Consider the following 113,371-nt stretch of genomic DNA (forward strand, 5'->3'; position numbering starts at 1 on the left):
GACCACCCCCCCAGTCGCGAGGAAAAGATCCTCGCCGAGCTGCCCTTGCAGGACGCCTATAGCCACAACATCGAGCGCATGGCCGGGCTGCTGGCCATGACCCACCGGCAAGTGACCGAGGACAAGATTCGCGAGGTGCTGCGCAAGCACCTGACCGTCGAGGACCAACGCCAGGACTTGTTCAAGCTGTACAGCGAGCAGCACTTCAGCGATGCCGAATTCGCCAGCATCGTCGCCGCCACCCGCGACCCGGCCAAGGCCAAGGCGCTGGGCGACACCGACGAAGGCAAGCGCCTCAGCGAGAAACTCACCGGATACATGCGTGAAAGCGCCAGCGACCCCAAGGTGCAAGCCCTGGCTGAAAAACGGATGCAGCAGGTGGAGGATGACCTGCGGGCCCTGGAGCAGGCTGCGCCCTGAGTTCAGCGGCACTGCGCAGGGCTTGGCTAGCGCAACAGCGCCTGAATCTGCTCGTGCAAGGTATCCAGGTCGAACGGCTTGGCCAGGATCGGTGCCTGGCGCGCGATCGGGCTGCCAGATTCGAGGATCTCCGCCGGATAGCCGCTGATGAAAATCACCTTCAGATCCGGTCGCAGCTTCACCGCCGGCTCGGCAATCTCCACTCCCGAGATGCCACCGGGCAGGCGGAAATCGGTGACCATCAGGTCCAGGTGCGGCTTGCTGGCGAGGATGGCAAACGCCTGCTCGCCATCCTCGGCCACCAGCACATGGTAGCCCTCGCCCGCCAGGTAATCCCGCAGGATCATGCGGATCGCTGGCTCGTCCTCGACCACCAGCACCACATCTTGTGCATCTTCACTCATGTCAACGCCTTCACATTCGATAAGTTGGCAATCAGACCCCAGGCTTAGGCAGAGGTTGCCTGGGTCTGGTCGCTGTGTTGCAGCACCCCGGACAACGGCAGGTAGACGCTGAACGTCGCCCCGGCGCCGACCTGGCTATCGACCTGGATCCGCCCGCCATGGGCCAGGACGATCTGCTCGGAAATATACAGCCCCAGCCCCAATCCGCCGCTGGCCTGCTGGGCAGCCACCCGCTCGAACTGCTGGAAGATCCGCTGCTGGTTTTGCCCATCGATGCCGATACCCTGGTCCTGCACTTGCACGCAAGCCATGCCGTCGTTGCCGAACACCCGTACCGTCACCGGCTTGCGTTCGCCGTAACGCAAGGCGTTGGACAACAGGTTGGCCAGCACCTGCTCGATGCGAAACTCGTCCCACTCGCCCTGCAGGGCCTCGCAGACTTGCAGTTCGATATGGGTGTCCAGGGCATGGGCCTGGGCCGCGAAGTTTTCCACCAGCCCGCTTACCAGTTGGCCGAGGTCGAAGGCCTTGGGCCGAATCGACAGCTTGCCGGTGCGAATCCGCGACACATCGAGCATGTCCTCGACCAGGCGGATCAGGCTGTTGATCTGGCGCTCGTCGCGCTCGACCATGGACTTGAGTTTTTCCTCGCTGAATGCCGCCAGGTTGCCCCGAGACAGGTGCATGCGCCGCAGCTGGGCCTCGAGGATCAGGCCGTTGAGCGGGGTGCGCACTTCGTGGGAGACGATAGACATGAAGTCGTCACGCATGCGCACGGCATGCTCCAGTTCGCCGCGGGCCACCTGCAACTGCGCCAGCAATTGTTCCTGTTCGGCGCGGCTGCGCTCCAGGGCCTGCAACTGGCGGTCGAGGGCCTTGCGCTGGCGGAACAGGTCGACGAACACCGACACCTTGCTCTTTACCGCCAAGGTGTCCAGCGGCTTGTGCAGGAAATCCACCGCCCCGCTTTCATAGCCCTTGAAGGCGTAGTTCATCTCGCGCCCGGCGGCGCTGACGAAAACGATGGGAATGTTGCGGGTTTTTTCCATGCCGCGCATCAGCTCGGCCAGTTCGAAGCCGTTCATGCCCGGCATCTGCACATCGAGGATGGCCAGGGCGAACTCGTGCTCGAGCAGCAGCGACAAGGCCTGCTCGGCGGACTGGGCCTGGTGCACCTCACGGTCCTCGCCCTGAATCAGGGCAGCGAGGGCCAGCAGGTTTTCCGGCAAGTCGTCGACGATCAGCAGTTTGGCGGTGATATGGCTTAGCATGCGCTGGGTTCCAGGGTAGCGAGCAACTGCCCGATACCGCTCAGGGGAAGAATGTGGTCGGGGCAGTGCAGGGCCAAGGCGGCCTCTGGCATCAGCGCGACCTGTGCGTCGCGAGGGTCCTGGACGACGGTCCGGCCTCCGCTTTGTCTGATCCGCAGCAGCCCGCGGGCACCGTCCTCGTTGGCACCGGTGAGCAGCACGCCGAGCAGCGCCGGGCCATAGGCATCGGCCGCCGACTCGAACAACAGATCGATTGCCGGTCGCGAGAAATGCACCGGCTCCTCCTGGCTCAGGGAAAAGCTCAGGTCACGCTCCACCGACAGGTGATAGCCCGGCCCGGCCACGTAGATCAGGCCAGGCTCGATGGCGGCCTTGTCCTGCGCCTCGCGCACGGGGCGGCGCAGGCGCCGCTGCAGCACCTCGGCCAGTTGGCTGTGGCGGTCGTCCGGCAGGTGCAGCACGCACAGCACCGGAACTGAGAAGCCGGCCGGCAGCGCGCCGAGCACGCTGAACAGCGCGGCCACGCCCCCCGCCGAGGCACCGATGACGATCGCGCCCACGCCGCTCATACCTTGCGGTAGATCCGCTCAGGCCGCACCAGCGGCTCGAAGCGTTCGCCATAGGCCGAGAAGTCCACCGACTCCTTGCTGCCCAGCACCAGGAAACCACGGTGGCACAGCGACTCGTGGAACAAGCCCAGGGCCCGGTCCTGCAAGCCCTTGTTGAAATAGATCAGCACATTGCGGCACGACACCAGTTGGGTTTCGGAGAACACGCTGTCGGTGGCCAGGCTATGGTCGGCGAAGGTGACGTTCTCGCGCAGGCTGGAATCGATGATGGCGTTGCCATAGGCGGCGGTGTAGTACTCGCTGAAATCCCGGCACCCACCGGCCTTGCGATAATTTTCCTGGTAATCGCGCATGCTCTGCATCGAGTAGATGCCTTGCTTGGCGCGCTCCAGCGAATGAGGGTTGATGTCGGTGGCATAAATGATGGTGCGTTCCAGCAGCCCCTCCTCGCGGAGCAGGATGGCCATGGAGTACACCTCCTCGCCAGTGCTGCAACCGGCGATCCAGATCTTCAGCGACGGCCAGGTGCGCAGCAGCGGCACCACCTCGTTGCGCAGCGCCAGAAAGTGCCCCGGGTCGCGAAACATCTCGCTGACCGGAATCGTCAGGAACTGCAGCAGCTCGAGGAACATGCCCGGGTCGTGCAGCACCCGTTCCTGCAAGGCCGACACCGTGCGGCAATCGAACTGACGCAAGGCATGGAGGATCCGGCGCTTGATCGAGGCGCCGGAGTAATCGCGAAAATCGTAGCTGTACTTGAGGTAGATCGCCTCGATCAGCAGCCGGATCTCGATATCGGTGTTGCGTTCGCTGGTCAAGATTTCAGATTCGCTCCAGTTGCGGCAGCCAGACCCGGATCAACGAGAACAAGCGATCCAGGTCGATAGGTTTGGCCAGGTAGTCGTTGGCGCCGGCCTGCAGGCAACGCTGCTGGTCGTCCTTCATCGCCTTGGCGGTCACGGCGATGATCGGCAACTTGCGCCAGCGCGGCTGCTGGCGGATCAGCCGGGTCGCCTCGTAGCCGTCCATTTCCGGCATCATCACGTCCATCAGCACCAGGTCGATGTCATCGTTGGCCTCCAGGCACTCCAGCGCCTCGCGGCCGTTGCGCCCGATCTCGACGATGGCGCCCTTGTGCTCCAGGGCGCTGGTCAGGGCGAAGATGTTGCGCACATCGTCGTCCACCAGCAGGATCCGCCGCCCTTCGAACACCTTGTCGCGACTGCGCGCGGTCTTGAGCATGCGCTGGCGTTCGTTGGACAGCTGCGACTCGACCTTGTGCAGGAACAGCGTGACCTCGTCGAGCAGGCGCTCGGGCGAACGCGCGCCCTTGATGATGATCGAGCGCGAGTACTTGAGCAGGTCGGCTTCCTCCTCGCGGGTGAGGTTGCGCCCGGTGTAGACGATCACCGGCGGGAAACTGCGGATGTCTTCGGCGGTCATGCGCTTGAGCAGCTCGTTGCCGAGCATGTCGGGTAGCTTGAGGTCGATGATCATGCAGTCGTAGATGTTCTCGCGCAGCAGCGCCAGGGCGTCCTGGGCCAGGGCCACGGCAGTGATCTCGATATCGTCGTCGCCGATCAGGCGGGCGATGCTGTCGCGCTGCAGGTCATCGTCCTCGACCAGCAGGATGTGCTTGAGCTTCTGCGTGAGCTTGGCCTCCAGGCGGCCGAACACCACCTTGAGCTCCTCGCGACTGGTGGGCTTGACCGCATAGCCCACCGCGCCCATGTGCATCGCTGCCTCGACACGGTCTTCCACCGAAATGATGTGCACCGGGATATGCCGGGTGCTGGCCTGCTCTTTGAGCCGTTGCAGCACCGTCAGCCCGGAATGGTCGGGCAGGCGCATGTCCAGCAGGATGGCGTCGGGCAGGTATTGCGCGGCCAGCTCGAAGCCCTCGTCGGCGGCGTGAGCGACCAGGCAGCTGTAGCCCAGTTCATGGGCCAGGTCGTAGAGGATGCGGGCGAAGTTCGGCTCGTCCTCGATCACCAGGATGCAGCGGTTGCCGAACGGCGCTCGCTCACGGTCGTCGGCGAAGGTCGGGGTCGGGCGCTCGGTCCTGACCGGGGCGCTGGCCGGCGGTGCCGGCGGCAGTTCGTCGACCGCCGGGCGCAGGCTATGAACCTCGGCCTGTTGCGTGCCGGCCTCGAAGTGCTCGGGCAGGATCAGGCTGAACACGCTGCCCTGCCCCGGGCTGCTGTCGACGCTGATCTGCCCGCCAAGCAGGTGCGCCAGGTCGCGGGAGATCGACAGCCCCAGGCCGGTACCGCCATAACGGCGGTTGCTGGTGCCGTCGACCTGGTGGAACGCGCCGAAAATCGCCTGCTGCTGGTCGGCGGCAATGCCGATGCCGGTATCGCGCACGGCGAACACGATGCCCATGCCGTTCTGGTGGCTGATGCGCAGGCTCACCTGACCGCGCTCGGTGAACTTGATGGCGTTGGACAGCAGGTTCTTGAGGATCTGCTCCAGGCGCTGGCGGTCGGTGAACAAGGTCGCCGGCAAGGGCTGTTCGAGGTGCACCTCGAAGGCCAGGCCCTTGTCCTGGGCCAAGGGCCGGAACATGCCCTGCAAACCTTCGACCAGGCGCTCGAGGGGCGTGGTCTCGGCGCGCACTTCGAGCTTGCCGGCTTCGACCTTGGCAATGTCGAGGATGTCGTTGATCAGGTTGAGCAAATCGTTACCGGCCGAATAGATCGACTCGGCGAACTTGACCTGGTCCGCGCTCAAGTTGCCTTCGGCGTTCTCGGCCAGCAACTTGGCCAGGATCAGCGAGCTGTTGAGCGGTGTACGCAGCTCGTGGGACATGTTGGCGAGGAATTCGGACTTGTACTTGCTCGAACGTTGCAGGTCGTCGGCACGGGCCTGCAACTCCACCTGGGCCTGGTTCAGTTCGCCGTTCTTGCGGTCCAGGGCCTCGGTGCGCTCGGCCAGTTGTTCGTTGGTCTGTTCAAGTTCCGCCTGCTGGGTTTCCAGGTGGGCCTGGGACTCCTTGAGCACCCGCGACTGCTCTTCGAGCTCTTCGTTGGCGGTCTTGAGCTCTTCTTGTTGCACCTGCAGCTCTTCGTTGAGCTGCTGGGTCTCGGCCAGCACCTCTTGCAGGCGCTGACGATAGCGGGCGCTCTCTATGGAGATGCCCAGGTTGTCGGCGACGCGCTCGAGCAACTCGCCATCACGCGCTTGCAGGGGACGCAGGAAACCGAGCTCGAGCACGCCATTGACCAGGCCATCGTTCCTCGCCGGGATCAGCAGGCCACTGCGCGGCAAGCCGCTGCCCAAGCCCGAGCTGAGCCGGTAGTAATCCTGTGGCAGGTCGTCCAGGCGCAGCAAGCGGTTCTCCAGCAACGCCTGGCCCAGCAACCCGGCATGGTCCCCCGTGCGCGGCTGCAGCGCCTGCTGTTCGGCGTCCAGGCCATAGCTGGCGATCCGGACCAACTGACCGTGCTCGTCGCGTACGTACAACGCACCCACCACACTGCCGAGGTAACCGGCGAAGAAGCGCAGGATATTGTCCCCCAGCAGCGGCAGGGTCAGTTGCCCCAGCACCTGCTCGGCCAACTGGGTCTGCCCGGTGCGCAGCCAGGCCTGATGCTCCAGGCGCTCGGCGCTGCGCTGCTGGGCCTGCAGGTTGTCGACGTAACTGGCTGACAGCGCCAGCAGGTCGCGGCGGCCCAGGTAGGCGAGCAAGGCGCTGAGGGTAACGATGAACAGCACGAATGCGCTGATGGCAATCACCGTGACGCTGCTGACTGTCTCGGTACGGGCCATGCGCAACTGCTGCTCGGTGCCGATCAGGCCATCGAACTCCTTGCGGATCTCGTCGGTGATGCGCTTGCCACGCCCATTGCCAATGGAGAGCTGGACGTCGCCCTTGTTGCGCCGCAGGCCGATCATCTCGCTGGCGAAATCGTTCCAGGCATGCTGCAAGGCCACCAGGCGATCGATCCGGTCAACCTGCTGGGGGTTGTCCGCGACCATGCCCTTCAAGCCCTCGAGGCTGCTGAAGATACGTGGTTTGGCCACTTCATAGGGATCGAGAAAGCGCTCGTCGCCGGTGATCAGGAAACCGCGCATGCCGGTTTCCATGTCGATCGACAGCTTGACCGTTTCGTTGGCGTTGCCGATGACCCGGTCGGTGTGCTCCACCCATTGCATGGCCGAGAGCAGGTAGTTGATCACCGCGACGAACGCCACGGCGCCCAACAGCCCCACCGCCAGGGGCAGGCCAACGTTGCGGCTGAGCAGCTTGCGAAAGCTGCGCTGGTCCATCGAGGCTGCTTGAATCATCAGAAAATGCCCGCGTGAAAAAGTCCATTGAACAGTGTGGCGATACGTCTTGTAGGTCTTGCCCTGCGCCAGACCGACCGGGAAATACAGCGAGTCTAACCAGCTTTCGCCATTCTGGCAGGGCATTTAGCCAGTATTTGAAGGCGCAGGCCGCCAATCGTTCCATCTATTTGCCCATGCCGGTAAGCTTGGGAACTTCTGCCCTTGCCGCGGGCACAGAGTAGAGACCATTCATCGAAACAGGATCCACCCATGCACCTTCTGGTAGTCGAAGACGACGACATCGTTCGCATGCTGATAGTCGAAGTGCTCGACGAACTGGGCTACACCGCCATCGAGGCCGACAGCGCTGCCGCGGCCCTAAAGATCATCGAGAATCCCGCGCAACCGCTGGCGCTGTTGATGACTGACGTGGGGTTGCCCGACCTGCGCGGCCAGGAATTGGCGGCCAAGGCCCGGGAAACCCGGCCGAACCTGCCGGTGCTGTTCGCCAGTGGCTACGCCGAGAGCGTCGAGGTGCCGCCGGGCATGCACCTGATCGGCAAGCCGTTCAGCATCGAGCAATTGCGCGACAAGGTGATGGCCATTCTGGGCAGGCCCTGAGTTCTCGCAAGTCGGGCTTCGGCGCAGAGACGCCTACAGCTCGCGGCGCAGCAGGTAGGTGTCCATGATCCAGCCCTTGCGCCGCCGGGCCTCTTCACGCAGCGACAGGATGCGTGCCTTGACCGCCAGAAGCGGCCCATGCACCAGCAGCTCATCCGCCGTGCCCAGGTAAGCGCCCCAGTAGATCACCAATTGCGCATCCTCCAGTTCGGCAAAGGCACCCCGGCCGTCGAGCATCACCAGCACATTGTCGATCCGCGCCTGCTCGCCCAGGCGCCGGCCGGGCAGCACGGTCAACGGCTCGCCGATGCGGTTGAGGGGTATCTGATGGCGGGCAGCCAGGGCCTGGATACTGCTGATCCCAGGAATCACCTCAAGTGACAAGGCCACGCCGCGCTGCCGGACCAACTCCAGAATACGCAGCGTGCTGTCGTAGAGTCCTGGCTCGCCCCACAACAGGAAGGCGCCGACCTCATTGTCCGCCAGCTCCTGCTCGAGCAGCCTGGCGTACAACGCGGCGCGCTGGCCATGCCAGTCGCGCACGGCCTCGACATAGTCGCTGGCCATGCTGTCCCGGCAGGGATCGGCGACCTGCACCAGGCGGTAGCCGCCCTGGGGCAGGTAGCGTTCGAGCAGGGCCCGACGCATGCGCACCAGGTCATCCTTGTCCGCGCCCTTGTCGAGCACGAAGAACACCGCCGCACGGCGAAGCGCGTCCACGGCCTCATAGGTGACCTGGCGCGGATCGCCGGGGCCGATGCCAATCAGTAGCAGCTGTTTCATCGCCTGCCCTGCTTAAGAAACGGGTGGTCATTGTCGGCCGACCACCCGCCCTTGGCAAAGGCGATTTAGAGGATCGAGAAATTGTAGCTGACGATGACCCGGGTCTCGTCCATGTCACGCGCCCACTTCTCGTAGTTGCTGCGATAGGTGGAGTTACGCAGGCGCACGCTGACATCCTTGAAGGTGCCGCTCTGGACCTGGTACTTGAGCTCGGTGTCGCGTTCCCATTCCTTGCCTTCGGCGTTGCTGCCCGGGACCTTGATGTTGTCACCGTTGATATAACGGGTGAAGAAGGTCAGGCCAGGCACGCCCATGGCCTTGAAGTCATAGTCGTAGCGCAGTTGCCAGGAGCGCTCCTGGGCGGCGGCGAAGTCGTTGACCTGGGCATAGTTGACCAGGTATGGGTTGGTGCCATCGAGGTACGGCATGGCGCTATCGCCATACATACGCTGCCAGCCAGCGCTGATCTTGTGGCCACCCAGGCTGTAGCCGAGCATGCCGCTGAAGGCGCGGTGGTCGATCTGGCCGGCCCGGGCGTTACCGATGTCGTCGCTCTTGATCACCCGCAGGTCGGCGGACAGGGTGCCGACGTCCAGTGGCTGGCTGGCCACCAGGCCGAGGAAATGCTGGCGGTAGATATTTTCCAGCTTGGAGACCTGGTACTGGGCGCTGATGCGCTCGTTGAAGCGGTAGTCGACGCCAGCCAGGTCGAAGTGATCGGCCTCGATGTCGCAGGCGTAGCGCTTGTTCTTGCAGTGCACACGCAGGTCCTGGCGGTCGGTGGAATCCCGCGCGGTGTACTGGTTCAGGCGGGCCAGGGTGAACTTCAGGTCGCGCACTTCCTCGCTGGTCAGCCAGGCGCCATGGAACATGGTTGGCAACAGACGGCCGTCGTTGTACTTGAGCAGCGGTACATCGGGCATCATCGAGCCGTATTTGAACACGGTCTGGGAAACCTTGACCTTGCCGGCGATGCCCATCTTGGCGTATTGGTCGGCGGAGTGACGCGGATCGTGGCCGGACGACGGCAACAGACCGCTGTTACTGTCGGCAGGGCTCGAGTCCAGTTTGAACCCGACCATGCCCAGGGCATCGACGCCAAAACCTACCGGGCCCTGGGTATAACCGGACTGGACATTGAGGATGAACCCCTGCGCCCATTCTTCGCGTTTCGACGCGCCCTGGCTGGAACTGCTGTGGCCGTCGCGAAAGTCCCGGTTGAAATAGACATTGCGTGCTTCGACCTTGGCACTGCTGTCTTCAAGAAAACCAGCGGCCTGGGCGTTGGCACCGACACACAGGAAGAACAGGCCGGCAACTCGGCGCCCGGGGGCGAGGGGGAAAGGGGCAAACATGCGAACAAAACATCCAAAAGAAGGGCAAAAAACGATCCGGGCAATCGACTGCACCGGCACTACGTGATGAGCGAATACATTTCGACCATCATCCATAATTTTCACCCAGGGCCTCTAGCCTGCGCCATGGGACCATGGTCTAAGGCCTCGGCCAGATACCCTGGCAGGGAAGTTCGAATACCCCGCGAAAAATCGGCAAAGTTCCCGGTTTATTGATTGAAAGTTTGCTGTTTACCCAGGTGCGGGCGATGTCTACACTGACACTCAGCGAACAGCTATACCCATCCGCGTGGCCGGCGTTTAGTCCAGTTTATGTTCGTCACGTCATGCCACCGCAGACTTACAGGAGTGATGACAGTGTCCAGACTTGCAGAGTTTCGTGCTGCCGAAAAAGCGCTTCAGGAACAGATGGCACAACTGGAGGCGCTGAAAAAGGATGCCGGCCTTAAACGCGAAATCGAATTCGAGCAGAAACTAGTCGGCCTGATGAAAAGCTACGACAAGAGCCTGCGCGATATCATCGCCATCCTCGACCCAAAGGCCACCCAGCGCGCCCCGACCGTGGCCGCCAAGCAGCAGCGCCGCCCGCGGGTGGTGAAGGTCTACGAGAACCCGCACACCGGCGAGTTGATCGAGACCAAGGGTGGCAACCACCGCGGCCTGAAGGCCTGGAAGCAACAGTACGGTGCACAGACGGTGGAAACCTGGGTGCGCTGATGAAACCTCGACACCCGCTTCACACTTTTTTCACAAGCACTGGCTCAGTATCGAACCAGCTAAAGGACTAGCGACCCCATCACGCGCCCGCACATGCGGGCCTCTAATTCCAGCGCCCCGCCCTCGTGCGGGGCGCTTTCATTTGCGCTGCTGGCTGACTGCCGTATCATGACCCGCCTCTACCAAGGCCCTGATTCTGGAGTACCCCATGAGCCTGCACGATCTTCAAGCGCTGCCCGGCGTCACCGCCCAGCCAGACACCGCCACCTCCCAGTTCGTCTTCAACCACACCATGCTGCGGGTCAAGGACATCGAGAAGTCCCTGGACTTCTACACCCGCGTCCTGGGCTTTCGCCTGGTGGACAAACGCGACTTCCCGGAGGCGGCCTTCAGCTTGTACTTCCTGGCCCTGGTCGACCCGGCGCAGATTCCGGCCGATGATGCCGAACGCCACCAGTGGATGAAGTCGATCCCGGGCGTGCTCGAGCTGACCCACAACCACGGCACCGAGAACGATCCGCAATTCGCCTACCACAACGGCAATACCGACCCGCGCGGTTTTGGCCACATCTGCATTTCGGTGCCAGACGTGCGGGTTGCCTGCGCGCGTTTCGAGGCGCTGGACGTGCCTTTCCAGAAACGTCTGCAAGATGGCCGCATGAACCACCTGGCCTTCGTCAAGGACCCGGATGGCTACTGGGTCGAAGTGATCCAGCCGACCGACCTGCAAGGCTGACGCCACGCTTCACGCTCGTCGGGCCGGACACTTCCGGCCCCTCGCTGTGGTATACGGAAGGAACTGCTTTCCAGCCACAGCGAGGTCAGGACGATGCAAACCCTTCACTGTGAATACCGCGATCACCACATCACCGCCAGCGTGATGCCCCACCCCGACTCCCCCCTGCCCTATGCGGCCGGCTGCCTGATCACCGATCCCCATGGCCATACCAGCAAGCGCATTTCCATGCCGATGAAATTCTTCAGCGACCTGGAGAATGCCCAGCATGTCTCCCTGGCTCATGGCCGGGCGCTGGTCGATCAGCGGTTGGACCAGGGCCACAAGACGTTCTAGGCAGCGTCACGGTCGGAGCCGGCCTTGCCGGCGAACACTGGCGTCCAGACAGCGTTCGCCAGCAAGCACCTACAGTATGAGGTGGGGCTAAATATCCCGGGCGTACGCCACCGCCGCCGCGACTTGTTCAGCGTTTGGCCGCACACCGGTGTACAACACGAATTGCTCCAGCGCCTGCCGGGCAATCACCTCGAGCCCGGTGATCAGCGGCTTGCCCAGCGCTTGGGCCACCTGGATCAACGGCGTGCGCTCCGGCATCGCCACCACGTCGAACACCCGCTCGGCTGCGGCGATGGCCGTCTCGGCGAAGGCCAGCTGCTGCGCCTCGGGCCCGCCGGCCATGCCGATCGGGGTGACGTTGATCAGCATCGGCGGGCATAGGTCGCCCAGCTCGGGCAGCCAGCGATAACCGCAGACATCCGCCAACTGGCGCCCGGCCTGCTCATTGCGCGCGACGATGGTGCCTTCGGCGAACCCGGCGTCACGCAGCGCGCTGGCCACGGCCTTGGCCATGCCACCACTGCCGCGCAGGGCGAAGCCGGTCGCCGGGTCGACCTGATGCTGCGCCAGCAACTGGCGCACCGCCAGGTAGTCGGTGTTATAAGCCTTGAGATGGCCGTCGTTATTGACCAGGGTATTGACCGACTCGATGGCTGCCGCCGAGGGGTCGACTTCGTCCACCAGCGCCATGCAGGCTTCCTTGTACGGCATCGACACACCGCAACCACGCACCCCCAGGGCGCGAACGCCCGCCACTGCCGCCGGCAGGTCCTGGGTGGTCATGGCCTTGTAGTAGTAATCCAGGCCCAACTGCTGGTACAGGTGGTTGTGAAAGCGCACGCCGAAGGTGCCGGGGCGACCGGCCAAGGAAATGCACAGGACCGTGTCCCGGCTGGGTGGAATGATCATCGCGACTCCTGAAAACATGGCTGAAACGATTGCGCCAGCGTAGCAGACCCCGCCGCCGGTCGCCCCTTACACAACCTTTACCCTTTGCCTGCGCTCGCTTTACCGGGCGCGCGGTCATAGTAGTCAGGCCCCAAGCCTGGGGTTGTCTTGCGAGGTGTCAGCATGAAACGTCTACTCCCCGGTATCGCCCTGCTGGTAGGCGCGCTGGCCGTTAGCGGCCAGGCCGCCGCCCATGGTGGTGGCTGGTATGGCCCGGGGCCGGTGATCGGCGCGGCCGTGGTTGGCGCAGTGGTGGGCGCGGCCGTGACCGGCGGACATGACCGCACGGTGTATGTCGAACGCCAGCCGGCCTACTATGCGCCGCCACCGCCGGTCTATGTCCAAGCGCCCCCGCCGCCGGTGTACTACCAGCCCTATGTGGTCGAGCGCTATGTCCCCGCCCCGCCACCGCCGGTCTATCGGCGTTATTACGGACCACCACCGGTCTACTATGGCCCACCGCGCTGGTGAACAGTACAACTCGGGGCTCGCCTTGACCCGCTGCCAGCTTGACGTATACGTCAAGCTGGCATTAGGTTAGCGGCATTCCTTACCCCGAGCCCGAGCATGAGCAGCCAGACCTACAGCATCTCCGACCTGTCCCGCGAACTGGACATCACCACCCGCGCCATCCGCTTCTATGAGGAGCAGGGCCTGCTCAGCCCCGAACGCCGTGGCCTGGAACGCATCTACTCGGCGCGCGACAAGGTCACCCTCAAGCTGATCCTGCGCGGCAAGCGCATTGGTTTCTCGCTGGCAGAATGCCGCGAACTGATCGAGCTCTACGACCCCAGCGGGGGCAACCAGAAGCAACTGCACAGCATGCTGGCCAAGATCGCCGAGCGCCGCGCCCAGCTGGAGCAGCAAATGCTCGATATCCAGCAGATGCACCTGGAGCTGGACACCGCCCAGGAACGCTGCGAGCAGGCCCTGGCCGCCACCTTGAATACGCCGCACAACCACCGTTGATCCGCCACAGGAAGCCCGCCATGTCATTGCCCGAGAAAGTCCGCCTGGTCGAAGTCGGCCCGCGCGACGGCCTGCAGAACGAAGCCCAGCCCATCAGTGTCACCGACAAGGTACGCCTGGTGGACGACCTCAGCGACGCTGGGCTGGCTTATATAGAAGTGGGCAGCTTCGTGTCGCCCAAATGGGTGCCGCAGATGGCGGGTTCCAGCGAGGTGTTCGCCGGCATTCGCCAGCGCGAAGGTGTTACCTATGCAGCGCTGGCCCCCAACCTGCGGGGCTTCGAAGACGCCCTCGCCGCCGGGGTGAAGGAGGTGGCGGTATTCGCCGCCGCGTCCGAGTCCTTCTCGCAGCGCAACATCAACTGCTCGATCGGCGACAGCCTGAAGCGCTTCGAGCCGATCATGCAAGCGGCGCGCGAGCATGGCATACGGGTGCGCGGCTATGTGTCCTGCGTGCTCGGCTGCCCCTATGAGGGAACTGTCCAGGCCGAACAGGTCGCGCCAGTGGCCCGTGAGCTGCACCAGATGGGCTGCTACGAGGTATCGCTGGGCGACACCATTGGCACCGGCACCGCCGGTGCTACCCGCCGGCTGTTCGAGGTGGTCTCGGCGCAGGTGCCCCGGGCGCAGCTTGCCGGGCATTTCCACGACACCTATGGCCAGGCGCTGGCCAACGTCTATGCCAGCCTGCTCGAAGGCATCAGCGTGTTCGACAGCTCCGTGGCGGGCCTGGGCGGCTGCCCGTACGCCAAGGGCGCGACCGGCAATGTTGCCAGCGAGGATGTGGTGTACCTGATGCAAGGATTGGGCATCGACACCGGCATCGACCTGGACCGCCTGATCGCCGCCGGCCTGCGCATCAGCGAAGTACTCGGCCGCGCCAGCGGTTCGCGCGTGGCGCGCGCGCGGACCGCGCACTGATTCATACGGTTGTCACACAGGTGTGGGTGGAGTGTTACCGCCTACACGCCCGCCAGCGAAAAATCGGGTAACAGGGAAACAAATCGACAAAATTTCACGTGCCACGATTTACTCAAAAACGTTCAACCATTTGATTTTAAAAGATTTTTAAAAGTTGGCACGGCACCTGCTATATCTTCTGGCATAACAAGAACAAAAAACGCGATACCCAATAAAAACAATAGAGAACGGCTCTGACATAACAAGAACAACACGGCAGAGGCGTAGCAAGCAGATTTTTTTGGAGTCGACGTGCTTTCCTGGGGTACAGGCCCCGCAGCCGGACACAGAACAACAAAACTACCTTCGAGGTAGCGGCAGTCCAGGTTGGATCACGTGCGATGAACGCAGGTCAGCGCTCAAAAAAATACGTTTGCTCTTGGCCCCGGTTGGGGGCCCCGCAACACCGAGACAAAGGCTGACAAAAACAACAACAGGCCCGTCTCCAATAATAATAAAAGAGCAAGCAACAACGCTTATGAGGGGAGCTTCGGCTCCCCTCAGTGCTTCCTGCCCTCCTCCCGGCGTTTCTCCTCCTGCTCTCCCTCCACCTTGTCCACCAGCACCGGCATGCTCGCCAGCACCAACAGTGCCAGCACTGTGCTGATCAACGCCGTGGCTTCACGCCCCATGCCGGCGGCGGTACCTATGGCCGCGGTCATCCACAGCCCAGCGGCGGTTGTCAGCCCTTTGACGTGGCTGGGGTCCTGCCCGTTGCCCTTGAGGATGGTGCCCGCACCGAGAAAACCGATCCCGGCGACGATGCCCTGGATTACCCGACTCAGGGCCTGCTCATCGGCCCCGGCCATGCCCGGTGCCAGCACGAACAGCGCCGCGCCCATGGACACCAGCATGTGGGTGCGCACCCCGGCCGACTTACCTTTGCTTTCACGCTCGAAGCCCAGCACCGCGCCCAGCATGGCGGCCATCAGTAGGCGCACGAGGATGCGCGTCACTTCGCCTTCGTCGGTGATATCAGCGAATTCGGCCTGGATCGCCGCCCCTATCGATTGCAGTAGCATTTCCATCCCGACCTCCTGCAGAACCTGAAGGAGCCAGCCGTGCTGGCGAACCAGACGCCGCGGTGAATGATGGCACCGGCTGCACCGGTGCGCACCGGCACGGCAGGCTCCTACAGAGATGACCCTCCAGCCAGCCCCGAGTGCCCACCGCACCACCCAGCGTAACGATGCAACATCTGCCACCGCGGCACTGTCCACTCCTGTAACCGTCACACCGGAGGTACTTGCCATGCCCGTTGAAGTCGACCCCAGCACCCGTCGTTGCACCTTGATCGGCGACCATATAAGCCTGGAGGGCAGCGGCCCCGAAATCGAGATCGTCACCGATGAACAGTTGCGCATGTCGCTGGCCATCCTGGCCGGCGAGCGCATCCCCATTACCGAAAGCGAAGCCGACGCGCTGACTGTCGCAGGTGCGGTGGATAGCCGCAGGCATCTGAAGAGCAGCGCTCCAGGCTCGGTAATTTAAGGGCCGGATGCCAAACACGGAGAATCTGATACGGTTTTTATCGCTATAGCTGAGTCTGTGCTGCAAACAGATCGGGGGCCATAGTGCCCGGGCCTGATCGAGGCCTGATGAGCGATGAACCATGAGCGATAGAATCCCCTTCCGAGTCATCGAGATTGACCCCGCCGCCAGCCACAAGAGCAAAAGCCACAACGCTGGCGGCATCCACACCCGCAGTTTCAGCGGCTTCTACCGTAACCTGCGCATCGTCTTCGCCGGCGCGCTGTTCGTGCTGTTCTTCGGCACCGCCTGGTTGCAGTGGAACGGGCGCCAGGCGGTGCTCTGGGACCTGGCTGAAAGCAAGTTCCACATCTTCGGCGCCACCTTCTGGCCACAGGATTTCATCCTCCTGTCGGCATTGTTGATCATCTGCGCCTTCGGCCTGTTCGCCATCACCGTGTTCGCCGGCCGCGTCTGGTGCGGCTACAGCTGCCCACAAAGCACCTGGACCTGGCTGTTCATGTGGTGCGAGAAAGTCACCGAAGGCGACCGCAACCAGCGCATCAAGCTGGCCGCCGCGCCCTGGGGAATGGAGAAGATCGCCCGGCGCACCCTCAAGCACGGCCTGTGGCTGGCCATCGGCCTGCTCACCGGCCTGACGTTCGTTGGCTACTTCACCCCGATCCGGCCCCTGGCCGCGGAACTGTTCAGCCTCGAGCTGGGTGGCGTGGCACTGTTCTGGATCCTGTTCTTCACCGCCGCCACCTACCTCAACGCCGGCTGGCTGCGCGAAGCGGTGTGCATGCACATGTGCCCCTACGCCCGCTTCCAGAGCGTGATGTTCGACAAGGACACCCTGGCGGTGGCCTACGACCCCAGCCGCGGCGAAGCCCGTGGCCCGCGCAAGAAAGGCAGCGACCCACGCAACCAGGGCCTGGGCGATTGCATCGACTGCACCCTGTGCGTGCAAGTCTGCCCCACCGGCATCGATATCCGCGACGGCCTGCAGATGGCCTGCATCGGCTGCGCCGCCTGCATCGACGCCTGTGATGGGGTGATGGACAAGATGGGCTATGCCCGCGGCCTGATCGGCTACAAGTCCGAGCACAACCTGCAAGGCGGCAAGACCCACTGGTTGCGCCCGCGCCTGCTGGGCTACGCCACGGCCCTGACGGTGATGATCGGCGCGCTGGTGATCGCCCTGCAAATGCGCCCGATGGTGTCGATGGACGTGATCAAGGACCGCGGCCTGTTCCGCGAGAACGCCCTGGGCCAGATCGAGAACATTTACTTGCTCAAGATCATCAACAAGACCCAGGAGTCCCAGCACTATCGCCTGCGCCTGGTGGACGCCGACGGCTTCGAGCTGCATGGGCGTAGCGAAATCACCCTGGCCGCCGGCGAGATGAGCGAGTTGCCGGTATCGGTGGCGATGCTCGCCGAGCGCCCGGCCAGCAGCTCGCAGACGCTGACCTTCGAAATCCAGGACAGCGACCAGCCAGGCGTGCGCAGCACCGCCAACAGCCGTTTCGTCGCGCCGATGAACCGCTGATCCCTTACACTGAGCCGACCTTGCCTGCCGAAACCACAATGAAACGCTACGAACGATTCGCCGACGACATTGCCGAACTGATCCGCTCCGGGGTCCTGGGCCCCGGCCAGCGGGTACCTTCGGTGCGCTATGCCAGCCAGACCCACGGGGTCAGCCCGTCCACGGTATTCCAGGCGTACTACCTGCTGGAACGCCGCGGCCTGATCCGTGCCCGGCCGCGTTCGGGCTACTTCGTCAACGCCCATGCACCACGCCCGTTCAACGAACCCCAGGCCCAGGCGCCGGCCAGCGAGTCCACCGAGGTGGACGTCAGCGGCCTGGTGTTCTCGATCCTCGACTCGATCAAGGACCCGCATACCGTGCCGTTCGGCTCGGCATTCCCTAGCCCGGCACTGTTCCCGCTGCAGCGCCTGGCCCGCTCGTTGGCCAGCGCCAGCCGCGCCATGGACCCGCGCATGGTGGTCACCGACCTGTCGCCGGGCAACCCGCAGCTACGCCGGCAGATCGCCCTGCGCTACATGGTCGCCGGGCTGATGCTGCCGATGGAGGAACTGCTGATCACCAACGGCGCGCTGGAGGCCCTCAACCTGTGCCTGCAGGCGGTGACCCAGCCAGGCGACCTGGTGGCCATCGAAGCACCGGCCTTCTATGCCTGCCTGCAGGTGCTCGAACGCCTCAAGCTCAAGGCCGTGGAGATCCCGGTACATCCACGCGAAGGCATGGACCTGGGCGTGCTGGCCCAGACCCTGGAGAAGCACCCGGTCAAGGCCGTGTGGTGCATGACCAACTTCCAGAACCCAGTGGGCGCGAGCATGCCGGAGGCGAAAAAACAGCAACTGGTGGAACTGCTGCGTCGCCATCAGGTGCCGCTGATCGAGGACGATGTCTACGCCGAGCTGTACTACGCGCAACAGGCCCCCAAACCCGCCAAGGCCTTCGACACCGAGGGCCTGGTAATGCATTGCGGTTCGTTCGCCAAGAGCCTGGCACCGGGCTATCGCATTGGCTGGGTCGCCGCCGGGCGCTTCGCCCAGAAAATCGAACGGCTCAAGTTGATGACCTCGCTGTGCGCCTCGATGCCGGCCCAGGCCGCCATCGCCGACTATCTGCAGCATGGCGGCTATGACCGCCACCTGCGCAAACTGCGCTATGCGCTCGAAGGCCAGCAGGCCAACATGCTCGCCGCCATCGGCCGACATTTCCCAGTGCAGACCCGGGTCAGCCAGCCTTCCGGCGGCTACTTCCTGTGGCTGGAGCTGCCCGAGCAAATGGACGCGCTGAAACTCTTCCACATGGCCCTGGCCCAAGGCATCAGCATCGCCCCGGGGCCGATCTTCTCGCCGACCCGGCGCTTCGGCAACTGCATCCGCCTGAACTACGGCAGCCCTTGGGGCGACGGTCCAGAGCAGGCCATGGAAACCCTCGGACGCATCGTGCGCTCGTTCTAGCCGAGCAACGGGCAAGCAGGCTACAGTTGGGCACCGCTCAGCCCCGGACCCCTGCATGCCCGAACGTGAAATCCTCGCGTTGCGCCAGCGCAACGCCGAACTCGAGTCCCGCCTGGCCCAGCGGGAAAGCGACGACAACCTGTACCGTTTCCTGTTCGACACCATGGACGAGGGGTTCTGCGTCATCGAGTTCTTCGATGGCCCCCACGGTCCGTTGAGTGACTATGTGCATTTAGTGGCCAACGCCGCCTACGCCCGCCATGCCGGCATTGCCAATGTGGTCGGGCAGAAGCTGCGGGAGATGGTGCCCGACGAGGCCGACAATTGGGTGGCGCGCTACGGTGCGGTTCTGCGCACGGGCAAGCCGCTGCAGTTCGAGCAGGAGCTGGTGGCCACTGGCAGGGTATTGTCGGTCACCACTTTCCGTATCGAGCCAGCCGAACGTCGCCAAGTGGCGGTACTGTTCAAGGATGTCACCGAGCGGCGGCGTGCCGAAGACGCCCTGCAACAACTCAATGATCAGCTCGAACAGCGGGTTGCCGAGGCTTTGGCCGAGCGCGGCCTGTTCGCCGAGCTGGTGGAGAACAGCGTGGCCCGTGTCCAGGTGGTGGATACCGAACTGCGCTTGCTGGCCGTCAACCACCGTGCGGTGAAAGACTTCGAATTCCTCTTCGGACATCGCCTCAAAGCTGGCGATAGCCTGCCCGAGCGCCTCGCCAACTTCCCCGCAGAGCGTGCTCGATCTGAAGCCATGTGGCGCAGGGCACTGGCTGGCGAAAGCTACATCGAGACCATCGAGTACGGCCGTGGTGCCCGCCTGCGCCATTTCGAGCTGCGCTTCAACCCGCTGCGCGAGAGCAGCGGCAGGATCACCGGGGCCTGCCTGTTCATCTACGACGTCACCCGCCAGGTCGATGAACAGCAACGTCGACTCCAGGCCGAGGAAGCCCTGCGCCAAGCGCAGAAAATGGAAGCAGTAGGCCAACTCACCGGCGGCATTGCCCACGATTTCAACAACCTGTTGGGCGGCATGCTCGGCGCCCAGGAACTGCTGCGCCAACGCCTGGAGCAGGGGCGTCTGGCCGAGATCCCGGCCCTGCTCGACACTGCCGGTCACTCGGCCAGGCGCGCCGCCGCACTGGTCCACCGGCTGCTGGCCTTCTCCCGGCGCCAGACCTTGCTGCCCCAGGCCACCGCTGTCGGCCAACTGGTCAAGGACATGGTGGTGCTGATCCATCGCAGTGTCGGGCCAGCCATCAGCGTGCAGGTGCAGTGCGATGCCCAGCTGTGGCCATCCTTCATCGACCCGCCGCAACTGGAAAGCGCGCTGCTCAACCTGTGCATCAACGCCCGGGACGCCCTGCCGGCCGGCGGCATGATCGACATCAAGTGTGACAACCGCTGGCTGGACGACAGCACAGCCTTAGCCCTCGACCTGCCCTGCGGCCCGTACCTGTGCCTGAGCGTCCAGGACAATGGTCGCGGCATGACGCAAGAGGTGCAGGAAAAAGCCATCGATCCGTTCTTCACCACCAAGCCGCTGGGCCAGGGTACAGGGTTGGGGCTATCGATGGCCTATGGCTTCGTGCGCCAGTCCGGTGGTCAGTTGCAGATCACCTCCAGCCCAGGCGCTGGCACGCGGGTCGACCTGTACCTGCCGCGCCACGGCGAAACACCCATCGCACGGCGTCCGCCCAGCGAGGCGCCCGCCCAGGTGCAACGCGCCGCAGCCCGGATCCTGCTGGTCGAAGACCAGGCCGCGCTGCGCATGGTCATCGGCGATGTGCTCGAAGAGCTCGGTCATAGCGTCGAACGCGCGGAACATGGCCCCGCCGCGCTGGAGCTGCTGGAAAGCGGCTATGTGCCGCAACTGCTGATCAGCGACATTGGCCTGCCCGCGGGGCTCGACGGCCGGCAAGTCGCTGAGCGCTGCCGTGCCCGGTTTGCTGATTTGCCGGTACTGTTCATCACCGGCTATGACCAAAGCGCCGCACAGGGTGACGGTAGGCTGCCGCCGCGCACCCAGGTCCTGCTCAAGCCCTTCGAGCTGCCCGACCTGGTCGACAGGGTCATCACGCTGCTGGGCTAACGGCCACCGCTGAGGTCGATGAAACTACCCGTCGAATACGAGGCTTTGTCCGACAGCAACCAGAGGATGGCCTCGGCCACCTCCTGGGGTTGACCACCGCGCCCCATCGGCAGGCCCGGCTCGAGCTTGGTGACACGGTCGGGATCACCGCTCAAGGCATGGAAGCCGGTGTGGATGTAGCCAGGCCGCACACCGTTGACCCGTACCCCCTCGCCCGCCACTTCCTTGGCCAGGCCGACCGTGAAGGTATCCAGCGCGCCCTTGGATGCGGCGTAGTCCACGTACTCGTTGGGCGAGCCCAGGCGTGCGGCCACGGATGACACATTGACGATCGCCCCACCCTGCCCGCCATGGCGCCGGGCCATGCGCAGCAGCGCGTGCTTGGCGCACAGAATCGGGCCGACCACATTGCTCTTCATTACCTTGAGCAAGCGGAACTCGGACATGTCCTCGACCCGGCTCTGCTGGCCGATCGTGCCGGCGTTGTTCACCAGCGCGGTGACCCTGCCCAGTTCCTGGTCGACCCGTTGGAACAAGCGCACCACCTCATCCTCGACGCTGGCGTCGGCGCGCACGGCGATGGCCTCGGCGCCCAGCGCGCGAACCTGCGCCAGCACCGCCTCGGCGGCCTGGTCATCGGCGTGGTAGTTGATGCAGATGCGGTAACCCTGTTGCGCCGCCAGTAACGCGGTGGCGGCGCCAATGCCCCGGCTGGCACCGGTGATGACGATAACCTTGTCCATGAGTCTTCCAAGTTGCGCGGAATAGACCTACAAGACTAGGGGAAAAGATCTGTCAGGAGCAATGAGTAACTGCAGGCGCCAGCCTTGCTGGCGCCTGTGCTCAGTGGCCTGCCGAGGCGGGGCCGGCCTTGGCGGTGAACGGCGGCTTGGCCAGCCATACCAGCAGGATCAACCCGGCGAACACCCAGGTCAGCAGGGTGAAGTAATCCACCGTCGACATCATGTAGGCCTGGCTGTTGAGGATCTGCTCCAGCTTGGCGTACCCCTGCGGCCCAGCACCGCCCAACTGCTCGAGGGTTTGCCGGGTGGCCGGATCGAAACTGCTGATGTGCTCGCTCAAATAGGCATGGTGCTGGTCGGCCCGGCGGATCCAGATCCAGGTGGTCAGCGAGGCGGCGAAACTGCCGCCCAAGGTGCGCAGGAAGGTCGCCAGCCCCGAGCCGTCGGCGATCTGCTGCGGTGGCAGGTCCGAGAGCAGAATGCTCAAGGTCGGCATGAAGAACAGCGCCACGCCGATCCCCATGAACAGCTGCACCAGGGCGATGTGCAGGAAGTCCACCTCGTTGGTGAAGCCAGCACGCATGTAACAGCTGGTGCCGATCGCCAGGAAGGCGACCCCGGCCAGCACGCGCAGGTCGAAACGGTGCGCGTACTTGCCCACGAACGGCGACATCAGCACCGGCAGCAGGCCGATCGGCGCCACCGCCAGGCCCGCCCAGGTCGCGGTGTAGCCCATCTGCGTCTGCAGCCACTGCGGCAGAATCAGGTTGATGCCGAAGAAACCGGCATAACCGCCCACCAGGACCAGGGTGCCGATACGGAAGTTGCGGTGCACGAACAGGCGCAGGTTGACCACCGGGTGGCGATCGGTCAGTTCCCAGATCACGAACACCGCCAGGAACACCACCGAGATCAGCGTGCCGATGACGATGAACGACGACTCGAACCAGTCCAGGTCGTTGCCCTTGTCCAGCACCACCTGCAGCGCACCGACCCCGACGATCAGGGTCAGCAGGCCGATGTAGTCCATCGGCTGGCGGCTGGTGACCACTGGCCGCGCGCGCATCTGCTGGCGCACCACGGCAGCGGCGAACAGGCCAATTGGGATGTTGATGAAGAAGATCCACGGCCAGCTGTAGCTGTCGGTGATCCAGCCACCGAGGATAGGCCCGGCGATGGGCGCCACCACCGTGACCATCGCCAGCAACGCCAGGGCCATCCCCCGTTTCGCCGGCGGATACACGGCGATCAGCAGGGTTTGGGTCATCGGGTACAACGGCCCGGCCACTACCCCTTGCAGCACGCGAAACAGCACTAGCTCCGGCATCGACTGGGCGACGCCGCACAGGAACGAGGCCAGCACGAACAGCAGCGTGGCCCAGATGAACAGCTTGACCTCGCCGAAGCGCCGGCTGAGCCAGCCGGTCAGCGGCAAGGCAATGGCATTGCTCACCGCGAACGAGGTGATCACCCAGGTACCCTGCTCCGAGCTCACGCCAAGGTTGCCGGAGATGGTCGGCAACGCCACGTTGGCGATGGTGGTGTCGAGCACCTGCATGAAGGTCGCCAGCGACAGGCCGATGGTGGTCAGTAGCAGGCTCGGCGGGGTGAACTGCGCGGGTGCCTGCTGGCTCATCGCTGGGCCGTCTTGCCGGTGGCGCTGTTGTCGTGGATCAGCCGGGCGATCAGCTGGTCGGCTTCGACCAACTGGCGGTCATACACCTGAGTGGTGTAGCTGGCCTGCTGCGGCGGTTGTTGAGCCAGGGCCGGGCCGCTCTGGTCGTGCAGGTCGACCTCGGCGACAGTGGACAGGCCGATGCGCAGAGGGTGCTCCTTGAGCTGTTCGGGGTCGAGGTGGATACGCACCGGCACGCGCTGGACGATCTTGATCCAGTTGCCGGTGGCGTTCTGCGCCGGCAGCAAGGCGAAGGCGCTACCGGTGCCGGCGCCAAGGCTGTCGACGGTACCGTTGTACGTGACCTCGCTGCCGTACAGGTCGGCGCTGATCTGCACCGATTGACCGATACGCATGTCGCGCAGCTGGGTTTCCTTGAAGTTGGCGTCGATCCACACCTCATCCAGCGGGATCACCGCCATGGTCGCGCTGCCCGGTTGCAGGCGCTGGCCCAACTGCACGGTGCGCTTGGCCACGTAGCCGGTGACCGGCGCCACCAAGGTGGTACGGGCATGGTCCAAGTAGGCCTGGCGCAGGTCGGCGGCGGCGGCCATGACTTCGGGATGCGACGAAACCACGGTGTCGTCGACCAGGGCGGTGCTGGTGTTCAGTTGCTGGCGGGCACTGTTGACGGCGGCCTCGGCCACGCTCAGGTCATCGCGCGAATGGGACACTTCCTCGGCGGCGATGGCGCCACTGTCGGCGAGAATGCGCCGGCGGTTGTAGTCCTGCCGGGCCTTTTGCAGCTCGGCCTGGCGGGTGGCCAGTTGCGCCTTGAGCGAATCGACGTTGCTGTACAGCCCGCGCACCTGGCGCACGGTACGCGCCAGCTTGGCCTCGGCCGCCTGCAAGGCGACTTCGCTGTCGGCCGGGTCGAACTGCAGCAACACCTGGCCGGCATGCACCAGGTCGCCATCATCGGCGCCGATGCTGGTGACAGTGCCGGTCACCAACGGGGTGATCGCCACCACGTTGCCGTTGACATAGGCGTCGTCGGTGCTTTCATGCCAGCGCCCGATCAGGCTGTACCAGGCCCAGGTGCCGGCCCCGGCAAGGATTAACAGCAGCAGCAGGGCCAACAGCCAGGCCTTGCGCTTGCGCGTGTTGTCCGGCGCGACGGCCGGGGGGGAAGTGTCGGCGGGAGTAGCCATGACAATACCTTGGAAAAGAGTGGCTTAGGATCAACGATCGGCGAAGCGGCGGATCGTCAGGGGGTCGCCAGCGTGCAGCAGGATCTTCGCCAGCAGGCCCTCGAGGGCCTGCAATTCTTCAGCCTGCAGCACGCCGACCAGTTCGTTCATCGCCGCCGCCCCCACCAGAGGCAGGCGATCGGCCAAGCGCTGGCCGTCGGCGGTGAGGGCCAGGCGCACTTGGCGACGGTCGTCGGGGCAGCGCTTGCGCAGCACCAGGCCCTTCTGTTCGAGGCGGTCGAGCATGCGCGTCATCGACCCGCTGTCCAGGCCCAGGTAGCGGCACAGCTCGGCGGGCGTGTCGACCTGGTACTGGGTGGCGATAACCAACACCTTGAACTGGGCGGCGGTGACGCCATCGGCCTCCAGGTGGCAGTCGAGGATGCGGTCCTTGAGCAGCGCGGCGCGACCGAGCAGCATGCCGATGGTGCAAGTCTGGAAGTTTTCCGGTGTGAAATGAGACATGGGGACCTGTCCGGATAATTGTGTACAAATATTACTGCCTAGGCAGTAATTGTCAAAGACTTGATTAGCTGACTAATTAAAATTTCATGAAACATCCCCTGGAAAGGATAGAATGCTCGACATCCGCTCTGTTGATGCGCGCCATGATTCAGTCCGACCTCGACCTGTTCGGCCCCCAGCCGCAACGCCTGGCCAGCCATACCGTGCTGCTGCCCGGCTTCGCCCTGGCCGAGCTTGAGGCCCTGCTCGACGCCCTGCGCCCGGTGCTGCGCGCGGCGCCATTTCGCCACATGCGCACGCCGGGCGGGCAGCACATGGCGGTTGCGCTGAGCAATTGCGGGGCATTGGGTTGGGTCAGCGATTCCGGGGGCTACCGCTACAGCGCCACGGATCCGCTCAGTGGCAATCCATGGCCGGCGCTACCGCCGATTCTGCTGGCACTGGCCACGCGGGCGGCGGCGTTGGCCGGTTTCGAGGGGTTCGAGGCGGATGCCTGCCTGGTCAACCATTATCTGCCCGGCACACGCCTGAGCTTGCACCAGGACCGCGACGAGCAGGACTACGGGCAGCCGATCGTGTCGATTTCCCTGGGGTTGCCGGCGGTGTTCCTGTTCGGCGGCCTGCAGCGCGCCGACCGCGCCCAGCGCATCGCCCTGAACCATGGCGATGTACTGGTGTGGGGCGGTGAGGACCGGTTGCGCTTTCATGGGGTATTGCCGATCAAGCCGGGGGTGCACCCGCGCATGGGCGAGCGGCGAATCAACCTGACCCTGCGCAAGGCCGGCTGACCACCTCGCCGGGCCATCCATCGCGTCGCCTGCTTCGCCAGCAAGGCTGGTTCCTACGCGGCCGGGTTGGCCGAAACCGTCCATGGCAGCTATGCGCCTGGCTGATTTCGTCATGGGTGCCAGCCCAGCTATCGGAACCACTCGCGACGCTCGTCGAACGCCGCGCGAATCGCCGCGAGCATCACCTGCACCAAGGGGTCGCCCTCGGTATCGGCGTTGACCGCCAACCATACCCGGCGGCGCATCGGCTCGCGGAACAACCCCGGCAATGCCAGCAAGCCACGGTCCAGGTGCCCGGCATAGTGCGGTAGCAAGCCCACGCTGGCACTGCATTTGATCAACTGGCAGTACATCTCGTAATCCTGGATCTGCGTCACCCCGGCGCTACGGCTCTGCAGCAGAGCCTGCCAAGGCCTGAGCGCCTCGACGCCGACCTCCCCCTGCCACTGCACCAGCATGTAGTCCTGCAAGTCGGACAGGCTGCTCGGCCGATTCGCCTCGCGGGCGTAGCGCTTGGCGATATGCGGTAGATAGTCCAGCGTGGCCAACGCCTCGGGCGCGCCACCCTGGGTGCTGCTAGGCGGTTGCAAGTCGCCCAGCCAGAGCGCAATGTCGGCACCTTGCCGCGGCACCTGACAGCCGTCGAGCGTGGCCACCTCCAGGCGCATGCCCGCATGCTGGCGCACAAAGTTGATCAGGTTGCGCCCCAGCAGGTCCTGCAACAGCGGCTCGGCCACCGCCAGGCGCACCCTGGCGCCCTCCTCCTCTGGCAACTGCACCGGCACCGCAGGCTCACGGGCCTGCAGCACCAGCAGCAAGCGTTCACCCTGCTGGCTGAGCATCGGGTTGTTGTTGCGGTTGACGAACAGGCTGTAGCCCAGGCGCGCTTCCAGCGCCGCCAGGCGTTTGCGCAACACCACCGGTTTGAGGTTCAGCCGCCGCGCCGCCTGCATGAAACAGCCGCAACGGGCGGTGACCAGAAAACAGTTGAGGGTCTGTTCGTCCAGGGCCAACGGCACCTGGGAGCGAACGACAGGCATGGCAGTTTCCGGGGGTCGCCCCCGGGACAGATCGATCGGCATCCCTCGCCTCCCGCGGGCCCGCCTGGGCAGGCCCGATTCATCCATGGTTGTTGAGGTTCAGCGGCTGCTCTCGAGTACCTGGTTGAGCGCCGCGCCATCGATACTCAGGGTGGCGCTGTCGAACATGCCCTCGACATAGGCCTTGGCCACCTGTTCCTGGCGCTGGGCACGTAGCACCTGGCGCAGGCGCGGGGCGACCTCCTCGAGCGTCGCCGCACGCGCCGGCTGCTGCTCGACCAGCTTGATGATGTGATAGCCCGCCGCACTCTGCACCGGCTCGCTGACCGCGCCAACCTTGAGCCTGGGCACCACCCCACGCACCTCGGGCAACAATTGCGCCAAGGCTTGCAGGCCGGTGTCGCCGCCCTTGGTGGCAGTGCCGGCATCCTGCGAGTGCTCGCGGGCCAGCGCCGCGAAATCGGCATCGCTGGCCTGGGCCTGCTTGGCCAGGGCCTGGGCCTGCTTGCGCACCGCTTCGTCATCCCTGGGGTTCTCCAGGCGCAGGAAAATCTGGCTCAAGCGGTAGCGCACCGGCAATTGCAGCCCGGCCTTGCCTGCCTCGTAGGCTTGCTTGAGTTCAGCCTCGCTAGGGTAGTCGTCGGGCACCTGGCTCACTGAGCTCAGGTAGTCGCGCAGCACGATCTGCTCGGTGGCCGCGCGTGTCTGCGCCTGGATCTCGGGCCGTTGCAACCAGCCCTGGGCTTCGGCCTGCTGGTACAGGGCCTTTTCCGCCAGGCGCGCGCGGATCCACGCCTCCAGGGCCGGACGATCGCCACGCAGGTTGGCCCGGGCATCTTCGGGCAACTGGGCAATGAGCGCCTTGAGCTCACCGCTGCCGACCATCTGCTGCCCCAGGCTGGCCAAGGCCGGGCCGGTATCGTTGGTGGCCTGCACGGACGTCGAGCGCGCCGCCGCCACCGGTTCAGCGCCCGGGCGCAAGGCCAGGGCGACCGCCACCGCGACCACGGCCAGCGCGCCAGCGCTGGCCCAGAAAGCGCGCGCCGTCACGAGGCGCGCTCTTGGTCTGCGCCGACCTGGGCGGGCTGCTGGTCGGCGACGTTGCGGCTGTAGTCACGCAGGTAGACGATCAGTTCCTGCAGCAACCGGTCCCACAGCACCAGGCTGCCCAGCAGGTGCTGCTGGCTGACGCCGTCGGCGACCACCACGTCCTGCTCCATCACCAGGAACTCGCCCTGCACCGACAGGCGGGCGAAGCGACGGCTGGCGTTCCAGTGCTCGGCCAGGCCCGCCGGCAGCTCGCCCTGGATGCGTAGCGCGCAACTGAAGGTGAAGTCGAGGAACTCGCCCTCCTTGCCCACGGCACGGTTGCCGAAACGTACGGCATAGCCTACGCCCTGGCTGGCGCTGAGCAGTTGCACCACGGCGTTCTGTTCGGTGCGATTGACCCGGCAGCCGGCGTCCTGCAGCAGCTGGGTCAGGGAGTCGGCGCTAACGGTTTCGATCAGGGTGACTGCGGTCATGTGCTTACTTCCTTGCGTTGAGAAAACGTCACTGGGTCACGCCCGTGGGGGCGTCGAACTGACTTTCGTAGAGTTTGTCGCCATAGGCCTGGGCGAGCTCCTCGAAGCGCACCCGGGCAGCGCCTGCGAACGGCTGGCGCATCTTCACCACATCGGCGATATCGACCTTCTCGTAGGCAGCCAGCATGTCCTTGGCCACCCCGTACATCTGCTGGTTGCGCGCCTGACACTGCTGCACCTGGCCATCGCGTTCGGCCAGTTGCGCCTGCAGGCCGACGCGCTCGCTCTCCTTGGCCCGGGCCATGCCCAGCAGCTCGTCGTAAGCCTGTTTGTACTTGTGCAGTTGCGCGCTGCTGCTGGCCACCAGGGCCTGGGCCTGACTGTGCACGGCCTGCTGCTGCCCGGCCAGTTGCTCGCTCTGGCCACGGGCCTTGGCCAACTGCGCGGTGAGCTCGCGCACCTGGCCCAGGGCGGCATCGCGCTGCTGCTCGGCGGCCTGGCGCGCGGCGCTGGCCTGGGCCTGTTCGCTCTGCAGTGCCTGGAGTTGCTGGGTGGTGCTGCGCAGCTGAGCGCGCAAGCGTTCCTCGAGGGTGTCGGCCGACACCGGGGCCGCCAGGCTTGCGCCCAGGGCCAGCACCAGCCAGGTACAGCGACGGCGGTAAGCTCCCTTGTTCATGCCCGTGCTCCTTCCCTAGAAACGCGTGTTGACTTCAAGTTGTAGCACATCGATATCAAACGGCGCGCCGTAGACCGCCTCGCTGCTCAGCCAGCGCGCTGTAGCGTAGACGTTGTCGGCCAAGCCATAGTTGCCGCCGAGGAAATAACCCTTGGCGTTGGTGCCCCCCAGGTGGAAGCTGGAGTCGTTGAAACCATCCGGCAAGGCATCGGGCTCGATGCGCTTGTAACCGGCGAACAGGTTCCAGTCGCCCGCCTTGCGCATGTCCAGGGCGTTGCCCAGGGTGAACTGGAACATCCAGGCATCGCTGCCGCTCTTGATGTTGCCGTTTTCATCGACGTTGTTGGCCAGTTGGCCAGCCGAGCGCTTGCGCATTTCACCCTCGTCGTAGGCCAGGTTGTGGATGTAGTTGGCCTGGCTGCGCAGCTTGAAGTCATGCGGCAGGTCGCTGTCCCAGACCAGGTTCAGGTCGAGCAGTTCGAACTCCGAGGCGATGCCGACGAACTGCGGTTGCGCCGTGGCAGCCGGGTTGGCCGGGTTCGGCGTGATATCGCGCAGCAGGAACAGGGTATTGCCCTTCTGCATGAAGGTCGGACGGGTCTCGTCGGTGTCGCAGCCGGGCTGGCCATCCCAGGGCGCGCAAGGGCTTGAACGCTCGCCGACGATATCGTCGAAGCGGTAGTAGGCGGCCGCGCCCTTGAGCCGGTTGTGCTCGTTGATAGCCCACTTGGCGCCGAGCTGGGCGCCATACAGCCACTTGTTGTCGCTGTCTTCCTTGTCGAAACCGTTGCTGGTGGCGTTGTCGTCGCTGTACTGCACCGGGAACGCGCCGACGGTGCCGAACACGCTGAGGTCAGGGTTCACCGGCTGGTCGAAGATCGCCGCCAGGCCATCGAAGTTGAGGTCGTGGGAGTACAGGATATCGGTGGACATGAACGGGTTGGCGATGCGCCCGCCGGTGAGTGTCAGGTGCTCGCTGGGGCTCCAGCTGAGGTAACCCTGGTCGAGCCAGAGGTCTTTCTTGCCGAAGCCGCCACCGAGGTTCTGGGTGGTCGACACGGGGTTATTGTTGGAACCGGTGGCGATGCGAATGCCCGCCACCCAGTGCTCGGCCAGTTGCGCCTTGAGGCCGAAACGCGCGCGCAGGCGCAGGATGCTGTCGCGGTCCTCGCGGGTGTTGAGCAGTGGCGGCAGGCTCGAGCTGCTGTTGGGGTTGACGTCGTAGGGGCCCTTTTCGTTGAGTTTGGCGAAGTCGACGATCTCGTTGCTGTTGCTGTCGGCGTACGAGCGCGATTCACCGCGCAGGCGCAGGTCGCCGTCGAAGCTGATGCGCGAAGCCCAGTCAGGGAAGGTATTGGGCGCGGCCCACTGTTCCTGCTTGGCGGTGTTCAGCACCTCGGCCTTGATCTCGTCGCGGATCTGCTGGCGCACGATGGCCGGCACGTACTGCACCCGCACCTCGCCGTTGGCCGCCGGGGCCTGGGCGACGATTGGCGCGCTACTGGCGGCACGCGCCTGCTGGGCCTCGCGCTCGGCCTGGGCGATCAAGGCAGCGGCCTTATCCTGCTTGAGCACGCCCTGCTCCACCAACAGGCGAATCAGGTTGACGGTCGCGTTTTCCGACGGCGCGGCGTGGGCGACGGCCGGACCGACCGCGGTGGCGGCGGCCAGCAGGCCGAACGCCAGGGTCAATCGGTTCACTGGGCACTTCATGGGTGTGCAACTCCTGTTGGTCTGTGCGGTTGCGTTATTCATGGCCGGCGCCCCTGCAGGGCGATCTTCACCGGCAAGGTGAGGCTGGCGGGCGGACGTTGGTCGAGGGCGCGGGCGGCGCGCAGGGCGGCGAGCACCTGGGCATCGACCTCAGGCTCGCCACTGCCGCGCAGCAGCTCGACCCGGGTGATTTCCCCGGCGGCGCTGAGCCAGATCTCGGCCTGCAGGTTGAAAACGAGGTTGCGCAGCTCGGGGCTCTCGCGCAGCAAACGCTGGAAGGCGTAGGCCAGATACTGGCTGTAGGTGCCGCTGCCCAGGCCTGCGCCGCCACCGCCGGCCATGCCGCCACCCTTGCCGGCGCCGACGTTGAAACTGTCACTGCCGGCCTGCGCGTCACCGTCCATCTGCATGGGATCGGCCAGGTCCTGGGCCGGATCCGGCGCCTCTTCGGCCGGCTTGACCTCCTCGGCCTCCGGCACCGGTTGCGGCTCGACGATCTTTTCCTCCACCGGTGGCTCGGGCTCCTTCGGCGGCTCGGGCGGCGGCGGTGGTGGCGGTGGTGGCAGCGGGATGATCGCCGGCACCTTGGGCGCCTCGCGGCGCACCCCGGCCATGTCATTGGCCCACTGCCACAGCAACCAGGCCAGGCCGACACCAGCCACGGCGAGCACTGCCCAGGTCAGCAGGCGACGGGGATTGGCTTTAGCTTGCATACCCGCCCTCACCCCTGGTTCGGCTTGCCGGTCACCAGCCCGACCTGGGCCAGTTCGAGGCGACGCAACAGGTCGAGCACCTCGACCACCTTCTGGTACTGCACCCCGGCGTCACCGCGCACGATCAACGGGAAGTCCGGATTACGCGCCTTCTCGCTGCGCAGGCGGTCCTCGAGCTCCTGCAAGGTCACTGGGTAGGCGTCGAGGAACACCTGGCCTGCGTCGTTGATCGAGATCGCCTTGGTCTTGGGCTGGGCCAGCGACACCGAGGCGCTGGCCTTGGGCAACTGCACCTGGATCCCCGAGACCTGCGCGGTGGCGGTGAGGATGAACATCACCAGCACCACCATGAGCACATCCACCAGCGGGGTGATGTTGATGCTGTCCACGGCCGCGTCGGCGTCGTCGTCATGGGCGTTGTTCACGGATGCCATGGCTGCGCCCTCACGCTGGAACCGACGGGCTGACGCCACGCGCGCTGCTGCGCTGCGCGGCTTCGCCTGCCTGACCCTGGCCATGTAGCTCGGCCAGGCGGGTGATGAACTCGTCGACGAACACCCGCATGTCAGCGCTGACTTCGCGGTTGCGGGTGGTCAGGCGGTTGTAGCCGAACAGCGCCGGGATGGCGACGAACAGGCCCATGGCAGTGGCCAGCAGCGCGGCGGCCATGCCTGGGGCAATGGCGTTGATGTTGACGTCACCGGCCATGGCGGTGCCGAGGAACACCACCATGATCCCCAGCACGGTACCAAGCAGGCCGATGTACGGGCCGCCGGCAATGGCGTTGGACAGGCTCGACAGCTTCGCCGACAGCGCCTGGTTCTCCCGGGTGCGCACGCCGTCCATGGAGCAGCGGATCGCCTCGATGGTGGCCGCCGACACCTCGGTGGTGTCGGCGCCCTGGGCGCGGCGGGTACGAATTTCCTGCACGGCCACCAGGTACAGGCGCCACAGCGAGGAGTCATGCAGGCGCGCTTGCAGGTCGCGATCGTCGGCGAACTGCTCCAGGCGCGTGCCGACCGTGGCGAACTGCTCACGGAACTGCGCGTTGGCCGCCGTGACGCGGTTCAGTGTGCGCTGCTTGCGCAGCATGATCACCCACGACTGCACCATCATCAGCACCAGAATGGCGATGATCACCCAGGCATCAACCGGCACCGCCTTGAGCAGGAAGCCCAGGCCGCCGAAGCCGAAGCCCGACTGTTCCTCGTCGACGCCGTACACCACTAGCCGCGACTCGGCGCCCTGGGCCAGCACATCGGCCTGCAGGCTGGCCAGGGTGCGGGCGACACGAGAGAGGCGCAGCTCATCCAGGGCGCCGACGAAGGGCGCATAGGAGCTGGCGGCCTCGCCCTCGGCTGGCGGCAGGTCGCCGCCGATACCGATTGCCCCACTGAAGGCCGCAGGGCTGGCCGCCAGGCGTGCGACAGGCTGGCCCTCGACCAGCACGCTCAGGTTGCCGCCCTCGCCCACCAGTGCCAGGTGTTGCCATTGCCCGGCGCTGAGCGCCTGGTTGGCATTGGCACGCTGGCCGTCGACCTCGACGAAAGGCACGCCCTGGGCCAGGCCCAGCAGCAGGCCATGCCCGGCCTCGCGCCGGGCCAGCAACAGTTGCTCGCCCAACGCCTGGTCCTGGCGCACCCAGGTGCTGAAGGTGAAGGCCGCGCCGGCCGGCAGCTGCAGCGCAGCGCTGGCCGGCAACTGCAAGGCCTGGCCGCCGAGCTGGATGGCCCGGCCAATCACGCCATCGACGCTGACCGTCGGCCCTTGCAGCGGATTGCCGTAAGGGCTGGCATCGCGCGGCGTGGCGCCGTCGAAGTGGTACAGCGCGGTGTAGTCGGCGTCGAAGCTCGGCTGGCCAGCGGCGGCCTGGGCCTTGGGGTTGCCGTAGTACATCCACAGCTCCTGGCGCTGCCCAGCCTCGATGCGCGGCACGTCCACCCAGATCAGCGCCATGCCCATCAGCGGGTCGAACTGCTCGACGTGGTGGTTGAGCACGGTCTTGTCGTCGGCACTGACGAAGCGGATATCAGCGCCGGTCTCGCTGACGCCGTCGAAGCTGAAATTGCCGGTGTGCAGGCGCACCAGCAGCGCCGTGCGGCCCAGCGCCTGGGTCAGGTCGGCGCCTTGCGCCGTGGTGTCCACGGCAATCTGCTTGCGGTACATCCAGTCGTCCTGCCACCAGGCGCTGGCGCTGCCTGGCAGGGCGAAGCCCAGGCACAGCAGCAAGGTCAAGATCAGGCGTTGCATGAGAGGTCTCCAGGTCGATGCCGGTCAGAAGGTTGCAAGCTCACTAGGTCGAAAGCTCAGAAGGTCGCCTGCACGCTGAAGTGCACGCGCGGGTCGTTCTTGTCGGTGTTGGGGCCGTCCTTGAGCGGCACGGCCCAGTCGAGGCTGCCGGACAACCAGTCGTTGAGGCTGGCGCGGGTACCGATGCCGACACTGGCCAGGCTGTAGCTGTCGTCCTGTTCGGGCAGGGCGTCCTGCAAGCGCAGTTGCGCGCCTTCGGCGAACAGGTAGAAACGCCAGTCGCTGATGTAGCTACCGACATAGCGACCGATCGAGGGGGTGCGCAGCTCCTGGGAGAACAGCACGCCATCGTCACCCGTGCGCTCGGCGGCCAGGTAACCGCGCACCGACGTGGCGCCACCGGCGGCGAACTGCTCGTTCGACACCAGCGGCCCGGAGGCCAGCTGGAAGGCCAGCTTGGATGCGCTTTGCCAGTTGCCGGCAAAGTCGAAGCCATAGCTGCCGTCGCCCTTGATCAGGGCGAAGCTGGAGTCGGCGCGAAAGCGCTTGTAGTCGAACGCCTGGTCGTCGCTGCCATAGCCGAACAGGCTGCGGGTGGCGGCCACCAGGTTCAGGCCCAGGCTCAGCTGGTCCTGCTCGGTAAAGCGGTAGCCGTTGTAGCCCAGGGTGATCGGTGCGTACTTGAGCGGTACCTTGTCACGGCTGTTGCCCAGGGCGACCTGCTCGTCGAAGTCCTTGAAGTCCACGCCAAACGACAAGGCGTGGGCCCAGGCGCCGACGCCCGGCAAGTTGTAGATGGCCGAGACGCCGTAAGAATGCCCCTTGCCCAGCACGTTGCTGCCACCCACGGTGGCCACGTCACTGTCGGACTGGTAGCCGGAGAACTGCAAGGTCCAGCGTGCGCTCAGCGGCATGGCGTAGGAGCCCGACCAGACCTCGGCGTTGTCGCGATCCTCTGGGGCGGTGAACCAGGTCAGCGAAACGCTGTGGCCCGCCTGCCAGAGGTTGTTGTAGCCGAGGCTGACGATGCTGCGCAGTTTCTCGGTGTCGGCGCTGTGGTCGTTGTTCAGGCCCAGGGTCAAACTCCAGGGCTGCTTGTCCTCGACCTGCAGGTCGACGTCCATGGTGCCGGGGCGCTGACCTTCGCGCACCAGCGGCATGACCTGGCGGCCCGGGGTACGGTTGAGGCTCGCCAGTTCATCCTGGACCTGGGCGAAATCAGGCACCTTGCCCTCCTCCAGCGCCGGCACCTGCTCGCGGATCTCCACCGGCGAGTAGTGCTTGGCGCCGACCACGCGTACCCGCCCGACCTTGGTCTCGGTCACGTTCAGGTAGACGATGCCGCCCTCGACCTTCTGCTCCGGCAGCTCGACGAACACAGACTGGTAGCCACGGGCCTGGTAGCTTTTCTGCAAGGCTTCGCGGGCGCCTTCCAGGTCAGCCAGGGTCCGGTCCGGGCCTAAGTACGGGTACACCGCCTCTTCGATGGCCTGGGCGTCGAGCACGGTGTTGCCGCGCACCACGTATTCGTTGATCTCGACCCGCCGCTCAGGCGCACCCGCCGGTGCCTCGGCCACCGCCGTGGCCGACAGCAGGCACAGCAGCACCCCTGCGCCAACGCCGCATCGCTTGAAGAAAAAATGCTCCACACCGCCCCCTTGAGCGCCTGCAGTTGGTTTGGTTTCTAGTGGTTGTCGTGACGTGCCAGCCAGCTGTGCAGCAGGCCCAGGTTGAGGCTGAACTCGGGCATCGCCTGCAGGCTGGCACCGAGCACCTCGTCGACCATTCGCTGCAACAGCGACACGGCCATGGGGCTGGCCAGCAGCACGCCGAGGTCATGGCTGAACAGGCTGAAGCTCCACACCCGCGATTTCAGCGCCAGGCCGGCGAACCAGCGGAACAGCAGGTTGTAGGTGAGCTGCTCGTAGAGCTGCTTTTCGCTGGGCACCGAATACAACAGTTGCAACAGCAACACGTGCATCAGGGTGTGGGGGGCGATGATCATGCCCTGTTGCTCGGCGAGCATCGCCAATGGCCCCTGGTGCTCGGCCAGCAGCGCCTCGATGCGGGGTTTGAGCAGCGCCAGCGAGTGCCCGGGAGGCACGCAACTGGCGACCTCGCGCAGGGCACCCTGCCAGTCTTCCTGGGAAACGATCCAGACCCAGGGCGCGCCATAGCGGTACACCGACACCGGCTGCTTGCGCGCGGCCTCGACGATCTTCGCCAGGCGTTGGTCGAGCTCCTGCATTCCCACTTTCGTGTAGCGTTCCATAGATCCCATCGCCCCGCTCCTACGCTGTGCCTGGCCTGGTGGCCCGACGCCCTTTGCGTTTCCATGGCTTTGACGGGGATGGCGCTTTGCTACCGAACTTTTGTCATGAAAGGTTCATCAGGGGATGGCGGGAGATTGGACGCATTGCCACGACGGCAACCGAATACGGATGCAACCCAACCTCAGATACGGGGAAATTCAGCATAATTGATAGTCATTCGCCATTAACACGTTCTCGGAACCCCACGCCAAGGGTAGAATGCCGCAAAACCGGGAGCCGCAATGAACCACGACCGCCACATCCCCAGCGAAGACGATGCCATCACCGATGCCGCCGCGCACTGGTGCATGCGCCTGCACGCCGAAGATTGCACGGCGGCCGAACAGCGCGCTTTCGCGCAGTGGCGCGCGGCCGACCCACGGCACGCCGAGGAATACCAGGCGATGCTGGAGATCTGGCAAACCGCCGATTTGCTCCCCCGCAGCGCCCAGGTGGTCGAACTCACACCACGCCTTGCGCCCCGGTGGAGTGCGCGCCGTTGGCAGCCACTGGCCACGGCGGCGGCCGTCACCCTGCTGGCCCTGCCACTGGCCGGCTGGATCGGCTGGGAACAAGGTTGGTTGCCCAACAGCTACCAGCACTTCGAGGCCGCCCAGCAACGCCAACAGGTGCATCTGAGCGATGGCAGCCGGGTCGAGCTGAACCTCAACAGCGAATTGCGCTTTTTGAACTTCAAGGACGAACGCCGCGTGACCCTGGTCAAGGGCGAGGCGTTCTTCAGGGTCAGCCACGACGCCAGCCATCCGTTCATCGTTCGGGCCGCCAACGGCCAGACCCGGGTCACCGGGACCCAGTTCAACGTGTGGAAGTACCAGGACCAGGTCAAGGTCACCCTGGTGGAAGGCTCGGTGCTGGTCAGCAGTGATGGCCACAACGGCGGTTACCGCCTGGGCCCGGGCATGCAGGCCAGCTACCGCCAGGGCGATTTCGAGCCTGAACTCAACCAGAGCGACGACTACGGTAACAGCCTGGCCTGGCGCAAGGGCAAGCTGGTGCTCGACAACCTGAGCCTGGCCCAGGCCCTGCCGGTGATCAATCGCTACCTCGAGCAGCCCTTGCGGCTGGCCGACGAGAGCACCGGCAATATTCGCATCAGCGGTATCTACAACACCGCCGAGGTCGAGCGCCTGGTCGATACCCTGCCCAAGGTGCTGCCGGTCTACCTCACCCGCAGCAAGGATGGCAGCACCGTGCTCAACCACATCAAAGCGCCGCCCGGGCGCGCGGCATCCAGCACGTTGTAGGCACCAGCCTGCAGGGCGCGCGGTTGCCTGCAGGAGCGGCGCGAAGCCTTACAGCGACATCGCCGCCAACCAGCCAAACGCCAGCAATGGCAGGTTGTAGTGAATGAACGTCGGCACCACCGTGTCCCAGATATGGTGGTGCTGGCCATCCACGTTCAGCCCCGAGGTCGGCCCCAAGGTCGAGTCCGAAGCCGGCGAGCCTGCGTCGCCCAGGGCCCCGGCGGTGCCGACGATACACACGGTGGCCAGTGGGTCGAAGCCCAGCTGCATGCACAGCGGCACGAAGATCGCCGCCAGAATCGGCACGGTGGAGAACGACGAGCCGATACCCATGGTCACCAGCAGCCCCACCAGCAGCATCAACAGCGCGCCGACGCCCTTGCTGTGGCCGATCCACTGAGCGGCGTCCTCCACCAGGCTGTTCACGTCGCCTGTCGCCTTCATGACTTCGGCGAAACCAGAAGCGGTGATCATGATGAAGCCGATCATCGCCATCATCTTCATCCCTTCGGTGAACAGGTCGTCAGTTTCCCTCCAGCGCACGATGCCTGACAGCGAGAACAACACAAAGCCCACTAGCGAGCCGAGGATCAGCGAGCCCAGCCATAGCTGGACAACGAAGGCCACGACAATCGCCAATGCCGCCACCAGTAATGTTCGCGCCGTGTACTGAATACCGACCTGTTCGACCTGCTCGATACGCGCCAGGTCGTAGTCGCGTTTCTTCCGGTAGGTGAAGAACACCGCGACCACGAGCCCGAACAGCAAGCCGGCAGCGGGAATCGCCATGGCCTTGGTGACATTCACCTCACTGACATCGACCCCCGCGCGGCTGACATTGGCCAGCAGGATTTCATTGAGGAAGATGTTGCCGAACCCCACCGGCAGGAACATATAGGGCGTGATCAGGCCGAAGGTGATCACACAGGCAATCAGCCGTCGGTCGATACGCAGGCGCGTCAGCACATAAAGCAGTGGCGGCAGCAATAAAGGAATGAACGCGATGTGAATCGGGATCAGGTTCTGTGAGCAAACCGCAACCACCAGGATCAGCAACACCAACACCCACTTCACTTCCCGCACGTCACCCTTTCGCCGTCCATTGATCAGCGACAGGGCCTGATCGGAAAGCGCATGCGCCAGCCCCGATTTGGCGATGGCCACGGCGAAGGCCCCGAGCAAGGCGTAGGACAACGCTACCGTGGCACCGCCACCCAACCCCCCGTTGAAGGCTTTGAGCGTCCCCTCGATCCCTAACCCGCCAATCATCCCACCGGCAAACGCGCCAGCAATCAATGCGATGACGACATGCACGCGGCATAGGCTCAGGACCAGCATGAGCCCTACCGCGACGATTACTGCATTCATTCGTGTACGAACCTCAAGAAACAAACAGAAAAAGCGTGACTTGCGGCGACATGCTGCCTAAGGCAGAGGCCGAAGCTAAAGGATCTTGTCTGAAGGGCGCACACTCTGATGCACGAAAGGGACGATGTCAAAGCCGTACCTTTCTTTGGTAGGCGTGGGAATAGACGAAGGTCGTACGGTTTTAATTGAACGTTTGAATAAAGAAAAAACCACAAGCGCCGACACAGTCGGCAGCATCAAACCTATTACAAGGGATTTTCCCCATGCCTTTGCTGCGACAACTCTCCATCCAATGGAAGATCACCCTGCTGGCGGGCCTGTGCCTGGCCGCCATCGTCACCCTGCTCGTCGGCCTTTCGCTGTACCGCATGGACCACAGTTCGGACCTGGTCAAGGCCAGCAGCATGCAGATGCTCACCGAAGCGGCCCAGTCGCGCATCGAGTCCCAGGGCGAAGTACAGGCCCTGAACATCCGCCGCCAGTTCATGGACGCCTACCAGTACGGCGCCGGCTTCGCTCGCCAGGTGCTGTTCCTGCGCGAGCAGGCGGAAAAACGCTTCCTCGACGCCTACGACCTGCGCCAGGACATGACCGCTCAGGTGCGTGCGGCCTTGCAGGCCAACCCCGACCTGCTGGGCCTGTCGCTGGTGTTCGAACCAGGCGCGCTGGACGCCAAGGACAAGTTGTTCGCCGGGCAGAGCGAGCTGGGCAGCAACGAAACCGGACGCTTCGCCCTGTACTGGTCGCAGCCGCGCGCCGGCCAGCTGACCTCGATGGCCCTGCCCGAGCATGACATGGCCAATACCGAGATCGGCCCCAGCGGCCAGCCGGCCAATACCTGGTGGGTGTGTCCGCGCAGCAGCGGCGCGGTGTGCGTGGTCGAGCCGTACTTCTATGACATCGACGGCCAGCGCGTGCTGATGACCAGCATCGTGTTCCCGCTCAAGGCCAACGGCAAGGTGATCGCCACCTTGTCCATCGACATCAACCTCAACAGCCTGCAGGCCCTGAGCCAGGCCGCCAGCCGCAGCCTCTACGAAGGCCGCACCACGGTCGGCATTCTCAGCCCGGTCGGCCTGCTGGCCGGCTACAGCGCCGACGCCGGCCTGCTGGCCAAGCGTTTCGACCAGGTCGACCAGACCCAGGGCGGCGAACTGGTACGCAAGCTCGCCGACGGCAAGTTGCAAATCCTTCACGACCAGCAACGCCTGAAAGTGCTGGCCGCCTTTGAGCCGATCCCCGGCGGCAAGCCCTGGGGCGTGCTGCTGGATGTACCGGAAAATGCCCTCACCGGCCCGGCCGAAGCCCTCAAGCAGGAACTCGATACCCTCAATACCAGCGGCACCCTGCTCGAACTCGGCCTGGGCCTGGCCGCCGCCATTGCCGGCCTGCTGCTGGTCTGGCTGATGGCCCGCGGCGTGACCCGGCCGATCCTCGGCGTGGCCGCCATGCTCAAGGACATCGCCAGCGGCGAAGGCGACCTGACCCGCCGCCTGCAATACGACAAGCGCGATGAACTGGGCGAGTTGGCGGGCTGGTTCAACCGCTTCCTCGACAAGCTGCAACCGACCATCGCCGAAGTGAAGCGCTCGGTGCAAGCCGCCCGCGGCACCGCCGATCAGTCCGCCGCGATTGCCGCCCAGACCAGCGCCGGCATGGAGCAGCAGTACCGCCAGGTCGACCAGGTGGCCACCGCCTCCCACGAGATGAGCGCCACCGCCCAGGACGTCGCCCGCAGCGCGGCGCAGGCCGCCCAGGCCGCCCGCGAAGCCGACCAGGCCACCCGCGAAGGCCTGGCGGTGATCGACCGCACCACCACCAGCATCGACACCCTGGCCGCCGACATGAGCAGCGCCATGGCCCAGGTCGAAGGCCTGGCGCACAACAGCGAGAAGATCGGTTCGGTGCTCGAGGTGATCCGCTCGATCGCCGAGCAGACCAACCTGCTGGCGCTCAACGCCGCCATCGAAGCCGCCCGTGCTGGCGAGGCCGGGCGCGGCTTCGCCGTGGTCGCCGACGAAGTGCGCAACCTGGCGCGCCGCACCCAGGAGTCGGTGGAGGAGACCCGCCAGGTGATCGAGGCCCTGCAGGCCGGCACCCAGGAAGTGGTCGGCGCCATGGACAGCAGCCATCGTCAGGCCCAAGGCGGCGTCGAGCAGGTCGGCCAGGCCGTCAGCGCGTTGCAGCGCATCGGCCAGGCGGTGACGGTGATCACCGACATGAACCTGCAGATCGCCAGCGCCGCCGAGGAGCAAAGCGCGGTGGCCGAGGAGATCAACAGCAACGTCGCCACCATCCGTGACGTCACCGAGTCGCTGAGCGGCCAGGCCAACGAATCGGCGCGGGTCAGCCAGTCGCTGAACAGCCTGGCCAACCAGCAGCAGGGACTGATGGATCAGTTCCGCGTTTGAGCCTTTAGAGTTGCAGTGCCTGTCAGACCCAGCACCGCGCGGACGGCGCTCGCTTTGATAGGCGCTACAAGGCTATCGCCAGACACCCCGCAGCCCATCGGCCATAGCGCAAAACCCTCGTCGTCTACACTTCTGCCGGAACCCAAGGACCGGCAACCGACGAGGCCCCGATGAAAAAATTCCCCACCTTACTGGCCGGCCTGCTCCTCGCCATCGGCCTGGCCAGCACCGACAGCGCGGCATCCGCTGAGCAACCCGCCCCCATCCATTTCGGCGCCATCGGCTGGGAAAGCGGTGCACTGACCACCGAAATCCTGCGCCTGATCGTCGAGCATGGCTATGAACTGCCTACCGATGCCCTCCCCGGCAGCACCGTCAGCATGGAGGTCGCCTTGGCACGCAACGACCTGCAGGTGATCGCCGAAGAGTGGGCCGGGCGCAGCCCCGCCTGGGTCAAGGCCGAACAGGCCGGCCAGGTATTCGCCCTGGGCGATACGGTCAAGAACGCCGAGGAAGGCTGGTGGGTGCCGGCCTACGTGATCAAGGGCGACCCGGTGCGCAATCTCAAGCCGCTGGCCCCCGAGCTGCGCAGCGTCGCTGACCTCAAGCGTTACCCCGAGGTGTTCAAGGACCCCGAAGCCCCCGGCAAGGGCCGTTTTCTCAACAGCCCCAGCGGCTGGACCTCCGAGACCGTCAACAGCCAGAAGCTCAAGGCCTATGGCCTGGACGGGCTATACAACAACTTTCGCAGCGGCTCCGGCGCCGCCCTCGACGCCGAGATCGCCTCGGCCATTCGCCGCGGCCAGCCGGTGCTGTTCTATTACTGGAGCCCTACGCCGCTGATGGGCCGCTACGATCTGGTTCGTCTTGAAGAGCCGCCGTTCGACGCCGACGCCTGGGCCACCCTGACCGATGCCGCCAACCCCAAGCCCCAGGGCAGCCGCTCACTGCCGGCCAAACTGTCCATCGGCGTGTCGAAGGCGTTTCGCGACAACTACCCGCAGCTGGTGGCGGTATTCGAAAAGGTCGACTTGCCTATCGCCACCCTGAACAAGGCCCTGGCCCACATGAGTGAAACCCGGCAAAAACCGCGTGAAGCGGCCATCGCCTTCCTGCGCGACAACCCGCAGGTCTGGAAGGCCTGGCTGCCGGCCAAAAACGCGGCCAAGGTCGAGGCCGGCCTGTGAGCGGCGGCTTTCCCGAAGCCTTGCAGTTCTCGTTCGCGCCGTCGGTCAACCACCTGGTCGATTGGCTGGTGCTGCACTACGGCGACCACCTGCGCAGCGTCTCCGATCATTTGCTGCAGCTGCTGTTGGCCTTGGAGAATCTGCTGCGCGCCTTGCCCTGGTGGCTGCTGTTGCTGCTGATAGGCCTGCTCGCCTGGCACGCCAGCCGCAGCCTGGCCAGGGCCCTGGGGCTGACCGCGCTGCTGACGCTGATCGGCGTGCTGGGGCTGTGGGACAAGCTGTTGCAGACCCTGGCCCTGGTGCTGGTGAGCACTGTTCTGTGCGTGCTGCTCGGCGTGCCGCTGGGCATCCTCCTGGCCACCCGCCCGCTGGCCCGGCGCCTGCTGCTGCCGGTGCTCGACGTGATGCAGACGCTGCCGGCCTTCGTCTACCTGATCCCGGTGCTTATGCTGTTCGGCCTGGGCAAGGTGCCGGCGGTGTTCGCCACCTTGATCTACGCCCTGCCGCCGCTGGTGCGCCTGACCCAGCTGGGCCTGGCGCAGGTCGACCCGTCGCTGCTGCAGGCCGCCCATGGCCTGGGCGCCGGGCGCTGGCAGCGGCTGTGGCGCATCGCCCTGCCCCTGGCGCTGCCGAGCATCATGGCCGGGCTCAACCAGTCGGTGATGATGGCCCTGTCGATGGTGGTGGTGGCCTCGATGATCGGCGCCCGTGGGCTGGGTGAAGACGTGCTGGCCGGGATCCAGACCCTCAATGTCGGCCAAGGCGTCGAGGCGGGCCTGGCGATCGTCGCCCTGGCCATGGTCATCGACCGCATCAGCCAGGCTTACGGGCAGCCCAGGCGCTGAGCGAGGTATTCGCGTATGGTGTCCGCCATGCCACCCACCGGAGCCTGCCCCGCGTGTCCCTCAAAGCCCTGCGTACCCTGGTCACCATCGCCCGCCACGGCACCTTCGCCCGTGCCGCCGACCTGCTGAGCCTGACCCCGTCAGCCGTGAGCTTGCATATCAAGACCCTCGAGGACGAACTGCAGGTGGCCTTGTTCGACCGCAGCCGTCGGCAAGTGGTGCTCACCGAGGCCGGCCAGTTGGCCGTGGCACGCGCCGAGGGGATTCTAGCCGCCTACGACGAACTGGCCGACACCCTGGCCAGCGGCCCGGGTCTACGCGGTCGGCTGCGCATCGGCGCCATCCACACGGTGCTGGCCCGGCGCCTGCCACGGGCGCTGGTGTGGATCAAGGCCCACCACCCGCAATTGCATGTCAGCGTGGTCTCCGGCATGTCGGCGGAGCTGGCCCGGCGGGTCGAGGATGGCGAGCTGGACGCGGCCATCACCACCGAGCCGGTCAGCCCCTATCCGCAGTGCCTGCACTATGTGCCCTTGTTCGAAGACCGCTTCTGGGCCATCGCCAGCGCCGAGCTGGCAGGGCAAAGCCTGCCCGCGTTGCTCGCCAGCCAGCCGTTCCTGCGCTTCGACAAGCGCGCCTGGGCCGGTCGGCAGATCGAGCAGGAGCTGCGCCGCCAGCGCCTGCAAGTCAGCGAGCAGATGGAACTGGACAGCCAGGAAGCCCTGGCGCGCATGGCGGCCATGGGCCTGGGGGTGGCGATCATCCCCATGAGCGACGACGACCTGGCCCGCCTGCCGGCGGCCAGCGTGCTGCCCTTCGGCGAGCCGCAACTGACCCGGCGCATGGTGCTGCTCGAGCACGAGAAGAGCCAGCGCCGGCATTTGAGCGCGGTGCTGAAAACGGCACTGGAGGCCTAGCGGCTCTTTCGCCAGCACGCGGTGCCTGCAGGAGCCGGCATGGCGGCGAAAAGGGCGCAACGCGGCCCCAGCGACAATGCAGTTTTTCTCAATGGTCACTGCAGAAAACACCGTTTTTTCTGTGCACTTCCCTCCGCTACCCTGTGCCGGTACCCGTTCACGGACCGCCCGCCATGCTCCACCTGCTGCTGACCACCCTGGTCCCGATCATCCTGCTCATTGCCCTGGGCGCCTGGCTGCGGGTCCGTGGCTTTGTCGCCGAGAGTTTCTGGCCCGGCGCCGAGCGCTTGAGCTACTACGTGCTGTTGCCTGCTCTGTTCCTGCATGGCCTGGCCAGCGCCAACCTCGACGGCGTGCCAGTACTGGGCATGGTCGGCGTGCTGATGCTCTCGACCCTGCTCGGTGCCCTGTTGCTGGTGCTCTACCAGGGCGCGGCAAGCCACGACGGCGCCGATTTCACCTCGGTGTTCCAGGGCGGCGTGCGCTTCAACAACTATATCGGCGCCACCCTTGCCGCCGGCCTCTACGGCAGCGCCGGGATCGCCTTGGCGGCGGTGGCCAACGCGGCCATCGTGCCCTTGGTGAACCTGCTCTGCGTGCTGGTGTTCGCCCGATTCAGCGCCCGCCACAGCTCGCCGGCCACGGTACTCAGGGCGATCTTCGCCAATCCGCTGATCGTCGGCTGCGCCGGCGGCCTGCTGCTGCGAATCAGCGGCCTGGGTCTGCCAACGGGGCTGGAGCCGACCGTCAAGGCCCTGGGCCAGGCCGCATTGCCGCTGGGCTTGCTGTGTGTCGGCGCAGCCTTGGGCGGCGCGCGTCTGGGCCAACAGGTCAAGCCACTGCTGGCGGCCTCGCTGTTCAAGTTCCTGGTCATGCCGCTGACCACCTGGGGCCTGTGCCGCCTGCTCGGCCTCGGCGGCCAGGCGGCGGTGGTGGCGGTGCTGTTCCAGGCGCTGCCCACCGCCTCGTCGTCCTATGTGATGGCCCGGCAGATGGGCGGCAACGCGCCGCTGATGGCGACCATCATCGCTTTGCAGACCGTCCTTGCCGCCGCGACCCTGCCGTTGGTGCTGAGCCTGGCTCTGGGTTGACGCCGTTTGGCTAGACTCAGCTCAGCCCTCCCCAAGGAAGCTCGACCATGCCCCCTGCCTGGATCCTGTTCAGCCTGTCCCTGCTCGCCAGCCCGTTGCTCCACGCCGCCGACAGCCCAACGGCAGCGATCGCCGAAGACAAGGCGCAAGTGCTCGAGAACAAAGTGGTCGAGGACGCAGCACCGCCAAAACCACAGGAAACCCTCAAGCGCAGCGAAGTACAGGCCGTCGACCCGGCAGGCCAGGCACCGCTGGACGACAGCATCACCTGTCTGGCCCGCACCCTCTATTGGGAAGCCAAGGGCGCCGATGACCAGGACATGCGCGCCGTGGCCAGCGTGGTGCTCAACCGCGTGGGGCACGATGGCTTCCCCGACAGCATCTGCGCGGTGGTCAAGCAAGGCGTGGAAAGCAAGAGCTGCCAGTTTTCCTGGTGGTGCGACGGGCGCCCCGACCAGGTGGAAGAGGCCGAGCGTTATGCCGTGGCCAAGGAAATCGCGCGCAAGGCGCTCAACCAGCAGCTCGCGGACCCCACCGGCGGCGCGCTGTATTTCCATGACCGCAACGTCAAGCCCGATTGGGCCAAGGCCTACCACAAGACCGCCGAAACCCGGCACTTCCTGTTCTACCGGCCGAACCCGGCGTTGGCACGTTGAGCCATGGGTAAATCGCACTTTCCCAAATACCCAAGGTCTACTCCCTCTTTTGCCGCTCGCAATCGATTGCCGAGCGTTTTCACCCATCGCACAACGCCGGGCCAAACGCCGCGCGCTTGTGTAGGATGAGCAGCGCAGACCCGACGCTGCCAGTTACAGGGAGATCCACATGCGCGTCCCATCCGTTGCCTGCCTCTTCGGCCTGACGCTGGGCCTGCTCGCCAGCGGCGGCGCCCAGGCCTTCACCGGCGAAGAAGCGCAACTGATCGATACGATCAACAGTTACCGCAGCCAGGCCCAGCGTTGCGCTGGCGAAGCCTCGCTGGAGCTGCCGCCACTCAACAGCGACACGCGCCTGGCGCTGTCGCCGGAAGGCACCCGCGACCTGCAGCAGGCCATGACCCGCGCCGCCTACCCAATGGTCAACGTGCAAGCCATCAGCCTGTCCGGCCCGCGCGACGCCAAGGCGGCGATGAAGGCCGTCGAGGAAAGCTTCTGCCAGGTGGTGCTCGACCCACAGTTCGTCGATATCGGCGTCAGCCAGGAAGGCCGTGACTGGCGCATCGTCCTGGCCCGGCCGCTGCTCAGCGGCCGCCTGGGCGACTGGCAGGCCGAAGGTCAGAAGCTGCTGCAGGAAGTCAACGCCGCGCGCAACCTGCCACGCCAGTGCGGCGGCCAGCCCTACCCTGCCGCCCCGGCCCTGACCTGGAGCACGACCCTGGCCGGGGTCGCCGCCACCCACACGCGCAACATGGCCAACCAGAACTTCTTCGACCATATCGACCGCGAGGGCCGCACCCCGGGCGACCGCGCGGAGCTGGCCGGCTACCTGTATCGGCAGATTGGCGAGAACATCGCCGCCGGGCGCGACACCGCGCGCAAGGTGGTCGATGGCTGGCTGGCCAGCCCTGGGCATTGCGCCACCCTGATGAACCCGGACTTCCGTGAACTGGGCGCGGCCTATGCCGTGGACCCGAAGAGCGACGCCGGCATCTACTGGACGGGGATGTTCGGTACGCCGCAGTAAGGCACGAAAGATCCGCCTGCCATGCACGCCCCCTGTGGGAGCGGCCCATGGAGCGCACACTGCCAACGCCCCACGATCTCACGTCCTGCGCAACGCCTGCGCCGTGCAACCAAAGCGCCGCCGCACCCACTTGCCCAGGTAACTGGCGTCGCCCATACCCACTTCATCGGCGATCTGCGCCAGGCTGTGGCTGGAATTGAGCAGCCGCCAGCGCGCCTGCTGCAAGCGCATCTCCAGCCACCAGGCCTTGGCGCTCATGCCATGGCAGGCCTGGAATTGGCGGTCGAGCTGGCGCCTGCTGATACCCAGCTCCGCGGACAAGGCCTCGATGGTCACTGGCGCCGCCAGGTGATGGCGCATCAGCGCGCTCGCCCGTTGCACCGCGCGCGCCTGCTCGGGCCCAGCCTCCAGCGAACGCAGGGCATGGCGGCTGTCGCGGCTCTCGTCCACCAGCATGTCGGCCAGGCCCTTGAGCGCCCTGGCCCGGCCGCTGGCCTGGGCGATCAAGGCCACGGCCAGGTCGATGGCGGCGGTGCCGCCGGCACAGCTGATGCGGGCGCCATCGAAGCAGTACAACTGCTCGGTCAGCACCTGTAGCTGTGGGAACGACGCGCGAAACTCAGCCTCGTGGCGCCAGTGCAGCACCACCTTGTGCCCATCCAGCAAACCGCAGGCGGCCAGCAGGAACGCCGCATTGTCGATGCTCACCAGCTTCACTCCCGCCTTCACCGCCTGGCGCAGCAAGGGTTTGTAGCGCGGGGCCAGCGCCGCGGTGTGCGCGGCATTGCGCCCACCGAACAGCACCAGGTAATCGAAGTCGCCCCAGTCCAGCTGCTGCGCGGTCAGATCCACCTGCACCACCGCGCCACTGCTCGACTCCACCGGGGTGGAATCGAGCCCGAGGATACGCCAACTGCAGTAGCGTTGGCGGCTGTAGTCCTCGTCATCGGCCGAGAACCGCAATTTGTCGAGAAAACCGCCAAAGGGCAGTAGCGCGAACGTTGGCAAGGGCAGAATCAGCAAGCGCAGGTCGGGAGTCATCAGGATGTCCAGATAAAACCTTTGAATGTCTAGATAATACCCGTCCGTTGCAACGCCGTGCCCTACACTGGCGCCCTGAATTCGTCAAAGGTACCTAGGCATGGCACTCGACACCTGGCTCATCTACCTGCTCGCCAGCATTGGCCTGTCGCTGACCCCAGGCCCCAACAGCCTGCTGGCCCTGACCCACGGCGCGCTATACGGTGCCCGGCGTACGCTGTTCACCATTCTCGGCGGGGTGTTCGGCTTCAGTGCCCTGATCGCGCTGACCATGTTCGGCTTGAGTGCCTTGCTGCAAGCCTCTGCCTCGCTGCTGAGCGTGCTCAAGTGGCTGGGCGGGGCCTATCTGCTGTGGCTGGGCATCCAGTTGTGGCGCAGCCCGGCGCTGCACCTGGAGCAGCCCCAAGGCAACGCCCGGTTGAACAATGCCGGGCTGTTCCGCCAGGGCTGCCTGTCCGCCATGGCCAACCCCAAGGTGCTGTTGTTCTACGGCGCCTTCCTGCCTCAGTTCATCGACCCGCAGCGTGGCTTGCTGATGCAGTTCGTGGTGATGGCGGCGACCTTCGCCAGCGTCGAGTGCCTGGTCGAATACCTGCTGGCGCGCCTGGCGTTTCGCATTCGCCCGTGGCTGGCCAAGGGTGGCCGGGGTTTCAACCGTTGTTGCGGGGGATTGTTCGCGGTAATCGGCGTGGCCTTGCCACTGGGGCGTTAGCGGGACGTGACAGGCCCTGCCGCTCAAGGGCGTCGTCCATCCGCGACCAACAGGAAGACCACCAGCGCCACGGTCGGCAACCCCGCCCCCAGCAGCGCCACGCCGCTCCAACCGAACTGCGCATACACCCCGCTGGCCAGCGCCGAGCCCACGGCGCCGCCGAGGAAAATGCTGGTCATGTACAGCGCGTTGAGCCGCCCGCGGCTGGCAGGGTCCAGCGCATAGACCTCGCGCTGGCCGATCACCATGTTCATCTGCACCGCGAAATCCAGCATCACCCCGGTAAGTCCCAGGCCAATCACGCTCATGCCCGGCGCGCTGACACCTATCACCAGCGCCAGCGGCACTGCGGTCCAGTACAGGCTGAAGGCGGCGAACATCAGCGCCTGGTAAAGCGCCCGCCGACGCAGCAGCGGATAGCGACGCAGCAGCACCAGCAGCGAGCGCATCAATCCGGCATAGCTGGCTTTGTGTTCAGGCACCCGGCGCGGCAGCGTCAGCGCCAGCAGCAGGATGATCGCCAACATCACCCCGGCGGCACCGATGAACACCAGGCGCCAGCCGAAGTGATCGGCCACCAGGCTCGACAGCGGGCGCGCCAGCAGAATGCCCAGCAGCAGGCCGCCCATGATGTTGCCCACCACCCGCCCGCGCTGCTGCTCGGGGGCCAGGTGCGCCGCCAGGGGAACCAGCATCTGCACCGACACCGAGCTGAACCCGATCAACCCGGCATAGGCCAGGAACGCGGCCCCCTGGCCATGGTCACGGGTGCCGGCCAGCAACAGACTGAGCGTGGCCAGTAGCGCGGTGGCGACCATCAACCGGCGGTTTTCCAGCAAGTCGGCCAACGGCACCAGCAGCAACAGGCCCAGGGCATAACCCAGCTGGGTCAGGGAAACGATCAGGCTGGCACGCTCGCCGGACAGGCCCAGGTCCGGGGCGATCAGCCCGACGATGGGTTGCGCGTAATAGATATTGGCGACGATGGCGCCGCAGCAGAACGCCAGCAGGGTCACCAGGGCCCGGCTCAGGCCGGGGACCGAGGGCTGGGCGACAGCCAGGGAAGGATGCATGGGGCAATGCCTCGCAAACGACGGAAAGTGCGCGCATGGTGCCGTGCCAGCCCGCGGGCGAGAATCCACCGCCTGCGCAACGGGCCTTTGCGCAGCGCGCAACGGTTCAGCCTGCCAGCAGTGCCTCGCAGAACGCCACGAACGCCATCACCCGCCGCGAACCGCGGTGGTTGGGCAGGTACAAGGCATTGATCCCAGTGCTGGCGATGCCGGGGCTGACCTCCCAGTCGGCGAACAGGCGGTGCAGGCGCCCGGCCTCGACATCGCCGCGCACCAGCCAGTCGGCCAGCAGCGCGACGCCACTGCCGGCAATGGCAGCCTCGCGCAACAGGTCGGCGTTGGCGCTGCGCAGGGGCCCGGCGACATTCAGTTCCAGGGTCTGCTCGGCCTGGCGCAGCCGCCAAGGCCGGGCGGCCTGACCGTAGCGAAAGCGCAGGCAGGCGCAATCGGCCAGTTGTTGCGGATGCTGCAAGGGCGCCCGCGCCGCCAGGTAAGCCGGGCTGGCCACCAACCAACGCTGGAAACGCCCCAACGGGCAGCACACCAGTTCGTCACTGGGCGCAGGCTCGCCGAGGCGGATGCTCAGGTCGTAGCGGCCATCGAGCAGGTCGTCGAATCGATCGCTGAGGTCGATGTCCAGCTCCAGCCCCGGGTGGCGCGCCAGAAACGCGCCCAGGTGCGGGGCGATCACGCGCCGCCCGAACTCCACCGGCAGACACAGGCGCAGCACCCCCACCGGCTCCTCGCCACGGTCGGCGACACTGGCATCGGCATCGGCCAGGGCCTCGACGATATCCCGTGCACGCTGGTAGTAACCGGCGCCGGCTTCGGTCAGGCTCACCTGGCGGGTCGAGCGATTGAACAGGCTGGCGCCCAGGTCCTGCTCCAGGGCGTCGACCAGCCGCGACACCGACGAGGTTGCCACGCCGAGCTTGCGCGCGGCGGCGGAAAACCCCCGGGCCTCGACAGTGGCCATGAACGCCTTGATCGCCAACAGCTTGTCCATTGCACTTTCCCTGGGGCAAAGCCAGGAACCTTCCTACAATCTTGCCGTGCAATCAACTCCATGGAGGTCTACATGCCTGGCAACCTGTTCACCGCCCTGCCGCCCCTGAACGCCCAGGCCGAGGAGCAATTGAGCACCTTGCTCGAACGCCCGGGCATGCGCATCGAGCGCATCGTTTCCACTGGCCAGGCCAGTCCGCCGGGGTTCTGGTACGACCAGGACGAAGGCGAATGGGTGGTGCTGCTCAGCGGCAGCGCCGGGCTGCAGCTGGCAGATGAAAACCAGCCTCGCGTACTACGTGCTGGCGATCACCTGGATATCCCCGCCCACTGCCGCCACCGGGTGGCCTGGACCGAACCCGGCGTGGCGACGGTGTGGCTGGCGGTGTTCTATCGCGCCTGAACAGCAGCTCCGCACGGCGCCGGCCGCTGCAACTGGTAGAAGCGCCAGGGCAGCAGCAGCGCCGCCACCGCCAGGCCGCTGGCAAAGCCGACCCACACCCCTACCGCGCCCAGCGCCGAATGGAACGCCAGCCAGTAGCTCAGCGGCAGCGCCAGCAACCAGTAGCTGACCATCGTCACCCCCACCGGCCAGCGGTAATCCTGCAAGCCGCGCAGGGCCCCCAACGCGGTGGACTGCAAGCCGTCGGCCACTTGCATGGCAGCCACCACCACGAACATCGGCACGGCGATGGCGATCACCTGCGGGTCGTCGCTCATGGCCTCGGCGATGCGCCGGCCAAACAGCGCCAGCAGCAGCGTGGCCACCAGCATCCAGGCCGTCACGCTGATGAAGGTGGCGCTGCCGATGGCGCGGATGCGCGTGGTCTGGCCGCGGCCCTGGGCCTGACTGATGCGGATGCTCACCGCCGCCGCCATGCCCAGCGGCAGCATGTACAGCAGCGCACCGATCGACTGCACCACCTGGTTGGCCGCCAGGGCCGCGGTGCCCAGCCAGCCGAGCATCCAGGCGGCGATCACCACCGCGCCGGCCTCGGCCAGGTAGCCCAGGCCCAATGGCCAGCCCTCGCCGAGCAAGGTCTTCCAGCCCAGCCGTGGCCCCTGGGGCGCCAGGCGGTAACGCGCCAGCGACGGTGCCAGGCGCCAGTAGGCCAGGGCCAAGGCGACCGCCAACGACTCGGCGATCACCCCGGCGATCCCCGCCCCGACCAGGCCCAGGGCCGGCAGGCCGCAATGGCCATGGATCAGGCCATAGCTCAGCGGAATATTGAACAGCACCGCGCTCATCACCAGCAGCACCGCCACCCACGGCCGGCCGATGGCCTCCAGCACGTCCTTGAACACCACCATCAGGCAATACGGGATCAGGAACACCGCCATGGCCTGCCAGTACGGCGTCAACAGCGCCACATCCGGCAGCGGCACGCCCAGCCATTGCAGCAGCGGCAAGCTGGCGAGCATCAGCAGGCAGCCGAGGCTACCGATCAGCAAGCCGTAGCCAAGCCCGCCGCGCAAGGTGCGCGCCACGTCAGCCGGGTCATCGGCGCCATGGGCATGGCCGACGCGCACGCTCAGGGTCGCAAGCATGCCATACAAGCCGGCGTGGAAAATCAGCCCGGCGCTGCTGGTCAGGGCGACACAGGCCAGTACCACGGTGCCCAGCGATGCCAGCAGCACGGTGTCGGTCAGGCTGATCAGCTCGGCGGCCGACAAGCCCAGCACCAGGGGCAAGGCCAGGCGCAACAGGCCTGGCAGTTCGCCCAGCCAGGCCACAGGGGTAGATGAATCACGGGCAGTCACGGCCACAACCTCCAATTGACATACGTCGCGTATGCTAATGCCATTTATTGACATACGCAACGTATGCTAATTTGTGCTCCATCGCTTTCACCTTGGAGTTGCCATGCCCGCCCCTCGCCGCAGCCGCGCCGCCATGAGCGCCGACACCACCGAACGGCTGATTGCCGCCGCCCGCCGCCAGTTCGCCGAAAAGGGCTTCGCTGCCGTGGTCATGGACGACCTGTGCGCCGAGGTCGACCTGACCCGCGGCGCCCTGCACCACCATTTCGGCGGCAAGGCCGGGCTGTTCAGCGCCGTGGTCCAGCACTTGCTGGATGCGATCAACCAGGCCCTGGATGCTCGCTACGACAGCCATACCGACCCGTGGGAGGGCTACATCGACACCTGCCTGCACTATTACGACCTGCTGCACGACCCGGCCCTGCGGCGGATCCTGCTGCAGGACGCCCCAGCCGTGCTCGGCCCGCGCTTGCGCGAGCTGGAGGAAGCCAGCTACATCGGGCCGATGGCCCAGGGCCTGGTGGAGTTGCAGCAAGCCGGCCGGTTGCGGGCGTTCGATGCCGTGGCCATGGCCCATCTGATCAACGGCGCGATGGGCGACAGCGGAATGTGGCTGGTTGCCCAGGACGATCCGCAGCAGGCCGCAGAACGGGTGAAAGCGGCGCTGCGCTGCTTGCTGGAAGGCTTGCAACTGTAGGAGCCAGCTTGCTGGCGAACCAGGCGGCGTGGCGGATGGCAGCGGCTGTATCGATGTTCGCCGGCAACCCGGAATCTTGCCAAGACAAAATGTACTAACTTGTTAATTAGCTTGCTAAGGGCTTACACTGCCGCGCATTCCACCTGCGAGATCCCTGGCATGAAACACACTCCCCGCGCCCCTGGCGCCTGCACATTCATCCTGGTCGGCCTGGGCGTGGTCATCGCCCTGCTTGGCCTGCTCCTGGCTGCTGGCGGCGTCACGCTGGCCGGCCTGGGCGGCTCCTGGTACTTCCTGGTCGGCGGCCTGGCCATGGCCATCGCCGGCATCCTCATCGCCCGGCGCAAGCCGGCTGGGGCCTGGTTGTACGCCCTGTTCCTGCTCGGCACCCTGGCCTGGGCGCTGGCCGACACGGGCCTGGTGTTCTGGCCACTGTTCTCACGCCTGTTCATGTTCACCGCGATCGGCCTGCTGGTCGCGCTGGTCTACCCACAGCTGGTGCGGCGCCAGGCCCGCGCTGCCTATGGCGTGGCCGGCGTGCTGGCCGTGGGGCTGGCCATCGCCGCCGGCAACATGTTCATCGCCCACCCCAGCGTCGTCGCCAACGGCAAGGGCCCGGGCCTGACCCCGGTGGCGCCGGGCACGGCGCAACAGAACTGGGCCCACTACGGCAACAGCGAAGGCGGCAGCCGCTTCGCCGCGCTGGAGCAGATCAACCGTGGCAACGTCGACAAGCTCCAGGTGGCCTGGACCTACCACACCGGTGACGTGGCCATCAGCGACGGCAACGGCGCCGAGGACCAACTGACCCCCTTGCAGGTCGGCGACAAGGTGTTCATCTGTACCCCGCACAACAACCTGATCGCGCTGGACGCCGACAGCGGCCGCGAGCTCTGGAAAAATCAGATCAACGCCCAGTCCAAGGTCTGGCAGCGCTGCCGCGGCATGGCCTACTTCGACGCCAGCGCCCCCTTGGCGCAACCGACCCAGCCGGGCAGCTCGCCAGTCACCGTGGCCCAGGTGGCGCCCGGCGCCAACTGCCAGCGCCGCCTGCTGACCAACACCATCGACGGCCGCCTGATCGCCGTCGACGCCGACACCGGCGCGTTCTGCCAGGGCTTCGGCAACAATGGCCAGGTCGACCTCAAGGCCGGCCTGGGCAATGTGCCGGACTCCTACTACCAGTTGTCGTCCGCGCCGCTGATGGCCGGCACCACCGTGGTGGTCGGCGGGCGCGTCGCCGACAACGTCCAGACCGACATGCCCGGAGGCGTGATCCGTGGCTTCGACGTGATCAGTGGGGCCATGCGCTGGGCCTTCGACCCGGGCAACCCGCAACAGCGCAACGCCCCGCAGGGCGACGCCACCTACGTGCGCAGCACACCGAACAGTTGGGCGCCGATGTCCTACGACCCGGCGATGAACACCCTGTTCCTGCCGATGGGCTCGTCCTCCACCGATATCTACGGGGTCGAGCGCAACATCCTGGACCACACCTACGGCGCCTCGGTGCTGGCCCTGGACGCCACCACCGGCAACCAGAAATGGGTGTACCAGACCGTGCACAACGACCTGTGGGACTTCGACCTGCCGATGCAGCCGAGCCTGATCGACTTCACCGGCGATGACGGCAAGACCGTGCCAGCCGTGGTCATCGGCACCAAGGCCGGGCAGCTCTACGTACTCGACCGTGCCACCGGCAAGCCGCTGACCCAGGTCGACGAAGTGCCGGTCAAGCCGGGCAACATCCCCCATGAGCCCTATTCCCCTACCCAGCCGAAGTCGGTGGGCATGCCGCAGATCGGCGCGCAGACCCTGACCGAGGCGGACATGTGGGGCGCGACGCCATACGACCAGCTGCTGTGCCGCATCGATTTCAAGAAGATGCGCTACGACGGCCTGTATACCGCGCCCGGCACCGACCTGTCGCTGAGCTTCCCTGGCTCGCTGGGCGGCATGAACTGGGGCAGCCTGTCCACCGACCCGGTGCACGGTTTCATCTTCGTCAACGACATGCGCCTGGGCCTGTGGATCCAGATGGTGCCGTCGCAGAACCAGGGCGACGCCGCCTCCGGTGGCGAGGCGCTGAATACCGGCATGGGCGCCGTGCCGCTCAAGGGCACGCCGTACGCGGTGAACAAGAACCGCTTCCTGTCGGTGGCCGGCATCCCCTGCCAGGCGCCGCCCTACGGCACCCTGACCGCCATCGACATGCGCACCCGGCAGATTGCCTGGCAGGTGCCGGTGGGCACCGTCGAGGACACCGGCCCGCTCGGCATCCGCATGCACCTGCCGATCAAGATCGGCCTGCCGACCCTCGGCGGCACCCTGTCGACCCAGGGTGGCCTGGTGTTCATCGCCGGTACCCAGGACTTCTACCTGCGCGCCTACGACAGCGGCAACGGCAATGAGCTCTGGAAGGCCCGTCTGCCGGTGGGCAGCCAAGGCGGGCCGATGACCTACGTGTCGCCCAAAACCGGCAAGCAGTACGTGGTGATCAGCGCCGGTGGCGCGCGCCAGTCGAGCGACCGTGGCGATTATGTGATGGCCTACGCCCTGCCGTAAGCATCGCGTTCCCATACGCGCCAAGCGCACTCCCACGGGTCTTGTACAAGGCCCTGCAGGAGCGCGCTTGCCGCGCGATGGCCTTCAGCAGTCCCGAGAATTTTGCAATGCGCTTCGTACCCCGCATCACCCCCGCCCTGCTCCTGATCCTGGCCAGCACCACCGCCCTGGCCGACGCCACTACCCTCACCGGCGACTGGGGCGGCCTGCGCCAGCAACTGCAAGCCGACGGCGTCACCTTCACCGGTGACTATAGCGGCGAAACCGCCTACAACGCCCACGGCGGCCAGCACCGCTCAGCCCGCTATGCGCAGAACATCAAGCTCGGCGTGCAGTTCGACCTGGCGAAACTGTATGGCCTGGACGACGCCGGCCAAGTCCAGTTGAGCATCAACGACCGCCGCGGCAACAGCGCCTCCGAGGACCTGGTCGGCAACCGTCTGCCCATCCAGGAAAACTACGGCGGCCTGTATACCCGCCTGACCGAGCTCAGCTACGCGCGCAACCTGACCCCGGCGCTGAACCTCAAGCTCGGCTACATGGCCATGGGCAACGACCTCGGCGGCCTGGACAGCGGCATCCTGTGCAACTTCATGAACGCCGGATTCTGCGGCCATCCGCTGAACATGTCCGGCGGCAGCGGCTGGAGCAACTACCCCAACGCCCACCTTGGCGCGCGCCTAAAGTACGACCTGGCACCGGCCTGGCAGCTACGGCTGGCGGCGTTCAACGTCGACCCTGCGAGCAACGGCAATGCCAGCCGCGCCTGGCACCTGGGGCCCAAGCACACCACCGGCACCGTGCTGCCGCTGGAGCTGGTGTACAAGCGCCCAGGCGTGCTGCCGGGCGAATACAAGCTCGGCTACTACTACGACAGCTCCAACGTGCAGCGCATCGGCAGCGACAAGCGCGTCGCCGGCCGCGGCGGCCACTACCTGCTGGTCGACCAGGCGCTGTGGCACGACCCGGCATCGGCTGGACGCAGCTTGCATGCCTTTGGCCAGTATTCGGCATCGAGCCAGGCCGCCTCGCCCTTCACCCGCTGGTATGGCGCCGGCGTGGTGCTGTACAAGCCATTCGCAGGTCGCCCGCGCGATACCCTGGCATTCGGCTACGGGCGCGCGGTGCCTAACCCGCGCAGCCGCGATGTGCAGCAAGCCGCGGCGTTCGAGGCCGGGCAAGGTTTCCCCAACCTGGACAGCGCCGAACAATTGCTGGAGCTCAGCTATGGCTACCAGGCCACGTCCTGGCTGAACCTGCGGCCGGACGTACAGTACATTGTCGAGCCTGGGGCGTTTTCCGGGCAGAACATCGACAATGCGCTGGTGTTCGGCTTGCAGGTCAAGGCGACATTCTGAAGCCTTGCGGCAGCGGGCTTTCCCCGCGATATCAAGCCTGCCTGAGGTATTCGGCCAAGCGCCGCAGCATCGCGTCACAGCCCTGCAACTGCTCGATACTGACGAACTCATCTGGCTTGTGCCCCTGCTCCATGCTTCCCGGGCCGCACACCACCGTGGGAATACCGGCCTGGTCGAACAGACCGCCTTCGGTGCCAAAGGCCACGGTGGCGAAGTCATCCGAGCCACTGAGCAACGCCACCAGCCGCGCCGCCTCGCTGTCGGCCGCTGTCGCCAGGCCCGGGTAGGCGCTCAACGGCTGCAGGCGAATGGCACTGGCGGCGTTGACTGCCCGCATGCGCGGCAACAGTTCGGCTTCGGCGTATGTGTGCAGCCGGTCGGCCACGACCTGGGCTGCGAAGCCTGGCAAGGCACGCACCTCGAAGTCGAACGCGCATTCTTCAGGCACGATGTTCAGCGCCCTGCCACCCTGGATGACGCCGGTCTGGACCGTGGAAAACGGCGGGTCGAAGCGCTCGTCGTGGTGCTCGGGGCGCGCCAGGTCGTCGCCGATCTCAGCCAGCTTGCCGATCAACCGCGCCGCGTACTCGATGGCATTCACGCCATAGGGCGCATAGGCCGAGTGACAAGCCGCGCCCTGAACCTGGCAGCGCATCGCCAGTTTGCCTTTGTGGCCGAGCACCGGTTTGAGTTCGGTGGGTTCGCCGATCAGGCACAGGCGCGGCTTGTGCGGTCGCTGCGCCAAGGCGGCCAGCATCGAGCGTACTCCCAGGCAGCCCACCTCCTCGTCATAGGAAAACGCCAGGTGCACCGGCATCGCCAGCGGTTGCGCCAGAAAAGCCGGCACCGCGGCCAGCACGGCGGCGATGAAGCCTTTCATGTCGGCGGTGCCACGGCCATACAGGCGGCCATCACGTTCGCTGAGCTGGAACGGCGCGACGGTCCAGGCCTGGCCGTCCACCGGCACCACGTCGGTGTGCCCGGACAGCACCACGCCACCACGCTCGCTCGGACCGATCGTGGCGAACAGGTTGGCCTTGGTGCCCTCCTCGTTGAGGAACAGCTCACTGGCAACGCCAAACCCCGCCAGGTAATCGCGAATGAAGGCAATCAGCTCCAGGTTGGAATCGCGGCTGACCGTGGCGAACCCGACCAATCGCGCCAGCAACGCCCGACTGCACAGCTCATTCATCGCCCGCCACCCCGTAGCTTGGCGCTGTGCTGGGGTCCAGGGCGCGGGTCACGTAGTCTTGCATCTGCGGCCGGTAGGCCTGCCACAGGCGGTCCAGCTCGGCGATCGGATCGTGCTCGGTCCAGTCCACGCGCAGATCCACCAGTGGCCAGGTCAGCTCGCCGGCGACCTTCAGCGCCGCCGAGTGCACCGGCCCCGCTTCGCCACCAGCGGCCATGGCCGCGTGCAGCGCCGCCAGCAGGCGCTCGGCCAAGTGGCCGGTGGCCTGTTCGAACGCGCCCAGCATGGCCTCGATCACCGCAGGCGACGACAACAGGTTGCCGGCCGCCACACAGTGTTCGCCGGCCACGGCGTTGTGCACGCCCAGCGCCCGCTTGCCGGTGAACAGCGCCACCTGGCCCTGGCTGTCGATCACCGTGACCTGGCGGTACTCGCTCCAGCCGTTGGCGCTGAGTACCCGGTCCAGGGCGGCGGCAGGCGGCAGTTGGCCGTGTTCCAGGGCGTCGAGGATCTGCGGGCCGAGGGCCGGCAAGGTGATGTTCTGGCTGGCCACGGCGCCGACCCCGGCCCGCACCCAGGGGCAGCGGGCGCCGACGGCGATGCTCGATGAACTGATGGCGATGCCCAGTTGGCCGGTTTCCTGGCAGCGGCCGACGATGGAGAAGGTCATGGGTAAAGCTCCTGTTGGGGGTTTACTGGCATTCTCGACCGCACCCGCAAGCGACGAAACCAACATTTTCCTCGGCACTGGGCAGGAAAAAACTAAGGCGCCTATAAGGCCCCACGCCCCCCCTGAACATCTGGTCTTCGCCGTTTTATCGGCAAGCCCCAGCTAAATACTATTTTCGCGGTTACCGGCCCATCCCTAGTCTGGCTCCAGGCAACACCGACTTGAACAAGAACGCCGCAGAAGAAGGGCTGGGACATGACATTGAACAATCTCGAAATCGACACCCTCGTGGTCGGCGCCGGCCAAGCCGGCGTGGCCATGAGCGAACACCTGAGCAAGCTCGGCGTGCCGCACCTGGTGCTGGAGCGCAAGCGCATCGCCGAAGCCTGGCGCAGCGGGCGCTGGGACTCGCTAGTGGCCAACGGCCCGGCCTGGCACGACCGCTTCCCCGGCCTGGCTTTCGACCTCGACCCCGACGCCTTCGCCGGCAAGGAGCAGGTCGCGGACTACTTCGAGCAGTACGTGCGCAAGTACAACCTGCCGGTGCGCACCGGGGTCGAGGTCAAGCGCGTGCTGCGCAACAGCGACCGCCCGGGTTTCACCATCGACACCAACCAGGGCGTGATCCATGCCAACCGCGTGGTGGCCGCCACCGGCCCGTTCCAGCGCCCGGTGATCCCGGCCATCGCCCCGCAGGATCCCGGCCTGCACCAGCTTCACTCCGCCGCCTACTACAACCCTGAACAGTTGCCCGAAGGCGCGGTGCTGGTGGTCGGCGCTGGCTCTTCCGGGGTGCAGATCGCCGAGGAACTGCTGCGCGCCGGACGTCAGGTGTACCTGTCGGTGGGCGCCCATGACCGGCCACCGCGCAGCTATCGCAACCGCGACTTCTGCTGGTGGCTGGGAGTGCTCGGCGAGTGGGACGCCGAGATCGCCAAACCCGGTCGCGAGCACGTGACCATCGCCGTATCCGGCGCCCGAGGCGGGCACACCGTGGACTTTCGCGCCCTCGCCCACCAAGGCATGACCCTGGTCGGCCTGACCCAGTCGTTCGAGGGCGGCGTGGCGCGCTTCCAGGACAACCTGGCCGAGAATATCAAGCGTGGCGACGAGAACTACCTGGCCCTGCTGGACGCGGCCGACGCCTATGTCGCGCGCAACGGCCTGGACCTGCCCGAGGAGCCCGAGGCGCGCAAACGCCTGCCCGACCCGGCTTGCCTCACCCAGCCCCTGCGCGAACTCGACCTGGCCCAGGCCCAAATCAGCACCATCATCTGGGCCACCGGTTATGGCGTCGACTTCAGCTGGCTGCAGGTCGACACCTTCGACGCCAACGGCAAGCCGCAGCACCAGCGCGGCGTATCCAAGGAGCCAGGCGTGTACTTCCTCGGCCTGCCCTGGCTGTCGCGCCGTGGCTCATCGTTCATCTGGGGCGTATGGCACGACGCCAAGCATGTCGCCGGGCATATCGCCACCCAACGCACCTACCTGGCCTACCGCGACCGCGAACAGCGCGCCGACGCCGAGCAGACTTCCTCGATCAGCAACGTCAGCACCTTCGGAGCCCACTGATGCCTACCCATACCCGCATCCGCATGTTCAACACCAAGGCCACCTACCCCAACCAGACCCTGGACAACGACCTGTGCCAGGCCGTAAGGGCCGGCAACACCATCTACGTGCGTGGCCAGGTCGGCACCGATTTCGAGGGGCGCCTGGTGGGCCTGGGCGACCCGCGGGCCCAGGCCGAGCAGGCAATGAAGAACGTCAAGCAGTTGCTCGAAGAGGCCGGCTCGGATCTGTCGCATATCGTCAAGACCACCACCTATATCACCGATCCACGCTTTCGCGAGCCGGTGTACAAGGAGGTCGGCAAATGGTTGAAGGGGGTGTTCCCGATTTCCACCGGGCTGGTGGTGGCAGGCTTGGCCCAAGCCGAATGGCTGATGGAGATCGATGTGATCGCGGTGCTGCCGGAGCAGCTGTAACCTAAAAAAACAATCGCCGGCTTGCCGGCGATTGGGATCTAGCTGTGATCAGTGCCGGGCGCCACGCTCGGCGCCGCCCATCTGGCCAAACCGCCCGGCCTGGAAGTCGTCGAACGACTCGGCAATTTCCGCCTGGCTGTTCATCACGAACGGGCCGTAGCCGACGATGGGCTCGTCGATCGGCTCGCCGCTGAGCAGCAGCACGCTGACATCCTCCAGCGCCTCGATGCGCAGGTTTTCGCCGTCCCGCTCCAGCAGTACCAGGCTGGCCGGGCCAGCTTCACGCTGATCATTGACCCGCAGGTTGCCACGCAGTACCACCAACGCGGCATTGCGGCCGGCGGCAACGGGCAGCTGCAACGAGGCGCCAGCCTTCAGGCGCAGGTCCCACACGTCCATTTCGGTGAAGGTCCGGGCCGGCCCCTGGTGGTCCAGGTAACGCCCGGCGATCACCCGCAGGCTGCCCGCCTCGCCGTCCAGGGTCACCAGCGGAATGTCACTGGCCAGCAGGGTCTGGTAGCCGGCGGCGGCGCGTTTGTTTTTGGCCGGCAGGTTGACCCACAGCTGGACCATTTCCAGCGTGCCGCCACGCTTGGCGAAGGCTGGCGAGTGGAACTCCTCATGGAGGATACCGCCGGCGGCGGTCATCCATTGCACGTCGCCTGGGCCAATCAGGCCGCCGGCGCCAGTGGAGTCGCGGTGTTCCAGTTCGCCCTGGTAGACGATGGTCACGGTCTCGAAGCCGCGGTGCGGGTGCTGGCCGACGCCACGACGGGCGCTGGTGGGCGTGAAATCGTGGGGACCGGCGTAGTCCAGCAGCAGGAACGGGCTGATATGGCGGGCCAGGTTGTCGTAGGTGAACAGGCTGCGCACCGGGAAGCCGTCACCCACCCAGTGGGCATTGGGGCTGCGGTGGATACCTTGGATCTTTTTCATGAGAAGCCTCCTCTCGTGGATGAATATCACCTTACCGGTGAGGCTAATCATGCGGTAGATAGCTAAAACGGCATGGATCGTTCCAAAAATGGAACAATATACTCGGCAGCGACTTGCGCTGAACATCGGCGTCGCCTGCTTCGCCAGCAAGCTGGCTCCTACGCAGAGAGCAGCCTGCTGTGCCCTGTAGGAGCCAGCCTTGCTGGCGAACCAGGCGACGCGGTGCATGGCACCGGCTGCGCAGAGCAGCCTACAGGCCGGTAAACGCTGGCAGAGGCCGGTCAGGCAATCGCCGCATCCACCAGCACCTGCGCTTCCTGTACCAGACGTGCCAGGTGCGCCTCGTCGATGAAGCTTTCGGCGTAGATCTTGTAGATATCCTCGGTACCGGACGGGCGCGCGGCGAACCAGCCGTTGGCGGTCATCACCTTCAACCCGCCGATGGCCTGGCCGTTACCCGGCGCGTGGCTGAGGATCTGCTCGATGGGCTCGCCGGCAAGCTCGGTGGACTTGACCTGCTCCGGCGCCAGCTTGCTCAGCAGCGCCTTCTGCCGTGCATCGGCCTTGGCCTCGACGCGAGTGGCGTAGGGCTTGCCCAGCTTGGCGGTCAGATCAGCGTAGATCTGGCTCGGGTTGCGCCCGGTGCGGGCGGTCATCTCGGCCGCCAGCAGCGCCGGAATCAGGCCGTCCTTGTCGGTGGCCCAGACGCTGCCGTCCTTGCGCAGGAACGAGGCGCCGGCGCTCTCTTCGCCGCCAAAGCCCAACGAGCCGTCGAACAGGCCCTGGGCGAAGAACTTGAAGCCCACCGGCACTTCGTACAGCTCACGGCCCAGCGCCGCGGTAACGCGGTCGATCAGGCCGCTGGAAACCACGGTCTTGCCCACCGCCGCATCGCTGCGCCATTGCGGGCGATTGCGGTACAGGTAGTCGATGGCCACGGCCAGGTAGTTGTTCGGCTGCAGCAGGCCATCGGCGGTGACGATACCGTGGCGGTCGTGGTCCGGGTCGCAGGCGAAGGCCACGTCGAAGCGCTCGCGCAGGCCGATCAAGCCCTGCATGGCGTACGGCGAGGATGGGTCCATGCGGATCTGCCCATCCCAGTCGACGGTCATGAAGCGGAAGGTCGGGTCTACTTCGGTATTCACCACTTCCAGGTTGAGCTGGTAGCGCTCGGCGATGGCCGACCAGTAGCGCACCCCGGCACCGCCCAGTGGGTCGACGCCCAGGCGCAGGTTGGCGCCACGGATCACCTCGAAGTCGATGACGTTTTCAAGGTCGGCGACATAGCTGCTGACATAGTCATGGCGCTGGGTGGTCGCGGCGCCAAGGGCTTGCTGGTAATCCATGCGCTTGACCCCGGCCAGGCCTGCGGCCAGCAGCTCGTTGGCCTTGGCCTCGACCCACTTGGTCACGTCGCTGTCGGCAGGGCCGCCATTGGGTGGGTTGTACTTGAAGCCGCCGCTCTGCGGCGGGTTGTGCGACGGGGTGATGACGATACCGTCGGCCATGCCCTGCTGGCGGCCACGGTTGTAGCACAGGATGGCGTGGGACACCGCTGGGGTCGGGGTGTACTCGTCGTCCTTGCTCAGCATCACCTGCACGCCATTGGCGGCCAGCACTTCCAGGGCGCTGGCGGCGGCCGGGGCGGACAATGCGTGGGTATCGGCACCGATGAACAACGGACCGTCGATGCCTTTCTCTTGGCGATACAGGCAGATGGCCTGGGTGATCGCCAGCACGTGGTATTCGTTGAAGCTCAGCTCGAACGAAGTGCCGCGGTGGCCCGAGGTGCCGAAGGCCACGCGCTGGGCCGCTACCGCGGCGTCGGGGCGGCCGGTGTAGTAAGCGGTCAACAGGCGGGGGATATCGACCAGCACGCTGGCCGGAGCCGGCTTGCCTGCCAAAGGACTGAGCGTCATGCAAGAACCTCGAGATTCAACGGATGTTGGTGTTGGAGCACGCAGTGTACTGGGAGTTTCAGCGCCAGGCGATGGGCATGTTCAGGCGCAGTGCCACCAACTGGGGAACATCTGCCGCACCCGCGGCTCGACGAAGCGCTCGTCGATCAGCAGCAACACCCCGCGATCCTGATCGCCCCGGATGACCCGACCCGCGGCCTGGATCACCTTGCGCACCCCGGGGTACAGGTAGGCGTAGTCGAAGCCGGCACCGAACTGTCGGCCCAGGCGCTGCTTGAACTGCTCATTGACCGGGTTGACCTGGGGCAGCCCCAACGTGGCGACAAAGGCACCAATCAGTCGCGTGCCCGGCAGGTCCACGCCTTCGCCGAAGGCACCGCCGAGCACGGCGAAACCCACACCCTGCCCGTCCTCGACGAAACGCGCCAGAAACGCCTCGCGACTGCCTTCGTCCATGCCCGGTGCCTGGCGCCATAAGGGGATGCCGGGGTGCGTCGCGGCCAGCAACCCGGCCACCTGTTCCAGGTACTCGAAGCTGCTGAAGAACGCCAGGTAGTTGCCCGGCTGGCGGCTGTACTGGGCCGCGATCAACTCGACGATCGGCGCCAGCGAGGCCTGGCGTTGCTGGTATCGGGTCGACACCTCGCTGACGATGCGCACCTCCAGTTGCTCGCCGCGAAACGGCGCGGCGACCTCCAGCCAGGCCGTGTCGGCCGGCATGCCCAGCAGGTCGCGGTAATAGTGCTGCGGATTGAGGGTGGCAGAGAACAAGGTGACGCTGCGCGCCGCGCTCATCCGCGGCCCCAGCAGCCGCGCCGGCACCACGTTGCGCAGGCACAGCGTGGCCAGGCGCCGGCCGCGCGGCCCGCTACGCAGGGTGATGTCGAACAGGAAGTGTGGGTCGAACAGTTCAGCGACCCGGCTGAACTGCAACGCCTGGTAAAAGAACTCCAGTACTGCAGGCTCGACTTCGTTCGGGGCCTGGTTCAGGCGCTCCTGGATCAGCCCGATGCACTGTTGCAACGCCCCCAGGAAGGCTTCGGGCAATTGCTCGGCCGCCTGGTACGGCGCCACCTGCGCCTTGTACAACGCGTTCCATTGCCGATTCAGGCGGTCAAGGGCGCCGCCCAACCCGGCAGGCTTGCTTTGACGCAGGGCCAGCAAGCGGCCCTGGTCAAGGCTGGCGCTGTACATCTGCCGACCGCGCTCCACCAGGTTGTGCGCTTCGTCCACCAGCACCGCGGTGCGCCACTGGTTGGCTTGGGCCAGACCGAACAACAAGGCGTGGGCGTCGAAGTAGTAGTTGTAGTCGGCCACCAGCAGGTCGACCCAGCGTGCCATCTCCTGGCTCAGGTAATAGGGGCAGACCTGGTGCGCCAGAGCCACTTCGCGCAGCGTCGCACGGTCGAGCAACGGCACCTGCGCCGCCGCCTCGCGGGCGGCCGGCAGGCGGTCGTAGAAGCCCCTCGCCAAGGGGCAGGACTCGCCATGGCAGGCCTTGTCCGGGAATTCACAGGCCTTGTCGCGGGCGATCAGTTCAAGGCTGCGCAAGGCCGGTTGCGCGCAGGCCTGGGTGATTTGCCGCAGGGCATCCAGCGCCAGGGCGCGGCCGGGCGTCTTGGCGGTCAGGAAGTACAGCTTGTCCAACTGCTGCGGTACCAGCGCCTTGAGCAGCGGGAACAACGTGCCGAGGGTCTTGCCGATGCCGGTACTGGCCTGGACCATCAAGCAGCGGCCGGTGCTCACGGCCTTGTACAGCGTCTCGGCCAACTGCCGTTGGCCCTGGCGAAACTCAGGGTAGGGAAATGTCAGCGCCTGCAGCCCCTGATCGCGCTCGGCCAGGCGCCGTGCTTGCGCGTGCGCCCAGGCCAGAAAACGCTGGCACTGGGCTTCGAAGAACTGCCGCAGCTCATCAGCGTCATGGCGTGCGCTGATAATCGTCTGGCCGTCGCTGTCCACATCCAGGTACACCAGTGCCACCTCGATGGCCGTCAGTTGCCGCGCCTGGCACAGCAGCCAGCCGTAGACCTTGGCCTGGGCCCAGTGCAACTGGCGATGATTGTCCGGCTGGCGAGCCAGGTCGCCACGGTGGGTCTTTATCTCCTCCAGGCGGTTGCGCGCGGGGTCATAGCCATCGGCTCGACCACGCACGCGCAGGCCCTGGTACTCGCCCTCGAGCGTCACCTCGGCTTGATACCCGGCGCCGCGCCGGGCCACCACCCGGCGATGACCGGCCATGCCTTCCTCGGCGGTGGGCGACGGGGTGAACCGCAAGTCCAGGTCGCCAACCTTGGCGCTGAACTCGCACAGGGCCCGCACGGCAACGACATAGCTCATGCCGGCGGCGCCCAGCGGACATGGCACACGGCAACCGGCAGGCCGTGTTCATGGCAGAACTCGAGCCAGCGCAGCTGGTTGTCCTGCAGGCGGTCCCCCGGGCCCTTGACCTCGACCATGCGGTATCGCCCCTCGTGCGGCCAGAACTGGATCAGGTCAGGCATGCCGGCGCGGTTGGCGCGGATATCCTGCAACAGGCGCTCGAAGCAGGCCTTCAGGTGCGCCGCCGGTACATGGGCCAGGGCCTGCTCGAGCAATGCCTCATCGAGCATCTGCCAGAACACGAACGGCGATTGCAGGCCCTGCTTGGCCGCGTAGCAGTCACGAATGGCCGCGCGGTAGCTGCCATCGTCCAGGCGGCCCAGGCAGCGCTCGAACAGGGCCGCCCGACGCTGCTGGAAGTCGGCGTCATGCAGGTCCTGCGGGCCGGCCTGGAAGGGGTGGAAAAACGCCCCCGGCAGCGGGGCGAAGATTGCCTCCCAGCACAGCAGGCCGAACAGGCTGTTGAACAGGGTGTTCTCGACATAGTGGGCGACTGCGCCGGCCTGTTGCAGGTGCACCCGCACGGCCTCCTCCACGCCCAGTTCGGCAAGTTCCGCCGGCAACACCAGTTCGATCAGCGCGACCGCGGCCTGGCGCTGGCGCGGCTGTGGCGGCCCGCCCAGCTTGCGCCGCAGGCGCGGCAGCAGGCGCGCCAAGGCCTGTTGCTCCAGGATATTGGCCGGTGCCGAAGCCATGCGCGTGGCCAACGCGTGGGCTTGTGGCCACTGCTCGCTGCGCTCGTACACCCGCACTTGGCGAATGCGCGCCTCAGGGTGGGCGCAATCGGCGTATACCTGCAGGGCCAGGTTCCAATCGCCCAGGCGCTCGCATTGCTGGCCGAGGCTGAACAACAGGCGCGCCCGGCGCCGGGCCAGCCAAGGGTTGCCACTGTCGAACCCGGGCAACGCCGCCAGCACCTCGGCCGGCGCCGCGCCCTGCTGCAGCTGTTCGGCGCATTGGTGCAAGGCCATGGCCAGGTCGACCTCCGCGCGCTGGCGCAGGGCCCAGGAATCGTCGCTGAACAGCACCTGCTCGTAACGAAATACGCCCAGGTCGGTGAGCACGAAGTCCGACCAGTCCTGGTAGAGGTTGCCGAAGAACAGCAGGCGCATACGGTCGCACAGGGGTTGCAGGCGCCAACGCAGCAGGTCTGGCGCGAAGCCTGGGTACCATTCGGCCAGGGGCCTGGCGGGCAGTTCCAGCGCTTGCAACTGCGCCAGCAGCTCGGCCTTGCCCGCCCGTGGCCGCGCCAACCGCCCGGCAAAGCACAGGGCCAACTCGTCCTTGCGCAGCAGCGGCCACAACTGCTCGAGCGTCATGGGCCCGTCGGCCTCGACCCAGCCCAACGCCAGCAAGGGCGCCAGCGCGGCCTGGGTGTCGCCGATTTCGCTGTAATCGAGCTTGTCGCTGCGAAACCACTGGCCCTTGCGCATGACCATGCGCACCAGCAGGGCCTGGGCCGCGGTCGGCAAGCCAGCGAAGGCCTGGATGAAGGCGAGCTCGTCGTGGTTCAGCAGGTCGGCGTAGCGCTGCTCGACCCAGCTCAGCACCTGGCGGAAGTTGTACAGGTAGTACAGGGGGTCGTCGACGGGATGGGCGATCACGGGGCAGGAAGCGGGGCTGGGAATGAATGCTGGTTATACATACAGTCGCACAGGGAGACAAGTGTCGCCGGGCCCTCGGTCCGATGGGCGGTATTCACGGCTTGTTGATCGCGAGGGGGCTGCAGGTGTCCGTCGCAATTCTTGCGGCGCCTATGAGATCGAGCGCCGCCCGCGCGGCGCATCGCGACACAAGGCCGCTCCTACATTTGTTGCAACGTGGCCATGCCTGGTAGGCCATGGTTGTCAGCCTTGTGCGCCCGACGCGTTTTTTGCGTGGGCCTGGCAACTGTGGCCTGACAGGTTTGGGGGCGTCGCAGCAAATGCAGGCCGCGATGCGCCCATGACCATCAGGCGCGTCCTGCTTGCCGAAGCGTCCCTGCCCCGCCACAGACACTCATACGAATTGCCATTGCCTCGCAAATGCGCTTTTCAGGCATGGCAAAACCTGTAAACTCCGCCCTCGAGTTCGCCTGACCACTGCCCGAGCCTTACCCATGACACTGGCCCGCCACACACGCTCGCAAGTCGCCTGGGTGCTGTATTTCAGCATCCTGTTCGGCTCGTTGCTGTGCGCCATGGGCCATGGCCAGATGGCCGGCTTGCGCCTTGCCGGGCTGGATGACGCCGCCTGGTGCGCGGCCGACAGCAGCGGCGTGTTCAAAGGCGACCAGGACCTCAGCGACCCGGTGCTGCCCGCCAGCGGCGACTGCGTGATCGCCAGCCTGTTCAACGCCACGCTGCTGGCCGTGTTCTTCGGCCTGCTGGCCTTGCTCAGCCTCGAGTCGCGCCAGCCCTTACCCAGGCAACCCGCGCCACGCCTGCCCAAGCAGCGCTGGCCACTGGTCAATCCCCGCGCCTCCCCCGCTTCGCTTCTAGCGTTCTGACATCGCCACGCCCTCGTGCCGCCTGATCGGCAGCGGGCGTGCGCTCATCGATTTCAGCCAGGAAGCCTTGCATGTTTCGCATGACCACTTTGGCGCTGCTCGTTGGCAGCGCAACCTGCGCCTGGGCGCAAAACGACACCTTGACCCTGCCCGCCAGCAACGTCACCGCCTCCGCCGACCAGAATCAGGAGGCTACCCGCCTGGACCTCGACCGGACCATCGAAAGCGGCTCGCGGCTGAACCTCAGCGCCCGCGAGAACCCCGCCTCGGTCAGCGTCGCCGACCGCAAGACCATGGCGCGCATCGGCGCGCGCAACTTCCAGGACGCCGCCAACGCCCTGCCCGGGGTCAATGCCTCGGCGCCACCTGGCTGGGGCGGTTATGTGGCATACCGCGGCTTCAACGGTGCCCAGGTCAGCCAGCTGTTCAACGGCATCAACCTGCAGTCCGGCGCCGCTGGGCGCCCGGTCGGTGCATGGATCTACGACCGCGTCGAGCTGCTCGGCGGACCTTCGTCGTTCCTCAACGGTAGCGGCGCGGTCGGCGGCAGCCTGAACGTGATCACCAAGCTGGCCAACCGCGACGAGGACAGCTTCGAAGGTCGCGTCAGCTATGGTCGCTACGACACGATGGAAACCTCGGTCGGCTTCAACAAGGCGCTCAACAGCGGCGACGGACCGCGCCACTACGCGCGGCTCGACTACAGCCGCACCAGCACCAACGGCTACATCGACCGCCAGGAGAACGGGGCCGGCAACCTGGCCTTCTCGCTGCTCAGCGACATCAACGATCAGCTTTCGCACACCTTGGCCATCGAGTACCTCGAAGAGCAGGAAGACAGCCCCTACTGGGGCGCGCCGGTGCTGCAGCCGGCGGTCGGCACCCTGCACATCGACAAGCACAATCGCTTCGACAACTACAACGTCGAGGACGGCCGTTACGAGCAGCGCACCCGCTGGCTGCGCTCGATCACCGACTATCGCATCGACGACAGCAACCAGCTGCGCAACACCTTCTACCACTACAATGGCCAGCGTGATTACCGCAACCTCGAGGTGTACCGCTACAACGCCGGCAACACCAACATCGCCCGCTCCGGCGGCTACCGCCAGCGCCACGACCAGCAGGTCAACGGCAATCGCCTCGAACTGACCCACCAGGGCCAGCTGTTCGGCCTGGCCAGCGACTGGGCGTTCGGCGTGGACTACAGCCGCAACCAGCAGACCACCTACCCACTGTCCAAAGGTGCCTTCGACAGCATCGACCCGAACGCCTTCCAGCCCGGCCACTTCCTCGACATCCCCGGCATGGGCGCGCCGCGCGCCAAAGGCCGCAGTACCACCACCGACACCACAGCAGGCTTTGTCGAGAACCGCACTCGCCTGACCGACCAGTTGTCGTTGATCACCGCGCTGCGCTACGACCATATCGACTTCGACGTGGTCGACCACGTGACCCGGGCCAAGTTGGACCGGCGCTGGGATGCCTTCACCGGCCGCCTGGGCCTGGTCTACGACCTGACATCCAACGTCAGCCTGTACACCCAGTACAGCACCTCGGCCGAGCCACCAGGCGGCGCGCTCACCGGCGCCTCGCTCAGCCAGGTCGGCGACTTCGACCTGAGCAGCGGGCGCCAGGTGGAAGTGGGCAGCAAGTTCGACTTCCTCGACGGGCGCGGCTCGGCTACGGCGGCAGCCTATCGCATCGTGCGCAAGAACATCTCGGTGCCCTCCTCGACCGTGCCCAACACCACCGAGCAGGCGGGCCAGCAGACGTCCACAGGCATCGAGCTGGCGGCCTCGTTCAAGGTCACCCCCAAGCTGCTGGCAGCGGGCAACTTCAGTTGGGTCAACGCCGAGTACGACGAGTTCAACGAAAGCATCGGCGGCGTTGTGTACTCGCGCAAGGGCAAGCATCCGGTGAACATCCCCGACCGCGTCGCCAACCTGTGGCTGACCTACGACCTGGCGCCGGGCTGGCAGGTCGGCGCCGACGCCCGCTATGTGTCGTCGGTGTACGCCAACACCGCCAACACCGCCTGGGTACCGTCGTATACCGTCTACGGGCTATCGATGACCCACGACCTGGACCAGCACGTGCAGCTCAGCGCCCGACTGCGCAACCTCACCGACGAGGTCTACGCCCGCTTCATCCACCAGACCAACACCCAGTACTACCTGGGTGAGCCGCGCAGCCTGGAAGTCGCTGTGCAGTGGCGCTACTGATGGGCCTCAAGCGCCAGCTGTACCTGTGGCACCGCTGGCTGGGCATCGTCGCCTGCCTGTTCATGGTGCTGTGGTTCGTCTCTGGGGTGGTCATGCTCTATGTCGGCTATCCCAAGCTGACCCAGGCCGAGCGCCTGGCCCACCTGCCGGCATTGCCGGCGGGGTGCTGCGCCGAATTGCCGGTGCAGTGGGCGCAACAGCCGTTGAAGGCGTTGCGCCTGACCAGCCTGGGCGGGCGCGCGCATTACCTGCTGGAGCTGGCCGACGGTCGCCGCGTCACCCTCGATGCCGCCAGCGGTGAACCCCTGGTGCATGCGGACGCCGCCTGGGCCCTGGCCAATGCCCGGCAGTACGCCGGTGACGCGGCACTGGCTTACCAGGGCACGGTGGACGAGGACATGTGGACTCACTCCCGAGCCTTGGACGGCGACCGGCCCTTGCACCGGGTGCGGGTGGACGATGCCGCCGGTACCTGGCTGTACCTGTCCGGGCGCAGCGGTGAAGTGGTGCGCGATGCCACCGCCCAGGAGCGTGCCTGGAACTGGGTCGGGGCCTGGCTGCACTGGCTCTATCCCTTGCGTGGCGGATTCGGCTTCGACAACGGCTGGCGCACACTGGTGATCGGCTTGTCCGTGCTCGGCACGCTGATGGCGATCCTCGGCATGGCGGTGGGCATCCTGCGCCTGCGGTTGCGCAGGCGCTATCGCGGCGGCTCGTGCAGCCCCTACCCGGGCGGCTGGCTGCGCTGGCACCACCTGGTCGGGCTGTTGTTCGGCGCAGTGCTGGTGCTGTGGGTATTCAGCGGCTTGATGTCGATGCGCCCCTGGGGCCTGACCGACAGCCGCGCCCAGCTCCCCCTGCAACCCGCTCCGCTGCGCGCCGCCGATCTCAAGCTTGGGATCGGCACCGCGCTGGCGCGGTTGCACCAAGAGGTGGGCTTCGACGCCGTCGAGTTGCAGTGGCAACAGCTGGCCGATACCACCTATCTGCTGGCCCGCAGCGCCAACGGCGACAGCCGCCTGGTCGAGGACGGCGCGGCCCCGGCCCGTGGCTTCACCCGGCAGCGCCTGCTGGCGGCCGCGCAGGCCATGGCCCCAGGCATTGCGCTGCGCGACGACTGGCAGAGCGCCTACGACTTCCACTATTTCGCCCGCGATCCGCAGAGCATGTATGGCTCCCAGGCCCGGCCACTGCCCGTGCTACGGCTGCGCTTCGCCGACCCGGCTGGCACCTGGGCCTACCTGGACCCGGCCAGTGGCATGCTGGTGGCCAGCCACGACCGGGCGCAACGCACCGGGCGCTGGTTGTTCAATCTGCTGCACAGCTGGGACTGGCAACCGCTGCTGGCGCGACCGCGGTTGCGGGAAGGACTGATCATCGCCTTCAGTAGCGGTGGGCTGCTGCTAGCCGTCAGTGGCGTAGTGCTGGGCTGGCGGCGTTTGCGCAGGGCCTGTAAACAGTGGTCACGCTGACGGCGCGATTGGTGGGAAAGCCATGGGTTTGCTCCTACGGCTTTTTCACCTTCACCGACTCGCCGCTCGATGGCGTGTGCCAAGGCGCTGCCGATTCGAGGTGAAGATGACTCTGTTTGTTTGCCAGGAAGGGGGTATCCAGCGTGCCCAGCGCTATCGAAACCCAATCGGCAAACTCGCCTTGGGAGCTTGACCAAAACAAGTTCGAGCCGCACTCCACGCAGAACTCGCGCGCCACCTTCGGTGAAGAGGCATAGGTCTTGATACTATGGGCGCCGCGCAGTAATCGCAGCTTGCTGCGTGGAACGCTGCCATACGAAGCAAATGCAGCTCCGTGGCCTTTGCGGCACTGGCTGCAATGGCAATGAGTCACTGCCATTGGCCGGGTGAGTAGCTCGAAACTGACTGCTGCGCATAAGCAGCTTCCTTGGTATGCCTCTGTCATCGGCGCGTCCGTACAGGTGAAGATCGCCAGCGTACCGGCACCGACTGAATCGGTCGACTCGCCGTTGACCGCTCTGCATTTCACCAGCTGCTTTCGACCCAGGGGCGTGTCGCACGACGCACTTGCCCAACACATATGAAAATTCGTATATTCGAATTTCCGAATATACAAACACAGCCATGATCAACCCACCTGATGTGTTCAAAAGCCTCTCCGACGAGACCCGTGCTCGTGCCACCTTGCTGATCGCAAGCCTCGGCGAGCTTTGCGTGTGCGAACTGATGTGCGCGCTGAATGACAGTCAACCCAAGATAAGCCGCCACCTCGCGCAGTTGCGCAGCAGTGGCATGTTGTTGGATCGCCGACAGGGTCAATGGGTGTATTACCGCCTTAATCCACAGCTGCCCGCCTGGGTGCATGAAATGCTGCAGGTGACCTTGCAGGCCAACTCACAATGGCTGGCAGACAACGCTCTTCGGCTGAAGAACATGGACGGCCGCCCCGTTCGTGATGCTGCCTGCTGCTGATCATCACCGAGCGAGATCCTCATGCTGGCCGCAATTGCCGTCTTTGTTTTCACCCTCATATTGGTCATCTGGCAGCCGAAGGGGCTTGGGGTTGGCTGGAGTGCCGCGCTCGGTGCCCTCATCGCCCTGGCGGTGGGTGCCGTTTCGCTGCACGACATACCGACCGTGTGGGCCATCGTCTGGAACGCCACCGCCACTTTCATCGCCGTCATCATCATTAGCCTGCTGCTGGATGAGGCCGGTTTCTTCGAGTGGGCCGCGTTGCACGTGGCGCGCTGGGCAAACGGTAGCGGCTACCGCCTGTTTGCCTTCTGCGTGCTGCTCGGTGCTGCGGTGTCGGCGCTGTTCGCCAATGACGGTGCGGCATTGATCCTCACGCCTATCGTCATGTCGATGCTGCTCGCGCTGCGTTTTTCTTCTGCCGCAACGCTGGCCTTCGTCATGGCCGCCGGTTTCATCGCCGACACGGCGAGCCTGCCGCTGGTAGTCTCCAACCTGGTGAACATCGTCTCGGCCGACTACTTCAGGCTGGGTTTCAGCGAATACGCGTCGGTGATGATGCCCGTGAATTTCGCCAGCGTGTCGGCAACCCTGCTGGTGCTGTTCTTGTTCTTTCGCCGTGATATCCCAAGACACTACGCGGTCGCGGCCCTGAAGATGCCAAGCGAGGCGATTCATGACCGCGCCACCTTCAAGGTTGGTGGCTGGGTGCTGCTGATGTTGCTGATCGGCCTGTTCGCCCTGGAACCACTGGGTATCCCGATCAGCGCGGTAGCCACGGTTTGCGCGGCGGTCCTGTTTGCCGTCGCCGCCCGCGGCCACCGCATCTCGACCCAGCGGGTACTGCGCGAAGCGCCCTGGCAGGTGGTGATCTTCTCTCTCGGCATGTACCTGGTGGTCTACGGACTGAAGAACGCCGGCCTTACTGACGTGCTCACACACCTGCTCAACCGCCTTGCGCAGCAAGGGCTATGGAGTGCAACCATCGGCACCGGGTTGATCGCTGCAGTACTGTCCTCGGTCATGAACAACATGCCCAGCGTGCTGGTCGGTGCCTTGTCGATCCAGGCCAGCGAGGCGCAAGGGCTGGTGCGCGAGGCAATGATCTACGCCAACGTTATCGGCTGCGACCTTGGCCCGAAAATCACCCCCATCGGCAGCCTCGCCACGCTGCTTTGGCTGCATGTGCTGGAGCGCAAAGGCACGCGCATCACCTGGGGTTACTACTTCAAGGTCGGCATCCTGCTGACGCTGCCGGTTCTGTTGATCACCCTTTCGGCGCTGGCATTGCGCCTGAGCCTCTGACATCCGCCACGAAGCGGGGGAGCCCCATGCGAGTCCTGTTCATGTGCACGGCCAACAGCTGCCGCAGTATCCTTTCCGAGGCCATGTTCAATCACTTGGCGCATCACGGTTTTGAAGCCGTCAGTTCCGGCAGCTTGCCCAAAGGCCAAGTGTTGCCTCGCAGCTTGAGCACTTTGCAACAAGCCGGCATCTCTACTGAAGGGCTGAGCAGCAAGGGCAATGAGGCGTTCGAAGGCGCCCCTCCTGACATCGTCATCACTGTTTGCGACAAGGCTGCCAGCGAAGCGTGCCCGGTGTATTTCGGCCCTGCGCTGCAGTCGCACTGGGGGCTGGAGGATCCGTCGGATATCGTAGCTGACGAGGCCACGGTCGACGCTGCGTTTCGCGCCACGCTGGCTCGCATCAAGGCTCGCTGCCAGGCCTTCTTCGCACTGCCTTTCGATCACCTCGACCGCGAGCAGCTCAAGCATGAGCTCGATCGCATCGGTAAGCTTTGAGCAGGAGCAAACATGTCCGAGCAACTGCTTAATCTCAACACCACACTAGGTATTGAGGTCTATCGGAGCAAGGCGTCGCAGTGATCAAGTGCGGTTGATGGTCTGCGGCACTTCATTGTTCAATCCCTTGACGCTTCGCTCTAGCCAAGCAACGTAGCTGCCTTGGCGTTCAACGTCTGCCTAGATCGCAAGTTACCGGTATGGCCATTGATGCAGCATTCTGCGCACTGCAAGGCGCAGAACCCTGAATGACAGTGATCCTGCGGGTGCTTATACCGCAGACCGTTGCCCCCGCCCCTGGCAGCAGGCCAATTCAGGTACCCGCCGCAACCACAGGTCGCGTTGCGCCAACAGCCGGTACAAACGCCGGACCTCAGGCCGCACGGTACCTGCATAAACCGCCCTCAGTTGCTCAAGCGTCAACCCGCTGGTCTCGGTCAGCCACTGGCTGACCGGTCCAGGGCATGGTCTGCCCTGTAGCGCCCTGTGCAGATAGGGCAAGGCGACCCGCATAGTGGGATGGCTGCTCGACACGAAGGACTCAAGGTTGCGCCCATGGGCGTCGAACGGCTTGAACAACCAGCACTGCAGCTGTTTCTCGGCAACCCCATAGGCGTCACCCAGGCGCTCCTGGGCCTCGTTACGCAACACCGCCCCCTGCGGCCAGGGCATGGCGTGATCACCCAGGCCAGCGAAGTACGCCTGGGCACCCTCGCGATAGCTGTTTTGTTCGACAGCCTGCGCCCTCAGGCCATGCAGGTGCGCCAACGGCAGCGGATCGAACAGGCCCGCCGGCCCCTGGGGCTGGCAGGTGTCGGTCAATTGCCAGCCAAGCATGCGCTCAAGCGGCCCAGCTTGCTCCGGGTGCGGCAATAACGCCTCGACCGAAACCACCCGCACCACCCGCCCCCCCTCTGCAGGGGGTTGAGTTGAAGGGGATCGCAGCGGGTCGGACAAAGCATCGCCCAGTTGCCTCATGCCCGCGGCCCAACTGACGACACTGTCGGTGCCCGCGCTTTGCGTCAAGTGCTCGGTATGGCGCAGGCAGCGCCGCCCCCACGCCATCAAGTGATGCAGGCGGGTCGGCGCGATGGCGCTGACCAGCAGGTTGGCGCCATCTTCGTCGCCAAGCGCCTGTGCCAGGCTGGCCGCCAGTTCCACGTAGCCCCTGGCGCCGAGCAGGACATCGGGCTGAGCACCGGTGAGGTGGCCGAACAGCAGCCAGGCCTTGCCCGCTTCACTTGTCTGACTGGGTGAGCAAGCCGACCGGGCGCCGAATGGACCTAGTTGTCCCCCGTCGGCGCGCAGCAGCTCGACCCGAGGGTCATCCTGGAGGAACAGGGCACTGAAGCAGCGCTCGTGAAGGGCCAAGGCTTCGCAGTCAAGGCCGGGCAGCCTGGCCACCAGTACCTGGAGGCGAAAGGTACTGGCATGGCGCAGGGCAATGATCAACTGGGCGGCCCGCAGGCAGGCCAGCAGGTGCGTGCTGCGCGAGTCCAGCCCCTGCAGCACCAGTACCCTAAAAGCACCGATGTTGTCCGCGCCACCACCCATCACCAACATCCTCTGCACCAGCAGTTGCACCGACGCGCGCTGCGCCTGGTTCATGTGATCGAGCAGGCGTTGCAGCACCTGCTGGTAGATATAGTGCATGGCTTGATCGTGGGTTGTGCTCATGCGTTCGCTCCATCTTCCTGACGGCTTCTAGGTGAAGCCTGGATTCTGGCAGTGAATACAGCACCACAGTTGAAGGACGCTTCCCATAACCCTGTAGGACAATTATTGGAACGCAGCATCAGGGCTTGCAGGCATCGGTGTTGCGCCCTTGGCGAGTCACGCAGACGCACATCGCTCACTCAAGGCCTGCGCCAATGAAAAAGCCCGGGGCAATGCCCGGGCTTCGCTATCAGTCCAGCAAAGGCGTCACTGCACGCCCATGTCCAGCACCACGCGCCCGCCACAGGGGCACTCATCCATGTAGCGATGCGCCTCGACCACCTGGTCGAATGGGTAGACCTTAATGATCTGCGGCGTCAGCAGCTGATCGGCGGTGAACTGGTTGATATCGCGCAACGCTCGTTGCAACGCCACCTGGTCCTGGGCGATGCCCAGTTCCGGCTTGCCGGTGAAGTTGCCGATGCAGTGCACGTGGAACTGAATGTTCTTCTGAAACGCCGCGCAGGCCGGGAACGGTGTCTGGTTGCCGCCCTGCAGCCCGTACAGCACCAGGCTGCCACGGGGCGCCAGGGCATCGCCGAGCAGCGACATCTGCGGCCCGCCCATGCCGTCGAGCACCATGTCCACGCCACGGCCATCGGTGTACTTGCCCACCTGCATCAGCAGGTCCTGCTCCTCGCTGACGATTACCTTGTCGGCGCCCAGGCCCAGCAGGTACTCGCGTTGCTCCGGCTCCTTGGTAACGGCGAACACCTTGAGCCCCAGGGCCTTGCCCAGTTGCACGAAGGCCGGCCCCGCGCAATGGCTGGCGTCGGTGATCAGCGCGGTCTGCCCGGCCTTGGCCCGGGCCAGGTCGACATAGGCGAAATAGGCGATCAGCAGCGGCGTGTAATGCACGCTGGCCTCGATCGGGGTCAACACGTCGGGGTAACGGGTGATGGCGCTGCGCGGCAGGACGATAACATCGCCATACACCGGGTGATCGTTGGGGCTGGTGGCCGGGAAGCTGGCGACCCGGTCGCCCAGGGCGATGTCGTCCACGCCGTCGCCGACCGCCGTGACCACGCCGGCCATCTCATGGCCGATGCCCGCCGGCAGGCGCGCCTGGGAAGGGGCCAGGTTCTGCCGCCAGAGCACGTCATACCAACTGACGCCGATCGCCTCGACGCGCACCTGCACCTCGCCGGTCGCCGGGGACGGCGCGGCCTGCTCCTCGCAACGGAGCACATCGGCCTGGCCGAACTTGTGGAAACGGATCATGCGGGACATCGCATACCTCGCCTGTGTGAATCTGGTATTACCACGGACTTTATCCGGGCTTTGGCGGTTCGACCATCAGTGGCTGTTAATAGTCGACATGCCTGTCATTGATTGGGCCCCTGACTTTTATGTGCATTGGCCCCCGGAAATCGGTGCAGGGTAACAGCCTTTGGCCTTAAGATTCACCCCTGCCCCACTTCTGGCGAGCCGCATCGAATGAATCGTAACGACTTGCGTCGCGTAGACCTCAACCTGCTCATCGTGTTCGAGACGCTGATGCACGAACGCAGCGTGACCCGCGCCGCCGAGAAACTGTTCCTCGGCCAGCCGGCGATCAGCGCGGCGCTGTCGCGCCTGCGCAACCTGTTCGACGACCCGCTGTTCGTGCGCACCGGCCGCAGCATGGAGCCCTCGGCCCGGGCCCACGAGATCTTCGCCCTGCTGTCGCCGGCGCTGGACTCGATCTCCACGGCGGTCAGCCGCGCCGCCGAATTCAACCCGGCCACCAGCAACGCGGTGTTCCGCATCGGCCTGTCCGACGACGCCGAGTTCGCCCTGTTGCCGCAGTTGCTCAAGCGCGTGCGCGCCGAGGCCCCTGGTATTGTCCTGGTGGTGCGCCGGGTCAACTACCTGTTGATGCCAACCCTGCTCGCCTCGGGCGAGATCTCGGTGGGCGTGAGCTATACCAGCGAACTGCCGGCCAACGCCAAGCGCAAGGTATTGCGGCGCAGCAAGCCCAAGCTGCTGCGCGCCGACAGCATGCCGGGCAGCATCAGCCTGGACGATTTCTGCGCCCGGCCGCATGCGCTGGTGTCGTTCGCTGGCGATCTGTCCGGGTTCATCGACGAGGCCCTCGACGAAATCGGCCGCAAGCGCCATGTGGTGCTGGCGGTGCCGCAGTTCAACGGGCTGGGGAGCTTGCTGGCGGGGACCGATATCGTCGCCACGGTGCCGGACTACACCGCCGATGCGCTAACCGCCGCGGGTGGCTTGCGCGCCGAGGACCTGCCGCTGCAGGTACGTACGTTCGAATTGCACATGGCGTGGCGTGGGGCGCAGGACAATGATCCGGCGGAACGCTGGTTGAGGTCGCGGATACAGATGTTCTTTGGGGACCCTGAGAGTCTTTAGGGGCTTCGCGCATGCTTGTTCGCGGATCATTTCTGCCTTTTCCTAGCCTCGAAGAGCCATTTACTTCCAGCTAATTGCTACATTTGGGGCATATTTGAGGGCATGCTTTGGATGGTTCGAAAAGGATGCCCCAACCGAAGATGCTCAGCTTTCGGTAATCTGCCGACCATGCTGTTCCTCTCCGCTGTCAAAGACAGTCTTCACAGTGATTATTCGCTTTCCAGAGTGCTCACGAGAGTACAACCGCCGCTTAAGCTCACCACCTTCGAAAACCAGGCAGCCCCAACAGACGTGGCGCGGAGGATTATCGCGCTGACCAACAGCCAGACATTGGGTAGTGCTCGCGACTGGTGACATCGAAACTACTGATGGTCTCTTTAAGCTCCCCCTTGCGGGAGAACAGGTAGGCCCATCGAGTTCATGTCCTTCAAGTTCCCTGATCCTTAGCACCCGGGACTTCTCTTGGTTGCGCTACAGCGCAATACTGCTGGCCATCTGTTTTGAGCCAATGGAAGCGCTTGCCTGTGACCACGATGATCAATGCTGAAGCGCTTTGGCGAGTGATAGAACCTTCAGCACCGCCCCTCAGTGCTTCCACTATCGTCCACTCGTAACCACGGCAAAAAGGGGTACTTCTGGGGGTACAAATTCAATTTCCCACTCATAACCTTTTGATTTATATCGATGTCAAAATGTTCTTTGGGGATCCCGACAGCCTGTGACTGACGTCCACTCAGGTCCATAAACCCCAATAAAATCAGTATTTTAATCTGGACTTGAGTCCAAGACCGTCCGTCGCATTCCAGTCATTTTCGACGCATCTGGCTCTTTTTTAATGAGATTCAAACAAGAAATTTACGTCATCCGGGTAACAGGCCTACATGCGTCAAATGAGTCACTAACCGAGATATCAACGTATTGAGTCGGCCTACAGTGGTGCGCCGCAAGCATCTGTCTGCACGACAACATCTTGCAGCGCAACCAGCACGGGGCTAAACAAGCTAGCAATGCGATCAGCTCGCCCCGTAGGCTCCACGCCTCGGCCACACCTCAGGAAAAGCGGGTCACCGAACTGCCTGCGCAGCTTGCCGAGCACATTGCTCACCGCAGGTTGCGTGAGCCCCAGGCATACAGCCGCCCGCGATACGTTGCGCTCCCTGAATACCACCAGGAACACCACCAACGCATCGAAGTCGAGCGCTTTCAGTATCCTCTCGTCGAACTGCATGCCAGTGACTTCCATAACGTCTCAAGGCGCCGGGTGGCCCAAGCTGCCTTGCACGGCAGCCACGGTTTCGCTGTGCCACCCGCCGCCAACGGCCTTGAACAGATTCACCTCGGCCAGCAACTGCGCCAGGCGATCCTGAATCAGCTGCTGCTGGGCCGCGAACAACTCACGCTGGGCATCGAGCACCGCCATGTAGCTGTCCACGCCTTCGTCATAACGCTGGCGAGCCAGCTCGTAGTAGGCCTGATTGTCCTCTACCCTGCCCTGCTGGCTGTGCAACTGCTTGCCATAGGTGCCTCGCGCCGCCAAACCGTCCGAGACTTCCTGGAAGGCGGTCTGGATCGCGCCTTCGTACTCGGCCACGTTGATATCGCGACGAATCCGCGCGTAATCCAGGTCGGCCTTCAATCGACCGGCGTTGAAGATCGGCAGGTTGATCTGCGGCACGAACTGCCACATCCCCGCACCGCCCTTGAACAGCCCATCGAGCTCGGCGCTGGCGGTGCCGGCGGCACCGCTCAGGCTGATGCTCGGGAAGAACGCCGCGCGGGCCGCACCGATGTTGGCGTTGGCCGCCAGCAGGTGGTGCTCGGCAGCGCGGATGTCCGGCCGGCGTAGCAGTACCTCGGAATTCAAACCGGTAGGGAACACGGCGAGCATCGACTCGCCCAATGGCTGGCCCTGCGGCAGGTCCGTCGGCAACCGCCCCCCGAGCAGGCGTTCCAGGGCGTTGAGGTCCTGGGCCACCTGGCGGGTATATAGGCTTTCTTGCACCTGGGCTTGGGATACCAGGGTACGCGCCTGACGGACATCGATCTGCGAGGCAGTACCGTTGTCGAGGCGGTCCTCGACCAGGGCCAGGCTGTCGGCCTGGCTCTTGAACGTGGACTGGGCCAGGGCCAGTTGATCCTGGTCGCCGCGCCAGGTCAGGTAGGCGCTGGCCACGTCGGCCACCAGCGATACCTGCACACTGTAGCGCGCCGCGTCCGCGGCCAGGTACTGCTCGGCGGCAGCGCGGCTCAGGCTGCGCAGACGGCCAAACAAGTCCAGTTCGTAGGATACGCCGAGCGCCACCTGGTACTGGCTCTGGATGTTCGCCTCCCCTGTGGGCGACAGGTCGGCCGGTACTCGCTGGCGACTGCCGCTGGCACCCAGCTCGACGTTGGGGAACTGCTCGGCGCGCTGGATACGGTGCAGCGCCCGGTACGCCTCGAGGTTCAACGCCGCCTGGCGTAGGTCGGTGTTGTTGGCCAGGGCCTGGCCGACCAGGCGCTTGAGCGCCGGGTCCTGGAACACCGACTGCCAGGCCAGCGCGCTGGCGTCACCGGCCTGGGCAGGCGCGGCATAGGCCGCGCCCTGTGGCCAGCTGGCCGGGATATCCGCCTGGGGCCGTTGGTAATCGGGGATCAGGCTGCAGCCGCTCAAGGCAAGCGCCACCGCCAGGCTCAGGGTCTTGAGCTTCATGGTTGTTCTCCTTGCGCAACAGCCTGTTTCTTGGTGCGTCGCTCGAACAAGGCCACGACTGCCACGTAGAACAGCGGCACGAAGAACACAGCGAGTACGGTGGCGGTGATCATCCCGCCCACCACCCCGGTGGCCAGCGAGTGCTGGCTGCCAGAGCCGGCACCAGCGGCGCGGGCCATCGGCAACACACCGAAGGTGAAGGCCAGCGAGGTCATCAGGATCGGCCGCAGACGCAGGCGCGCCGCTTCCACCGCCGCCTTGGCCAGCGGCATGCCTTCACGCTCGTATAGCTCTTTGGCGAACTCGATGATCAGGATCGCGTTCTTGGCGGTCAGGCCGATGGTAGTCATCAGGCCGATCTGGAAGTACACGTCCGCACTCAGGTCGCGCCACAGGGTTGCCAGCACCGCACCGAGAATGCCCACCGGCACAATGGCGATCACCGCCGCCGGCACCGACCAGCTTTCATACAGCGCCGCCAGGCAGAGGAACACAATCAGCACGGTCAGGGCGTAGAGCATCGGCGCCTGGCTGCCAGTCTTGATCTCCTCGTACGACAGGCCGTTGTAGCTCAGGCCGACGCCGTTGGGCATTTGCTGCATGATCTCGGCAATCGCGATCATCGCATCGCCGGTGCTGTAGCCCGGGGCCGGCTGGCCGAGGATCTGCACTGCCGAAATACCGCCGAATCGCTCGAGCTTCGGTGAGCCGCTGACCCAGCGGCCGCTGGCGAAAGCCGAGAACGGCACCATCTGCCCACGGTCGTTGCGCACATACCACTTGTCGAAGTCCTCGGGGCCGATGCGCGAGGTGTCCTCGCCCTGCAGGTAGACCCGCTTGATCCGCCCCCGGTCGATGAAGTCGTTGACATACATCGAACCCCAGGCCGCCGACATGGTGTCGTTGATCGACTGGATGCTCACTTGCAGCGTACGTGCCTTTTCTTCGTCGACCTCGATCTTGTACTGCGGCTCATCACCTTTGCCATTCGGGCGTACTGCGGCGAGTACCGGGCTCTTGGCAGCCAGCGCCAGGAACTGGTCACGCGCTGCCATCAAGCCGTCATGGCCCAGGCCGGCGTTGTCCTGCAGGTAAAAGTCGAAGCCCATGGCGTTGCCCATCTCCAGGATCGCCGGCGGCACAAAGGCCATCACCGTGGCGTCCTTGATCCCGGAGAAGCTGGCGTTGGCGCGGTTGGCCAGGCTGAACACGTCCTTGCCCGCGGCATGGCGCACACCCCAATCCTTGAGCAGGACGAAGGCCACACCGGAGTTCTGCCCGCGGCCGGCAAAGTTGAAGCCGTTGACGGTCAGTACCGAATCGACGATATCGCTCTCGTTCTTCAGCAGGTAGTCGGTGACCTGGGTCAACACCGCCTCGGTACGCTCGGCCGAGCCATTGACCGGCATGCGCGCCTCGATGATCAGCACGCCCTGGTCCTCATTGGGCAGGAACGCGTTGGGGATACGGGTGAACAGGTAGCCGGTGCCGACCGTGATCAGCAGGAAGATCAGCAGGTAGCGGCCACGGCGGCCGAGCATGTGCTGCACGCCGCGCTCGAAGCGCTGGGTGCCACGGTCGAAGGTACGATTGAACCAGCCGAAGAAGCCTTTCTTCTCGGCGTGACCATGGCCCACTGGCGCCTTGAGGATAGTCGCGCACAGCGCCGGGGTGAACACCAGGGCCACCAGTACCGAGATGCCCATGCACACCACCACGGTGACGGCGAACTGCTTGTAGATGATCCCCGCCGAACCGCCGAAGAAGGCCATCGGCACGAACACCGCCGAGAGCACCGTGCCGATGCCGATCAAGGCGCCGGAGATCTGCTCCATGGACTTGCGCGTTGCTTCCAGCGGCGACAGCCCTTCGTCATGCATCAGGCGCTCGACGTTCTCTACCACCACGATGGCATCGTCCACCAGCAGGCCGATGGCCAACACCATCGCGTACATGGCCAAGGCGTTGATGGTGATGCCGAACAGCGGCAGCACGGCGAAGGTCGCCAGCAGCACCACCGGGATGGCCAGGGTCGGTATCAGCGTGGCGCGAAAGCTCTGCAGGAACAGGAACATCACCAGGAACACCAGCACCACCGCTTCGAAGATGGTGTGCACCACCGAGTCGATCGACGCGGTGACCACCGGCGTCGTGTCGTAGGGGAAGATCACCTCCACCCCTTCTGGCAGGTTCTTGGCCTGTTTCTCCACCACCGCGCGCACTGCCTTGGAGGTTTCCAACAGGTTGCCGCCCGGTGCCAGGCGCAAGGCCAGGCCCGACGACTCATGACCGTTGTGGCGGATACTGATGGAGAAGTTGTCGGCGCCCAGGGCGACCTTGGCCACGTCCTTGACCCGCACCTGCGAGCCATCGTCGTTGACCTTGATCAGCACGTCCTCGAACTCGCGCACGCTGGTCATGCGGGTCTTGCCGATGATGGTGGCGTTGAGCTGCACGCCGCCACGGGTGGGCAGACCGCCGAGCTGGCCGGACGACACCTGTACGTTCTGCTCGCGGATCGCCGCGGCGACATCGCTCGGGGTCAGTTGGAAGCTGTTGAGCTTGCTCGGATCGAGCCAGATGCGCATGGCATAGGGCGCGCCGAACAGCATCACGTCACCCACGCCGTTGACCCGCGAGATCGGGTCCTGGAAGTCCGAGGCGATGATGTTGCTCAGGTCGAAGTTGTCGAGCTTGCCGGACTTGTCCACCAGCCCCACCACCAGGAAGAAGTTCTGCTGGTACTTGACCACCCGCAGGCCCTGGCGCTGCACCTCTTCCGGCAAGCGCGGGGTGGCCAGCTGCAGTTTGTTCTGCACCTGTACCTGCGCGATGTCCGGGTTCACCCCCTGCTCGAAGGTGATGATGATGGTCATGCTGCCGTCGGCGTTGCTCTCGGCGGACATGTAGCGGAAGCCGTCCAGGCCGCTCATCTGCTGTTCGATGACCTGGACCACGGTGTCCTGCACGGTCTGCGCCGAGGCGCCCGGGTAGGACACCTGGATGGACACGGCCGGCGCGGCGATGTTCGGGTACTGGCTGATCGGCATGTTCGACAGCGACAGCGCGCCGGCGAGCATGGCGATGATCGCCAGCACCCAGGCGAAGATCGGTCGGTCGATGAAAAAGCGTGACATGAGGCGAATGCTCCTCAGTTGGCCGCTTGGGCAGGGCCAGTGAAATCAGTGACCAGCTTGACGTTGCTGGCCTCGACAGGCTCGACCTCGATGCCCTTGCTCAGGCGCTGCAGGCCCTCGGTGACCACCCGCTCGCCGGCCTCCAGGCCCTGGCCGATCAGCCAGGCGTTGCCGACGGTGCGCAGGGTCTGGACCTCGCGTTGCTGCACCTGGTTGTCCGCGCCGACCACCCACACCAGCGGCTGGCCACGGGTGTCGCGTACCACCGCCTGCTGCGGCACCAGCAAGGCAGCCTCGTTCATCCCTTCGTTGAGCCGGGCGCGCACGAACATGCCAGGCAGCAGGGTGCGCTGGGGGTTGGGGAATTCGGCGCGCAGGGTTACCGAGCCTGTGGTCGGGTCGACCCGCACTTCCGAGAACTTCAAGGTGCCCTTGAGCGGATACGGGCTACCGTCGTCCAGGGCCAGACTGACCTCGGCCTGGCTTTCGCCGTTCTGCAAATGCCCCGACGCCAGCGCGCGCTGCAAACCAAGCAACTTGGTGATCGGCTGGGTGACGTCGACGTAGATCGGGTCGAGCTGGGTGACGGTGGCCAGTTCCTGGGCCTGGCCGTTGGTGACCAAGGCACCTTCGGTCACCGAAGAACGCCCGATACGCCCGGAAATCGGTGACAGCACCTGGGTGTATTGCACGTTGATACGTGCCATCTGCGCATCGGCCTGGGCCTGCAGCCAGTTGGCCTGGGCGTCGTCGTACTGCTGCTGGCTGACCGCATTGCTCTGCAGCAGGCGCTGGTAGCGCTGGGCCAGGTTGGCCGCCGTGCGCAGGTTGGCCTCGGCGCGGGCCAGCTGGGCGTTGTAGGTACGCGGGTCGATCTGGTACAGCGCCTGGCCTTGCTTGACCTCGCTGCCCTCAACGAAGGCGCGCCTCTGCAGGATGCCCGAAACTTGCGGGCGCACCTCGGCCACACGATACGCCGAGGTGCGGCCTGGCAGGTCGCTGGTCAGCACCAGTGCCTGAGCCTTGACTTGATAGACGCCTACTTGAGGAGGCGCTACCGTTTGTGCCGCATCCTGCTTGCCACAGCCGACCAGCGCTGCAGCGAACGACAGGGGCAGCAATGCCGGAATGGCGCGCAGGGAAGAGCTAAGAGCCACCTTGAGGTTCTCCTGGAAAAATATCGGAAAGGAAAAGCGGCCGGCGGCGATCGCCGCCGGCCGTGGGGCACTCAGAGTGCCTGGACGGGATTCTTCACTGCGTCCGCAAAGGCGGTGTCCTCGCCCCGGGTGCGCCAAGGTGCGATATCGCGGTTGCGCGATGCGACGGCGCCTTCCCACAGTTGATAGGCGTCCTCACCGAGCAGCAGGCGCACCGGGGCGACCGCGCTGTTGACCATGTCGACGATCACCGCCGCCCCTTTAACAGGATCGCCCATCTGCCGTCCATTCTGGCTGGCGTAATACTCGACCATGCCGGCGTCCAGCGCCGCGTACTCGGCGATCTCGCCCTCTGCCTTCATCGCCGCGCTGCCGGCGAAGTCGGTGCGGAACGCACCCGGCTCGATCAGCGTCACCCGGATGCCCAACGGTTTGACCTCATGGTGCAACGCTTCGGTGAAGCCTTCCAGGGCGAACTTGGAGGCGTTGTACAGACCGCTGCCGGGAAAGGCCACCAGGCCGGCGATGCTGGTCAGGTTAAGAATGTGGCCGGACTGCTGCGCGCGCATCTGCGGCAGCACTTCGCGCGACAGTTCGGCGGCGGCGAAGAAGTTCAGCTCCATCTGGGCACGGATCTGCGCAGAGGTGAACTCCTCCAGCGCGCCATAGGAACCGGCGCCTGCGATGTTGGCCAGCACGTCGATGCGGCCGAATCTGTCCAGGGCCGCGCGCAAGGCGGCTGCGCGTGATTCGGCATCGGTAACGTCCAGCTTCACGGCCAGGGCGCGACCGCCGTAATGAGCGGCAGTTGCCTGAAGCGGCTCCAGGCGCCGGGCGCACAGCACCACGTTATCGCCCTTGGCCAGTGCGGCCTCAGCCAATTCACGGCCGAGGCCGGACGATGCGCCGGTAATGAACCAGGTCTTGCTCATTGCAATTTCCTTTATAGCGTGGGGGCGACGTGGCCCAAGCGAGGGCCTCGTCGCCCGTGCATTCGAAGCGTTTGAACAGTGGTAAATTACCGGTCAAGGCCGGTACTTCCCATACTGGAAAGCACTTAAAACTTTACTGATCGTACGGGCAGTCTTTCAGCGATCGACCTGCAGGCCTGGCCGCCGGAAACCAGGCTCAGGCGACGGCATCGACGCCCGTCAGTTCGGCCGACAGCGCCCACAGACGCTGGGCCTGCTCCGGATCTATGGCAAAGCTGCGCACCCCGGACTCGGTTGGCTGCGGGCTGTCGTCACGCACGGCCACGTCGCAGTCTTCGCAATACAACCCGCCCTTGCCCTCGAGCAGGGCTGAGGTGGCGGCCCATACGGTGGTCGCCGCACCTTGCGCCGGCGTCTTGAACGTCGGGTCGATGACTTCGCCGGCCTCGTTGAGCCAGCCCAGCGACGTCATCTCGGTCATGTCCATGTGACGTTGCAGCGGGGTGTAGATCTTGCCCGGGTGCACCGAGAACGAACGCACGCCCTTGGCCTGCCCCAAGGTGTCCAGGTGCTTGGCGAACAGCGCGATGGCGGTCTTGGACTGCCCGTAGGCCAGCCACTTGTCATAGCCGCTGTCGAACTGCACATCGTTCCAGCGCATGGGCGAATAGTGGTGGCCCATCGACGACAGCGAGACGATCCGCGCCCCCGGCGCAATGGCGGGCCACAGCAGGTTGATCAGCGTGTAATGCCCCAGGTGGTTGGTGCCGAGCTGCGACTCCCAACCATTGCCCACGCGGCTTTGCGGGTTAGCCATCACCGCGGCGTTGCAGATGACGATGTCGGCCTGCCGGCCGCTGGCGACGAACCGCTCGGCACAAGCGCGCACGCTGCCCTGGTCGGCCAGGTCCAGCGTGTCGACCTCGACATTCGGCAGGCCGGCCAGGGCCTGGGCGGCCGCCGCCGGATTGCGCGCCAGCACCAGCGCTTGGGCACCTGCACCGGTCAACGCCCGGGTGGTTTCCAGACCCAGGCCGGAATGGCCACCCGTGACGATGACCTGCTTGCCAGACAGATCGATGCCGGCCAGCACCTCGGTGGCTGTGCTGTGCCTGCCAAAACCGGTGTTCAGGGGCGTCTGCGGGTCCGACATGGCCTTACCCTCCTCCAGGCCCCAAGCTGCTGTGCTGGTCATTACAGTTGGATCTCCACCAGCTCGGCACCATCGAAGGCGGTGTCCTCGCCGCGTTCGCGCCAATGGTTCAGGTCTTCCTGACGCTTGCCGAGGGTCGCCTCCCAGATCGAGAAGGCATCGCGCCCCAGCATCAAGCGGATCGGCGGCGCCTCGCTGGCCACCACTTCGAGCATGCGCTGCGCGGCCTTGGCCGGGTCGCCCATCTGTTTGCCGGCGGAGGTCTCCAGGTACGTCTCGAACGGCTCGACCATCGGGCGGTAAGCCTCGATGCGATCCACCGGGCGCATGTTCACGTCGCCGGCGAACTCGGTGCGCAACGCCCCCGGTTCGACCAGGGTCACGTGGATGCCCAGCGGCTTGGCCTCGATGGCCAGCGACTCGGTCCAGCCTTCGATGGCGAACTTGGCGGCGCAGTAGGGTCCTGCGGCATTCATCGCCACCAGGCCGGCGATGCTGCTGACGGTGAGGATGTTACCCGCGCCTTGCTTGCGCATCTGCGGCAGGACGGCACGGGTCATTTCCGCGGCGGCAAAGAAGTTCAGCTCCATCTGCTCGCGCAGTTGCTCCAGGCTGAACTCTTCGCAGGCGCCGGCCACGCCCCGACCGGCCACGTTGGCCAGCACGTCGATGCGGCCGAAGCGCGCCAGGGTGTCGGCCACCGCACGTTCGCGGGCGGCGGCGTCGGTGATGTCCACGGCCAGCGGCAGTACGCGGTCCTCGAACCCCCGGGCTATGGCTTGAAGGCGTTCAAGGCGGCGGGCGGTGAGGACGGCGATGTCGCCGTTGGCGATCACCGCTTCGGCGAGGGCTTTGCCGAAACCGGACGAGGCGCCGGTGATCAGCCAGACTTTTGCGCATGGATTGCTCATTTTGTCGTCTCCTGGGTCAGTGTGACCCGGTGAAAGAGTTGGGGCGGATCAGCCGCCGATGGGCTTCAGCTCGACGCCGTCGAACGCGGTCGCCAGGCCCCGCTCCCGCCAGGCATCGATATCCTGGATGCGCCGTTCGATGGCCTGGTCCCACAGCGCATAGGCATCGGCGCCCAGCATCAGACGAACCGGCGCCGCCGAACTGTTGACCGCTTCGAGGATCACGCCGGCCGCCTTGGCGGGGTCGCCGATCTCGTGGCCGGCGGACTGCTCCAGAAAACGCTCGACCGGGCCGACGATGTCGCGGTAGGTGTCGAGACGGCGGGCCGGACGCACATTGACGTCGCCGGCGAAACCGGTGCGGAACGAACCCGGCTCCACCAGGGTGACGCGGATGTCCAGCGGCGCCACTTCCATGGCCAGGGTTTCGGTCCAGGCTTCGAGGGCGAATTTGCTGGCGCAGTACGGCCCACAGCCGGTGATCGGCGCCAGGCCCGCGACGCTGGTCACGGTCACGATATGCCCGCTCCCTTGTTGACGCATCTGCGGCAGTACGGCGCAGCTCATCTGGGTGGTGGCAAAGAAGTTCAGCTCGAACTGAGCCCGCAGTTCGGCTTCGGTGAATTCCTCGACCGCACCCAGCGAGCCGCTGCCGGCGACGTTGGCCAGCACGTCGATGCGGCCGAAGCGCGCCAGGGTGTCGGCCACCGCACGTTCGCGGGCGGCGGCGTCGGTGATGTCCAGGGCCAGGGGCAGCACTTGCGCCTCGCGGCCTTGGGCCAGTGCCTGCAAGCGATCCTGGCGACGGGCGGTGACGGCGACCCGGTGGCCGGCGGCGATGACGGCTTCGGCCAGGGCCTTGCCGAAGCCTGAGGAGGCGCCGGTGATCAACCAGACGGTGTTCGGCGTGTTCATAGGGTGTTCTCCAGATGACGATGGCTGTGAAGATACGCCTTGAGCTACGAACGGACCATGTCGTAAAGTCCGCTTATCTTTTTTAAAAGTACGGAATTGCTGCCATGGATCCTCTGTCCGACGTACTGTCACTGCTACAGCCACGCAACCAGTTCTACGCCGGCTTCGACGCCGCCGGTGACTGGTCCTTCGATTTTCCCGCCCATGACGGCATCAAGTTCACCGCAGTGATCCGCGGCAGTTGCTGGGGCATCACCGAGGGCCTGGAGCAGCCGATCCGGTTCGAAGAAGGAGACTGCTTCCTGCTCAACAGCGACCGCCGTTTCATTCTGTCTTCCGACCCGGACCTGCCGGCCGAAGGCGGCGACCGCATCCTGGAAGCCGTGAGCCGCGACGGTATCGCCGTGCACAACGGCGGAGGCGAAGTCTTCCTCATCAGCGGCCGCTTCGCCTTTTCCGGCGACCATGCCGCCGTGCTGTTCGAAGCCCTGCCTGCCGTCATCAATATCCCCAAGGCCTCAAGCCAGGCAGGGGTGCTGCGCTGGTTGCTGGACCAGTGGGCGAACGAGCTGCGCAATCCGCAACCCGGCGGCGCACTCATGTCCACCCACCTGGCGCACCTGATGCTGGTGCAGGTACTGCGCCTTTACCTGCAAAGCGCCAACGAACTGCCCAAGGGCTGGTTCCTCGCCCTCACCGACCGGCAGATCAGCCTGGCCATCGCGGCCTTGCACGCCGAGCCGTCACGGCAGTGGTCCCTGGAGGAACTGGCGCGAATCGCCGGTGTTTCCCGCACGGTGTTTGCGCAACGCTTCAAGGCGTTAGTCGGCAACACCGCGATGGACTACCTGGCGCGCTGGAGGATGCTGATGGCCGCCAACCGGCTGCGCACCGGCACCGACAACGTGTCGACCATCGCTTTTTCCTTGGGCTACGAGTCGGAAAGTTCGTTCAGTACCGCGTTCAAGCGCATCATGGCCGCCACGCCGAGCCAATACCGGCGCCGGGCGATCAGCATCGCCGTGGAGTGAAGGCCGCTGGCGCAGACGCAAACCCCCGGTTCGGGATTTGCGAATTGGTCGCCGTCGGCCCGCGGGGTAGCTTACGAGGCTCCTGACACGACCGAGGCCCACGCCAACGATGCAGATCCCCGTAACGATCCTGACCGGTTTCCTGGGTGCGACGAAACCACACTCCTGAAAAGACTCCTTGAGGAACGGCACGGCCAGCGGCTGGCGATCATCGAGAACGAACTCGGCGAAGAGAACATCGACAAGGAGTTCTTGGTCTCCTGCCGCGAGGAACAGATCTGCACTTCGAGCCGCGTCAGGCTCAAGGCGAATCCCAGGGTGAGCAAGCCGACCACCAGGCTGACCGACACGCGATGGGCGATGCACCATTCGGCAAAGCGCACTGCGAAACTCTGCAAGGCTTTCATGGCCGCCCCTCCGCGCCGATGACCTGCAGGCGAGTGTCACTCGCCAAGGCCAGCTGGCGCCCGACCAACAGGTTGCCGCCGGCCACAGGCAGGATGCGCGTGAGGTAGCCCTTGCCCGGCTCGCCGAAACCGAGGGCAGGTTCTGGAAGCGACAGATGAGGCTCTGGGCAGAAAGCTGCCGCCATCGTCAGGTGATCGGCAGACGATGCAATCGTCGGGAAACGACTCCAGGTTTTGCATACAGGCACCTTGTGTTTGTTCTGGTGCGTTTTGCCGATCGTGCCGGGCGATCGGAACCTGCACGTCCCCCCAGGTCAGGGGGCAGGTGGGGGGCGGTACTGTTAGCTGAGGAGGGCAATCAGGAGGGCGCTGGCGCTGCATGGCAGCGTGTCAGATACAGCCGATGATGTTGGGCGGTAGTCCTTAATGCATCGGCTAACCAAACCCTACCATCCGCGGACGAATGGGCAGGTCGAGCGTAAGAACCGGATGATAAAAAAGATGACAGTCAAGGCGTTCCATTACTCCAATACCGAGGCTCTAACGGAAAGCTGCCCGTGGTAAAGGGCAGCTTTCGACCCCAGGCTGTGTGAAAACCTTCGGCACGACCAGACTGTTTAGAAAATAACCAAGATTTCGTGCTTCTACGCGATAACGGGTCACTCACGCTATGAGTCAGAACTCCTCGCGTTACCGCGAGGAGCCACTTCGTCATGCAGACAGATGCTTCTTGAAAAAGGGCAACACCCGCTCCAATGCTTTCCCTGTCGCCTCAGGCTGGTCGTAAAGCTCGTAATGCGAGGTATTGGGCACTACCAGTAGCTCCTTGTCCTTCGACGCTGCACGGCCGTAGATCTCCTGGCCGTCACGATAAGCACCGAAGCCGCCTGGCTTGTCACCGATTACCACCAGCAACGGTTGGGTCAACAGCACTTCGGCCAAATGGAAGGCATCCCAGTCCACGGCCGCCGCACGGCGCGAAAACAAGATACGGGTCGGCCCGTGCTCGGCATGGCCACGCGCGGTCTTATAGTAGTCGGTCGCTTCAAGGACATCGATGTCGGAGATGCCGGCCTGCATGGCCTGCTCCACCGAGGGCGGTAGCACATCATCCACACGGGCCTGGCCACCACGCGCTTCGACGGTCCGTTGCTCGGCGATGGCCTCCAGCGTGCCAAGGGGGTCGTGGCCGGCAAAACCTTCACGGCTGAGGCGCCCGAAATTGACACCGGTAATGCTGACCACGGCCTTGATGCGCCGTTCGGACTTGGCGGCACTGATGGCATAGCCGCCGCCACCGCAGATGCCCAGCACACCGATTCGGCTGCTGTCGACATAGGGCAGTGTCACCAGGTAGTCGACCACCTGGCGGAAGTCCTCCACCCGCTGCCCCGGCTCCTCGATGAAACGCGGCTCCCCGCCGCTCGCGCCCTGGTAGCTGGCATCGAAGGCGATCACCACAAAGCCTGCCTTGGCCAAGGCCGCGCCATAGACATTGCCGGCGGTCTGCTCCTTGCAGCTGCCAATCGGATGGGCGCTGATGATGGCGGGGTACTGGCTGTGCTTGTCGAAGTGAGGGGGGAAATGGATATCCGCGGCAATGGCCCAGGCCATGCCGGGGTTACAGAACTGGACGGTTTCGATGGTGTGGCTCATGGCTGAGTCCTCGCAATGATGATGAACGCAAGATCCGCTCTTTCGGCCAACGCCGAACTGCCACCAAGGTAAGCCGTGAGGCGTTGATTTATAATCCTTCAAAATCAGGATTCAGTAATAAGCAGGATTGATAAATGCAGGCACCTCGGCTACGGGACCTCGAAGCATTTCTAGCGGTCGCGCAAGAGGCCAGTTTCACCCGGGCGGCTGCTCGGCTGGGCATTTCGCAGTCAGCCCTCAGTCAAGTCATCCGTGGACTTGAGGAAAACCTGGGCCTGCCGCTGTTCGCGCGCACCACGCGGAGCGTTTCCGTGACTGCGGCAGGCGAGCGCCTGCTGTTGCTGATCGGGCCGGCGGTGGGCCAGATTCAAGCAGGACTGGAACAGGTAACCGAACTACGTGAAAAGCCTTGCGGGACCGTCCGTATCACGGCGGATGAATACGCCGTGCAGAGTGTCCTGCAGCCGGTGTTGAGCCGCTTTCTGCCGCAATACCCGGACATCAATGTCGAGCTCACCGTCGACTATGGCATGACTGATATCGTCAGTGGCCGCTACGATGCCGGTGTGCGTCGAGGCGCCCTGGTTGCCAAGGACATGATCGCGGTGACCATCAGCCCGCCACACCCCATGGCCGTCGTCGGCTCGCCGACCTACCTTGAACAAAGAAAACAGCTAAAGCATCCTCGCGACCTGACCGAACACACCTGCATCAATCTGCGCCTGCCAACGCATGGCGAGCATTTCGCCTGGCTCTTCGCCAAGACAGGTCAGGAGCAGCGCGTCAGGGTGACAGGCCAATTCGTCAGCAACAGTATTTCAGCAGCACGCGATGCTGCCTTGCATGGGCTAGGGCTGGCGTATCTGCCCTTCGCCTACGTAAGCGATGCCCTTGATAGCGGTCAGCTCAGCGAGGTTCTGCCAGACTGGCGCAAGACATTCGAGCCCTACTGCTTGTACTACCCTAGCCGACGTCACCCCAGCGCCGCCTTTACGTTGCTTGTCGAAGCTCTACGCCATGCACCGTAGCTTTTGGCCCAGGTCGCTTCAGCACAGGCGGTCCTCTCCAGGCATGGCCGCGATCACCCGGTCACGCAGAGGCGCGGCAACCGCTGTCAGTTTGGGGGGGAATGCTGTATAGATCGATCCCGTCTCGTGCTGGCTCATGAGGCGCCCACATGCTGGGCCGCCCAGTGGCGCGGGTTTTCCAGCGCGAGTCGGTCACGTTCGAACGCCTTTGGCAGGTGTGCCTTGAGGTGCTCGACCCAGGTGCGGATCTTGGCATCGAGAAAGCGCCGTGACGAGTAAAGCGCGTACACCTCACGCGGATGCAACTGGCAATCCGGCATCAGGCGCAACAGGCGCCCTTCGCTGAACGCCTTGGCCGCGACGAAACTCGGCAGCAGACAAACGCCCAGGCCGCTGGCCGCGGCCTGGCAGGCTGCCTCCGGTTGGTTGACGCGCAACACATTCTGGAATCTGAAGGTCGCCTCTGGACCGAAGTACCAACCCTGCGGGTACAGTGGATCGGCCAGCAGGATGCAGCGGTGCTCGTGCAATTGCGCTGGCCGGGTCGGCACCCCATGCCGCTCCAGGTAGGCCGGCGCGGCACACAGCACGCTGTGGATCTGCCCCAACCGCTGGGCGACGAAGTCCGAGTCCGGCAGGCCCAGCGCCAAGGTCACCAGCACATCCAGGCCCTCATCCAGCAGCGCCGGCGTCTGCTCTGTCAGCGATAGATCAATGGACACCTGCGGATGCTGCTCGAGGTAATGCCCCACCAACGGCATGAGGTATTCCAGGCCGAACTCGGTGATCGTGTGCAGACGCAGGCATCCAACGGCCCGGGACTGGGCACTGGAGGCCTCGGCGGCGGCGCTTTCGAGCTCGGCGAAGATGGTCTTGCAGCGTTTCAGATAACGCTGCCCGGCCTCGGTCAGCGCCAGCGAGCGGGTGGTTCGCTGCAGCAACCGCGCGCGCAGTTGCTCCTCGAGCGCGGCGACCTGCCGCGAGACAGTCGGCGAGGAAATCTCCAACTGCTGCGCCGCCCGGCAAAAACTGCCGCTCTCGGCCACGCGCACGAATGCCTGCATGCAATGCAACAGGTCAATGGCCATGCCCTACTCTCCCGCCCCACCGGGCAACAGCAAAGCCAGGATGAAACGCTCGACCTCACTGCCTATCGGATAGTGCTCGCCCGGCAACCCCAGCAATAGGGCCTCGCTGAGCGCACCGAACATGAACACCCCTACCGCCCGGGCCTGCGCCTCGCGCTCGGTGTTCGCCAGGCGCCCCGCGCCAGCATGCTCGAGCACCAGCGACACATAACGGCGAATACGCTGCTGCATCCCTTGCAAACGAGCCTGCACGCGCGCGCTGACATGCCGCAGCTCATGCCCCTGTAGCAGGATCGCCGCACTGCGACGCAGGTGCGGCTTGGCCAGGGTGTCCTGCAACCCCTGGCCAAGTACACCGGCCATGCTGGCGATATCCGGCAACGCCTGCGCCTCGCTGCGTGCGACCGGCAACTGGTCCCAGGGGAACCAGGCCCGCTCGATCACCGCCTCGAGCAGCTCCGGCTTGCCCTGGTAGTGCCAATAGATGGAGCCGCGGGTCAGGCCGGCGACATCGGCGATGTCCTCCAGCCTGGCGATCGCGTAGCCGCGATCGCTGAACACCCGCTCGGCGGCGTCGAGCAGGCGCTGGCGCGTCTGCTCGACCTCGGCCTTGCACCGCCTCATCGCCACGATCTCGACAACGCCAGGCCCAGCATCACTGGCTCCCTCCACCCAGCGCCTTGTACAACGCGATCAGGTTCTGGCTGCGCGCCAGCTGGGTGCTCACCAGCTCCTGCTGCGAGGCGAACAGGTTGCGTTGCGCATCCAGGCTGTTGAGGTAAGTGTCCACCCCGGTCTGGTAGCGCTGCTCGGCCAAGCCATAGCTGCGCGTGTTGGCCTTGACCAGCAAGTCCTGGGCCCTGACCTGGTTGTCCAGTTCACGACGCGCCACCAGGCCATCGGCCACTTCCTGGAAGGCCACCTGGATCGCCTTCTGGTAGTTGGCCACCTCGATCGAGGTCTGCACCTTGGCCACGTCGAGATTGGCCTGGTTGCGCCCCCAGTTGAAAATCGGCACGTTGATCGACGGCACGAAACTCCAGGCCCCCTGCCCGCCAGAGAACAGGTCACCCAGCTGGCGGCTGGCCGAGCCCGCCGAGGCGGTCAGGCTGATGCTCGGGAAGAACGCCGCGCGGGCCGCGCCGACGTTGGCGTTGGCAGCCTTTAGCGCGTGCTCCGCAGCCAGAATGTCGGGGCGCTGGGTCAGCACCTGCGAGGGCAATCCGGCCGGCAGGCTGGCGCCCAGCACCAGCGACTCGGGCGCGCTCACAGCCATCTGCTGCGGCGCCAGCGGCTTGCCCACCAGCAACACCAGGGCATTGCGGTCCTGCTCCACCAGGCGCTGGTACTTGGCCTCGCTGGCCTGCGCCGAGCGCACGGTGCTCTCGGCCTGGCTCAGGTCCAGTTCGGTGGCGACATCCTCCTGGTAGCTGCTGCGGGTGGTCAGGTAGCTCTGCTGCTGGCTATCCAGGGTCTGCTTGCTCAAGGCCAGCAACTGCATGTCGGCCTGCAGCTGGTAATAGGCGTTGGCCACTTCCGCCACCAGGGCGATCTGCGCGCTGCGCTGCGCCTCGACGGTCTGCAGGTAGCTTTCCAGCGCCTGTTCGTTGAGGCTGCGCACACGGCCGAAGAAGTCCAGTTCATAAGAAGCGAAGCCGACGCCAGCATCATAGCGGTGGCTGGTGCCATTGCGCCCGTCCGCGGACAGGTCCGCCGGCGTACGCTGGCTGCTGCCGGAGACCGTGGCATCGATCGACGGCAGCAGGTCGGCACGGCTGATGCGGTACTGCGCCTGCGCCTTTTCGATGTTGAGCAGCGCCACCCGCAGGTCGCGGTTGTTGTGCAAGGCATCGCCGATCAGGGCCTTGAGTTGCGGGTCATGGAAGAAGGTAGCCCAGGGCAGGACGCTGCCCGCCTCGGCGGACGGCACCTTCCACTCTGAAGCCACCGGCGCCGCCGGGCGCTGGTACGCGGGGATCAGCGAACAACCGCCCACCAGGCCCATGGCCAGTGCCAGGGCCGCTTTCAGATTGCCGTGGCTCATGCGTGCTCTCCTTGTGCCTCGGTATTGGCCTGCTGCGCCTTGCGGCTGAACAGACGGGTGACGACCACGAAGAACAGCGGCACGAAGAACACCGCCAGGAAGGTCGCGGTCAGCATGCCGCCGACCACGCCGGTGCCGATCGAGTGCTGGCTGCCCGAACCTGGGCCGCTGGAAATCGCCAGTGGCAATACGCCGAGGACGAAGGCCAGGGAGGTCATGATGATTGGCCGCAGACGCTGACGCGCTGCCTCCGCCGCGGCTTGCAGCAAGGGCATGCCCTCCTCGTGCAGCGCCTTGGCGAACTCGACGATCAGGATCGCGTTCTTCGCCGACAGGCCCACCGTGGTCAGCAGGCCGACCTGGAAGAACACGTCGTTGGCCAGGCCACGACCGAGGGTGGCGAGCACCGCGCCGATCACGCCCAGCGGCACGACCATGATCACCGCCAGCGGTACCGACCAGCTCTCGTACAGCGCCGCCAGGCAGAGGAACACGATCAGTACCGACACCGCATACAGCGCCGGTGCCTGGGAACCGGACAGGCGCTCCTCATAGGACATGCCGGTGTACTGCAGGCCCACGCCATCCGGCAGCTGGGCGACGATGCGCGCCACCGCCTGCATGGCGTCACCCGAGCTGTAGCCCGGCGCCGGTTCGCCCTGGATCTCCACCGCCGGCACGCCGTTGAAGCGCTCGAGCTTGGGCGAGCCATAGGTCCAGAAACCGTGGGCGAAGGACGAGAACTTGACCATCTCGCCGTTGGCGTTGCGCACGTACCACTTGTCGAAGTCTTCCGGGGCGATACGCGAGCCGATTTCACCCTGCACGTACACCTTCTTCACCCGACCGCGGTCGATGAAGTCGTTGACATAGGACGAGCCCCACGCAGTGCTCATGGTGTCGTTGATGTCGCTGATGCTCACCTGCAACGCCCGGGCTTTCTCCTTGTCGATCACGATCTGGTACTGCGGCTCGTCGCTCATGCCGTTGGGGCGCACGTTGGCCAGCACCGGGTCGCTCGCGGCCAGCTGCAGGAACTGGTTGCGCGCCGCGATCAGCTTCTCGTGGCCCATGCCGACACGGTCTTGCAGGTAGAAGTCGAAGCCCATGGCGTTGCCCAGTTCGAGGATCGCCGGCGGCACGAAGGCAATGACGGTGCCGTCCTTGATCTGCGAGGCGCGCGCCTGGATGCGCTGCGACAGGGCGAAGATATCGGTGCCGTATTCGCTGTTACGTGCCTCCCACGGTTTGAGCCCGACGAACAGCATGCCCGAGCTCTGCCCGCGACCGGCGAAGTTGAAGCCGTTCACCGTGTACGCCGACTCGATCAGACCGCCCTCGTCCTCCAGCAGGTAATCGCGAATCTCGTTGAGCACCACCTGGGTGCGCGCGGCACTGGTATTGGTCGGCATCTGCACCTGGACGAACATCGTGCCCTGGTCTTCACCCGGCAGGAACGCCGTGGGGATCTTCGGGAACAACCAGCACAGCGCTACCACGATCAGGCCATAGATGCCCAGGAACAGCGCCTTGCGTTTGGCGATACCCAGCACCCCGAGCTTGTAGCGATCGGCGTTGCGCTCGAAGGTACGGTTGAACCAGCCGAAGAAGCCCTTCTTGTCGTGGTGGTCGTGCCCGATCGGCTTGAGCAGGGTCGCGCACAAGGCCGGCGTGAGGATCATCGCCACCAGCACCGACAGGGCCATGGCCGAGACGATGGTGATGGAGAACTGCCGGTAGATGATGCCCGTGGCCCCGCCGAAGAAGGCCATCGGCACGAACACCGCCGACAGCACCATGGCGATGCCCACCAGGGCGCCCTGGATCTGCCCCATCGACTTGCGCGTGGCTTCCTTGGGTGACAGCTTGTCTTCGATCATGACCCGCTCGACGTTTTCCACCACCACGATGGCGTCGTCCACCAGCAAGCCGATGGCCAGGACCATGCCGAACATGGTCAGGATGTTGATGGTGAAGCCGAACGCCGCCAGCACGCCGAAGGTGCCCAGCAGTACCACCGGTACCGCAAGGGTCGGGATCAAGGTGGCCCGCAGGTTCTGCATGAACAGGTACATCACCAGGAACACCAGGACGATACCTTCGCACAGGGTCTTGACCACCTCGTGGATCGAGGCGCCGACCGCCGGCGAGGTGTCGTACGGGTAGACCACCTTCAGCCCCGCCGGCAGGTAAGGCTCCAGCTCACCAACGGTGTCACGCACCCGTTGCACGGTGTCCAGCAGGTTGGCGCCGGTGGCAAGGCGCAGGGCGATGGCCGCCGCCGGCTTACCGTTGTAGGTACCGGAGATCGAGAAGTCCTCGGCCCCCAGGCCGACAGTGGCGACGTCCTTCAGGCGAACCTGGGAACCGTCCGGGTTGACCTTGAGCAGGATCTCGAGGAACTGCTCGGCGCTCTGCATCCGCGACATGCCCAGCACGGTGGCGTTGAGCTGCACGCCTTCATGGGTCGGCAGGCCGCCCAGCGAGCCCGAGGACACCTGGACGTTCTCGGAGCGCACCGCGTTGATCACGTCCTGCGGTGTCAGCTGGTAGCTGAGCAGTTTCTTCGGGTCGGTCCAGATGCGCATGGCGTACTGCGCACCGAGCATCTGGAAGTCGCCCACGCCCTTGACCCGGGTGATCGGGTCCTTGAGGTTGGAAGCGATGTAGTTGCCGATGTCGAAGTCATCCATGCTGCCGTCTTCGGAGTACAGGCCGACGATGAGCATGAAGTTGATCTGGTACTTGGCCACGCGCAGGCCCTGGCGCTGCACTTCCTCGGGCAGCAGCGGGGTCGCCAGTTGCAGCTTGTTCTGCACCTGGACCTGGGCGATGTCCGGGTCGGTACCCTGGTCGAAGGTAACGATGATGGTCATGCTGCCATCGCTGTTGCCCTCCGACGAGATGTAACGCAGGCCGTCGAGGTTGTTCAGCTGCTGCTCGATGACCTGCACCACGGTGTCTTGCACGGTCTGTGCCGAGGCGCCTGGGTAGGTGACGGTGATGCTCACCGCGGGCGCGGCGATGTTGGGGTATTGGTTGACCGGGAGCTTCATGATGCTGAAGCACCCGGCGAGCATGATCACGATAGCGATCACCCAGGCGAAGATCGGCCTGTTGATGAAGAACGATGCCATTTGAATTTACCGAAAAGTGGCGGCGATGCCGGGACAGCCTGGGTTACTTCGAGCTGACGATGGATTGCAGCGGTGCGACGTTGCTGGCGGCCACTGGCTTGAGGGCGATGCCTGGGCGCACACGCTGCACGCCCTCGGTGACCACCCGCTCGCCGGCGCTGAGGCCGGATTCCACCAGCCACTGGTTACCCACGGTGCGCGACGTGCGGATATGGCGCAGCTCGGCCTTGTCGCCTTCGCCTACCACCCAAGCCGTGGCCTCACCCTTGAGGTCGCGGGTCACGCCTTGTTGCGGAACCAGCACGGCATTGCGGCGCACGCCTTCGGCCAGGGCGCCATGGACGAACATGCCTGGCATCAGGATGCCGTCGGGGTTGGGGAACTGCGCACGCAGGGTGACCGCGCCGGTGGTCGGGTCGACCGTCACTTCGGAGAACTTCAACGCGCCCGGCTGGGCATAGGGCGTGCCGTCTTCGAGGGTCAGGTCGACCTTGACCTGGCCGGGGCCGACCATCGCCAGGTGCCCGGCATCCATCTCGCGACGTAGCCGGAGCATTTCGGTGGAGGCCTGGGTGACGTCCACGTAGATCGGGTCCAGTTGGTTGATCGAGGCCAGCTCCTGGCTCTGCTCGGCGCTGACCAGCGCGCCCTCGGTGACGTTCGAGCGGCTGATACGGCCATCGATCGGCGACAGCACGCGGGTGTATTCAAGGTTGATGCGCGCGGTCTTCAACTCGGCCTCGGCCTGTTTCCAGCTGGCCTGGGCATCGTCGAACTGCTGGCGGCTGATGGCTTTGGTTTCCAGCAGGCGCTGGTAACGCTGGGCCAGGTTACGCGCGGTGTCGCGGTTGGCTGCGGCCTTGTCCACGGCAGCTTGGTACAGCGCCGGATCGATCTGGTACAGCTGCTGCCCCTTGCGCACCACGGTGCCTTCGGTGAACAGGCGCTTTTGCACGATGCCGCTCACCTGCGGACGCACTTCGGCCACCCGGTACGCGGTGGTACGGCCCGGCAAGTCGCTGCTGAGCAGCAGGTCCTGCGCCTTGAGTTCGACCACCCCCACTTCGGGAGCCTGGGCCGTCACCTTCGGCTCGGCCTTTTCGCACGCGGACAGCGCGAGGGTCATCGACAGCAAGGCACCGAGGCCCCGCGAGGTTCTGCTGATCATGGATTCTCCTTGGACATGACGCCGACCCGGACGCTGCAGGAGGAACTTGCAAGCATCACGAGCATTGAGCGATTCTTGATGTACCACAATACGGTACCGTGTACCGCATTACGATACAAGCAGTACAATAAAAGAAAAAACCTTCGCTGCCGAGCGGCGAAATGAACCTGTACACTCGCCCAGCCGCCAAGGTGTCGGCGGCGGCGCCGTTTACGAGGAAAGTGATGAGCAGTGACAAAGACAACGCAGCGGACGAGCAACGCAGTGGCGGCATCCAGGTCATCGCGCGCTCAAGCGCCATCATGCGGGCCCTGGGGGCCCAGCCCCAGGGCCTGAGCCTGGCAGCCATCGCCCAGGCCACCGACCTGCCCCGCTCCACCGTGCAGCGCATCATCGGCGCGCTGGAAACCGAAGGCCTGGTCGAAAGCCTCCCTGGCAGCGGCTATCGTCTGGGCCCGGCGCTGGGCCAACTGATCCACCATGCCCATGGCGACATCATTTCCGTGGCCCGCGAGTCATTGGAGCAGCTCGGTGAAGCCCTAGGGGAAACCGTGGTGTTGTCGTGCATCCGCGGCAAGCGGACCAACGTCATCATCCGCGCGATCAGCGAGCAGGAACTGCGCGTGGTGATTCCGCTGGGCCATACGCTGCCCATGTACTCCACCAGTGATGGCAAGGTGCTGCTCTCGACCCTGAGTGACGAGGGCATCCGCGAATGGCTGCCAGACACGCTGGAAAAGCTCACGGCCAATACCCTCGGCTTGCCGGAACTGCTGGCGCAGATGCCGGAGATTCGTCGTAGCGGCATGGCCGTGGACATCGAGGAACACACCTTGGGGGTGAGCGCGATGAGCCTGTTGATCCCCACGTTCATGGGGCCGCACGCAGTATCGGTGGTCGCGCCCACCGCGCGCTTCAAGCCGAGGCTGGCGGAGTTTCGCAGTGCCCTGACCCGCTTCAAGGCTGCGCTGGACAAACAGTTCGAGGGTTAACGGCCAGCGAGACTCAGAAAGCCTTTACGAGCGTAAAGCGCAATACCGAGCCTTTCGCGGCGGCAGCACTGCCCGCCGTCACGCTGACCTCCTTGTAAGCCGCGCCCTTGAGCAGAACGCCCGTGCCGGGAAGCGGGTAATCGAGCTCCAGGCCGACCGCGTGGCGTGATGAACGGTCGTTGCTCGCGCCATAGCCCTTGTCGTCCGATGCTTGCCATTGGCTGTAACCCACCACCCCGGCCTGGAAGGTGCCCAGGTTCTTGCCCACCCCCCATTCCAGCGTCACTTCATTACCCGGCCGGAATCCCGAATCGTCCTCGCCATTACGTTCGAAACGCATCAGCGCCGAGGCGGTGATCGTCTTGGCGCTATCGAAGTAGTAGGTCGCGCCACCTGAAAGCATGGTGGTCTTGAAGCCCTTGCCAGGCGACGCTGGGTCGCTGGTGCTGCCGTTGTCAAACCACAGGCCGCCGACCGCCGCCGCATCCCACTGCTGCCCATGCCAGATCAGCGCCACGCCGGCGTAGATATCACCGATGCCGGTGCGCGAGTCGGATATTCCCGCAGCGTTCAGGTTGAGCGAGGTGTGCGCGACGGGGACCATCGTCTCCACGGCGAAGTCGGCGCCGAGCACTTTCTTGTCGGTGACCCAGATAAGCCGGTTCGCCACCGCGGTGACATTACCTCGATTGTGGCCCGGCAAGTCGTCGTTGCTGCCAGGGGCGCGGAAGCTGTCGATGTCGTAGTTCACCACATAGGCAAGGTAGTAGAGCCCGGGCGGCGGCGCGCTGGCCGCTTGCAGGCCTTCGACACCCGGCGTGTAGTGGCCACCGGCAGTCGCACACAAAGGCAACATCGCGGCGGCCAGAGTACTGGCGGTAGCGATGGTCCGGACTTGTTTCTTGTTATTCATTATCAAATCCTGTCTTTCAATGGGCAGGCCGAAGCCGTGGCGGGCAGTAATGCCCACCAGGTCGGTTACCGAGAAGGTGTGGGTGTTGGTGATCCGGCGCTTACGGTCGCATGACGACTTTCCCCGCCTGTCCTGAGGTCACCAGGCCAAGCGCCTGCCGAGCCTCGTGCAGGCCACAGCGATGGGTGATGAGCGCCTCGAAGGGGAACGCCTGGTGGTGCAGCGAGACGATCTTCATCGCATCGTGATAATGACGCCCCTGGGCGTACTGGGTGCCGATCAGCCGCAGGTTGCGCTGGACGATCAGCGAAGGATCGAAGGGCTGCTCGCCCTGGCTCGCCCACAAGCCGATCAACAGGTATGCCGCATTCCTGGCGCACAACCCCACACCCTCGGGGAAAGCCGAGCGGTGCCCGCTGGCCTCAATGACCAGGTCGGCCCCACGCCCCCCGCTGACTGCGCGAACGCGCGCCAGGCGCTCGTCCAGCGAAGTGCTGGCCAGGTCCAGCACGCTGGTCGCGCCGAACTGCTCAGCCAATCTCAAGCGCAAGGGCGAGGCGTCTATCGCGGTCACTGTGGCGGCCCCGGAGAGCTTGGCCAGCATGACCGCCGCCAGGCCGATCGGCCCGCAGCCTTGAACCACGACGTGGCTCAACGGCTTGATCCCGCCCGCGCGTTCGACGCCTTGCAAGACTGCCGGCAACGCACAGCCGAAGGCGATCACGGCCTCGCTCGTCGTGCCATCGGGAATACGGAAGAAGGCCGCGCCCTCGGGCAAAGTCACAAAGTCGGCGTAGCTGCCCCAGGTCGGCTTGTCCACAGGACCGAACCAGGTCGCCTGGGTGCAGGACGAGAAATCCTTCTCGATCGTGCAATACCAGCACTTGTGGCAAGGCGCGATGGGGCACCAGTAAATGCGATCGCCGGCGGTAACATTGACGCCGGCGTAGTCATGGAGCACGCCCTCGCCCAGTTCCTCGATCACACCGACACCTTCATGACCCAGCACAATCGCGTGAGGCAGATTGAACTCGCCCTTGGTCATGTGCACATCGCTGCCACACACGCCACCGTACTCCACCCGTGCCACCACGGCGCCTGCAGAGGGCGACGGCACACAAAGCTCACGCAAGACCAACGACTCAGGGCGCTCCAGCACCACGGCCCTACCTTTGCGGATAGTGTTCATAGCTTCCACATCCCCCCATCCACCACCAGCGTCTGCCCCGTCACGAAACCGGCATCCTCGGAGGTCAGGAACAGGATCGGCCCGACAATGTCCTGTGGCTCGGCGAAGCGTCGAATCGCCTGCTGGTTCCAGACCGCACGGGTCACCTCTTCCGGCACGGCGCCGGTCCCAGGGGTACGGGTGATTGCCGGAGCGACGGCATTGACCGTGATGCCCTTTTCACCGAGCTCATTGGCCAGGCCGCGGGTCAGCCCGATGACACCCATCTTGCTTGCCATGTAATGGCTCAGGCCGGGCAAGTTGGTGCCGATGGAGTCGGAGGAGATGTTGACGATACGCCCCCATCCGGCCTTTTCCATCAACGGCACGAAGGTGCGTGCGCCCAGAAATGGTCCTACCAGGTTCACGGAAAGCACGCGGTTGTAAGTCTCGACGCTCAGTTCCTCGAGCAGCGCAAATGGATAGATGCCGGCATTGTTGACCAGGATATCGGCCCGCCCGAACGCCTGCTCCACGGCATCGTGCGCCTTCTTCCAGTCTGCCTCGGCCGCCACGTTGCAGGCGACCCGGATGGCCTTGACGCCCAAAGCCTCGACCTCGGCCTGGGTCTGCGCGCAGTCGTCCAGGTCCAGCAGTGCCAGGTCGGCACCGCGTTGCGCGAAGCTGACGGCCAGGGTGCGACCAATGCCCTTGGCGGCACCGGTGATGACCGCTACACGGCCAGTATGAGTGTTCATGTTGAATGCTCCAGCAACCATGGGTTGGACCTGCCAGGCCAGCAGCCCGACAGGCCAATGGGTTCGAACCGCAGCGGGTCAGCCCGCCTGCCGCGCCCGCAACAGATCGAGCGCCACATCCACGATCATGTCCTCCTGGCCGCCGACCATGCGCCGGCGCCCCAGCTCCACCAGAATGTCGAGGGTCTTGAGGCCATACTTGGCCGCGGCGATCTCGGTATGGCGCAGGAAGCTGGAATAGACGCCGGCATAACCCAGGCCCAGGGTCTCGCGATCGACCCGCACGGGCCGGTCCTGCAGCGGCCGTACCAGGTCGTCGGCGGCATCGAGCAGTGCATAGAGATCGGTGCCGTGGTGCCAGCCGAGCTTGTCGGCGGCGGCGATAAACACCTCCAGCGGCGCATTGCCGGCGCCAGCGCCCATGCCGGCCAGCGAGGCATCGATGCGATCGCAGCCCTCCTCCACCGCGGCGATGGAGTTGGCCACGCCCAGGCTAAGGTTGTGATGGGCGTGGATGCCGGTTTCGGTTTCGGGCTTGAGCACAGCCTTCACCGCCCTGAACCGCGCGCGGATATCAGCCATGTTCATCGCGCCTCCGGAGTCCACCACATAGATGCAAGTGGCGCCGTAGCTCTCCATGAGCTTTGCCTGGCCAGCCAGGCCTTCGGGGGTCTGCATGTGGCTCATCATCAGGAAGCCGACGGTGTCCATGCCGAGGTTGCGGGCGTACTCAATGTGCTGCTTGGACACATCGGCCTCGGTGCAGTGGGTCGCCACCCGTACCACTCGCGCACCGGCGTCATAGGCGGCCTTGAGGTCATGCAAGGTGCCGATGCCCGGCAGCAGCAGCGTGGCGATCTTGGCATGGCGCACCACATCGGCCGCCGCCTCGATCCACTCAAGGTCGGTGTGGGCGCCAAAGCCATAGTTGAACGACGAGCCTTGCAGGCCGTCGCCATGGGCCACTTCGATGGAGTCGACCTTGGCCTGGTCCAGCGCCGTGGCGATGGCGCGCACGTCGTCGAGGGAGTACTGGTGGCGAATGGCATGCATGCCGTCGCGCAGCGTCACATCGGAGATATACAGTTTCTTGCTCATGCCAAAACTCCCATCGCCTGCGCCATGCGCTCGGCGGTGGCCAGCGCGGCGGAGGTCATGATGTCGAGATTGCCGGCGTAGGCCGGCAGGTAATGGGCGGCGCCTTCGACCTCGAGGAACACCGAGGTCTTCAGGCCGGTGAAGGTCCCCTGCCCCGGCAGTTTCAAGTCGCGCACCTGTTCGAACTGCACCTGCTGCTTGAGGCGATAGCCCGGCACGTAGGCCTTCACCGCGGCGGCCATTTCCTCGATGCTCGCCGCGACCTGGGCCTGGTCGGCCGGCTCGCTCAGCACGTACACCGTGTCGCGCATCATCAGCGGCGGTTCGGCCGGGTTCATGACGATGATCGCCTTGCCCTTGCTCGCACCGCCGATCACTTCGATGGCCTTGGCGGTGGTCTCGGTGAATTCGTCGATGTTGGCGCGGGTACCGGGGCCTGCCGACTTGCTGGCGATCGAGGCGACGATCTCGGCGTAGTGCACCTTGACCACCCGCGATACCGCGGCGACCATGGGAATGGTGGCCTGGCCGCCGCAGGTGACCATGTTGACGTTGAGCTGGCCCAGGTGCTGCTCCAGGTTGACCACCGGCACGCAGTACGGGCCGATGGCCGCCGGGGTCAGGTCGATCAGGCGCAGGCCTGGTTTGTGCCGGCGCAGGAAGGCGTCGTTCTTGACGTGGGCGCCGGCGCTGGTGGCGTCGAAGACGAAATCGATGTCCTGGAACACCGGCAGGCGGGCCAGGCCCTCTACCCCCTCGTGGGTGGTGGCCACGCCCAGGCGTGCGGCGCGGGCCAGGCCGTCGGAGTTGGGGTCGATGCCGACCATGGCGGCCATTTCCAGGTGCCGGCCGTGGCGCATGATCTTGATCATCAGGTCGGTGCCGATGTTGCCGGAACCGATGATGGCAACTTTGCGTTTAGTGCTCATGAAAGTTCTCCCTGCGATTAGTCGCTGCTGAAGGTCACGCCGACCCGGCCAAGGCCGTCGATCTCGGCGTCGAAACGATCACCGGCCGCCACCGCCACCATCGGCCCGAGGGCACCGGTGAGGATGATGTCGCCGGCCTTCAGCGGGTCGCCCAGGCGCGCCATGGTGCGTGCCAGCCATACCGCGGCATTGAGTGGGTGGCCCAGGCATTCGGCACCGCTGCCGGCGGACACTGGCTCGCCGTCGCGGGTCATGCGCATGGTCGCGCCGCGCAGGTCGAGGCCGTCGAGGCGACGGGCCGGCCCGCCGAGCACGAAGCAACCGCTGGAGGCGTTGTCGGCCACGGTGTCGGCGAAGCGGATGCGCCAGTCGGCGATGCGACTGCCGACGACTTCCAGGGCCGGCACGACCCAACCGGTGGCATCGAGCACATCAGCGAAGGTGGTGTCGGCGTTGGGCAAGTCGCGCTCGAGTATCAGGGCGATCTCGGCCTCGATCTTCGGCTGCAGTACGCGACTGAACGGCACGGTCTCGTTGTCGCCGTAGGCCATGTCGGCGAACAGGCAGCCGAAGTCTGGCTGGTCGACCCCTAGCTGGGCCTGCACCTTGGGGTTGGTCAAACCGATCTTGCGACCGACCAGGCGGCGCCCCTTGGCCAGGGCATGGGCCACGTTCAAGCGTTGGATGGCATAAGCGGCTTCGGCGTTGTTTTCGCCAATCTGCTCGCGCAGAGGGGCGATGGCTTCGCCCTGCCGCTCGGCCTCGCGCAGGACGTGCGCGAGCCGCTCCAGGGTGTGGTCTGTTGGCGTCATGATGATTCTCGTCAATCAGGCGGTTGAAAGGAGCATGGGTGGATCGGGGGCCGGTGGCCCCCTTGCCGCCGCTGCGCTACTGCGCCTGCTCGCCCAGGAAGTCCAGGGTTGCGCCCAGGGTGGCTTCGAGGTTTTCCATCTGCGGGATATGCCCTGCGTTGGCGATCATCCGCACGCGGCTGCCAGCGATGCGCGTGGCGAATTCATCGGCGTACACTGCCGGCACCAGGCGGTCGTGCTCGCCCCAGACGATCAGGCTCGGCACCGCGATGCGATGCAGGCGCTTGTTCAGGCCACGGTCGGCAATCGGCCAGACGAACTTGCCGGTACAGCCCAGCGCCCAGACACCCGCCGCCATGGCCTTGACCCGCTCCTCGGGGTCCTGTGGCAGCTCGAACATCTTGCGTGCCACCTCGATGGCCGGGTCATGGAACAGCAGCGCCGGCATATCGGGCGCAGGCACCTCGTTCCAATTGGCGATTGGCGCGTCGTCACGCCACAGGCCGATGGCATTGAGGATGACCAATCTCGACGGCAATTGCGGGAAAACACTGGCGAGTTCCGCCGCCAGCATGCCGCCAAAGCTCTGCCCCACCAGCACAGGGCGCTCCAGCTGCAGCTTGCCGATCACCTCCTGGTACAGCAACACCACGTCCTGCAGGTCGTCGAGCTGCTTCACGGCATAAGGATCGTCCGGCGTTGTGCCAGGAAACTCCGGCGCATAGACGGTGTATTGCTCGGCCAGGCGATCGAGGAAATCGTCCCACAGCGGACCTGCCGCCGAATGCAGGTAGACCAGTGCCGGGCCTTGGCCGGCCACCCGCACGCGCACAGTGACCTTGCCGTCCCAGGCCTTTACTTGAAGGTATTGAGTTGAGTTCATTGCAGTGACTCCAAAGACTGTGGGGATGTTCAGGCCGGCTTGCCGCCGAGACGCTCAGGCCACCAGTGATGCTGGTAACCCTGGTCGCTCCAGAGCTGGGACAGGTGCGGTTTGACCTCCCTGGCGAACAGCTCGATGTTGTACTTGGCCAATTCGGTGGGCATCGAGCCGAACTGCAACATCGCGTGCAGGTTGCCGATCTTGAAATCGCTGGCGAACTCCTTGATGCGCTCGCGCACGGTGCTCGGGCTGCCGCAGATGATCGCGCCGCACTCGACCAACTCCTTGAAGGTGATGGTGCGCATCTTTTCGTAGATGCCGAAGTCCTTGGGATCGCGGTAGATGAACTCCAGGCCGCGGATATCGATGCCCCCCGGCAGCGCCAGGCGGTTCATGCCGATGCCGCCCAAGGACTTGCGGAAGAAGTACTCGGCATGGCGGGCATACAGGCGTTCGGCTTCGGCGTCGGTCTCGGCGACGGCGACCATCTGCATGAAACCGACCTGGTAAGGGTTGACCTCCTTGCCAAGCTCCTCGGCGATCTGCTGGAAACGGTCGAAGATCCGCCGCCCCGTGACCTTCGGGCCAAACCAGCCGAAGTAGTTGAAGCCGTAGTTGTTTTCCAGGATGAACTTCATGGTGTTCGGGTTACCGATGGCGGTGATCCACACCGGCGGATGCGGCGCCGTCTGCAGCGGGCGTGGCCAGATGTTCACCTTGCTAAGCTTGGTGAACTTGCCGTTGAAGGCAAACGGCTCGCGCTCACGCCAGGCCCGCAGGATCAGCTCGAGGTTCTCGTCGAAACGCTCGCGGGTTTCCATCGGCGCCACGCCATTGTTGGAGTTGGCGTCATAGGCCAAGCCGATCGGGAAGCCACAGATCAGACGCCCACCCGACATGCAGTCGAGCATTGCCTGCTCCTCGGCCACGCGCAGCGGCTCGCGGGTTTTGCCTAGCGAACGACCCAACGGGTAGATCGCCGTTTCCAGGCCTTCCTGCTCGGTCATATAGGCCACCACGGACTGGAACAGGTCCGGGTTGGGCATCATGTCGTAGCTGCTCTGGCCATGCTCGGTGATGGCGATGCCATCGAAGCCGCAACGGGCGGCGAACATCATCTCGTCCAGGGCGTCCTTGAAGGCGCTGCGGATGCCCTCCGGTGTCACCAGGTCGTGGTAAGGGGTGGTCACGACAGACTCGTGCCTGGACTCGAAGTCATCCGGCAATGACCGATAGGGTACTTGCTGGAAATAACTGATTTTCATGATTAACTCCGCACTGCTTGGCGCCGATGGCGTACATCGCCACTCGCGTATTGATAGACAATCGGAAAGGTTTCAGGCCGACCCTGCTTCAGCTGCCCAAGAAGCCTTTCAACAATGAAGCGAAACGCTCTGCGTGTTCGATCTGTACCCAGTGCCCACACTTTCTGAACACATGCAGTTCGGCGTTTTCCAGCAACTCGAACAAGCGATGACTGTTCGCCACCGGAATAACCTGGTCTTCATGACCGTGCACAATCAACGTCCGGTTCTTAAGCGCGGAAAGTTGGTCGACCGGCACCGTCAACTTGTCGATGCCGGCCTGACGCGGCGCCGGGAACATCGAGGCGAACGCCTCCTGGAAGCCGGGGCGAATGCTCGCCTCGTAGCGCATGCGCGCCAGGTCGTCATTGACCAGGTCGTGGTTGAAGGCAAAGACTTCCAGCAGTGCCCTCATGTTGGCGATCGAGGGTTCATACCCCCATACCGCGTCCAGCCCGGGAGTCAGCTCGAACGCGACGCCCACGCTACCCATGAGCACCAGCTTGTTCACCCGCTCCGGGTGATCGACCGCCATTGCCAGTGCCAGGGCGCCGCCAAAGGAGTTGCCCACCAGGTTGACCTTGTCCAGGCCCAGCGCGTCGATGAAGTCCAGCAAATGCTTGACCCAGACCTGGCGCCCATAGCGAATGCCCTCTGGACGCTGGGTGTAGCCGAAGCCAACGATATCCGGGGCGATCACCCGCATCTGTGTGGCCAGCACCGGCAATACCAGGCGCCAGTTCGCCCAGGCGGTGACACCCGGACCGGACCCGTGGATGAATAACGTCGGATAACCTTCGCCCTGATCGTGATAATTGGTCGCAATGCCGCCAGCATCAATGACCAAACCCTGTTCGGGAGAGTTCTCATGTTTCATAAAACACCCAACTTTCAGATAAAGCCTGCCCACCGCGGCCACGGACGGCTGCGGAACCTCTAACGATAAAGTTCGACTCAGGTATAGTTTTCGAGGAAGTCCGGACGTGGCGTACCGTCATGGAAGAAGATGCCGCGCCATATATCTTTGGCCAGCCAGGTAATCGTCGGCATGTCCGGTTGGGCGAAGTAGCCCATCCCGGCGAACATCTCATTACGATTGCCACTGGGGTCGAAGAAATACGTGGTCTGGCCACGGGTGATGGCATGCCGTTGCGGCGTCACATCCATCGGCACCTTGTGCTTGCCGAGGATGTCAGCTCCGCGCAACACCGCGTTCCAGTCCTCCAGGTAGAAGGCAATGTGGTGCAACCCCGTGCCCCCTCCCGCACCCAGCGCCAGGTCATGGGCCTTGGTGCCGCGGAACAGCCAGGTGGCGAACTGGTTCTTGCCTTCGTCATCGGTGACCACTTGTTCGGCGAGGTTGAAACCCAGCACCTGCATGAGGAAGTCGGTGGTGGTCACGACGGTGTTGATCCCGCGATTTTCGTCCACCGGACAGGTGAGCATGACGTGATCGAGCCAGTGCACGCCCGCGCCAAGCAGGCCATCGGGCCAAGGCTCGGGGTTCAAGGTGCCGACCGCCTTGCCGATGAACGCCTTCTCAGCGTACAGGTACATGCGATGGCCGCTGGGCAGGTCGAACCCGATCGAGCGACCGCATTGATGCAGGTAGCCTTCGGCGTTCCAGCTCACCTCCACGCCGTGGCTGCCGATCTTCTCGGCGAGCACGTTCAGGTCATTGTCGTGTTCGACCTTGTAGGCGATGTGGTTCAAGCCCGGTCCACCGGCAGGCGACAGCACCAGCGAATAGGCATCCCACTCGTCCCAGGCTTTGAGGTAGACGCGTCCGTGGGCGTCACGCGAGGTCTCGCTCAAGCCGATGATATTGACATAGTGGTGCAGTGCCTGGTCCAGGTCGCCCACCTTCAGGTCGACGTGGCCCACTCTGAGAATTCCCATTGTTCAGCCTCTTGTTCTCGATGGTTGTTTGCCTGCGCGCGGCAGGCTGTGCGCATGACCGCGATCAGGTGGGAAAACGTGACGGTCGCAGCCGAGTCGACGCCAAGGCGTCGTTCGGGCGCAGGAACAATGAGCGAGAGGCTTTCGAGCGTGCGCAACGGCAACGCGCAAGCAAGGTGGATGGAGACAGGCAAATTGGCATGCTCATTGTTTTTATTCTCCGACAGTCCGCTGGATTGCGGCCAGCATCATGACTAAACAATCACAACTGATCTAGTCATCAGTTACGATTAGGCGATCATATTCTCTGTTTGTCAACATCCTTTCACCCCCCTCCAGACCACCGCTGGTCGTCATCGGCGAGGCGCGCTGGACGGCACTGGTCAACACGAAAATCTTCTGGTAGCGTTTTAAGTGACGAATTCATCAGTTCTGATTTAATCGTCAATCAAACAAGAACAATCAAGCGCTCCACGGCCAATGCCTGGAGTCAACGGAGGTAACGATGGACGCCATCAGCTTTCGCGAAGCCATGACCCATCTCGGCGCGGCTGTAAACGTGATCACCACTGACGGTGCTGCCGGGCTCGGAGGGTTCACAGCCTCCGCCGTCTGCAGCGTGAGCGACTCACCGCCAACCCTGCTGTTCTGCATGAACAAGGGCGGCTTCCAGTACGAACGCTTCGTCAACAATGGCGTGGCCTGCGTCAATGTGTTGCACGGGCGCCAGGAAGACATTTCGCGCACCTTCAGCGGCGCCCTGAAGATCAGCCTCGAAGAGCGTTTCCAAGCCGTCGCCTGGAGCGCTTTGCGCACTGGCGCGCCGTCACTGGACGACAGCCTGGTGTCCTTCGACTGCCGGGTCGTCCAGGTCACCGAGGTCGGCACCCATGGTGTGTTCATCTGCGAGGTGCAGGACGTGCGCTTCGGTCCACCCAACGAAAGCCTCATGTACTTCCGGCGCCAGTACCACCGCTTGGCAGCAGCCTGTTAGAGCCGCGCTGCCATGCCGCTGAAGCGCGTTGCCAGACGATGCTTCGGCGGCGATACCCCAGGCCCCGC

General features: G+C 65.1%; 101 protein-coding genes and 3 pseudogenes. 42 read left to right on the forward strand and 62 right to left on the reverse strand.

Annotated elements, in window-relative coordinates; translation table 11 throughout:
* Positions 1-420, forward strand: a 420-nt coding sequence (locus E3U47_RS03325; RefSeq protein WP_134689590.1) for a hypothetical protein, incomplete at its 5' end; no start/stop codon positions are given.
* A 26-nt stretch (positions 421-446) separates the two neighbouring features.
* Here the strand turns inward: E3U47_RS03325 and E3U47_RS03330 are convergent.
* Genes E3U47_RS03330 through E3U47_RS03350 form a run of 5 tightly spaced genes read right to left on the reverse strand, consistent with a single transcriptional unit; the run spans position 447 to position 6,954 of the window.
* Positions 447-824 (reverse strand): response regulator, encoded by a 378-nt coding sequence (locus tag E3U47_RS03330; protein ID WP_060513295.1) that lies wholly within the window; start codon positions 822-824, stop codon positions 447-449.
* A gap of 44 nt (positions 825-868) precedes the next feature.
* Positions 869-2,095, reverse strand: coding sequence for a hybrid sensor histidine kinase/response regulator (locus E3U47_RS03335; protein ID WP_134689591.1), 1,227 nt, complete (start codon positions 2,093-2,095; stop codon positions 869-871).
* Complete coding sequence (locus E3U47_RS03340) at positions 2,089-2,664, reverse strand: chemotaxis protein CheB (protein WP_134689592.1); 576 nt, start codon at positions 2,662-2,664, stop codon at positions 2,089-2,091. Before E3U47_RS03340 ends, E3U47_RS03335 begins: the two co-directional genes overlap by 7 nt.
* Positions 2,661-3,482, reverse strand: coding sequence for a protein-glutamate O-methyltransferase CheR (locus E3U47_RS03345; protein ID WP_134689593.1), 822 nt, complete (start codon positions 3,480-3,482; stop codon positions 2,661-2,663). The genes E3U47_RS03340 and E3U47_RS03345 overlap by 4 nt, the downstream gene beginning before the upstream one ends.
* A 4-nt stretch (positions 3,483-3,486) precedes the next feature.
* Positions 3,487-6,954: a response regulator gene (locus E3U47_RS03350; RefSeq protein WP_134689594.1), complete on the reverse strand. Its 3,468-nt coding sequence runs from the start codon at positions 6,952-6,954 to the stop codon at positions 3,487-3,489.
* Between the two features lie 252 nt (positions 6,955-7,206).
* Here E3U47_RS03350 and E3U47_RS03355 point away from each other — a divergent pair, with 252 nt between their 5' ends.
* Positions 7,207-7,557 carry a response regulator gene (locus tag E3U47_RS03355; RefSeq protein ID WP_134689595.1) on the forward strand — a complete coding sequence of 117 codons (351 nt, stop codon included), beginning with the start codon at positions 7,207-7,209 and terminating at the stop codon, positions 7,555-7,557.
* 33 nt (positions 7,558-7,590) lie between these two features.
* Here E3U47_RS03355 and cobF read toward each other — a convergent pair whose 3' ends face one another.
* Positions 7,591-8,340 carry a precorrin-6A synthase (deacetylating) gene (cobF, locus tag E3U47_RS03360; protein ID WP_134689596.1) on the reverse strand — a complete coding sequence of 250 codons (750 nt, stop codon included), beginning with the start codon at positions 8,338-8,340 and terminating at the stop codon, positions 7,591-7,593.
* Between the two features lie 65 nt (positions 8,341-8,405).
* Positions 8,406-9,695 carry an OprD family porin gene (locus E3U47_RS03365; protein WP_134689597.1) on the reverse strand — a complete coding sequence of 430 codons (1,290 nt, stop codon included), beginning with the start codon at positions 9,693-9,695 and terminating at the stop codon, positions 8,406-8,408.
* Between the two features lie 357 nt (positions 9,696-10,052).
* Here E3U47_RS03365 and E3U47_RS03370 point away from each other — a divergent pair, with 357 nt between their 5' ends.
* The 3 genes from E3U47_RS03370 to E3U47_RS03380 all read left to right on the forward strand — a co-directional run bounded on the left by E3U47_RS03370 (position 10,053) and on the right by E3U47_RS03380 (position 11,484).
* Positions 10,053-10,412, forward strand: a complete 360-nt coding sequence (locus E3U47_RS03370) for a histone-like nucleoid-structuring protein, MvaT/MvaU family (protein WP_134689598.1) — start codon at positions 10,053-10,055, stop codon at positions 10,410-10,412.
* 208 nt (positions 10,413-10,620) lie between these two features.
* Complete coding sequence (gene gloA, locus E3U47_RS03375; RefSeq protein ID WP_134689599.1) at positions 10,621-11,148, forward strand: lactoylglutathione lyase; 528 nt, start codon at positions 10,621-10,623, stop codon at positions 11,146-11,148.
* A 93-nt stretch (positions 11,149-11,241) separates the two neighbouring features.
* The gene (locus E3U47_RS03380) at positions 11,242-11,484 is read left to right on the forward strand and encodes a hypothetical protein (protein WP_134689600.1); all 243 of its coding nucleotides are present in this window, start codon (positions 11,242-11,244) and stop codon (positions 11,482-11,484) included.
* An 87-nt stretch (positions 11,485-11,571) separates the two neighbouring features.
* Here E3U47_RS03380 and E3U47_RS03385 read toward each other — a convergent pair whose 3' ends face one another.
* Positions 11,572-12,393: a shikimate 5-dehydrogenase gene (locus tag E3U47_RS03385; protein ID WP_134689601.1), complete on the reverse strand. Its 822-nt coding sequence runs from the start codon at positions 12,391-12,393 to the stop codon at positions 11,572-11,574.
* 162 nt (positions 12,394-12,555) lie between these two features.
* Here E3U47_RS03385 and E3U47_RS03390 point away from each other — a divergent pair, with 162 nt between their 5' ends.
* The 3 genes from E3U47_RS03390 to E3U47_RS03400 all read left to right on the forward strand — a co-directional run bounded on the left by E3U47_RS03390 (position 12,556) and on the right by E3U47_RS03400 (position 14,321).
* Positions 12,556-12,903 (forward strand): hypothetical protein, encoded by a 348-nt coding sequence (locus tag E3U47_RS03390; protein ID WP_134689602.1) that lies wholly within the window; start codon positions 12,556-12,558, stop codon positions 12,901-12,903.
* A gap of 96 nt (positions 12,904-12,999) precedes the next feature.
* Positions 13,000-13,401: a MerR family DNA-binding transcriptional regulator gene (locus E3U47_RS03395; protein WP_134689603.1), complete on the forward strand. Its 402-nt coding sequence runs from the start codon at positions 13,000-13,002 to the stop codon at positions 13,399-13,401.
* Positions 13,402-13,421: 20 nt separating this feature from the next.
* Positions 13,422-14,321: a hydroxymethylglutaryl-CoA lyase gene (locus E3U47_RS03400; protein ID WP_134689604.1), complete on the forward strand. Its 900-nt coding sequence runs from the start codon at positions 13,422-13,424 to the stop codon at positions 14,319-14,321.
* A 539-nt stretch (positions 14,322-14,860) separates the two neighbouring features.
* On the opposite strand, the gene E3U47_RS03405 is transcribed toward E3U47_RS03400, so the two are convergent.
* Positions 14,861-15,382, reverse strand: coding sequence for an MgtC/SapB family protein (locus E3U47_RS03405; protein WP_372239472.1), 522 nt, complete (start codon positions 15,380-15,382; stop codon positions 14,861-14,863).
* Between the two features lie 229 nt (positions 15,383-15,611).
* Between E3U47_RS03405 and E3U47_RS03410 the strand changes: the two genes are divergently transcribed.
* The 4 genes from E3U47_RS03410 (at position 15,612) to E3U47_RS03425 (ending at position 20,919) form a co-directional block, all read left to right on the forward strand.
* A complete protein-coding gene (locus tag E3U47_RS03410) occupies positions 15,612-15,851 on the forward strand; it encodes a DUF3203 family protein (RefSeq protein WP_134689606.1) in 240 nt (79 codons plus the stop codon).
* A gap of 121 nt (positions 15,852-15,972) precedes the next feature.
* The gene (ccoG, locus tag E3U47_RS03415; protein ID WP_134689607.1) at positions 15,973-17,382 is read left to right on the forward strand and encodes a cytochrome c oxidase accessory protein CcoG; all 1,410 of its coding nucleotides are present in this window, start codon (positions 15,973-15,975) and stop codon (positions 17,380-17,382) included.
* Positions 17,383-17,420: 38 nt separating this feature from the next.
* Positions 17,421-18,830, forward strand: a complete 1,410-nt coding sequence (gene mapR / locus E3U47_RS03420; RefSeq protein WP_134689608.1) for a GntR family transcriptional regulator MpaR — start codon at positions 17,421-17,423, stop codon at positions 18,828-18,830.
* Positions 18,831-18,885: 55 nt separating this feature from the next.
* A complete protein-coding gene (locus tag E3U47_RS03425; protein WP_134689609.1) occupies positions 18,886-20,919 on the forward strand; it encodes a PAS domain-containing protein in 2,034 nt (677 codons plus the stop codon).
* Here the strand turns inward: E3U47_RS03425 and E3U47_RS03430 are convergent.
* The 4 genes from E3U47_RS03430 to E3U47_RS03445 all read right to left on the reverse strand — a co-directional run bounded on the left by E3U47_RS03430 (position 20,916) and on the right by E3U47_RS03445 (position 24,992).
* Positions 20,916-21,662, reverse strand: a complete 747-nt coding sequence (locus E3U47_RS03430) for an SDR family oxidoreductase (protein WP_134689610.1) — start codon at positions 21,660-21,662, stop codon at positions 20,916-20,918. The two genes, E3U47_RS03425 and E3U47_RS03430, sit on opposite strands and share 4 nt — an antisense overlap.
* A 100-nt stretch (positions 21,663-21,762) precedes the next feature.
* Complete coding sequence (locus tag E3U47_RS03435; RefSeq protein WP_134689611.1) at positions 21,763-23,298, reverse strand: DHA2 family efflux MFS transporter permease subunit; 1,536 nt, start codon at positions 23,296-23,298, stop codon at positions 21,763-21,765.
* The gene (locus tag E3U47_RS03440; protein WP_134689612.1) at positions 23,295-24,488 is read right to left on the reverse strand and encodes an HlyD family efflux transporter periplasmic adaptor subunit; all 1,194 of its coding nucleotides are present in this window, start codon (positions 24,486-24,488) and stop codon (positions 23,295-23,297) included. Before E3U47_RS03440 ends, E3U47_RS03435 begins: the two co-directional genes overlap by 4 nt.
* A gap of 30 nt (positions 24,489-24,518) precedes the next feature.
* Complete coding sequence (locus E3U47_RS03445; RefSeq protein ID WP_134689613.1) at positions 24,519-24,992, reverse strand: MarR family winged helix-turn-helix transcriptional regulator; 474 nt, start codon at positions 24,990-24,992, stop codon at positions 24,519-24,521.
* Positions 24,993-25,135: 143 nt separating this feature from the next.
* On the opposite strand from E3U47_RS03445, the gene alkB reads away from it, so the two are divergent.
* Positions 25,136-25,780 carry a DNA oxidative demethylase AlkB gene (alkB, locus tag E3U47_RS03450; protein ID WP_134689614.1) on the forward strand — a complete coding sequence of 215 codons (645 nt, stop codon included), beginning with the start codon at positions 25,136-25,138 and terminating at the stop codon, positions 25,778-25,780.
* 128 nt (positions 25,781-25,908) lie between these two features.
* Here alkB and E3U47_RS03455 read toward each other — a convergent pair whose 3' ends face one another.
* The 10 genes from E3U47_RS03455 to E3U47_RS03500 form a co-directional block, all read right to left on the reverse strand.
* Positions 25,909-26,820, reverse strand: coding sequence for a LysR family transcriptional regulator (locus E3U47_RS03455; RefSeq protein ID WP_134689615.1), 912 nt, complete (start codon positions 26,818-26,820; stop codon positions 25,909-25,911).
* A gap of 99 nt (positions 26,821-26,919) precedes the next feature.
* The gene (locus tag E3U47_RS03460; protein ID WP_134689616.1) at positions 26,920-27,870 is read right to left on the reverse strand and encodes a peptidylprolyl isomerase; all 951 of its coding nucleotides are present in this window, start codon (positions 27,868-27,870) and stop codon (positions 26,920-26,922) included.
* The gene (locus E3U47_RS03465) at positions 27,867-28,343 is read right to left on the reverse strand and encodes a YbjN domain-containing protein (RefSeq protein WP_134689617.1); all 477 of its coding nucleotides are present in this window, start codon (positions 28,341-28,343) and stop codon (positions 27,867-27,869) included. Before E3U47_RS03465 ends, E3U47_RS03460 begins: the two co-directional genes overlap by 4 nt.
* A gap of 28 nt (positions 28,344-28,371) precedes the next feature.
* Complete coding sequence (locus E3U47_RS03470) at positions 28,372-29,019, reverse strand: DNA repair protein (RefSeq protein WP_134689618.1); 648 nt, start codon at positions 29,017-29,019, stop codon at positions 28,372-28,374.
* A gap of 15 nt (positions 29,020-29,034) precedes the next feature.
* Positions 29,035-30,732, reverse strand: a complete 1,698-nt coding sequence (locus E3U47_RS03475) for a putative porin (protein WP_134689619.1) — start codon at positions 30,730-30,732, stop codon at positions 29,035-29,037.
* 38 nt (positions 30,733-30,770) lie between these two features.
* The gene (locus E3U47_RS03480) at positions 30,771-31,445 is read right to left on the reverse strand and encodes a TonB family protein (protein ID WP_256660219.1); all 675 of its coding nucleotides are present in this window, start codon (positions 31,443-31,445) and stop codon (positions 30,771-30,773) included.
* A gap of 8 nt (positions 31,446-31,453) precedes the next feature.
* Entirely contained in the window at positions 31,454-31,879 is a 426-nt protein-coding gene (locus E3U47_RS03485) for a biopolymer transporter ExbD (protein ID WP_011534002.1), read from the reverse strand.
* A 10-nt stretch (positions 31,880-31,889) separates the two neighbouring features.
* Positions 31,890-33,695, reverse strand: coding sequence for a DUF2341 domain-containing protein (locus tag E3U47_RS03490; protein ID WP_134689620.1), 1,806 nt, complete (start codon positions 33,693-33,695; stop codon positions 31,890-31,892).
* 56 nt (positions 33,696-33,751) lie between these two features.
* Positions 33,752-35,344: a ShlB/FhaC/HecB family hemolysin secretion/activation protein gene (locus E3U47_RS03495; RefSeq protein WP_134689621.1), complete on the reverse strand. Its 1,593-nt coding sequence runs from the start codon at positions 35,342-35,344 to the stop codon at positions 33,752-33,754.
* A gap of 35 nt (positions 35,345-35,379) precedes the next feature.
* Positions 35,380-35,976, reverse strand: coding sequence for a transposase (locus tag E3U47_RS03500; RefSeq protein WP_177414191.1), 597 nt, complete (start codon positions 35,974-35,976; stop codon positions 35,380-35,382).
* Between the two features lie 273 nt (positions 35,977-36,249).
* Between E3U47_RS03500 and E3U47_RS03505 the strand changes: the two genes are divergently transcribed.
* On the forward strand, positions 36,250-37,272 hold the full coding sequence (locus tag E3U47_RS03505; RefSeq protein WP_134689623.1) for a FecR family protein: 1,023 nt from the start codon (positions 36,250-36,252) through the stop codon (positions 37,270-37,272).
* A gap of 48 nt (positions 37,273-37,320) precedes the next feature.
* On the opposite strand, the gene E3U47_RS03510 is transcribed toward E3U47_RS03505, so the two are convergent.
* Complete coding sequence (locus tag E3U47_RS03510) at positions 37,321-38,640, reverse strand: Na+/H+ antiporter family protein (RefSeq protein WP_134689624.1); 1,320 nt, start codon at positions 38,638-38,640, stop codon at positions 37,321-37,323.
* A 587-nt stretch (positions 38,641-39,227) separates the two neighbouring features.
* Here E3U47_RS03510 and E3U47_RS25360 point away from each other — a divergent pair.
* From E3U47_RS25360 to E3U47_RS03545, 8 genes and pseudogenes are all read left to right on the forward strand, one after another.
* Positions 39,228-40,193 (forward strand): annotated as a pseudogene (locus E3U47_RS25360) (HAMP domain-containing protein); the annotation flags it as partial.
* A 345-nt stretch (positions 40,194-40,538) separates the two neighbouring features.
* Positions 40,539-41,051 (forward strand): annotated as a pseudogene (locus E3U47_RS25365) (methyl-accepting chemotaxis protein); the annotation flags it as partial.
* Positions 41,052-41,221: 170 nt separating this feature from the next.
* On the forward strand, positions 41,222-42,238 hold the full coding sequence (locus E3U47_RS03520) for an ABC transporter substrate-binding protein (RefSeq protein ID WP_134689626.1): 1,017 nt from the start codon (positions 41,222-41,224) through the stop codon (positions 42,236-42,238).
* A complete protein-coding gene (locus tag E3U47_RS03525; RefSeq protein ID WP_134689627.1) occupies positions 42,235-43,083 on the forward strand; it encodes a proline/glycine betaine ABC transporter permease in 849 nt (282 codons plus the stop codon). The genes E3U47_RS03520 and E3U47_RS03525 overlap by 4 nt, the downstream gene beginning before the upstream one ends.
* Before the next feature lie 53 nt (positions 43,084-43,136).
* Entirely contained in the window at positions 43,137-44,000 is an 864-nt protein-coding gene (locus E3U47_RS03530; protein WP_134689628.1) for a LysR family transcriptional regulator, read from the forward strand.
* A gap of 173 nt (positions 44,001-44,173) precedes the next feature.
* Positions 44,174-45,091: an AEC family transporter gene (locus E3U47_RS03535; protein ID WP_134689629.1), complete on the forward strand. Its 918-nt coding sequence runs from the start codon at positions 44,174-44,176 to the stop codon at positions 45,089-45,091.
* A gap of 47 nt (positions 45,092-45,138) precedes the next feature.
* Positions 45,139-45,747: a cell wall hydrolase gene (locus E3U47_RS03540; protein WP_134689630.1), complete on the forward strand. Its 609-nt coding sequence runs from the start codon at positions 45,139-45,141 to the stop codon at positions 45,745-45,747.
* Between the two features lie 169 nt (positions 45,748-45,916).
* Complete coding sequence (locus E3U47_RS03545) at positions 45,917-46,774, forward strand: CAP domain-containing protein (protein ID WP_134689631.1); 858 nt, start codon at positions 45,917-45,919, stop codon at positions 46,772-46,774.
* Positions 46,775-46,852: 78 nt separating this feature from the next.
* Here the strand turns inward: E3U47_RS03545 and E3U47_RS03550 are convergent, their stop codons facing one another.
* The gene (locus E3U47_RS03550) at positions 46,853-47,815 is read right to left on the reverse strand and encodes a GlxA family transcriptional regulator (protein ID WP_134689632.1); all 963 of its coding nucleotides are present in this window, start codon (positions 47,813-47,815) and stop codon (positions 46,853-46,855) included.
* 100 nt (positions 47,816-47,915) lie between these two features.
* Here E3U47_RS03550 and E3U47_RS03555 point away from each other — a divergent pair, with 100 nt between their 5' ends.
* Positions 47,916-48,527: a LysE family translocator gene (locus E3U47_RS03555; RefSeq protein WP_134689633.1), complete on the forward strand. Its 612-nt coding sequence runs from the start codon at positions 47,916-47,918 to the stop codon at positions 48,525-48,527.
* A 23-nt stretch (positions 48,528-48,550) separates the two neighbouring features.
* Here the strand turns inward: E3U47_RS03555 and E3U47_RS03560 are convergent, their stop codons facing one another.
* A complete protein-coding gene (locus E3U47_RS03560; protein ID WP_134689634.1) occupies positions 48,551-49,600 on the reverse strand; it encodes an MFS transporter in 1,050 nt (349 codons plus the stop codon).
* Positions 49,601-49,706: 106 nt separating this feature from the next.
* Entirely contained in the window at positions 49,707-50,606 is a 900-nt protein-coding gene (locus tag E3U47_RS03565; protein WP_134689635.1) for a LysR family transcriptional regulator, read from the reverse strand.
* Between the two features lie 72 nt (positions 50,607-50,678).
* Between E3U47_RS03565 and E3U47_RS03570 the strand changes: the two genes are divergently transcribed.
* Positions 50,679-51,008: a cupin domain-containing protein gene (locus tag E3U47_RS03570; protein WP_134689636.1), complete on the forward strand. Its 330-nt coding sequence runs from the start codon at positions 50,679-50,681 to the stop codon at positions 51,006-51,008.
* Here E3U47_RS03570 and E3U47_RS03575 read toward each other — a convergent pair.
* Positions 50,996-52,366, reverse strand: coding sequence for an MATE family efflux transporter (locus tag E3U47_RS03575; RefSeq protein WP_167659429.1), 1,371 nt, complete (start codon positions 52,364-52,366; stop codon positions 50,996-50,998). The two genes, E3U47_RS03570 and E3U47_RS03575, sit on opposite strands and share 13 nt — an antisense overlap.
* A 103-nt stretch (positions 52,367-52,469) precedes the next feature.
* Here E3U47_RS03575 and E3U47_RS03580 point away from each other — a divergent pair, with 103 nt between their 5' ends.
* From E3U47_RS03580 to E3U47_RS03590, 3 genes are all read left to right on the forward strand, one after another.
* Entirely contained in the window at positions 52,470-53,063 is a 594-nt protein-coding gene (locus E3U47_RS03580; RefSeq protein ID WP_134689638.1) for a TetR/AcrR family transcriptional regulator, read from the forward strand.
* 159 nt (positions 53,064-53,222) lie between these two features.
* A complete protein-coding gene (locus E3U47_RS03585) occupies positions 53,223-55,628 on the forward strand; it encodes a glucose/quinate/shikimate family membrane-bound PQQ-dependent dehydrogenase (protein WP_134689639.1) in 2,406 nt (801 codons plus the stop codon).
* A gap of 107 nt (positions 55,629-55,735) precedes the next feature.
* Positions 55,736-56,986 carry a carbohydrate porin gene (locus E3U47_RS03590; protein ID WP_134689640.1) on the forward strand — a complete coding sequence of 417 codons (1,251 nt, stop codon included), beginning with the start codon at positions 55,736-55,738 and terminating at the stop codon, positions 56,984-56,986.
* A 31-nt stretch (positions 56,987-57,017) separates the two neighbouring features.
* Here the strand turns inward: E3U47_RS03590 and argE are convergent, their stop codons facing one another.
* Together argE and E3U47_RS03600 are read right to left on the reverse strand one after the other, a co-directional pair.
* Positions 57,018-58,178 (reverse strand): acetylornithine deacetylase, encoded by a 1,161-nt coding sequence (gene argE / locus E3U47_RS03595; protein WP_134689641.1) that lies wholly within the window; start codon positions 58,176-58,178, stop codon positions 57,018-57,020.
* Positions 58,171-58,848: a DUF1028 domain-containing protein gene (locus E3U47_RS03600; RefSeq protein ID WP_134689642.1), complete on the reverse strand. Its 678-nt coding sequence runs from the start codon at positions 58,846-58,848 to the stop codon at positions 58,171-58,173. The genes argE and E3U47_RS03600 overlap by 8 nt, the downstream gene beginning before the upstream one ends.
* Positions 58,849-59,103: 255 nt before the next feature.
* Between E3U47_RS03600 and E3U47_RS03605 the strand changes: the two genes are divergently transcribed.
* Both E3U47_RS03605 and E3U47_RS03610 read left to right on the forward strand, forming a co-directional pair.
* Positions 59,104-60,420: an NAD(P)/FAD-dependent oxidoreductase gene (locus E3U47_RS03605; RefSeq protein WP_134689643.1), complete on the forward strand. Its 1,317-nt coding sequence runs from the start codon at positions 59,104-59,106 to the stop codon at positions 60,418-60,420.
* Positions 60,420-60,836: a RidA family protein gene (locus tag E3U47_RS03610; protein ID WP_134689644.1), complete on the forward strand. Its 417-nt coding sequence runs from the start codon at positions 60,420-60,422 to the stop codon at positions 60,834-60,836. Before E3U47_RS03605 ends, E3U47_RS03610 begins: the two co-directional genes overlap by 1 nt.
* 48 nt (positions 60,837-60,884) lie before the next feature.
* On the opposite strand, the gene E3U47_RS03615 is transcribed toward E3U47_RS03610, so the two are convergent.
* From E3U47_RS03615 to E3U47_RS03630, 4 genes are all read right to left on the reverse strand, one after another.
* Positions 60,885-61,772: a pirin family protein gene (locus E3U47_RS03615; protein ID WP_134689645.1), complete on the reverse strand. Its 888-nt coding sequence runs from the start codon at positions 61,770-61,772 to the stop codon at positions 60,885-60,887.
* A 281-nt stretch (positions 61,773-62,053) separates the two neighbouring features.
* Positions 62,054-63,691 (reverse strand): phosphoglucomutase (alpha-D-glucose-1,6-bisphosphate-dependent), encoded by a 1,638-nt coding sequence (gene pgm, locus E3U47_RS03620; protein ID WP_134689646.1) that lies wholly within the window; start codon positions 63,689-63,691, stop codon positions 62,054-62,056.
* 81 nt (positions 63,692-63,772) lie between these two features.
* Complete coding sequence (locus tag E3U47_RS03625) at positions 63,773-66,028, reverse strand: ATP-dependent DNA helicase (RefSeq protein ID WP_134689647.1); 2,256 nt, start codon at positions 66,026-66,028, stop codon at positions 63,773-63,775.
* Positions 66,025-67,674 carry a VRR-NUC domain-containing protein gene (locus E3U47_RS03630; protein WP_134689648.1) on the reverse strand — a complete coding sequence of 550 codons (1,650 nt, stop codon included), beginning with the start codon at positions 67,672-67,674 and terminating at the stop codon, positions 66,025-66,027. The genes E3U47_RS03625 and E3U47_RS03630 overlap by 4 nt, the downstream gene beginning before the upstream one ends.
* A gap of 494 nt (positions 67,675-68,168) precedes the next feature.
* Between E3U47_RS03630 and E3U47_RS03635 the strand changes: the two genes are divergently transcribed.
* The 3 genes from E3U47_RS03635 (at position 68,169) to E3U47_RS03645 (ending at position 72,255) form a co-directional block, all read left to right on the forward strand.
* Entirely contained in the window at positions 68,169-68,558 is a 390-nt protein-coding gene (locus tag E3U47_RS03635) for a DUF2946 family protein (RefSeq protein ID WP_134689649.1), read from the forward strand.
* A gap of 71 nt (positions 68,559-68,629) precedes the next feature.
* A complete protein-coding gene (locus tag E3U47_RS03640; RefSeq protein WP_134689650.1) occupies positions 68,630-70,783 on the forward strand; it encodes a TonB-dependent siderophore receptor in 2,154 nt (717 codons plus the stop codon).
* A complete protein-coding gene (locus E3U47_RS03645; protein ID WP_134689651.1) occupies positions 70,783-72,255 on the forward strand; it encodes a PepSY domain-containing protein in 1,473 nt (490 codons plus the stop codon). Before E3U47_RS03640 ends, E3U47_RS03645 begins: the two co-directional genes overlap by 1 nt.
* Before the next feature lie 34 nt (positions 72,256-72,289).
* Here the strand turns inward: E3U47_RS03645 and E3U47_RS03650 are convergent, their stop codons facing one another.
* Positions 72,290-72,700: a GFA family protein gene (locus E3U47_RS03650; RefSeq protein WP_134689768.1), complete on the reverse strand. Its 411-nt coding sequence runs from the start codon at positions 72,698-72,700 to the stop codon at positions 72,290-72,292.
* A gap of 179 nt (positions 72,701-72,879) precedes the next feature.
* On the opposite strand from E3U47_RS03650, the gene E3U47_RS03655 reads away from it, so the two are divergent.
* Genes E3U47_RS03655 through E3U47_RS03665 form a run of 3 tightly spaced genes read left to right on the forward strand, consistent with a single transcriptional unit; the run spans position 72,880 to position 75,029 of the window.
* On the forward strand, positions 72,880-73,227 hold the full coding sequence (locus E3U47_RS03655; RefSeq protein WP_134689652.1) for a metalloregulator ArsR/SmtB family transcription factor: 348 nt from the start codon (positions 72,880-72,882) through the stop codon (positions 73,225-73,227).
* Positions 73,228-73,248: 21 nt separating this feature from the next.
* Positions 73,249-74,532, forward strand: a complete 1,284-nt coding sequence (locus tag E3U47_RS03660) for an arsenic transporter (RefSeq protein ID WP_134689653.1) — start codon at positions 73,249-73,251, stop codon at positions 74,530-74,532.
* 26 nt (positions 74,533-74,558) lie between these two features.
* Positions 74,559-75,029, forward strand: coding sequence for an arsenate reductase ArsC (locus tag E3U47_RS03665; protein WP_134689654.1), 471 nt, complete (start codon positions 74,559-74,561; stop codon positions 75,027-75,029).
* A gap of 270 nt (positions 75,030-75,299) precedes the next feature.
* Here the strand turns inward: E3U47_RS03665 and E3U47_RS03670 are convergent, their stop codons facing one another.
* On the reverse strand, positions 75,300-76,706 hold the full coding sequence (locus tag E3U47_RS03670) for a hypothetical protein (protein ID WP_134689655.1): 1,407 nt from the start codon (positions 76,704-76,706) through the stop codon (positions 75,300-75,302).
* Between the two features lie 246 nt (positions 76,707-76,952).
* The gene (locus tag E3U47_RS03675; protein WP_134689656.1) at positions 76,953-77,975 is read right to left on the reverse strand and encodes a zinc-dependent alcohol dehydrogenase family protein; all 1,023 of its coding nucleotides are present in this window, start codon (positions 77,973-77,975) and stop codon (positions 76,953-76,955) included.
* Between the two features lie 207 nt (positions 77,976-78,182).
* On the opposite strand from E3U47_RS03675, the gene E3U47_RS03680 reads away from it, so the two are divergent.
* On the forward strand, positions 78,183-79,097 hold the full coding sequence (locus tag E3U47_RS03680) for a LysR family transcriptional regulator (RefSeq protein WP_134689657.1): 915 nt from the start codon (positions 78,183-78,185) through the stop codon (positions 79,095-79,097).
* Between the two features lie 928 nt (positions 79,098-80,025).
* On the opposite strand, the gene E3U47_RS03685 is transcribed toward E3U47_RS03680, so the two are convergent.
* The 8 genes from E3U47_RS03685 to E3U47_RS03720 all read right to left on the reverse strand — a co-directional run bounded on the left by E3U47_RS03685 (position 80,026) and on the right by E3U47_RS03720 (position 89,994).
* Positions 80,026-80,325 carry a LysR family transcriptional regulator gene (locus E3U47_RS03685; protein WP_134689658.1) on the reverse strand — a complete coding sequence of 100 codons (300 nt, stop codon included), beginning with the start codon at positions 80,323-80,325 and terminating at the stop codon, positions 80,026-80,028.
* A 21-nt stretch (positions 80,326-80,346) separates the two neighbouring features.
* On the reverse strand, positions 80,347-81,789 hold the full coding sequence (locus E3U47_RS03690) for an efflux transporter outer membrane subunit (RefSeq protein ID WP_134689659.1): 1,443 nt from the start codon (positions 81,787-81,789) through the stop codon (positions 80,347-80,349).
* Entirely contained in the window at positions 81,786-84,926 is a 3,141-nt protein-coding gene (locus E3U47_RS03695) for an efflux RND transporter permease subunit (RefSeq protein WP_134689660.1), read from the reverse strand. Before E3U47_RS03695 ends, E3U47_RS03690 begins: the two co-directional genes overlap by 4 nt.
* A 14-nt stretch (positions 84,927-84,940) precedes the next feature.
* Entirely contained in the window at positions 84,941-86,065 is a 1,125-nt protein-coding gene (locus E3U47_RS03700; RefSeq protein ID WP_306106426.1) for an efflux RND transporter periplasmic adaptor subunit, read from the reverse strand.
* An 89-nt stretch (positions 86,066-86,154) separates the two neighbouring features.
* A complete protein-coding gene (locus tag E3U47_RS03705; protein ID WP_134689662.1) occupies positions 86,155-87,015 on the reverse strand; it encodes an oxidoreductase in 861 nt (286 codons plus the stop codon).
* 196 nt (positions 87,016-87,211) lie between these two features.
* Entirely contained in the window at positions 87,212-88,168 is a 957-nt protein-coding gene (locus E3U47_RS03710) for an SDR family NAD(P)-dependent oxidoreductase (protein ID WP_134689663.1), read from the reverse strand.
* Positions 88,169-88,209: 41 nt separating this feature from the next.
* The gene (locus E3U47_RS03715; protein WP_134689664.1) at positions 88,210-89,079 is read right to left on the reverse strand and encodes an oxidoreductase; all 870 of its coding nucleotides are present in this window, start codon (positions 89,077-89,079) and stop codon (positions 88,210-88,212) included.
* A 48-nt stretch (positions 89,080-89,127) separates the two neighbouring features.
* The gene (locus E3U47_RS03720; protein WP_134689665.1) at positions 89,128-89,994 is read right to left on the reverse strand and encodes an oxidoreductase; all 867 of its coding nucleotides are present in this window, start codon (positions 89,992-89,994) and stop codon (positions 89,128-89,130) included.
* A gap of 104 nt (positions 89,995-90,098) precedes the next feature.
* Here E3U47_RS03720 and E3U47_RS03725 point away from each other — a divergent pair, with 104 nt between their 5' ends.
* Positions 90,099-91,025, forward strand: a complete 927-nt coding sequence (locus tag E3U47_RS03725; RefSeq protein ID WP_134689666.1) for an AraC family transcriptional regulator — start codon at positions 90,099-90,101, stop codon at positions 91,023-91,025.
* 165 nt (positions 91,026-91,190) lie between these two features.
* Positions 91,191-91,454 (forward strand): GTP-binding protein, encoded by a 264-nt coding sequence (locus tag E3U47_RS03730; RefSeq protein ID WP_256660222.1) that lies wholly within the window; start codon positions 91,191-91,193, stop codon positions 91,452-91,454.
* Here the strand turns inward: E3U47_RS03730 and E3U47_RS24870 are convergent.
* Positions 91,429-91,617: a hypothetical protein gene (locus E3U47_RS24870; protein WP_167659428.1), complete on the reverse strand. Its 189-nt coding sequence runs from the start codon at positions 91,615-91,617 to the stop codon at positions 91,429-91,431. The two genes, E3U47_RS03730 and E3U47_RS24870, sit on opposite strands and share 26 nt — an antisense overlap.
* A 244-nt stretch (positions 91,618-91,861) precedes the next feature.
* On the opposite strand from E3U47_RS24870, the pseudogene E3U47_RS03735 reads away from it, so the two are divergent.
* Positions 91,862-91,975 (forward strand): annotated as a pseudogene (locus tag E3U47_RS03735) (IS481 family transposase); the annotation flags it as partial.
* Between the two features lie 168 nt (positions 91,976-92,143).
* Here E3U47_RS03735 and E3U47_RS03740 read toward each other — a convergent pair.
* Complete coding sequence (locus tag E3U47_RS03740; protein ID WP_218568144.1) at positions 92,144-93,088, reverse strand: alpha/beta hydrolase; 945 nt, start codon at positions 93,086-93,088, stop codon at positions 92,144-92,146.
* A gap of 134 nt (positions 93,089-93,222) precedes the next feature.
* Between E3U47_RS03740 and E3U47_RS03745 the strand changes: the two genes are divergently transcribed.
* On the forward strand, positions 93,223-94,116 hold the full coding sequence (locus tag E3U47_RS03745) for a LysR family transcriptional regulator (RefSeq protein ID WP_134689667.1): 894 nt from the start codon (positions 93,223-93,225) through the stop codon (positions 94,114-94,116).
* Positions 94,117-94,250: 134 nt separating this feature from the next.
* Here E3U47_RS03745 and E3U47_RS03750 read toward each other — a convergent pair whose 3' ends face one another.
* From E3U47_RS03750 to E3U47_RS03770, 5 genes are read right to left on the reverse strand one after another with little or no spacing between them, the layout of a single operon-like run.
* The gene (locus E3U47_RS03750; RefSeq protein WP_134689770.1) at positions 94,251-95,198 is read right to left on the reverse strand and encodes a LysR family transcriptional regulator; all 948 of its coding nucleotides are present in this window, start codon (positions 95,196-95,198) and stop codon (positions 94,251-94,253) included.
* Between the two features lie 9 nt (positions 95,199-95,207).
* Positions 95,208-95,828, reverse strand: coding sequence for a TetR/AcrR family transcriptional regulator (locus E3U47_RS03755; RefSeq protein ID WP_134689668.1), 621 nt, complete (start codon positions 95,826-95,828; stop codon positions 95,208-95,210).
* Positions 95,829-95,859: 31 nt separating this feature from the next.
* Positions 95,860-97,248 carry an efflux transporter outer membrane subunit gene (locus tag E3U47_RS03760; protein WP_134689669.1) on the reverse strand — a complete coding sequence of 463 codons (1,389 nt, stop codon included), beginning with the start codon at positions 97,246-97,248 and terminating at the stop codon, positions 95,860-95,862.
* Positions 97,245-100,385 carry an efflux RND transporter permease subunit gene (locus E3U47_RS03765; RefSeq protein WP_134689670.1) on the reverse strand — a complete coding sequence of 1,047 codons (3,141 nt, stop codon included), beginning with the start codon at positions 100,383-100,385 and terminating at the stop codon, positions 97,245-97,247. Before E3U47_RS03765 ends, E3U47_RS03760 begins: the two co-directional genes overlap by 4 nt.
* Positions 100,386-100,428: 43 nt before the next feature.
* Complete coding sequence (locus tag E3U47_RS03770; RefSeq protein ID WP_134689671.1) at positions 100,429-101,553, reverse strand: efflux RND transporter periplasmic adaptor subunit; 1,125 nt, start codon at positions 101,551-101,553, stop codon at positions 100,429-100,431.
* Between the two features lie 224 nt (positions 101,554-101,777).
* Here E3U47_RS03770 and E3U47_RS03775 point away from each other — a divergent pair, with 224 nt between their 5' ends.
* Entirely contained in the window at positions 101,778-102,545 is a 768-nt protein-coding gene (locus E3U47_RS03775; protein ID WP_134689672.1) for an IclR family transcriptional regulator, read from the forward strand.
* 13 nt (positions 102,546-102,558) lie between these two features.
* Here E3U47_RS03775 and E3U47_RS03780 read toward each other — a convergent pair whose 3' ends face one another.
* The 10 genes from E3U47_RS03780 to E3U47_RS03825 all read right to left on the reverse strand — a co-directional run bounded on the left by E3U47_RS03780 (position 102,559) and on the right by E3U47_RS03825 (position 112,309).
* Positions 102,559-103,458, reverse strand: a complete 900-nt coding sequence (locus E3U47_RS03780; RefSeq protein WP_134689673.1) for a transporter — start codon at positions 103,456-103,458, stop codon at positions 102,559-102,561.
* 100 nt (positions 103,459-103,558) lie between these two features.
* Complete coding sequence (locus tag E3U47_RS03785; protein ID WP_134689674.1) at positions 103,559-104,647, reverse strand: zinc-binding dehydrogenase; 1,089 nt, start codon at positions 104,645-104,647, stop codon at positions 103,559-103,561.
* Positions 104,644-105,384, reverse strand: coding sequence for an SDR family NAD(P)-dependent oxidoreductase (locus E3U47_RS03790; protein ID WP_134689675.1), 741 nt, complete (start codon positions 105,382-105,384; stop codon positions 104,644-104,646). Before E3U47_RS03790 ends, E3U47_RS03785 begins: the two co-directional genes overlap by 4 nt.
* 78 nt (positions 105,385-105,462) lie before the next feature.
* Positions 105,463-106,482: a 4-hydroxy-2-oxovalerate aldolase gene (gene mhpE, locus E3U47_RS03795; protein WP_134689676.1), complete on the reverse strand. Its 1,020-nt coding sequence runs from the start codon at positions 106,480-106,482 to the stop codon at positions 105,463-105,465.
* Positions 106,479-107,411, reverse strand: coding sequence for an acetaldehyde dehydrogenase (acetylating) (locus tag E3U47_RS03800; protein WP_134689677.1), 933 nt, complete (start codon positions 107,409-107,411; stop codon positions 106,479-106,481). Before E3U47_RS03800 ends, mhpE begins: the two co-directional genes overlap by 4 nt.
* 17 nt (positions 107,412-107,428) lie before the next feature.
* Complete coding sequence (mhpD, locus tag E3U47_RS03805) at positions 107,429-108,223, reverse strand: 2-keto-4-pentenoate hydratase (protein ID WP_134689678.1); 795 nt, start codon at positions 108,221-108,223, stop codon at positions 107,429-107,431.
* 76 nt (positions 108,224-108,299) lie between these two features.
* Positions 108,300-109,106 carry an alpha/beta fold hydrolase gene (locus E3U47_RS03810; RefSeq protein WP_134689679.1) on the reverse strand — a complete coding sequence of 269 codons (807 nt, stop codon included), beginning with the start codon at positions 109,104-109,106 and terminating at the stop codon, positions 108,300-108,302.
* A gap of 29 nt (positions 109,107-109,135) precedes the next feature.
* Positions 109,136-110,371, reverse strand: coding sequence for an LLM class flavin-dependent oxidoreductase (locus E3U47_RS03815; RefSeq protein WP_134689680.1), 1,236 nt, complete (start codon positions 110,369-110,371; stop codon positions 109,136-109,138).
* An 88-nt stretch (positions 110,372-110,459) separates the two neighbouring features.
* On the reverse strand, positions 110,460-111,287 hold the full coding sequence (locus E3U47_RS03820) for an alpha/beta fold hydrolase (RefSeq protein ID WP_134689681.1): 828 nt from the start codon (positions 111,285-111,287) through the stop codon (positions 110,460-110,462).
* Positions 111,288-111,364: 77 nt separating this feature from the next.
* On the reverse strand, positions 111,365-112,309 hold the full coding sequence (locus tag E3U47_RS03825; protein ID WP_134689682.1) for a catechol 2,3-dioxygenase: 945 nt from the start codon (positions 112,307-112,309) through the stop codon (positions 111,365-111,367).
* Positions 112,310-112,814: 505 nt separating this feature from the next.
* Between E3U47_RS03825 and E3U47_RS03830 the strand changes: the two genes are divergently transcribed.
* Complete coding sequence (locus tag E3U47_RS03830; protein WP_134689683.1) at positions 112,815-113,303, forward strand: flavin reductase; 489 nt, start codon at positions 112,815-112,817, stop codon at positions 113,301-113,303.
* Positions 113,304-113,371 lie beyond the last annotated feature (68 nt).

The sequence above is a fragment of the Pseudomonas sp. RIT623 genome (genome assembly GCF_004519305.1).
GTDB lineage: Bacteria > Pseudomonadota > Gammaproteobacteria > Pseudomonadales > Pseudomonadaceae > Aquipseudomonas.

What these genes read in the sequence shown, in the direction of transcription:
- E3U47_RS03330 (WP_060513295.1), bottom strand. Translation starts at nt 824, where the DNA reads ATGAGTGAAGATGCACAAGATGTGGTGCTGGTGGTCGAGGACGAGCCA.
- E3U47_RS03335 (WP_134689591.1), bottom strand. Translation starts at nt 2,095, where the DNA reads ATGCTAAGCCATATCACCGCCAAACTGCTGATCGTCGACGACTTGCCG.
- E3U47_RS03340 (WP_134689592.1), bottom strand. Translation starts at nt 2,664, where the DNA reads ATGAGCGGCGTGGGCGCGATCGTCATCGGTGCCTCGGCGGGGGGCGTG.
- E3U47_RS03350 (WP_134689594.1), bottom strand. Translation starts at nt 6,954, where the DNA reads ATGATTCAAGCAGCCTCGATGGACCAGCGCAGCTTTCGCAAGCTGCTC.
- E3U47_RS03355 (WP_134689595.1), top strand. Translation starts at nt 7,207, where the DNA reads ATGCACCTTCTGGTAGTCGAAGACGACGACATCGTTCGCATGCTGATA.
- cobF (WP_134689596.1), bottom strand. Translation starts at nt 8,340, where the DNA reads ATGAAACAGCTGCTACTGATTGGCATCGGCCCCGGCGATCCGCGCCAG.
- E3U47_RS03365 (WP_134689597.1), bottom strand. Translation starts at nt 9,695, where the DNA reads ATGTTTGCCCCTTTCCCCCTCGCCCCCGGGCGCCGAGTTGCCGGCCTG.
- gloA (WP_134689599.1), top strand. Translation starts at nt 10,621, where the DNA reads ATGAGCCTGCACGATCTTCAAGCGCTGCCCGGCGTCACCGCCCAGCCA.
- E3U47_RS03380 (WP_134689600.1), top strand. Translation starts at nt 11,242, where the DNA reads ATGCAAACCCTTCACTGTGAATACCGCGATCACCACATCACCGCCAGC.
- E3U47_RS03385 (WP_134689601.1), bottom strand. Translation starts at nt 12,393, where the DNA reads ATGATCATTCCACCCAGCCGGGACACGGTCCTGTGCATTTCCTTGGCC.
- E3U47_RS03390 (WP_134689602.1), top strand. Translation starts at nt 12,556, where the DNA reads ATGAAACGTCTACTCCCCGGTATCGCCCTGCTGGTAGGCGCGCTGGCC.
- E3U47_RS03395 (WP_134689603.1), top strand. Translation starts at nt 13,000, where the DNA reads ATGAGCAGCCAGACCTACAGCATCTCCGACCTGTCCCGCGAACTGGAC.
- E3U47_RS03400 (WP_134689604.1), top strand. Translation starts at nt 13,422, where the DNA reads ATGTCATTGCCCGAGAAAGTCCGCCTGGTCGAAGTCGGCCCGCGCGAC.
- E3U47_RS03405 (WP_372239472.1), bottom strand. Translation starts at nt 15,382, where the DNA reads ATGCTACTGCAATCGATAGGGGCGGCGATCCAGGCCGAATTCGCTGAT.
- E3U47_RS03410 (WP_134689606.1), top strand. Translation starts at nt 15,612, where the DNA reads ATGCCCGTTGAAGTCGACCCCAGCACCCGTCGTTGCACCTTGATCGGC.
- ccoG (WP_134689607.1), top strand. Translation starts at nt 15,973, where the DNA reads ATGAGCGATAGAATCCCCTTCCGAGTCATCGAGATTGACCCCGCCGCC.
- mapR (WP_134689608.1), top strand. Translation starts at nt 17,421, where the DNA reads ATGAAACGCTACGAACGATTCGCCGACGACATTGCCGAACTGATCCGC.
- E3U47_RS03425 (WP_134689609.1), top strand. Translation starts at nt 18,886, where the DNA reads ATGCCCGAACGTGAAATCCTCGCGTTGCGCCAGCGCAACGCCGAACTC.
- E3U47_RS03430 (WP_134689610.1), bottom strand. Translation starts at nt 21,662, where the DNA reads ATGGACAAGGTTATCGTCATCACCGGTGCCAGCCGGGGCATTGGCGCC.
- E3U47_RS03435 (WP_134689611.1), bottom strand. Translation starts at nt 23,298, where the DNA reads ATGAGCCAGCAGGCACCCGCGCAGTTCACCCCGCCGAGCCTGCTACTG.
- E3U47_RS03440 (WP_134689612.1), bottom strand. Translation starts at nt 24,488, where the DNA reads ATGGCTACTCCCGCCGACACTTCCCCCCCGGCCGTCGCGCCGGACAAC.
- E3U47_RS03445 (WP_134689613.1), bottom strand. Translation starts at nt 24,992, where the DNA reads ATGTCTCATTTCACACCGGAAAACTTCCAGACTTGCACCATCGGCATG.
- alkB (WP_134689614.1), top strand. Translation starts at nt 25,136, where the DNA reads ATGATTCAGTCCGACCTCGACCTGTTCGGCCCCCAGCCGCAACGCCTG.
- E3U47_RS03455 (WP_134689615.1), bottom strand. Translation starts at nt 26,820, where the DNA reads ATGCCTGTCGTTCGCTCCCAGGTGCCGTTGGCCCTGGACGAACAGACC.
- E3U47_RS03465 (WP_134689617.1), bottom strand. Translation starts at nt 28,343, where the DNA reads ATGACCGCAGTCACCCTGATCGAAACCGTTAGCGCCGACTCCCTGACC.
- E3U47_RS03470 (WP_134689618.1), bottom strand. Translation starts at nt 29,019, where the DNA reads ATGAACAAGGGAGCTTACCGCCGTCGCTGTACCTGGCTGGTGCTGGCC.
- E3U47_RS03475 (WP_134689619.1), bottom strand. Translation starts at nt 30,732, where the DNA reads ATGAAGTGCCCAGTGAACCGATTGACCCTGGCGTTCGGCCTGCTGGCC.
- E3U47_RS03480 (WP_256660219.1), bottom strand. Translation starts at nt 31,445, where the DNA reads ATGCAAGCTAAAGCCAATCCCCGTCGCCTGCTGACCTGGGCAGTGCTC.
- E3U47_RS03485 (WP_011534002.1), bottom strand. Translation starts at nt 31,879, where the DNA reads ATGGCATCCGTGAACAACGCCCATGACGACGACGCCGACGCGGCCGTG.
- E3U47_RS03490 (WP_134689620.1), bottom strand. Translation starts at nt 33,695, where the DNA reads ATGCAACGCCTGATCTTGACCTTGCTGCTGTGCCTGGGCTTCGCCCTG.
- E3U47_RS03500 (WP_177414191.1), bottom strand. Translation starts at nt 35,976, where the DNA reads ATGGGATCTATGGAACGCTACACGAAAGTGGGAATGCAGGAGCTCGAC.
- E3U47_RS03505 (WP_134689623.1), top strand. Translation starts at nt 36,250, where the DNA reads ATGAACCACGACCGCCACATCCCCAGCGAAGACGATGCCATCACCGAT.
- E3U47_RS03510 (WP_134689624.1), bottom strand. Translation starts at nt 38,640, where the DNA reads ATGAATGCAGTAATCGTCGCGGTAGGGCTCATGCTGGTCCTGAGCCTA.
- E3U47_RS03520 (WP_134689626.1), top strand. Translation starts at nt 41,222, where the DNA reads ATGAAAAAATTCCCCACCTTACTGGCCGGCCTGCTCCTCGCCATCGGC.
- E3U47_RS03535 (WP_134689629.1), top strand. Translation starts at nt 44,174, where the DNA reads ATGCTCCACCTGCTGCTGACCACCCTGGTCCCGATCATCCTGCTCATT.
- E3U47_RS03540 (WP_134689630.1), top strand. Translation starts at nt 45,139, where the DNA reads ATGCCCCCTGCCTGGATCCTGTTCAGCCTGTCCCTGCTCGCCAGCCCG.
- E3U47_RS03545 (WP_134689631.1), top strand. Translation starts at nt 45,917, where the DNA reads ATGCGCGTCCCATCCGTTGCCTGCCTCTTCGGCCTGACGCTGGGCCTG.
- E3U47_RS03550 (WP_134689632.1), bottom strand. Translation starts at nt 47,815, where the DNA reads ATGACTCCCGACCTGCGCTTGCTGATTCTGCCCTTGCCAACGTTCGCG.
- E3U47_RS03555 (WP_134689633.1), top strand. Translation starts at nt 47,916, where the DNA reads ATGGCACTCGACACCTGGCTCATCTACCTGCTCGCCAGCATTGGCCTG.
- E3U47_RS03560 (WP_134689634.1), bottom strand. Translation starts at nt 49,600, where the DNA reads ATGCATCCTTCCCTGGCTGTCGCCCAGCCCTCGGTCCCCGGCCTGAGC.
- E3U47_RS03565 (WP_134689635.1), bottom strand. Translation starts at nt 50,606, where the DNA reads ATGGACAAGCTGTTGGCGATCAAGGCGTTCATGGCCACTGTCGAGGCC.
- E3U47_RS03570 (WP_134689636.1), top strand. Translation starts at nt 50,679, where the DNA reads ATGCCTGGCAACCTGTTCACCGCCCTGCCGCCCCTGAACGCCCAGGCC.
- E3U47_RS03580 (WP_134689638.1), top strand. Translation starts at nt 52,470, where the DNA reads ATGCCCGCCCCTCGCCGCAGCCGCGCCGCCATGAGCGCCGACACCACC.
- E3U47_RS03585 (WP_134689639.1), top strand. Translation starts at nt 53,223, where the DNA reads ATGAAACACACTCCCCGCGCCCCTGGCGCCTGCACATTCATCCTGGTC.
- E3U47_RS03590 (WP_134689640.1), top strand. Translation starts at nt 55,736, where the DNA reads ATGCGCTTCGTACCCCGCATCACCCCCGCCCTGCTCCTGATCCTGGCC.
- argE (WP_134689641.1), bottom strand. Translation starts at nt 58,178, where the DNA reads ATGAATGAGCTGTGCAGTCGGGCGTTGCTGGCGCGATTGGTCGGGTTC.
- E3U47_RS03600 (WP_134689642.1), bottom strand. Translation starts at nt 58,848, where the DNA reads ATGACCTTCTCCATCGTCGGCCGCTGCCAGGAAACCGGCCAACTGGGC.
- E3U47_RS03605 (WP_134689643.1), top strand. Translation starts at nt 59,104, where the DNA reads ATGACATTGAACAATCTCGAAATCGACACCCTCGTGGTCGGCGCCGGC.
- E3U47_RS03610 (WP_134689644.1), top strand. Translation starts at nt 60,420, where the DNA reads ATGCCTACCCATACCCGCATCCGCATGTTCAACACCAAGGCCACCTAC.
- E3U47_RS03615 (WP_134689645.1), bottom strand. Translation starts at nt 61,772, where the DNA reads ATGAAAAAGATCCAAGGTATCCACCGCAGCCCCAATGCCCACTGGGTG.
- pgm (WP_134689646.1), bottom strand. Translation starts at nt 63,691, where the DNA reads ATGACGCTCAGTCCTTTGGCAGGCAAGCCGGCTCCGGCCAGCGTGCTG.
- E3U47_RS03625 (WP_134689647.1), bottom strand. Translation starts at nt 66,028, where the DNA reads ATGAGCTATGTCGTTGCCGTGCGGGCCCTGTGCGAGTTCAGCGCCAAG.
- E3U47_RS03635 (WP_134689649.1), top strand. Translation starts at nt 68,169, where the DNA reads ATGACACTGGCCCGCCACACACGCTCGCAAGTCGCCTGGGTGCTGTAT.
- E3U47_RS03640 (WP_134689650.1), top strand. Translation starts at nt 68,630, where the DNA reads ATGTTTCGCATGACCACTTTGGCGCTGCTCGTTGGCAGCGCAACCTGC.
- E3U47_RS03645 (WP_134689651.1), top strand. Translation starts at nt 70,783, where the DNA reads ATGGGCCTCAAGCGCCAGCTGTACCTGTGGCACCGCTGGCTGGGCATC.
- E3U47_RS03650 (WP_134689768.1), bottom strand. Translation starts at nt 72,700, where the DNA reads ATGACAGAGGCATACCAAGGAAGCTGCTTATGCGCAGCAGTCAGTTTC.
- E3U47_RS03655 (WP_134689652.1), top strand. Translation starts at nt 72,880, where the DNA reads ATGATCAACCCACCTGATGTGTTCAAAAGCCTCTCCGACGAGACCCGT.
- E3U47_RS03660 (WP_134689653.1), top strand. Translation starts at nt 73,249, where the DNA reads ATGCTGGCCGCAATTGCCGTCTTTGTTTTCACCCTCATATTGGTCATC.
- E3U47_RS03665 (WP_134689654.1), top strand. Translation starts at nt 74,559, where the DNA reads ATGCGAGTCCTGTTCATGTGCACGGCCAACAGCTGCCGCAGTATCCTT.
- E3U47_RS03670 (WP_134689655.1), bottom strand. Translation starts at nt 76,706, where the DNA reads ATGAGCACAACCCACGATCAAGCCATGCACTATATCTACCAGCAGGTG.
- E3U47_RS03675 (WP_134689656.1), bottom strand. Translation starts at nt 77,975, where the DNA reads ATGTCCCGCATGATCCGTTTCCACAAGTTCGGCCAGGCCGATGTGCTC.
- E3U47_RS03680 (WP_134689657.1), top strand. Translation starts at nt 78,183, where the DNA reads ATGAATCGTAACGACTTGCGTCGCGTAGACCTCAACCTGCTCATCGTG.
- E3U47_RS03685 (WP_134689658.1), bottom strand. Translation starts at nt 80,325, where the DNA reads ATGCAGTTCGACGAGAGGATACTGAAAGCGCTCGACTTCGATGCGTTG.
- E3U47_RS03690 (WP_134689659.1), bottom strand. Translation starts at nt 81,789, where the DNA reads ATGAAGCTCAAGACCCTGAGCCTGGCGGTGGCGCTTGCCTTGAGCGGC.
- E3U47_RS03695 (WP_134689660.1), bottom strand. Translation starts at nt 84,926, where the DNA reads ATGTCACGCTTTTTCATCGACCGACCGATCTTCGCCTGGGTGCTGGCG.
- E3U47_RS03705 (WP_134689662.1), bottom strand. Translation starts at nt 87,015, where the DNA reads ATGAGCAAGACCTGGTTCATTACCGGCGCATCGTCCGGCCTCGGCCGT.
- E3U47_RS03710 (WP_134689663.1), bottom strand. Translation starts at nt 88,168, where the DNA reads ATGTCGGACCCGCAGACGCCCCTGAACACCGGTTTTGGCAGGCACAGC.
- E3U47_RS03715 (WP_134689664.1), bottom strand. Translation starts at nt 89,079, where the DNA reads ATGAGCAATCCATGCGCAAAAGTCTGGCTGATCACCGGCGCCTCGTCC.
- E3U47_RS03720 (WP_134689665.1), bottom strand. Translation starts at nt 89,994, where the DNA reads ATGAACACGCCGAACACCGTCTGGTTGATCACCGGCGCCTCCTCAGGC.
- E3U47_RS03725 (WP_134689666.1), top strand. Translation starts at nt 90,099, where the DNA reads ATGGATCCTCTGTCCGACGTACTGTCACTGCTACAGCCACGCAACCAG.
- E3U47_RS24870 (WP_167659428.1), bottom strand. Translation starts at nt 91,617, where the DNA reads ATGGCGGCAGCTTTCTGCCCAGAGCCTCATCTGTCGCTTCCAGAACCT.
- E3U47_RS03740 (WP_218568144.1), bottom strand. Translation starts at nt 93,088, where the DNA reads ATGAGCCACACCATCGAAACCGTCCAGTTCTGTAACCCCGGCATGGCC.
- E3U47_RS03745 (WP_134689667.1), top strand. Translation starts at nt 93,223, where the DNA reads ATGCAGGCACCTCGGCTACGGGACCTCGAAGCATTTCTAGCGGTCGCG.
- E3U47_RS03755 (WP_134689668.1), bottom strand. Translation starts at nt 95,828, where the DNA reads ATGAGGCGGTGCAAGGCCGAGGTCGAGCAGACGCGCCAGCGCCTGCTC.
- E3U47_RS03760 (WP_134689669.1), bottom strand. Translation starts at nt 97,248, where the DNA reads ATGAGCCACGGCAATCTGAAAGCGGCCCTGGCACTGGCCATGGGCCTG.
- E3U47_RS03765 (WP_134689670.1), bottom strand. Translation starts at nt 100,385, where the DNA reads ATGGCATCGTTCTTCATCAACAGGCCGATCTTCGCCTGGGTGATCGCT.
- E3U47_RS03770 (WP_134689671.1), bottom strand. Translation starts at nt 101,553, where the DNA reads ATGATCAGCAGAACCTCGCGGGGCCTCGGTGCCTTGCTGTCGATGACC.
- E3U47_RS03775 (WP_134689672.1), top strand. Translation starts at nt 101,778, where the DNA reads ATGAGCAGTGACAAAGACAACGCAGCGGACGAGCAACGCAGTGGCGGC.
- E3U47_RS03780 (WP_134689673.1), bottom strand. Translation starts at nt 103,458, where the DNA reads ATGAATAACAAGAAACAAGTCCGGACCATCGCTACCGCCAGTACTCTG.
- E3U47_RS03785 (WP_134689674.1), bottom strand. Translation starts at nt 104,647, where the DNA reads ATGAACACTATCCGCAAAGGTAGGGCCGTGGTGCTGGAGCGCCCTGAG.
- E3U47_RS03790 (WP_134689675.1), bottom strand. Translation starts at nt 105,384, where the DNA reads ATGAACACTCATACTGGCCGTGTAGCGGTCATCACCGGTGCCGCCAAG.
- mhpE (WP_134689676.1), bottom strand. Translation starts at nt 106,482, where the DNA reads ATGAGCAAGAAACTGTATATCTCCGATGTGACGCTGCGCGACGGCATG.
- E3U47_RS03800 (WP_134689677.1), bottom strand. Translation starts at nt 107,411, where the DNA reads ATGAGCACTAAACGCAAAGTTGCCATCATCGGTTCCGGCAACATCGGC.
- mhpD (WP_134689678.1), bottom strand. Translation starts at nt 108,223, where the DNA reads ATGACGCCAACAGACCACACCCTGGAGCGGCTCGCGCACGTCCTGCGC.
- E3U47_RS03810 (WP_134689679.1), bottom strand. Translation starts at nt 109,106, where the DNA reads ATGAACTCAACTCAATACCTTCAAGTAAAGGCCTGGGACGGCAAGGTC.
- E3U47_RS03815 (WP_134689680.1), bottom strand. Translation starts at nt 110,371, where the DNA reads ATGAAAATCAGTTATTTCCAGCAAGTACCCTATCGGTCATTGCCGGAT.
- E3U47_RS03820 (WP_134689681.1), bottom strand. Translation starts at nt 111,287, where the DNA reads ATGAAACATGAGAACTCTCCCGAACAGGGTTTGGTCATTGATGCTGGC.
- E3U47_RS03825 (WP_134689682.1), bottom strand. Translation starts at nt 112,309, where the DNA reads ATGGGAATTCTCAGAGTGGGCCACGTCGACCTGAAGGTGGGCGACCTG.
- E3U47_RS03830 (WP_134689683.1), top strand. Translation starts at nt 112,815, where the DNA reads ATGGACGCCATCAGCTTTCGCGAAGCCATGACCCATCTCGGCGCGGCT.